This window comes from Pseudomonas aylmerensis, from assembly GCF_001702265.1.
In the GTDB taxonomy this organism is placed as follows: Bacteria; Pseudomonadota; Gammaproteobacteria; order Pseudomonadales; family Pseudomonadaceae; genus Aquipseudomonas; species Aquipseudomonas aylmerensis.
In genome coordinates, this window is record NZ_MAUE01000045.1 from 55,344 (window position 1) to 170,686 (window position 115,343).

Below are 115,343 nucleotides of genomic sequence, written 5' to 3' on the forward strand. Positions count from 1 at the left end.
GGCTCGCGTGCGTGCCCTGCTGCGCCGCAGCCAGGGGCGTGCGCAACCGATGCTGGAGCATGCTGGCATCCACCTCGACCCGGCCACCCAGCAAGTGCGCTACCTGGACGAAGACATCATCGTCACACCGATGGAATACCAACTGCTGCACCAACTGATGGTGCGCCCCGGCAAGGTGGTGACGCGCGAGCGGCTGTCCCGCGCGCTGTATGGCTGGCAGGACCGCGTCGAGAGCAACATCCTGGAAGTGCTGATTCACAACCTGCGCAAAAAGCTCTCCACCGAACTGATCCGCACTGTGCGCGGTGTCGGCTATGTGCTGGTGCTCAAACCATGAGCTCGGTTCGCGCGCGCATCCTCATCCCCGTCTTGCTGCTGATATTGGCGGGTGACGCCCTGATCAGTTGGCTGGTATTGCGCGACAGCCACCACGAAATCGAAGAAGTCTACGACGCCCAGCTCGCCCAGAGTGCGCGCCTGCTGCAAGGTGTCTTGCGCCAGCGCGATCCCGGCGAAGCGGACTGGGACCGGTTGTACGAGGCGTTTGACCAGGCCATGAGCCGCGTCGGCGTGGAGGGCGTCGCCCATCCTTATGAAACCCGGTTGACCTTCCAGGTATGGCGCACTGACGGCCAGTTGCTGGTGCGCTCCGCCGAAGCGCCGATCCTTGCAGCGCCGCCGACCACATTCGGTTCCCACGACATCCTCGACAACGGCAACGACTGGTGCGCTTTCCTGCTCGCCGATCCGCAACAGGGCTTGCTGATCTGGGTGGGCGAGCGCGACGACATTCGCCAGGACCTGATCCAGCGCATCGTGCGCCACACGCTGTGGCCCACATTGATCGGCGTGCCGCTGCTGACATTGTTGATCTGGCTGGTGATCGGCTGGGGCCTCAAACCGCTGCGCGCGATGGTCTTGTCGATTCGTGGGCGCAATACCGACACCTTGCAACCGCTGCACCTCAAGCCCCTGCCGACTGACCTTGAGCCCATGCAAACCGCACTCAACCGACTGCTGGTCCAAGTGGACGACCTGCTCGAGCGCGAGCGCCGCTTCATCGCCGATGCCGCCCATGAACTGCGTACACCCTTGGCGATCCTGCGTATCCACGCCCAGAACGCGCAAAGCGCCGCGACTCCGGAGCAACAGCGCGAGGCCCTGGATTTCCTGGTCAATGGCGTCGACCGCGCCACCCGTATTGGCAGCCAGCTGCTGACCATGGCGCGCATCGAACCGCAACTGAACAACCCCAAGCGCATCCCCGTGCAACTCACCGAACTGGTGCGCGAAGAACTCGCCGAACTGACCCCGCTGGCCATGGAGCGCGGCGTGGAACTGGTGCTCGAAGGCAATGAAGAGTGCTGGGTCGAAACCGAGCCGGTGGCACTGGCCATCGCCCTGCAAAACCTGGTGACCAACGCGCTGAACTTTTCCCCTGCGGGCAGCGAAGTAAAAGTGGTGATTGGCGCCGATTGCCTGAGCGTGGAGGATGAGGGGCCAGGGATCGACGAGACGGAGTTGGCGCGCCTGTTCGAACGCTTTTACAGCCGCGGCAATGCCAACGGTGCGGGGCTGGGATTGGCGATTGTCGAGATGATCGTCGGCAAGATCGGCTGCCGTCTGGCATTGCATAACCTGGAGCAAGGCGGGTTATGTGCGCGGCTGGTGTTCAGCGTGCGCTGATGCACCGCTTTCGCAGCCTCGCTGAGGCTCGACAACTCCCACAGGGGATTGGCGGTGTCGCCCTTATTTCAATCCCCTGGGTGATCGCAATATCCGACGCGACGCAGCCCAAGTGTGGGAGCAACTGTCGAGTCCCAGCGAGGCTGCGAAGGCGGCATTGCTGGCATTTTCTGCGCCGGGACCACCGCTTTCGCAGCCTCGCTAAGGCTCGACAACTCCCACAGGGGATTGGCGGTGTCACCCTTATTTCAATCCCCTGGGTGATCGCAATATCCGGCGCGACGAAGCTCACTTGTGGGAGTTGTCGAGCTTTAGCGAGGCTGCGAAAGGATCACCTCGGTATGCCTGCCAGACCTGCGCATTTGCATCGCCGCCTTCCCGAAGTGTGACAGCTCGCCGTTTCAGTGCGGAACAATCCGTTTAAACTCGGGTCCAGTCATCACTCACTCTCACCTTGATAAGGACATCCTCCCGTGAAGCGAATCGCGCTGCTCTCCCTCGCCCTGGCCTTGGGCGCCTGCCAATCCAACCAACGCGACTCATCGCCCAGCCTGCTCAAGGACGGTATCCAACTGCGCCAGAAAACCGTGGCCGTGGATGCGGATCATGCCAAGGTCATCATGAAGGCCAGCGGTGGCACCAACCCTGTCGAATTCGCCGTGCGCCGCGAAGGCGACCCCGACCAGCGCCTGGAAACCCTCGGCACCGTCATGGACACCGGCGAAGGCAAAGTCTTCAACTGGATCGCCAAGCTCAACCAGACCGTCGCCAGCGCCGGGTTCAAGCGTTTTCCTCAGCTGGAACTCCAAGCGGATCCAGGCAAGAAACTCACCGTCTCCAGTTCAGCGAGAAGCCAGGGCAACGGCGCTTACTACAGCTGCGGCCCGGTGATGAGCACGTTCAGCCCGGAAAAGGCCAAGGTGTATCTGGTTGAGTTCCAGTTCAGGCTCAATAGTGCGGCGTGTGCCCAGCAGGTGTTTGATATTACGGATCCGGCGAATCGGTTGTTGATTGGAGGGGAAGGGAGTGAGGCGAAAGAGGGCTAAGCGAAGTTGATTAAACGGTGGGTTTTGCCCACCGTTTGCGTGGTAAAGGGTGGCCAGGTGCCTTGATACCGGAAGGAAATTTGGTAGTCGAGGCGGTCGGGTTCGATCATGTGCTGGAAGTACGGCTGAATAATCGTTATCCAGTTAGGTTGAACGTTGAATACGTCGGCGTATATCGCGGTTTCTTCGCCTAAACCCAAGGTTTCAAAAACACTGTCTGGATCTGCGATATCCGCTGAATACTCATCCGCCTTCAAATCATTGCTGTGTTTTTCGTACCATCGCAGTCTGATTTTCATCAGCATTTTGGAAGCCTCTCTCTATCGGCGATTGCGGCACTTTTGGTGAAGACGCAACCGGGATATCTGGTGTGTATGGGGGACTGGTGGTGAGATGAAGGCGAGTTAAGTGGACGGACCAAATAAATGTGGATGCTGTGCTCGGAAGGACTTGAAGGTTTGATACTTCCAACGCTCTGTGCCAGGGGCTTCATCGGTCGTGGTGACTTCGCCGAAGTACCAATGCTCTGACTCGAAGACGGTTCCTTCTTCGTCCTCGTGGATGAAGTGAAAGCCAACTTCGTGGAGGCCTGGCGGAACCACCAACTCCCATTCGCGGGCAAGGCTTCGGCCGATGATGCGGGTTTGGCGAAAGTACTCGTAGTCAAAGGGCTGGGTGTGGCCGAGATGGCGGGCTTTTTCGGTGTAGACACAGACTCGGCTTGAGAACATGTCCGGGACCATGATGCAGGCGACAATCCAGCACTCAGGGTCACCGTCTGATCGTGCTTCAACCAGGTGACCTGCAACCTTGATCATCTGTTGAGCGCAATGCGCCAGAATTTCCGGTGTGGTTTGATTGCCTTCAACAAGGTTTTCAATAACTGGGATTTTTAGGTTTATGTAGTCGGGTCGCAGCGGTAACTCTTCGTAAAAACAGCCTTCGAAACTGTCTGCCCAGCGGGTCAGAGCTCTGAGGTGCCTGGGGATGTTGCGGAGTTTTTTGTTTGTGAGTGACAGTCTGCGCATTCAGCTGAATTCTCGAAGTCTGTGTTATTCGTTTGCATCTTCGTAATCAAACGCGATGAAGTAGTCGCTTTCTGAAAGAGCAATTTCATGAGAAAAACGTGTCTGTATCAGTGGTAGCCACTCCCGGCGCAGCTCAAACATCCCGTTATTGACATCTTCGGCTGTCGACAATCCAAGCTCGGAAATCGCGGAATAGTCGTCTCCCATATCCGCCGAGTCCTCCGCGCCACGTAACTGCTCTGTGGTTCTGTCGAACCACTCCAATCTCACTTTTAGTCCCATGTAGCCCTCACAGCTATTTTCTGATATTTCGTTTTTTCTTCGGTTCTTTTAGCTGCTCGCCGGTTAAGTGGCTGAACGCCCCTAGATGGCTCCCATCACTTGCTAGATAAACTTCCAACTCCCCATGTTGAGAGTCCCACTCATAGATTCTCCGGCCTTTTTCCTCAATCCAACGCTCTCTTAACCCGGCGCCTCCCTGTCTGGGAGTCATGGGTTTTGCTTTGATCAGGCCTGCAAAGCCAGTAATTTGTTCGGTATTAGGCGCCTTGTGGTACTTGTGATCCCCAGCCTTGACACTGACAACCACATACAGCGGTCGAACCCCCGACTCCACCGGGAACACCAGAATAAAATCCCGATACTTCGGCGGATAAATCGGGTTCACCAGAATCTGTGCGGCCTTCTGCGTCGGCGGATAAATCCAGATTACCGGCGCTTGCGGCGCAGCCTCCAAGGCTGGAATACCCAGCGTGTCACTTGGATCAACGGCGGGCGTCCAGATCAGCTCCACGCCCTCGTCCAAGTCCGCCACAAACTGATCGCCACGGGTTTGAAACTGCACGACATCAATCATCTGCCAATCGGCATGGTTACCCGTGTAAAACCCATACCCCTTGAGCGTACCGTCCTCGCGTTGCTCAATATGCAACCGCATCTGCGACCGCGCCCGCTGCATCGAACGCAACTGCTCCTCGCTGTAGAGCGCGCTATCACCCAGCTCCGACGGCCAGGCCAGCGCCACCAACCCCGTCAACAAGCCTCCGGCGACGGACCCGACGGCAGTGGCCGCCGACTCCAGAACCGCCGAACGCAACGCCAACTGCCCGAGGCCAACGGGCAATGTGCTGCCGCTGATCTTGCGCAAGGCAACTGCGCCCCGGCTGTCCACCTCACGCCCACCCAGCAGGCTTAAATGGCCATACTCCTTGACCAACTCCAACGGGACATACCCCGCAGGGTTGAAGTAATGGGTGACGCCGTCAGGCAGTTGGCAGGGCTTGATGAAAACGCAGCCGCAAGGTTTGGCCAGCGTGGGTACCGGGGCAGGGGTTGGCTCGAAAAAATCAACCGTCGGTGAATACGGCACACGCAATGGCTGCGGAATCAGGATGCGCTGTTTGAGTTGCTCTGCTTCGGTGGGGGGATAAAAGCGTTCTGACATGAGCGGTTCACTTCCTTGTGCGAGGTAGTGAGCCTACGGAGGCGAATCAGCGCCAGATATGCGCTTTGTTCGATGAGTTGCGTGGGAAAGTTCAGCGGCTTACCAGCGGCCCTCGGCACTGATACTTGAGCCCCACCATCAGATGGCGTGGGTCACCGCTGAAGCAGCTGTTGTATCGCCCATACCCGCTGTAATACTGGCGGTCGAACACGTTATTCAGTGACCGATGCACTCAGGGCTTGTTGATTTTGCAGCGCGCCAGCAGGCCCACCACTGCGTAGCTGCCTTCCTTGGCGTGAGCAATGAAGAAGACCTTGGGACGCCAAGGTCTTTTTTTGTCGCGGATCAGCCCAGCAGATGCTTGGAAATCAACCGCGAGATTTCCACGATCGACGTCTTCCCCGTGAACTCAAACCTCACTTTCCCCAGCGACGAAAAGTAAATCTCCAACTCCGAATCCAGGTCAAACGTCCCGGATGTCTCCACCGAATACGCGACGATGTTTTTGTACGGCAGCGACGTGAAGTCCTTCTTGCTGCCGGTAATCCCCTGCACGTTGACCGCAATAATCCGCTTGGTGGTGAACACCACGCCGTCGCGCATGGCCTTGTAGGCGTCGATCACTTCTTCACCGTCGAGCAGCAGGGCCGAGACGCGTTCGGCGTATTCGTTGTTTTGCTTGAGCTTGAAGAAACCTTTGTTGTTGAAGTCGATCATGGGCCGGTCCTTAGATAAGTAGTGCCGTGGGTGTATGACGTTTTGCTCGCGGATCTGTATCTAACGCGCGCATTTTGAACGCCCTACCATGGCGTCCAACCCTGCAACGTTGGCCAAATGTTTCACGTCGACAGAACAATACCCCAGGAGCCGAAGAATGCCTGAACTGTCCAGCTGGCTGGCCTATGCGCTGATTTCACTCGGCATGGTGCTGACGCCCGGCCCGAACATGATTTACCTGATTTCTCGGTCGATCTGCCAGGGACGAACGGCGGGGTTTATCTCGCTGGGCGGCGTGGCGCTGGGGTTTGTGGTGTACATGCTGTGCGCGGCATTGGGGATAACGGCGTTGGTGATGGCAGTGCCTTTTGCCTACGACGCCCTGCGCTTCGGCGGTGCGCTTTACCTGGTTTACCTGGCCTGGCAGGCGGTCAAACCGGGTGGTCGTTCGCCATTCCAAGTGCAGAGCCTGCCCCAGGACAGCCCGCGCAAGCTGTTCACCATGGGCCTGGTGACCAACCTGCTGAACCCCAAGGTGGCGGTGATGTATCTCTCGCTGCTGCCGCAGTTCATCGATCCGAACGGCCATGGCAGTGTGCTGGCGCAATCCCTGGTGCTGGGCTTTACGCAGATCTTCATCAGCGTGAGTGTTAACGCGGCGATTGCCACCATGGCGGGCTCCATCGCGGTGTTTTTCGTCACCCGGCCGGGTTGGCAAGTGGTGCAGCGCTGGCTGATGGGCTCGGTGCTGATGGGGCTGGCGGTGCGGATGGCGGTTGAAGGGCGGCGCTAGGCTGCCTTACTGGATGTCCTTAAGGTAATCCTTGAGGGCTTTTAGCGGCGCCGGCAGTTCATCAAGCTGACCCACGCTTTGCACATCAGTCGCCAACCGTTGCAGTTCGCGACCCATCACCGTATTGGCGCCGCCCAATGCCTCAAGTGCCTGATCAACACAGTCCGCTATCTTGGATTGAATAGCCGCCAGGTTTCCCTGGCGCACCAGCAGCCCAAACACTTCGCGCTCATACCCATCCATCACCAGGTCATCCCGCAAAACCGGACTGCCGCCGTCCGTCTCGTGCACCAGTTTCAGTGCAAAGAGCGCAACCGCTTCCAGCGTCAATTCCATGGTTTCGGTGCCTCTGTTTTTTGGGGGAGGGCGATGATCACTGTTCTTTGGTCGAAAAAAAAGGCCTGGGTGCAGGTGTCAGCTACCAGGCTGGATAGGGTCGGCGGCATTGATATCGGCGCAGTCTCGGAAAGACAGGGATAAACGCATTCTTTACTTGATGGCTGCAACTCGCTGATACTAGGATGAGATCAGTTCTCAAATGCATCTATCTATCAGGCCGAGGCTTTCCGTGTCGTCGTCATCCACTCCCCCAGTGCCTCACGTCGATGTTCGCACCTTGTATGTCAATCATCACGCGTGGCTGCTGGGTTGGTTGCGCAAGCGAATGCGCCATGGCGACCACGCTGCCGACTTGGCCCACGATATCTTTGTGCAGATCCTCGGCAAGCCGGAACAATTGCAGGAACTGCGCCAGCCTCGTGCCTGGTTAAGTACCGTGGCGCGTGGCGTACTGGTGGATCGGGTTCGCAGGCAGCGGATCGAGCGAGCCTACCTGCAGGCCATTGCGCACCTGCCGGAAGCCGAGGTGCCATCGCCCGAGTCGCAGTTGATTCTGTTGGAAACACTGTCTCGCGTAGATGCATTACTCAATGGCCTCCTCCCCAAGGTGCGCATGGCCTTCCTGATGTCGCGCCTCGAGGGCCTCAGCTACAAGGAAATCGCTGAGCGCCTGGCCGTCAGTCTCAGCTCGGTAGAGAAGTACATGGCCAGCGCCATCCGCCACTGCTACCTGGCCCAACGATGAGCCTTCACTCTCTTCCCGAACTTCCAGACGCTGTGCTCGACCAGGCCATCGGCTGGCTGGTCAGGATCGAGTCCGGTGGCTCGAATCCCGAGTTGCTGGAGGCCTGCCAACGCTGGCGTCAAGCCGATGTGATGCATGAAGCCGCCTGGCAAGCGTTGCGCAAAAGCGACGCGGCTTTCCAGGGCTTGGCCGCTTTACCCGGCACAGTAGCGCTGGATACCCTACAAAGCCTGAACAGTGGTCGCCACAGCCGGCGCCACGCGATCAAGTTGCTGGGGATGGGGCTTGTGGTCAGCGGTGTGGGCGGCTGGTCGCTGCGCGAAAGCACGTGGGTACCCTGGGGAGCGGACTATGCCACCGGGGTCGGCGAGCGACGCCAGTTCATGCTCAATGATGGCACCCGCCTGCAATTGAACACCGCCAGTGTGGTGGACGTTCAATTCACTGCGCAGCACCGACTGATCAGACTGCGCCGTGGCGAAATTTTCATCGATACCGGCAAGGACAACGCCGCGCCGGACGGGCGCCGCAGCTTCTGGGTCAGCACCCCGCACGCACGTTTGCAGGCCATCGGAACCGCTTTCGCCGTGCGTGACGACCATCAGGGCACGCGAGTGCGTGTAGAAGACGGTGTGGTGGCTATTCATGGCCAAGGCGAGCCGGGCTTGATCGCTGCCGCCGAGGAATATGTGATCGATGCCAACGGCAGTCACCGTGTCGACGTAAGCAGCATTAACGCCAGTGCGTGGACACGTGGCCAGTTGGTGGCCAAACGCATGCTGCTGCGCGACCTTGCCGCCGAACTGGCGCGTTATCGTCACGGCTGGCTGCGCTGTGATCCGGATATTGCGCAACTGGAAGTATCCGGCGTATTCCAGCTTGATGACATTGACCGGGCCCTGAGTGCATTGAGCGATTCGTTGCCCGTACGTGTTGAACGTTTTACCCCGCTCTGGACCCGCCTCGTTGCCCGTTAAACGCGATGAGAAAAAATCTCAAAAACGTTTACGGGTTTTTCCGAGCCCTTCGACAGACAGGAAATACATTCAGTCATTCGAAAGGAGCTCAGCGTCCATGTCCTCTGCCTTTACTTTCCCTCAGCCGCTCCAGCGCAGTGCGCTTGCGCTTACCCTGCGTAGTGTTTTGCTGGCCGGTGTGACCAGCCTGCCCCTGGTCAGTTTTGCGGTGCAGGCAGAAAACGTCGACAGCCGTCATTACGATTTGGCGGGCGGGCCGCTGGACGACTCGCTCAACCGCTTTGCCCAGGTTGCCGGTATCAGCCTTCCCTTTGATCCGGCGTTGGTGCAAGGCAAACGCGCGCCGGCGCTGCGTGGTGATTATGGCGTACACGAAGGCCTCAACCGCCTGCTCGTCGACAGTGGCCTGGCGGCTATTCGGACTGCCAGCGGCAACTATTTGCTGGTCGCGCGCACTCGCGACAGTGATGCACTCGAATTGGGCGCTACCACCGTCAGCGGCCTGAGCCTCGGGGCAGCCACTGAGAACAGTGGTTCCTACACCACTGGGGTCATGCAGACCGCAACCAAATTGCCGTTGTCCCTGCGCGAGACCCCGCAATCCGTGACGGTGATTACGCGCCAGCGCATGGATGACCAGGCCATGCGCAGTCTCGATGATGTCGTCCAGGCCACCCCGGGGCTGCGAATGTCGGCTGCGCGCCCGGCCAACAGCGAGTTTTTCGCCCGCGGCTTTCCTATCACCAATATTATGTTCGATGGCCTGCCGACCACTTACAACGCCGACTGGGTCGCCACCGCCGATCTGGCGCCTTACGACCGTGTCGAAGTGGTCCGTGGCGCCACCGGCATGATGCAAGGCGCCGGCAACCCGTCGGCAGCCATCAACATGGTGCGCAAGCGTCCCACCAAAGAGTTCCAGGCCAGTATCACCGGCAGTGCCGGCAGTTGGGACAACTATCGCAGTGAGTTGGATGTGTCCGGCCCGGTTACTGACAGCGGCAGCGTGCGAGGCCGTTTTGTGGGTGCCTACCACGACAAGGACAGCTATCAGGATTACGCAGGGCGTGAGCGCGGCGTGTTCTACGGCGTCACCGAGTTTGACCTGACCGACAGCACCACCCTGACCGTGGGTGCATCCGATCAGAACGACAATAACAACATCAACTGGGGCGGCTTACCGGTGAACCCGAACGGCAGCCACATGGGCTTCTCCCGTTCCAAATCGTTCGGCTACAGCTGGTCGCACCAGGACATCGACAACAAAACGCTGTTTGTCGAGCTTGACCAGCGTTTCGACAACGACTGGCGCCTGCATGCAGGGGCCTCGAAAAACTGGTCTGACTTCAAGTTGGTGGGTGCGGTCCTGGAACGTAACAACGACACGACCTACCGGCAAAGAGTGTTCAACCAAGGGCGTGACTACGACCAGTCCACCTATGATTTCTTTGCCAGCGGCCCCTTCGCCCTGATGGGGCGTCAGCATGAGCTGGTAGTCGGCGCCAGTAAGCGCCAACTCAAGACCGAGGCCGTGGGTGGCACGACCTTCATCAATAATATCGACATCAACCATTTCAACCCGAATACGCCCCGGCCGTTCGTTCCCGATATCTACTCCATCAACGACAAGGTCGATCAAGAGGGCTTATACGTCACCACGCGCTGGAATCTCGCCGACCCGCTGAAACTCATTCTCGGCGCGCGCCTGGACTGGTACGACTCGACCTCGATCTATAACGAGACCAACGACCAGTACTACACTTCGGGCAAAACCAAGGAAACGCGCCACGTCACCCGTTATGCCGGCTTCATCTACGACCTGGACGGCAACCACTCCGTCTACGCCAGCTACACCGACATCTTCCAGCCCCAGAGCGAAAAGAACAGCGACGGCGCCGGGATCAAGCCCATCACCGGCGAAAACTACGAAGTGGGTATCAAGGGCGAATACTTCGGTGGCGCACTGGACGCCAGTGCCTCGCTGTTCCAGATCGACCAACTGAACCGCGCGGCGGAAGTGGCGGACGCCAGCACCTGCCGGGTTATTCCTGTCGGCGCCTATGGCTGTTACGAAGCCGCTGGCAAAGTTCGCAGCCAGGGTATCGAGCTGGAGATCAACGGTGCACTGACGCCAAACTGGCAGGTCGGCGCCGGTTACACCTTCGCTCAGGCGAAGTACAAAAAGGATGCGGACAATTCCAAGGAAGGCACCCTGTTCGACACTGACGTGCCTCGCCACATGTTCAAGGCCAGCACCACCTACCACCTGCAGGGTGATCTGAACAAGCTGCGTGTCGGTGCAAACGTCTACAGCCAGAGCAGTACCTTCAATAAAGGCCGCAACGTTTTCGGCAACTACCATATCGAACAGGAAGCCTATGCGTTGGTGGGGCTGATGGCTGGCTACCAGGTCAGTAAACACCTCGATACCCAACTGAACATCAACAACCTGTTCGATAAAAAGTACTACCAGGGGATTGCCAGTAACTCTACGTGGAGTCCGTACGATGTGTATGGTGATCCGCGTAACTTTACGGTCACTGCCAAGTACACTTTCTGATTGGAGGGGGCTGGCGTTTTCGCAGGCAAGCCAGCTCCCACAGGAGACTGCATTTCAAGGTGGCGACGGCGGCGATCGGTCATTTCGCGGGCTGGCCACTTTTCTACAGGCGAAAAAAAAGACCTTGAATTTCAAGGTCTTTTTTTAAGATGGTGCCCCGAAGGAGACTGGAGCCTTCCATATAATCCGTGGTCTACAGCTGGATTACATGGTTAGGGATACACGCGGGGATACATGCTGCTTGGGCCTGAGATCCCTCAATCATAAATCTGTGCACGAACAATCAGTAAACCAACCGTGCTCTGCCAGGAATTTAGCTGGTATGGCAAGGTTTGCAGCAATAGAAGCAACCATTAATTTTTAGTGTGGGATTTGCCCCTCGAGCGGCACTGACAGCGCCAGTGCACGTTAGATGATTTCCGAGTGATACCTGATTCTCCGGCCGCGGCATGAAGCTGCAACCGGTCGTTGTGTTATGCACTTCGTAGTCGCCGTTGGTCTGTACGTTTCTATTCACGATAAATGATTGCATTAGTTAGTCCTCGCTTCCGTGTGTCGGATCGGTAATGACTCAGCATTTAGCTATGTGTGCCTTGCCCGCAGTGTTTCGCTAAGACCAGCACGGAAGGAGGGTAGCTGGAGGATGGCAGAATGCAATCAGTCTCCAGAATGGCGCTGGGGATGCTGGCACTATCTGGAGCACACGGGGCATGAAACCCGCGGTACCGCGTTAGCGGCAGTCGTGCCAGTTTATTGAAATTTCAATGTTGAAATTGAAAGGATCTTGAAGAAAAAAGGGCATCGTTACCGTATTGGTAATGGTGTTCGCAGAGGCCAAGCGGTAGGGCAAATGCACAGGTGAACTGGAGTTCACCGGGTTCACCTGTTCACTAAGCTGGGTGACTTTCCGCTAACACGATCCTGCGGGTTTCATACCCCGTACCTTCCAGAGTGCTCCAGGGTCCCCACTATCGAACCAAAGCCAAGAGCCTGAGCGATCTCCCTTCGCTGGAGGAGCGATATTAGTGGGGCTAGGGGGTACCCTAACAAATCGTGTTGCGCGTGTTACGTAAGTATATAACTATATGATTTTAAATGATTTATTTTGCGTTACACAGCTATGGCTGGTTTGCTGATATGCGTGTTACATGGCAAATAGGTGTTACATCAATGAATACTCTGGCAGGAGCGGTATGTGATGATTCAAGCGGGTGTTATCGAAATAGGGGCTTTCGCCTAGAAGGTCCCCTACGGGCCAATAACTGCCGTTCAAGAGGCAATCAGCAATCCATCAGTCAGTTATGCAGAGGCCGGGTATACTTCCTCATCATAGGTATCTTCACGAACCGAAAAACACGTACGATGGCAACACCATCCCTCGCTATTGAATCTTTACAGAGCCCCAGAGCGTGCCTGTGACAAATCCCAGTCCGACTTTCCATAACTACGACGTACTCCTTGAGAGGGTCGCCAACTCATCAAGAGAAATTATTTTCTTCTTCGGATCTGCACTGTCCCTACCTGAAAGTGAGGGTGCTCCCGGCGTGCCCAGTGTTGCTGGCATCCTGAGCCTCGTAGAAGCAACGCTTATGGACACACCAAGTGCATTTGCGCCCGTTCGCGATCAACCGGACGAGGGAGCCGCGTATCAAAAGGCATTTCAGCAATTGCAGGCCTACCGTGGACAGGATGCAGCTAACGAGGTGATACGTCGTGCAGTTTTTAAGTCACGCAAAGTGACCTCGAGTCAGGCCAATACACAGGAAACTCTAGACTTAAACTCGTGCAGAGCTCTCGACGACGACTTTGCTGGATGGCATCTCCGCCCGTCGCTGATTGCCCTGGGCAAGCTTCTGGCAAATCATTCGGGAAGATTGGGCAAGACCGTCCTGACGACAAACTTTGATCCATTGATCCAGACCGCCATTCGCACCTCCCACGGTATGTATATCCGCATCATGATGCATGACGATGGGGCACTCAGCCAATCCGAAGGCCCTGGTATCCAGATAGTGCACCTGCATGGCTATTGGTATGGTACGGATACATTGCACGTTCCTACCAAATCGGAAGCCGCCGCAATAAACTAAAACGCTCACTTGAGCGACTGCTGCAGAACCGCACATTGGTTGTTATGGGGTGTGGGGGCTGGGACGACATTTTCATGTCCAGCCTGTCAGATCTCGTCAGTGATACGGAGTTGAATCCAGATGTCATTTGGACATTTTATGAGTCAGACGAAGATGTTATTCGCAGTAAGTACGCTCACGTATTTACTAGGCTCGCGCCAGCGACTAGCAGGGGTAGGGCTCAGTTTTACGCCGGCGTAGATCTCCACGTTTTTTTACCTCAATTACTGGAACGGCTGAAAGACGGGGCCGCCTCCGACGAGCAAGCCCATATAAACGAAATATTGGAAAGATTGGGCGAACTGTCGCCGGAACTTCGGCACAGCATTCTCGGGAAAATCGACCCTTCCCTTATTCTAAGAGTCGACGATCTCAAATTGAAGCATGACAGTCTTGAAAAAGAGTTATCGGAGACTCGGGACAAATCTGCAGAGCGCGCAACAGTACTTGAAGAACAGGCCATCCGTCTCGCGGCAGAATTACAGCAAGCGCAGGCAGCATTGACATCTTCACGTCTCGCCCTGACAAGCGCGGCGATGAAGGACATATCTTGGTTGACCATGGTCCGGACGCAAATGATGCCCAAGCAGCCGGGGCGGGTACCATTCCACAATTCAAAGGAGGTTGCACTACGGGGATACCACGCTTCTGCAGGCGCACAGCGGGCCGTGCCGGTTTTGACCGAAGTTACTTGGTCCCCCGTAGGATATCAAGAAAACAAACTTCATCGAGGCTATTACGCAGCACTAATATTTAAAGGGGATAACTTCGTGCCCGGCGTGGTGTGTACATACCGCCGAAACGATGAAGGCTTACCTGCAGGTAACAGCGATTATTTCTGGCAGCTTCCCAATATTTATTTCGGAGACTACCTAGAGATTTCTACTGGTGATGGGGCTCCGGAAGCACCTTTGAGTTGGCGAGGCTATGAGTTTCAGGTTAAAAATCCTGAGGGCCAGGTTTCAGAATGGGTGAGATTCTCTTATCCATTTGACGACACAATTCTGGAAAGTCTTCGTATTGAATCGTTTCGGCTCGGACTCGAACTGCTGGAGTCAGGAAAGGCTTCAGATGCAGTTGAGCCTTTGAGAAAATCGTATGTTTTCACGGATCGTATGCTGGGAATCGACGACCCGGATACCAAGGAAAAAAAGGCGATATGGAATCGAGCAATCGACGAAGCAGCACTGTCGAAGCTCCGTTTTCGCGTTAGTGACCGCTTGACTGTAGTATCTGGCGAGCGAGACGGAGTAACTGGGACTGTTGAAAAACTGCTATTACGACACCTCCACGCCTATCTAATCCGCCCCGACAACGGTGACGAACCGTTTCAAGCATCCGACGTACAGGTCAAGCCTCGCGAAGCATGATTATGTGCAGGTGGCATATTGTCTAGCTCACATTCACCTACGCATTCCCGTACGAACGACCAATAACAGCCCTTCAATGGGGGGATGTAGCTCGGGACGATTCCTCTGTCGATAGCAATCCAACATCGACCGCCCTAGGCAACGCTTGACTTTAGTTTTCTTTGCAAATTTCGGTTCTGAGACTACCCTTTATTATCCTTGTTGTGGCAAATTGCCATATGGCTGAGAGTCCACGCTCGTTATTTTAAGGAGAGAATATGAGTTCCAGCGACGTAGTTAATGCTCAGTTGCAAAACCAGATATCTACTACTGACTTCAATAAATTCGACCAGTTTCTAGAATCTCTAGGTCTTCCTAAGGAAAACATTCTTGCTGTTCCAGCGGAGCGGCAAGTGATTCAAGAAAATTTCCCACGATTCGTAATGTCCCTTCCGCCTGAGCTTAAGAGAGACTCAAGATACCTTTCGAAGTTTGCAGCTGCAAGTGCAATAGGTTTGTTTGACGCAGCTCTCAATTATGTATGGAATGAAGTAGTTCTTAATCTCAGAAAGAAAACAATAATCTACGGTTTAGAGTTGTTTTTTGACGCGGCTGTTGGAGGGAAGTTTAGAGATTTATTTTCTTCGGAGGCAGACCTTTCAGGGTTGAAAGATAAAGTGCTGTTAGATAGCTGTCACAAACTTGAGTTGATTTCAGAGATAACTTATAAAAAACTGACCCATATTCTCATTATGCGGAATGATATTGGTGCAAGTCATCCGAATGATGCAAATATAAATGCGTTTGAATTAATGGGCTGGCTACAGACTTGCGTTCAAGAGGTTATTAACGACACTCCTTCTGCCGCTGCGTTGCAGGTTAAAGCATTCGTTGAGAATTTGCGTAATCAGACTACGGTGATAGATGTATCCACGCTGCAGCATATGCAAGGTGCTATTAAGGAGCTCCATACTAGAAATTGCGATAATGTGTTGCAGACTATATTTGGAATGTACATAAGTGCGGGCGCCAATAATATACTAAAGAAAAACATATCGCTTGTGTCACCCTTTGTGTGGGCGTCATCAGATGACAATCTAAAATACAAGCTCGGCGTGCAGCTAGATGGGTATAGAGCAAATTTGCATAACGAAAAGTTTGCTGATGGCAATGAGTTTTTTGAATTTTGCAACGGCAACAAATATAAATCACTTGAGGCAAGGGTCATAATTATTGATGAGCTTGTCGATGAGTTGTTATCCGCCCATAATGGCTGGAATAATTTCTACAACGAGGTCCCTCCAGCGAGAAAGTTGCTCAGCTATATTGTAAGTGAGGCTGATATTCCGCATGAGCGCAGAGATAAAATTATTCGGGCTATTCTGATATGCAGGGTTGGGAATGGTGTCTCTTACAATGCTGGGGTGTCTCCTGCGGGACGCCCCGTATATGATTCATTCATCGCAAAGCTGGGTGACGATAATGTTGTGCAAGCGTTGGTCGCTTTTTATCGGCCTGAGCTACATGTTGTGCTGTCCAATCAATACTGCAAAATTAATGCTGTACAGATTTTGAATGACATGAGAAAGAATGTGATCAGCGATAAGCTAAAGCAGATCGTAGATTATCTAGTTGCTAATGCGGTCAACCTTGAAAAGGTCATGAAGTCCACTGAGTTTAAAGCATTGGCGGCGACCCATATAAATTTTGGCTAGGTTTTACTTGGGTTGGCTTCATAGAGGAAGGTCGATCAGTTATTTCAGTGCTGTAAGCTTTCCATGGCATATCATGAATAGAACCTTTGAATGATTTTGTGGCATTTACTTTCGACAGTTGCAATTGTCACAAGCTCTGGATGAATTTTAGGTTGGTTTAACTAACTTTGGCTCGGGCTTGGGCTCTTCAGCCCGAGCGTCCGGTTCTGGCCGATTGTTGTTTGTCGACGAGGGCCGCAATCGGCCAGAGGCTGCCATTAACAATAGGCCTTAGCGGCCATTTCGTGGCGCTCAATTTGACCTTCTAGGAAGCCTATACCGATGCACGTAAAGCATGGCCGAAATGATCCTTGCCCTTGCGGCAGCGGTCGCAAGTTTAAAAAATGTCATGGTTCCATCGACAGTCTCGACGTAGCGCTAAAGCTGAATGGGGCGCGCATGCGCCAGAAGATACAGATGACACTTGCTTGTCATGAAGCCCAAGAGTTTCAGAGGCGTGAGCAACAAGGCCTCGGTAGGCCTATCATTTCCACTGAGTTCCATGATCACAGGATCATAGCCGTCGGTCAGACGATGCACTCTTCACAGAAGTGGAAAACTTTTCACGACTTCCTGAACGACTACCCGAAGATCGTCTTGGGTAGAGAGTGGTGGACGTCAGAGGGAAGCAAGCCTCTAGAGGAGCGACATCGTATTCTCACCTGGGCGGTCCGAAGCTATGAGCACTCGAAAGCTCATATGGAACAGAAGGGGACAGGTGCTCCTCAGCCGATGACGGGGGCTAATGGTGCCTATATGCGCTTCGCATATGACCTTTACAGCCTGAAGCACGCCATCGAGGTCCAGAAGCTGCTTATCGACCGAATCAAATGCCCTAAGAACTTCCCCGGCGCGTTGTACGAAGTACGGGTCGCCGCCGCCCTGATTCGGGCAGGCTTCAGCCTGCAGCACCAAGATGAAACTGACAGACGTACTACTCACGTTGAGTTCATCGCTACTGACACTAAGTCCGGTGCGATCTACGCAGTTGAGGCCAAGCGACGAGAAGGGGGGCGGATGAAAATCAACAGGCAAATGAATCGCGCTTTGAGCAAAAAGTCGGATCATCCTCGCATTGTTTTCATTGACACAAACGACGGACGCCTGGAACTGGGCAGAGGCCAGCCTAACCCTGTAGCGCTTGTGGAGGCTGAAAACCTCTTAAAGCTATATGAGCGAGACCCTACTGGGCAAAAGCTTCCGCAGGCATATGTCATAGTCACCTTCGATCCAGAGGAGCATCACCTTGATGCAATTGATCTGCCTTACGGAGTGCTGCTGTGGGGCTTCCACCTCGAAGATCTTCACCCTGGGCTGAAAAACCTGCTTCAACAGGTCAAAACTAGGCGCCGGCATGCGCCCGTCTTTGCGCTGCTGGAGTCGATGCAGAAGCACCGGCGCATTCCCGCTACGTTCGATGGAGAGGCCGAGTCGTTCTCTGGTGGAATTCCCAAGGCACGGCTACAGGTTGGTCAGCGGATGGAGGTACCAGGACCTAATGGGACGCAGATCGAGGCGACGCTAGAGAATTGCGTCGTCATGCCGAAGTCGGGTGAGGCATTTTGTATCGCTTGTAGCGACGATCAGCAGCGCTTCATAGTCAAGATTCCGTTGATGGATGATGAACTAAAGGCCCATGCCCAGCACCCTAAGACCTTCTTTGGAGTTATTGATAGGAATGCTGGCCGCTCTAGTCCGAAGACTGACCTGGACTGGTTCGACTTCCTCTGGGAAACATACTCGAGCAGCACAAAAGAGAAACTGATCGAGCTCATGGACCATGCACCCGACATTGAACGATTGAAGGAGATGACCCAAGAAGACTTGGCCGACGAATATTGCGTTCGAATGGCAAGCGCAATGGTGGATGCCCATATAGAAATGATGTGACTCATTCTCCGACTCTCTCGACATTTTTTTTGGCGCTATTGAGGAACAGCTATGAACGATATTCAGGAATGCAGTCGTGGCGTGTACCAAAAAACTCGGCTACCTGATGCTGGAGTACATCAGATTGGACGGCAGCGTCCTCAAACCATTCGGTACATTTTGTAATTGGAGCAAGGCGAAAATTTCGCTACTGACGTTCACGACGCTCCAGGCAGTCCGCCGGAAATTTCCCGCCACAGATCCTGGCTTCTGCTTCAACCGCTCCTGCGCTACCTTCCGCTGTGTCGCTATCAACCTAGCGACCGGACTTGAGAATCCGAGAAACAATAGGCGCATAGGCGCCACCATCCATTAGACTGTTGGCGCTTTTTATCGCCCGTAAGTCTGTGTAATGGCGGCTATGCGTGGGAGACCTTCGGGTCTGCCGGGTTCCTATTGTCCCGGTTTCTCAGCCCGCGCATAGCTGCCACCCATTCGCATGAGAAACGAACGTGGCAGCTCTCTACATTAGGAGCTTAAGCAATGATCGTTTCTGACAGGTCTTACCTTCGAAATCCCTCAACTGGCACTTCCGTCCATCTGGTAGGTGGCCAATGATCAATCCACCCCTCAACAAAACCCTCGGCGTCATCACCTTTTCTACCTGCGGCAATCAGCCAAATCTCCACCGCCTATTCCGCGTCAATTCCGGCGTGCCCATCCGTGATGCCTTGGAGCATGCCTCCGAACTTCTCCATTGTTCCAAAATGCTGGCGTTGGATGCAGCGATGGAGAAGGGTGCGGATCGCTATGCCTGGGCGGCGCATTATTTGGGGGAGATGGCGAAGGCGGTGGTGGATGATTTGGCGAATGGGATGTTGCCGAATGGTGTGGAGGAGGAGGGGGAAGAGAGTCGTGTGTAGGCAGGTGGTTTGAGGCTGTTGGGGCTGGCGTTTTCGCAGGCAAGCCAGCTCCCACAGGAGACTGCATTTCAAGGTGGCGACGGCGGCGACCGGTCATTTCGCGGGTCGGCCACTTTTCTACAGACGAAAAAAAGACCTTGAATTTCAAGGTCTTTTTTTAAGATGGTGCCCCGAGGGAGACTCGAACTCCCACTCCTTTCGAAAACGGATTTTGAATCCGCCGCGTCTACCAATTCCGCCATCAGGGCTCAATGGCGGCGAAGTATAGAGAGGTGATTACCGTTGGTCAATCACGTTTCATGGTCAATTTTGACTATTTCCGCTAGACTTCCCGGCCCTGCTAGACGAACCCCATCATGCGCGTTGCTGACTTTACTTTTGAGCTCCCTGATTCGCTGATCGCTCGCCATCCTTTGGCCGAGCGTCGCGCCAGTCGACTGCTGACCCTGGACGGGGTGAGTGGTGCCCTCGCACACCGTCAATTCACTGATTTGCTTGAGCATTTGCGCCCTGGCGATCTGATGGTGTTCAACAATACCCGGGTGATTCCGGCACGGCTGTTTGGCCAGAAAGCGTCCGGCGGCAAGCTGGAAATTCTGGTGGAGCGGGTGCTGGATAGCCATCGCGTGCTGGCCCATGTGCGCTCCAGCAAGTCGCCGAAACCGGGCTCGAGCATCCTCATCGATGGTGGTGGCGAAGCCGAGATGGTCGCGCGTCATGATGCGCTGTTCGAACTCAAGTTCGCCGAAGAGGTGTTGCCGTTGCTGGAGCGCGTCGGCCATATGCCGTTGCCTCCTTATATAGACCGCCCCGACGAAGACTCGGACCGCGAGCGCTATCAGACGGTGTATTCCCAGCGCCTCGGCGCCGTCGCTGCACCGACTGCCGGGCTGCATTTCGACCAGCCGCTGCTGGATGCGATCGCCGCCAAGGGCGTCGAGACCGCCTATGTGACCCTGCACGTGGGGGCCGGCACGTTTCAGCCGGTGCGTGTGGATAAGATCGAAGATCACCATATGCACAGCGAATGGCTGGAAGTCAGCCAGGAAGTCGTGGACGCGGTTGACGCTTGCAAGGCGCGCGGCGGGCGGGTGATTGCGGTAGGCACTACCAGCGTGCGTTCCCTGGAGAGTGCAGCGCGTGATGGCGTGCTCAAGCCGTTCAGTGGCGACACCGATATCTTCATTTACCCAGGCCGGCCGTTCCATGTGGTCGATTGCCTGGTCACCAACTTCCATTTGCCGGAATCCACGCTGTTGATGCTGGTGTCGGCATTTGCCGGTTATCCCGAGACCATGGCCGCTTATCAAGCCGCCATCGACAACGGATACCGTTTTTTCAGCTACGGTGATGCGATGTTTATCACCCGTAATCCGGCGCCGCGCGGCCCAGAGGAACAACTATGAGTCGTATGTCGTTTGAACTGCTCGCCACCGACGGCAAAGCCCGTCGGGGTCGCCTGACTTTCCCGCGCGGCACCGTCGAGACCCCGGCGTTCATGCCCGTGGGTACTTACGGTACCGTCAAGGGCATGCTGCCGCGTGACATCGTCGCCACCGGAGCCGAGATCATCCTCGGCAACACCTTCCACCTGTGGCTGCGCCCAGGCACGGAAGTGATCAAGAAGCACGGCGACCTGCATGACTTCATGAAGTGGCAAGGCCCGATCCTCACCGACTCGGGTGGTTTCCAGGTGTTCAGCCTGGGCGCCATGCGCAAGATCAAGGAGGAAGGCGTGACCTTCGCCTCGCCGGTGGACGGTTCCAAGGTGTTCATGGGCCCGGAAGAGTCGATGCAGGTGCAGCGTGACCTGGGCTCCGACATCGTGATGATTTTCGACGAGTGCACGCCGTACCCGGCCGATGAAGACGTCGCGCGGATTTCCATGGAGCTGTCCCTGCGTTGGGCTCAGCGCTCGAAGAATGCGCATGGCGACAACACTGCCGCACTGTTCGGTATTGTCCAGGGTGGCATGCACGAAAGCCTGCGCAAACGCTCGCTCGAAGGCTTGGACAAGATTGGCTTTGACGGCCTGGCCATCGGCGGTTTGTCGGTGGGCGAGCCCAAGCACGAAATGATCAAGGTGCTAGATTACCTGCCGGGCCTGATGCCGGCTGACAAACCTCGTTACCTTATGGGCGTTGGCAAACCCGAGGATCTCGTAGAGGGTGTGCGCCGCGGTGTGGACATGTTCGATTGCGTGATGCCAACCCGTAATGCCCGCAATGGGCATCTGTTCATCGATACAGGCGTGCTGAAGATCCGTAACGCGTTCCATCGCCATGATGATTCGCCGCTGGATCCCACCTGTGATTGCTACACCTGCCAGAACTTCTCCCGTGCTTATCTGCACCATCTGGACAAGTGTGGGGAAATGCTGGGTAGCATGTTGAATACCATCCACAATTTGCGTCACTACCAAGTCCTGATGGCTGGTTTGCGCGAGGCTATTCAACAGGGTACATTGGCCGCCTTCGTCGATGCCTTCTATGCCAAGCGCGGGCTCCCTGTGCCGCCCTTGGACTGAGTTTTCCGACCCTAAGATTCACTATTTGCAACTGGAGTGCTAAATGAGCTTTTTTATCTCTAACGCCATGGCTGATGCCGCTGCGCCTGCCGCTGCCGGTCCTATGGGCGGTGGTTTCGAGTGGATTTTCCTGGTCGGCTTCCTGGTCATCTTCTACCTGATGATCTGGCGTCCACAGGCCAAGCGCGCCAAAGAGCAGAAGAACCTGCTCGGCAGCCTGCAGAAAGGTGACGAAGTTGTGACCACCGGCGGCATCGCTGGCAAGATCACCAAGGTTTCCGACGCTTTCGTGGTTCTGGAAGTCTCCGACACCGTAGAAATGAAGTTCCAGAAGGGCGCCATCGCCGCCACGCTGCCTAAAGGCACGCTCAAAGCGATCTGAGTAACAACCTTTACCAATCGACGGGGCGCGCAAGGCGCCCCGCGTTATAAGCGGGCGGCGTGATGCTGAACAAATACCCTCTGTGGAAATACGTACTGATCCTGGCGGTGCTGGCGATCGGTTTTATTTATTCCGCTCCCAATCTCTATCCTGATGACCCGGCGATCCAGATCACTGGCGCCAGCACTTCGCTGCAAGTCAATCAGGCTGACCTGGAACGCGCGAGCAAGGCACTGACCGACGCTGGCATCCAGGTTAAAGCGGCAACGTTGGCGGCTGATGCGAAGGGCGGCTTGCTGCGCCTGACCAAGGCAGAAGACCAATTGCCGGCCAAAGACGTTGTGCGCAAGGTCATGGGTGATGACTACGTCGTCGCGCTCAACCTGGCACAGACCACGCCGACCTGGTTGCGCAAGATCGGCGCGCACCCGATGAAGCTGGGCCTGGACTTGTCCGGTGGTGTGCACTTCCTGCTGGAAGTCGACATGGACAAAGCCCTCGACGCTCGCCTGAAAGTCTACGAAGGCGACGTGAAGAGCCTGCTGCGCAAAGAGAAGTTGCGTTATCGCAGTCTGCCGCAGCTCAATGGTGCCATCCAGCTGGGCTTCTCTGACGAAGCTTCGCGCGAACAGGCCCGTGCGCTGATCCGCAAGAATTTCAACGATTTCGACATCGTGCCGGCTGACCTCAATGGCCAGGCTGTACTGCGTCTGGCGATGACCCCAGCCAAGCTGGCGGAAATCCGCGAATACTCCATCAAGCAGAACTTGACCACGGTACGTAACCGCGTCAACGAGCTGGGTGTGGCCGAGCCGATCGTTCAGCGCCAGGGTGCCAACCGCATCGTGGTTGAGCTGCCGGGCGTGCAGGACACTGCTGAAGCCAAGCGTATCCTGGGCAAGACTGCCAACCTGGAATTCCGTCTGGCGGCTGAGCCAGGTGCTACCCGCGCGACTGCCGAAGAGTTCGAGTTCCGCGAAGGCAACCGTCCTCCAGCGCTGATCGAGCGTGGCTTGATCATCACCGGTGACCAGGTGACTGACGCCAAGGCCGGTTTCGGCGAGCACGGTACCCCTGAAGTGAACATCCGCCTGGATGGCCACGGCGGCGAACTGATGAGCCGCGCCACGCGCAGCAACGTCGGTCGCAGCATGGCGGTGATCTTCATCGAGCAACGCCCGGTGACCACCTACACCAAGCAGGTCGTCAACGGCGTCGAGAAAGACGTGCCGGTACAGACCTTCAAGGAAGAGAAGAAGATCATCAGCCTGGCGACCATCCAGTCGCCGCTGGGTGCTCAATTCCGTATCACTGGCCTGAACGGCCAGGGTGAGTCCTCGGAGCTGGCCCTGTTGCTGCGTGCCGGTGGCCTGGCTGCACCGATGTACTTCGCTGAAGAACGTACCATCGGCCCGAGCCTGGGTGCCGACAACATCACCAAGGGTATCGACGCGGCCTTGTGGGGCATGCTGTTCGTGTCGCTGTTCATCATCGCCATCTACCGCTTCTTCGGCATCATCGCCACCGTGGCCCTGGCGGGCAACATGGTGATGCTGCTGGCCCTGATGTCGCTGCTGGGCGCTACACTGACCCTGCCAGGTATCGCCGGTATCGTACTCACCATGGGTATGGCGGTAGACGCCAACGTGCTGATCTTCTCGCGGATCCGTGAAGAGATCGCCGCCGGCATGACCGTGCAGCGTGCAATCAACGAAGGCTTCGGCCGGGCATTTACCGCGATTCTCGACTCCAACTTGACCACTTTGCTGGTCGGCGGGATTCTCTTTGCCATGGGCACCGGCCCGGTCAAAGGTTTTGCGGTGACCATGTCCCTCGGTATCTTTACCTCGATGTTCACGGCCATCATGGTGACCCGCGCAATGGTCAACCTGATCTTTGGCGGGCGTGACTTCAAGAAGTTGTGGATTTAAGGGGCTGCCATGTTACGTACAATCAACTTCATGGGCGTTCGCAACGTTGCGTTCGGCGTCACCGTGCTCCTTACCGTTCTGGCGTTGTTCAGCTGGTTCCATAAGGGTCTGAACTACGGTCTGGACTTCACCGGCGGTACGCTCATCGAGCTGACCTACGAGAAGCCGGCCGACGTCACCCTGGTGCGCAACGAGCTGGTCAAGGCCGGCTATCACGAAGCCATCGTGCAGAGCTTCGGTGCCACCACCGACCTGCTGGTGCGTATGCCGGGCGAAGACCCGCAACTGGGTCACCAGGTCGCCGAGGCCTTGCAGAAGGTCGGCGGTGACAACCCGGCGTCGGTCAAGCGCGTCGAGTTCGTGGGCCCGCAGGTCGGTGAAGAGCTGCGCGACCAGGGCGGCCTCGGCATGCTGATGGCGCTGGTCGGCATCATGATCTACCTGGCATTCCGCTTTCAGTGGAAATTCGGTGTCGGCGCCATTGTGTCGCTGATCCACGACGTGATCGTGACCGTGGGCATCCTGGCGTACTTCCAGATCACCTTCGACCTGACCGTGCTCGCGGCGGTACTGGCGATCATTGGTTACTCCCTCAACGACACCATCGTGGTATTCGACCGGGTTCGTGAGAACTTCCGGGTACTGCGCAAGGCGTCGTTGATCGAGAACATCAACGTTTCCACCACCCAGACCCTGTTGCGGACCATGGCGACGTCGATCTCCACCTTGCTGGCGATCGCGGCACTGATGATCTTCGGCGGCGACAACCTGTGGGGCTTCTCCCTGGCGCTGTTCATCGGCGTTCTGGCGGGTACCTACTCGTCGATCTACATCGCCAACGTGGTGCTGATCTGGCTGAACCTCAACAGCGAAGACCTGATCCCTCCTGCTGCGACTGGCAAGGAGGTCGACGACCGCCCTTGATGGGCGCTTGTTGATCTGCTGTTACAAAGAAGGCACGAGTATTGAACTCGTGCCTTTTTTTTTGCTCCAAGGCTGGGTATAGCGCGGATCTTTCGGTCCGTTTGTGATGGTCAGGAGGTTCACGTGAACAAGTCGTTGCTGGTTGGTGCGGTATTGGGTGCTGTCGGTGTGACTGCCGGGGGTGCTGTTGCCACCTACAGCCTGGTGAAAAGCGGCCCTGAGTATGCGCAAGTGCTGGCGGTGCAGCCGGTAAAAACCCAGATCAAAACCCCGCGCGAGGTCTGCAAGGACGTCGCAGTGACCCGGCAGAAGCCGGTTCAGGATCAACATCAGATCGTCGGCACGGTAGTCGGCGCACTGGCCGGTGGCCTGTTGGGCAACCAGGTCGGTGGCGGTAATGGCAAGAAGCTGGCTACTGTAGCTGGCGCGGTCGGTGGCGGTTACGCCGGTAACAAGGTTCAGGAAGGCATGCAGAACCGCGATACCTACACCACCACTCAAACCCGTTGTAACACCGTCAATGACATCAGCGACAAGGTGGTCGGTTATGACGTGCGTTACAACCTGGATGGCAAGGAAGGGTCTGTGCGCATGGACCGTGATCCGGGTGGCCAGATTCCAGTCGATAAAGAAGGTCGGCTGATCCTGGGTCAGAACCAGCAGTAATTGATAAGCCTGGCACTGGCCAGGATGTAGGAGCTGGCTTGCGATTGCGGTGGGTCCAGCTGATTAGCTAGCTGGCTGACCGCTATCGCAGGCAAGCCAGCGCCTACATTGGATTGTGGTTGAGTCAGTGGTACTGGGTTTGCCCCCAAATCCCAAGCATAAAAAAAGCACCCCTCGGGGTGCTTTTTTTGTGCTCGCTCGCTTAGCGTTTCAGCGAAGCCGGCAGGTGCGGCTGGATCGCCGTCAGTACTGCCTTGAAGCATTTGGTGTTGCCGGCAACCACGTGGCCTTTCTCAAGGAAGTCGTGACCGCCGGTGAAGTCGCTCACCAGGCCGCCTGCTTCCTGGATCAGCAGGGCGCCTGCAGCCATGTCCCACTCGGACAGGCCCGATTCCCAGAACGCATCAAAACGACCTGCGGCCACATAGGCCAGGTCCAGGCTGGCGGCACCGGCGCGGCGGATGCCGGCGGTCTGGCCAACCAGGGCGCGGAACATGCCCAGGTAGTTTTCCAGGTTGTCCATCTGGTCGTCACGGAACGGGAAGCCGGTGCCGAGCAGGGCGCCGTCCAGGCTGGTACGGCCGCTGACACGCAGGCGACGACCATTCAACTGGGCGCCACGGCCACGGCTGGCGGTGAATTCTTCCTGGCGAACCGGGTCGAGTACGACGGCGTGTTCCAGGCGGCCACGGTATTTGCAGGCAATGCTCACAGCAAAGTGTGGGATGCCGCGCAGGAAGTTGGTGGTGCCATCCAGTGGGTCGATGATCCACAGGTAGTCTTCGCCTTCGCCGCTACCTTTGTGCAGGCCGGTTTCTTCACCGAGGATGCCGTGGGTAGGGTAGGCCTTGCGCAGGGCGTCGATGATTTTCTGTTCGGCGGCGCGGTCCACCTCGGATACATAATCCTTGGCGTCTTTTTCGTCGACCTTGATGGTATCCAGGCGCTCGATGGAGCGGAAGATCAATTCACTGGCGCTGCGGGCGGCGCGCAGCGCGATATTCAGCATGGGCTGCATGGATGTGTCACCTAAGGTTGTTAAAGAAAGCCGGGCATTCTAGCAGAAACTTTCTTCAGGTGAAGGACGACGTTAGCTTTCATGGCATAACCTTAGGCTGTTCTGTAAGATTTGCTCCCCTTTCCCGTGTCCGAGAGCGCCTCCCTTGCTGCAAAACATTCGTGTCGTCTTGGTCAATACCAGTCATCCCGGCAACATCGGCGGGGTGGCGCGAGCCATGAAAAACATGGGGCTGACGCGCCTGGTGCTGGTCGAACCGCGCGTGTTCCCCCATCACGAGGCTGATGCCCGTGCGTCCGGCGCCAATGACATCCTCGAAAAGGCCCAGGTCGTCGCCACCTTGGAAGATGCCCTGGTCGGTTGCAACCTGGTGCTCGGCACCAGTGCTCGCGATCGCCGCATTCCCTGGCCGCTGCTGGATCCGCGCGAGTGCGGGACCAAGGTCGTGGAAGAGGCTGCTGGCGGCGCTGAGATCGCGCTGGTGTTTGGCCGTGAAGACTCCGGCCTCACCAATGAAGAGCTGCAGCGATGTCATTACCACGTGCACATTCCATCAGACCCCGAGTTCAGCTCGCTGAACCTCGGGGCAGCGGTGCAGGTGTTGAGTTATGAAGTGCGCATGGCCTGGCTGGCCGCAGAAGGGCAGCCGAGCAAGGTCGAGAAGGACGAAGTGGCGTCGACCAAGAGTGGCGAGTTGGCCACCATGGACGAGCTGGAGCGATTCTATGAACACCTGGAGCAAACCCTGGTGGCCATTGAGTTCCTCGATCCGGAAAAACCACGGCACTTGATGGCGCGCCTGCGTCGGTTGTACGGACGCAGCTCGGTCAGCCGGGCGGAAATGAATATATTGCGTGGCATCCTCACGGAAACCCAGAAAGCGGCCCGTGGCGAGCTTCTTAAGCGGAAGGATTAAAAATGTTCGAGCGTTTGCGAGAAGATATCCAGAGTGTTTTCCACCGTGACCCGGCGGCGCGCAACGCCTTTGAAGTGCTGACGTGCTACCCGGGCATGCATGCAATCTGGATCCATCGCCTGTCCGGCGCCTTGTGGGGCATGGGCTGGAAATGGCTGGCGCGGCTGGTGTCGAACTTCGGTCGCTGGCTGACCGGGATCGAAATCCACCCGGGGGCCAAGGTCGGGCGTCGCTTCTTTATCGATCATGGCATGGGCATTGTGATCGGCGAGACGGCTGAAATTGGGGATGACGTAACCCTCTACCAGGGCGTGACCCTCGGCGGTACCAGTTGGAACAAAGGCAAGCGCCACCCAACCCTCGAAGACGGCGTGGTGGTCGGGGCGGGCGCCAAGGTGCTTGGCCCGTTCACGGTCGGCGCGGGCGCCAAGGTCGGCTCCAATGCGGTGGTGACCAAGGCGGTACCGGCCGGCGCGACCGTGGTCGGCATTCCAGGGCGGATCATCGTCAAGCCGGAAGTCGGCGATGAGCAGGAAGCCAAGCGCAAGGCCATGGCCGAGAAGATCGGCTTCGATGCCTACGGCGTCAGCGAAGACATGCCGGACCCGGTGGCACGCGCCATCGGCCAGTTGCTCGATCATCTGCAGGCCGTAGATGGCAAGCTGGAGGGCATGTGCGGTGCGCTGAAGGATCTGGGCAGCCCTTACTGTGCGAAAGATCTGCCTGAGTTGCGCGAAGAAGACTTCGCCGAGATCAAGGACGAAGCATCAGCCACCAAGGCAGGCTAGATATTACGGTTGATAGAGCTCTCCTGTGGGAGCTGGCTTGCCGGTGATAGCGGTCTGCCAGCTACCCCTTGAGCTGCTGATCCACCGCCAATCGCAGGCAAGGCAGATCCCACATTTGATCTCCATTGGTCATGAGATCGGGCGTTGACCTTGTTCCTGCTGGTCGTCCCTACCCCATCCTGCTATGATTCGCGCGCCCTTTTTACGGGTAATCCTGACTAAAGTACTAGGTCTTATAGTTGACTTAAATACTCGGGAATCGCATACTTGCTCCCATTCTGAAACACCTTGGTACTTGTCCATGAGACTGACTACAAAAGGCCGATACGCGGTGACCGCCATGCTTGACTTGGCCTTGCACGCGCAAACTGGGCCGGTGTCCCTGGCCGATATCTCCGAGCGCCAAGGCATTTCCCTGTCCTACCTCGAGCAACTGTTCGCCAAGTTGCGCCGCAGCAACCTGGTTTCCAGTGTGCGTGGGCCGGGCGGCGGCTATCAACTGTCCCGCGACATGCAGGGCATCCAGGTAGCCCAGGTCATCGACGCGGTGAACGAATCCGTCGATGCAACCAAATGCCAGGGTCTGGGTGACTGCCACGCCGGCGACACCTGCCTGACGCACCACCTGTGGTGTGACTTGAGCCTGCAGATCCATGAGTTTTTGAGTGGTATCAGCTTGGCTGATCTTGTGACTCGCCGTGAGGTGCAAGAAGTAGCCCAGCGTCAGGACCAGCGCCGTTGCAACACCAAGGCGCCGCGTCTGGACAAGATTGAAGCGTCCGCCGTCGAGTGACAGCCGAAGAGCTAACGGCACGCCAGCCAGCCTGATTTAGGAGAAAGTCCATGAAATTGCCGATTTACCTTGATTACTCAGCGACCACCCCGGTTGATCCGCGTGTCGCGCAAAAGATGAGTGAATGCCTGCTGGTTGACGGAAACTTCGGCAACCCGGCCTCCCGTTCCCACGTATTCGGCTGGAAAGCCGAGGAAGCGGTCGAGAACGCTCGTCGCCAGGTCGCTGACCTGGTGGGTGCAGACCCGCGTGAAATCGTCTGGACCTCCGGTGCCACCGAGTCCGACAACCTGGCAATCAAGGGCGCGGCGCATTTCTACGCGACCAAGGGCAAGCACCTGATCACCACCAAGATTGAGCACAAGGCTGTCCTCGACACCATGCGCCAACTGGAGCGTGAAGGTTTCGAGGTGACCTACCTCGAGCCAACCACCGACGGTATCGTCACCCCGGCCATGATCGAGGCCGCGCTGCGTGAAGACACCATCCTGGTTTCCGTGATCCACGTGAACAACGAAATCGGCACCATCAACGACATCGCGGCCATTGGCGAGCTGACCCGTTCCAAGGGCATCCTGCTGCACGTCGACGCTGCCCAGTCCACCGGCAAGGTCGACATCGACCTGTCGAAACTGAAAGTCGACCTGATGTCGTTCTCTGCCCACAAGACCTACGGCCCTAAAGGCATCGGCGCGCTCTACGTGAGCCGCAAGCCTCGCGTGCGTATCGAAGCCACCATGCACGGCGGCGGTCACGAGCGCGGCATGCGTTCGGGCACCCTGGCGACCCACCAGATCGTCGGCATGGGCGAAGCTTTCCGCGTAGCCAAGGAAGACATGGCTGCCGAAAACGTGCGCATCAAGGCCCTCAGCGATCGCTTCTACAAGCAGGTCGAGAACCTTGAAGAGCTGTACATCAACGGCAGCATGACCGCCCGTGTACCGCACAACCTGAATTTGAGCTTCAACTACGTCGAAGGCGAGTCGCTGATCATGGCACTCAAGGACCTGGCGGTTTCGTCCGGTTCGGCCTGCACCTCGGCCTCGCTTGAGCCTTCGTATGTCCTGCGCGCCCTGGGCCGCAACGACGAACTGGCACATAGCTCGATCCGCTTTACGTTCGGCCGCTTCACCACCGAAGAACAAGTCGACTACGCCGCGCAGAAAGTCTGCGAGGCCGTCAACAAGCTGCGCGTTTTGTCGCCGCTGTGGGACATGTACAAAGACGGTGTCGATATTTCCAAGATCGAGTGGGCGGCACACTAAATATAGAAGCCGCCACCCAAGCTCTGTAGGAACGTGGCGGAAAACGCAGGCGTTTTTACAGGGTTCCAGAGCGGCCCTGATGAGTGAGGATTCAGTACCATGGCTTACAGCGAAAAGGTCATCGACCACTACGAAAACCCGCGCAACGTCGGCAAGATGAACGCGGAAGACCCTGATGTCGGCACCGGCATGGTCGGCGCTCCGGCGTGCGGCGATGTGATGCGCCTGCAGATCAAGGTCAACGAAGCTGGCGTTATCGAAGACGCCAAATTCAAGACATATGGCTGCGGTTCCGCCATTGCCTCCAGCTCCCTCGCTACCGAGTGGATGAAAGGCAAGACCCTGGATGAGGCTGTCACCATCAGCAATACCCAGTTGGCCGAAGAACTGGCCCTGCCGCCGGTGAAAATTCACTGCTCGGTACTCGCTGAAGACGCCATCAAGGCGGCCGTTCGCGACTACAAGCAGAAGAAAGGCTTGATCTAAGCATTTGGCGACGAGTAAGGAGTCAACGATGGCTATCAGCATGACAGAAGCGGCTGCGCAGCACATTCGCCGCTCCCTGAATGGGCGCGGTAAAGGTGAGGGGATTCGTCTGGGTGTTCGCACCACGGGCTGTTCCGGCCTTGCCTACGTGCTGGAGTTTGTCGACGAGGTGGTTGCGGAAGACCAGGTGTTCGAAAGTCACGGCGAGAAAGTGATTATCGACCCCAAGAGCCTGACCTACCTGGACGGCACCGAACTCGATTTCGTCAAGGAAGGGTTGAACGAAGGCTTCAAGTTCAACAACCCCAACGTGCGCGGTGAATGTGGCTGCGGCGAAAGCTTCAACATCTGAGGCTATTCGTGGGTACTCCTTGTCATTTCGCTTTATTCGAGCTGCAGCCGAGTTTCCGGCTGGACCTCGAACAGCTGGCCGCGCGCTACCGTGAATTGGCGCGTGGCGTGCACCCGGACCGCTTCGCTGACGCTTCCGAGCGTGAGCAACGCCAGGCCCTGGAGCAATCGGCCAGCCTCAACGAAGCCTATCAGACGCTCAAAAGCCCTCCGAAACGCGCGCGTTACCTGCTCGCGATGAACGGTGGCGAGTTGCCGCTGGAAGTTACGGTGCACGACCCAGACTTCCTGATGCAGCAGATGCAGTGGCGCGAAGAGCTCGAAGACTTGCAGGACGAAGCCGATCTGGCGGGTGTCGCGGTCTTCAAGCGTCGTCTGAAAACGGCCCAGGATGAGCTTAACGAAAGCTTCGCAGCCTGTTGGAACGATGCTGCGCAACGCGAACAGGCCGAACGCCTGATGCGGCGCATGCAGTTCCTCGACAAGCTCACCTACGAAGTGCGCCAGTTAGAAGAGCGCCTCGACGATTAACCCAGTGCTGCCCGTGATGCACGCCTGATAGACAGATAAGACCTGATTACCATGGCTCTACTGCAAATCGCCGAACCCGGCCAAAGCCCTCAACCGCACCAGCGTCGCCTGGCGGTGGGGATTGACCTGGGCACCACCAATTCCCTGGTTGCTGCCTTGCGCAGCGGCCTGTCCGAGCCGCTGCCCGACGCCAATGGCCAGGTGATCCTGCCGTCCGCCGTGCGCTATCACGCTGATCGCACCGAAGTGGGCGAGTCGGCCAAGCTGGCCGCGTCTACCGATCCCTTGAACACCGTGCTGTCGGTCAAGCGCTTGATGGGTCGTGGTCTGTCCGACGTCAAGCAATTGGGCGACCAGTTGCCGTACCGCTTTGTCGGTGGCGAATCCCATATGCCGTTCATCGACACTGTCCAGGGGCCGAAGAGCCCGGTGGAAGTGTCGGCCGATATTCTCAAGGTGTTGCGCCAGCGTGCGGAATCCACCTTGGGCGGCGAACTGGTGGGCGCGGTGATCACCGTTCCGGCGTATTTCGATGATGCTCAGCGTCAAGCCACCAAGGACGCGGCGAAACTCGCCGGCCTCAATGTGCTGCGCCTGCTCAACGAGCCGACTGCGGCGGCCGTGGCCTATGGCCTGGATCAGCACGCAGAAGGCCTGGTCGCTATTTATGACCTGGGCGGCGGCACCTTTGATATTTCGATCCTGCGCCTGACCGGCGGTGTCTTCGAAGTGCTGGCCACCGGCGGCGACAGCGCCCTGGGCGGCGATGACTTCGACCACGCCATTGCGGGCTGGATCATCACCAGCGCCGGCTTGTCGGCTGACCTGGATCCGGGCGCGCAACGCAACCTGTTGCAAACCGCCTGTGCTGCCAAGGAAGCGTTGACTGATGCTGCTTCGGTTGAAGTGTCCTACGGTGCTTGGTCGGCTCAACTGACCCGCGAAGCCTTCGATGCGTTGATCGAGCCGATGGTTGCCCGCAGCCTCAAGGCTTGCCGTCGCGCCGTGCGTGATTCCGGTATCGAGCTGGAAGACGTCGGTGCCGTGGTCATGGTGGGTGGTTCCACCCGTGTGCCGCGCGTTCGCGAGGCCGTGGCCGAAGCCTTTGGTCGCCAGCCGCTGACTGAAATCGACCCGGATCAGGTAGTCGCCATTGGTGCTGCGATCCAGGCCGATACCCTGGCTGGGAACAAGCGCGATGGTGGCGAATTGCTGCTGCTCGACGTGATTCCGCTGTCCCTGGGCCTCGAAACCATGGGCGGCCTGATGGAGAAGGTGATTCCACGTAACACCACCATTCCCGTTGCCCGTGCCCAGGACTTCACTACTTACAAAGATGGCCAGACGGCCATGATGATTCATGTGCTGCAAGGTGAGCGCGAGCTGATCAGCGATTGCCGCTCCCTGGCGCGCTTTGAATTGCGCGGCATTCCGGCGATGGTGGCCGGTGCGGCGAAGATTCGCGTGACCTTCCAGGTCGACGCCGATGGCCTGCTCAGTGTCGCTGCGCGCGAACTGGCGTCCGGCGTCGAAGCCAGCATCCAGGTCAAGCCTTCCTACGGCCTGACCGACGGCGAAATCGCCAAGATGCTCAAGGACTCGTTCCAATATGCCGGTGACGACAAGGTCGCCCGCGTATTGCGTGAGCAGCAAGTGGATGCCCAGCGCCTGCTCGAAGCGGTGCAGGGCGCCCTTGAAGCGGATGGCGAGCGCTTGTTGGATGCCGAAGAGCGCATGGTCATCGACCTGCAAATGCAGGAGCTGGCTGAACTGATGAAAGGCAACGATGGTTACGCCATCGAGCAGCAGACCAAGCGCTTGTCGCAGGTCACGGATGCGTTTGCCGCCCGGCGCATGGATCAGACGGTGAAAGCCGCACTGGCCGGGCGCAACCTGAATGAAATCGAGGAATAATTAATGCCGCAGGTCATTTTTCTGCCACACGCCGAGCATTGCCCGGACGGTATGGTCGTGGAGGCTGAGACCGGCAAGTCCATCCTCGAAGTTGCCCATGACAACCACATCGAAATCGAAAGCGCCTGTGGCGGAGTGTGCGCCTGCACCACCTGCCACTGCGTGATTCGCGAGGGTTTCAACTCCCTGGAAGAAGCGGATGAGCTCGAAGAGGACTTTCTGGATCGCGCCTGGGGCCTGGAGGCGACTTCTCGCCTAAGCTGTCAGGCAAAGGTCGGAACTGAAGACATCACCGTCGAAATCCCGAAATATTCCCTCAACCATGCAGCCGAAGCGCCGCATTGATTCAAGGAAATGTCATGAGCCTGAAATGGGTTGATGTACAAGAAATCGCTATACAACTTGCGCAAGCCCACCCGGAGGTCAATCCTCTGACGGTCAACTTCGTCAAGCTGCGCAATCTGGTGATGGAGCTGCCGGACTTCGACGACATCCCCGACCGGGGTGGCGAAAAGGTTCTGGAGGCGATTCAAGGCCTGTGGATCGAAGAAGCAGACTGAACCGCCTTTTTACGCAGTTAGGCAATACCCAATAACCCGCGTATAATTCGCGGGTTTAATTTTTCGTAAATTACCGTTTCTGGAGTTACACCATGGCTGTTCAACGTACTTTCTCCATCATCAAGCCTGACGCTGTTGCAAAAAACGTCATCGGCGAGATCACCACTCGTTTCGAAAAAGCCGGCCTGAAGGTTGTAGCTTCGAAACTCAAGCAACTGTCCAAGGCTGAAGCTGAAGGCTTCTACGCTGAGCACAGCGCTCGTGGCTTCTTCGGTGACCTGGTTGCCTTCATGATCTCCGGTCCTGTTGTTGTTCAGGTTCTGGAAGGCGAAAACGCTATCGCTCTGAACCGTGAGCTGATGGGCGCTACCAACCCTAAAGAAGCAGCTGCCGGCACCATCCGTGCTGATTTCGCTGAGTCCATCGACGCCAACGCTGTACACGGTTCGGACTCCGAAGCCGCTGCTGCTCGCGAAATCGCTTACTTTTTCGCTGCTACTGAAGTAACCGCTCGCTAAGCATCGGCTTAAAGAGTGAGGGTGAATCCATGACTACATCGACTGTTAAAACCAACCTGCTGGGTCTGACTCAACAGGAAATGGAAAAATTCTTCGACTCAATCGGGGAGAAGCGTTTCCGTGCCGGTCAGGTAATGAAGTGGATTCACCACTTTGGCGTCGACGATTTCGACGCCATGACGAACGTCAGCAAGGCTTTGCGCGACAAGCTCAAGGCTATTGCTGAAGTGCGTGGTCCGGAAGTGGTCAGCGAGGACATCTCCAGCGACGGCACCCGTAAATGGGTGGTCCGCGTGGCGTCCGGCAGCTGTGTCGAGACCGTGTACATTCCCCAGGGCAAACGCGGCACCTTGTGCGTTTCGTCCCAGGCAGGCTGTGCCCTGGACTGCAGTTTCTGCTCCACCGGCAAGCAAGGCTTCAATAGCAACCTCACCGCCGCCGAAGTCATCGGCCAGGTGTGGATTGCCAACAAATCTTTCGGCAGCGTCCCGGCAACCGTCGACCGTGCCATCACCAACGTGGTGATGATGGGCATGGGTGAGCCGCTGCTGAACTTCGACAACGTCGTTTCGGCCATGCATCTGATGATGGACGACCTGGGCTACGGCATCTCCAAGCGCCGTGTGACCCTGTCGACCTCCGGCGTGGTGCCGATGATCGATGAGTTGTCCAAGCACATCGACGTCTCCCTGGCGTTGTCGCTGCACGCACCCAATGACGCATTGCGTAACCAATTGGTGCCGATCAACAAGAAGTATCCGCTTAAGATGCTGCTCGAGTCTTGCCAGCGCTACATGTCGTCCCTGGGCGAAAAGCGCGTGCTGACCATTGAGTACACCCTGCTCAAGGACATCAACGACAAGGTCGAACACGCGGTCGAGATGATCGAGTTGCTCAAGAACATCCCGTGCAAGATCAACCTGATTCCGTTCAACCCGTTTCCACATTCTGGCTACGAGCGTCCGAGCAACAACGCCATCCGCCGTTTCCAGGATCAACTGCACCAGGCCGGCTACAACGTCACCGTACGCACCACCCGTGGTGAAGACATCGACGCCGCCTGTGGCCAATTGGTAGGACAGGTGCTGGATCGCACCCGTCGCAGCGAACGTTATATCGCGGTGCGCGAACTGAGCGCCGCCGACGATATGCCACAAAGCGCTGCGAATCGAAACTGAGAGAGGATCTCTATGCCCTTGCGCCTTGCGCTGCTTTTACTGGTGACCGGCCTTGCGGCCGGATGTGTTTCATCGGGACATGAAAGCCCGTTGCAAACCGGTAAAGGCCGTGACGCGGCGCGAGTTGCCTATGTGCAACTGGGGTTGGGGTACCTGCAGCAAGGCATGAGCGAACAGGCCAAGGTGCCATTGAAAAAGGCCCTGGCGCTGGACAGCGACGATGCCGACGTCAACGCCGCATTGGCCCTGGTGTTCCAGGCCCAGGCCGAGCCTGAACTGGCCGATCAGTATTTCAACAAAGCCCTGGCCGTCCGGCCTGCCGATCCGCGGTTGCTGAACAATTACGGCAGCTTCCTGTTCGCGCAGCAACGTTATGACCAGGCAGCCGTTAATTTCCAGCAAGCCAGCGCCGATACCCTCTATCCTGAACGCTCGCGGGTGTTCGAGAACCTTGGGGTGACCTCGATGCGCCTCGGCCAGCGCGACAGCGCACGCCAGCAACTGGAAAAAGCCCTGCACTTGAACGGTCGTCAGCCACGCGCGTTGCTCGAAATGGCTGAGTTGTCCTACGAAGACAGGCATTATGTGCCGGCACGTGACTATTACGAGCGTTTTAGCCTGCTCAGCGGGCAAAATGCACGTAGTCTATTGCTCGGTGTGCGCCTGGCGACGGTTCATGAAGAACGCGACACGGCCGCACGTTTTGGCCAGCAACTCGAACGACTCTATCCCGGTACGCCGGAATATCAGCAATACCTGTCGGAGCAATGATGAAAGCGGCGCACCCGGAAGTTGTAGCAGCTAATCGCGTAAACCCAGGCGACACCTTGCGTCAGGCCCGCGAAAGCAATGGTTGGTCGTTGGCGGAAGTGGCCCTCAAGCTCAATTTGACCACCACCTCCCTGGGCAACCTGGAAGCCGGCGCGTTCGACAAGCTGCCTGGGCATACCTTCGCCCGCGGCTACATCCGCGCCTACGCCAAGCTGCTGGGGATCGACCAAGCCGTATTGGTCCAGGAATTCGACCAGTTCACCGGCACCGACTCCCAGGGCAGCAATGTCCACGGCCTGGGCCGCATCGAAGAGCCGGTGCGGGTTTCCCACACGATTTTACGCATTGTCAGCCTGTTGCTGCTGATCGCTGTCATTGGCGGCGGGTTTGTCTGGTGGCAAGACCAGACCTCCCAGCGCTCCAAGGACCTGACCAGCAACGCCATGGAGCACGTCGAAGTCGAAAGCGCCGACGGCACCACCCAGATTCACCCGCTCGATGAGCCAGAGGACCAGGCTGTGGCTGAGAGCCAGGCCGCGCCTGAAGCGCCGGTTGCCTCTGAGCCGCCAGCAGCAGAAACCGCACCTGCCGCAACCGCTGCCGTACCAGCACCTGCGACGCCGTCTGCACCCGCTCACACGCCGGCAGCTCCGGCCGCCCAGGCGCACACTCCAGCGACTCCGACGCAGGCGCCAGCGGCCCCAACGCCGGCCGCTCCGGCAGCGCCTGCGATTTCACCGCCTACCGCCCCGGCATTGATCGCGGGTGATGGGCGCGTACAGATCACCTTCATCGCTGACTGCTGGACGCAGGTCACCGATGGCAATGGCAAAGTGCTGTTTAGCGGTCTGAAGCGTAAGGGAGATACTCTTGACCAAGGCGGCAAGCCTCCTTTGACGCTGCGTCTGGGCTTTGCCCGTGGCGCGCAAGTGGCCTACAACGGCCAGCCTGTGGACGTGGCGCCGTTCACCAGTGGCGAGACCGCTCGCCTCAAGTTGGGACAATAGTCATGCACGGCGAATCTCCAATCAAACGTCGCGTATCGCGCAAGATCTGGGTCGGCTCGGTGCCGGTGGGCGGCGATGCCCCCATTGCGGTACAAAGCATGACCAACAGCGACACCAATGACGTGGCCGCCACCGTTGCCCAGATCAACCGTCTGGAAGCGGCCGGCGTGGACATCGTACGGGTATCCGTGCCGGACATGGACGCTGCCGAAGCCTTCGGTCGCATCAAGCAACTGGTCAAGGTGCCGTTGGTGGCCGACATTCACTTCGACTACAAGATCGCACTGCGCGTAGCCGAACTGGGTGTGGACTGCCTGCGTATCAACCCGGGCAACATCGGTCGCGAAGACCGTGTGCGTGCCGTGGTGGATGCGGCGCGTGATCGCGGCATTCCGATCCGCATCGGCGTCAACGCCGGCTCCCTGGAAAAAGACCTGCAAAAGAAATACGGCGAGCCGACCCCGGCGGCGCTGGTTGAATCGGCGCTGCGCCATGTTGAACACCTTGAACGCCTGAATTTCCAGGACTTCAAGGTCAGCGTAAAGGCCTCCGACGTGTTCATGGCCGTAGAAGCCTACCGCCTGCTGGCCAAGGAAATCGTGCAGCCGCTGCACCTGGGTATCACCGAAGCCGGTGGTTTACGTTCAGGCACAGTGAAATCTGCGGTGGGTCTCGGTATGCTGCTCGCCGAAGGGATTGGCGATACTATCCGCATCTCCCTCGCGGCAGACCCGGTAGAGGAAGTGAAGGTCGGTTACGACATTCTCAAATCCCTGCATTTGCGTTCCCGTGGCATCAACTTCATTGCCTGCCCGAGCTGCTCGCGGCAGAACTTCGACGTGGTGAAAACCATGAACGAACTGGAAGGGCGCCTCGAAGACCTGCTGGTGCCGCTGGATGTCGCGGTAATCGGTTGTGTGGTCAACGGCCCGGGTGAAGCCAAAGAGGCGCACATCGGCCTGACCGGCGGCACACCGAACCTGATCTACATCGACGGCAAGCCGTCGCAGAAGTTGACGAATGACAATCTGGTGGATGAGCTCGAAAGACTCATCCGCGAGAAAGCGGCCGAAAAGGTCGCGGCTGACGCAGCGCTGATCGCGCGCGGCTGATTGAACGAATTTAAGGATTTGATGTGAGCAAGTCTCTGCAAGCCATTCGTGGCATGAACGACATCCTGCCTGAGCAGACGCCTCTGTGGCGTTACTTCGAGAGCACTGTCGCGCGCCTGCTGGATAACTACGGTTACAAGCAGATCCGCATGCCGATCGTCGAGTTCACCGAGCTGTTCAAGCGCTCGATCGGTGAAGTGACCGACATCGTCGAAAAAGAGATGTACACCTTTGAGGACCGCAACGGCGACTCCCTGACCCTGCGTCCGGAAGGCACAGCCGCGTGCGTGCGCGCCGTGCTCGAGCATGGCCTCACCGGTGGCGGCCAGCCACAGAAACTCTGGTACATCGGCCCGATGTTCCGCCACGAGCGCCCGCAGAAAGGCCGTTATCGCCAGTTCCACCAGATCGGCCTGGAGGTGTTCAACCTCGACGGTCCCGACATCGACGCCGAGCTGATCGTGCTGACCTGGCGCCTGTGGGGCCTGCTGGGCATCCGCGATGCGGTCAAGCTTGAGCTCAACAGCCTGGGCACCAGCGAGTCGCGCGGTCGCTATCGCGAGGCCCTGGTCGAATACCTGTCCGCCCACCTGGACAAACTGGATGAAGACAGCCAGCGCCGTCTGAAAACCAACCCGTTGCGCGTCCTTGATACCAAGAACGCCGACACCCAGGCCGTGCTGGTTGATGCGCCGAAAATGGCCGACTACCTGGACGACGAATCCCGACTCCACTTCGAGGGCCTCAAGGCTCGCCTGGAGGCGGCCGGGATTCCGTACGTGATCAACCCGAAGCTGGTACGCGGCCTCGATTACTACAGCAAGACCGTGTTCGAGTGGGTCACCGACAAGCTCGGCGCCCAGGGCACCGTGTGTGCCGGTGGGCGTTACGACGGCCTGGTTGAACAAATGGGCGGCAAGCCGACCGCGGGTGTAGGTTTTGCCATGGGTATCGAGCGGCTGATCCTGCTGCTGGAAACCCTGGAGCAGGTCCCGGAAGAAATCTCCCGTCAGGTGGATGTGTACCTGTGCGCATTCGGCGAGGCGGCCGAACTGGCAGCCCTGGCCCTGAGCGAAAAGGTTCGCGACCAACTGCCGAACCTGCGCCTGCAGATCAATGCCGGCGCCGGCAGCTTCAAGAGCCAGTTCAAGAAGGCCGACAAGAGCGGTGCGCTGTATGCACTGATCCTCGGCGATGACGAGTTGGCCCAGCAAGTGATAGGTTTCAAACCCCTGCGTGGCCAGGGCGAGCAACAGAACATTGCCTTTGATGCGCTCGCCGCGCACTTGGCCACCTGCGTCGTGCAGGGTTGAAGCTGTCGAACAGCCGAATTTAGCGATTAAGGAGTATTGGGGTGTCGAGTACTGATGATGAGCAACTGGCCGAGTTCAAGGACTGGTGGCAGCGTAACGGCAAGCCCCTGGTTACTGGCGGCCTGCTGGCTTTAGTGGTGGTGTTCGGCTGGCAAGCCTGGACCAAGTATCAGGCCAACCAATCCCAGGGCGCCTCGATCCTCTATCAGCAATTGCTGGAAACCACGTTGACGCCTGACGGCAAGCCCGACCCTGCGCAAGTAGCGGATCTGGCCGGCAAGCTGAAGAACGAATTTGGCGGTACCACCTACGCCCAATACGGCAGCCTGTTCGTCGCGAAAGTCGCGGTCGACACCGGCAAGCTGGATGACGCAGCCACCGAGCTGAAGGCCATCGCCGACAAACCGACCAACCCGACCCTGGGTGAAATCGCACGTCAGCGCCTGGCTCAGGTATTGGCGGCGCAGAACAAGGCTGACGAAGCACTCAAACTGCTCGACGGCGATGCTGACAAGGCATTTGTAGCCACTCGCGAAGAGCTCAAGGGCGACCTCTTGGTCCAATTGGGTCGTACCGACGAAGCCAATGCTGCGTACCAAAAAGCCAAGGCGGCGCTGTCTGATGAAGCAGCGGTCGGTGGCTTACAAATCAAGCTGGACGACTTGGCCAAAGGGGATGCGTGACGTGATCCGTTGGAAACATGCAGCATTGCTGGCTCTGGCCGTTCTGGCCGCGGGTTGCAGCAGCAACAGTAAAAAAGAACTGCCTCCGGCCGAGCTGACCAGCTTCAAGGAAGAAGTGGTCCTGCAAAAGCAGTGGAGCCGCTCCATCGGTGACGGTCAGGGCGACACCTACAACATGTTGGTACCGGCAATCGACGGTGACAACATTGTGGCCGCTGACGTGACCGGCGTCGTGATCTCCATGGATCGCATGAACGGCGACGTGAAGTGGAAGAAAGACCTCGAATTGCCTGTGTCCGGCGCCGTTGGCGTGGGTTATGGCCTGGTGATGCTCGGCACGCTCAAGGGCGAAGTCGTGGCGCTGGATTCCAGCACCGGTGAAGAGAAATGGCGCGCTCGCGTGACCAGTGAGGTTCTCGCACCGCCTGCCACCAACGGCGATATCGTCGTGGTGCAGACCCAGGACGACCGTGTGATCGGCCTCGACGCCAGCACCGGTGAACAGCGCTGGTTGTACGACAGCACCCCGGCGGTACTGACGTTGCGCGGTACCAGTGGTCCGATTGTGACCAACAATCTGGCCGTTGCAGGCCTGTCGACCGGTAAAGTGGTCGCCCTCGATACCCAGAACGGCGTGCCGGCCTGGGAAACCCGTGTGGCCATCCCGCAAGGTCGTTCGGAACTCGATCGCGTGGTCGACATCGATGGTGGCTTGCTGCTGTCGGGTGAAACGATCTACGTCGCCACTTACCAGGGCCGTGTAGCGGCGCTGGACCTGCAGAGCGGTCGCGTCAACTGGCAGCGTGATGCTTCCAGCTACGCGGGTGTCGCCCAAGGGTTTGGCAGCGTCTACGTCAGCCTGGCATCCGGCACCGTTGAAAGTGTGGATGAGCGCACCACCACTGCGCTGTGGAGCAACGACTCGCTGGCCCGCCGTCAGCTGTCGGCACCGGAAGTGTTCTCCAGCTACGTGGCTGTTGGCGACTTCGAAGGCTACCTGCACCTGCTGAGCCAGGTAGACGGTCGCTTTGTAGGTCGTGAGCGTATCGACAGCGACGGCCTGCGTGCCCGTCCGCTGGTCGTGGGTAACATGCTTTATGTGTTTGGCAACAGCGGCAAGCTGGAAGCCCTGACCATCAAGTAAGAACTATGCTTGGGGTAACCCCCAGGCGGCCCCGTTTCGGCGGGGCATGCGGCATTTGAATATGCTGCCCCGAGCACCAGCCGCTGCCTTGCAGCGGCTTTTGTATTTTCTGAAATAACGAAGTGGAGAGCCGCATGGTTCCCGTAATCGCCCTGGTGGGCCGACCTAACGTCGGCAAGTCCACCTTGTTCAACCGCCTGACCAGGACTCGCGACGCCATCGTCGGCGACTTGTCCGGTCTGACCCGTGATCGCCAATACGGTGAGGCAAAGTGGCAAGGGCGCTCCTACATTATTGTCGACACCGGTGGTATCTCCGGTGACGAGCATGGCATGGACGAAAAAATGGCCGAGCAGTCGCTGCTGGCCATTGAAGAAGCCGATGTCGTGTTGTTCCTGGTGGACGCCCGTGCGGGCTACACCGCTGCCGACCAGATGATTGGCGAGCACCTGCGCAAGCGCAACAAGCGTTCCTACGTGGTCGCCAACAAGATCGACAACATCGATCCTGAACTGGCCCGTGCCGAATTCAGCCCGATGGGCCTGGGCGACGCGATCCCGATCGCCGGTGCACACGGTCGCGGCATCACCCAGATGCTGGAAATTGCCCTGAGCAGCTTCCCCAAGGATGACGCCGAGGAAGAAGAGGGCGAGGAAGAGATCGTCGCCGAAGGTGAGGAAGCCAAGCGCATTCCTGGCCCGAGCGAAAAAGACGGTATCAAGATCGCCATCATCGGCCGTCCGAACGTGGGCAAGTCGACCCTGGTCAACCGCATGCTCGGTGAAGACCGGGTTATCGTGTATGACCAACCCGGCACCACGCGCGACAGTATCTACATCCCGTTCGAGCGTAACGACGAGAAGTACACGCTGATCGACACCGCCGGTGTGCGCAAGCGCGGCAAGATCCACGAGGAAGTTGAAAAGTTCTCCGTGGTGAAAACCCTGCAGGCGATCAAAGACGCCAACGTGGTGATCTTCGTGATGGACGCCCGCGAAGGTGTGGTGGACCACGACCTCAACTTGCTGGGCTTTGCCCTGGAAGCCGGTCGCGCCCTGGTGATCGCGATCAACAAGTGGGACGGCATGACGCCGAGCGAGCGCGATTTCGTCAAGATCGAGCTGCAGCGCCGGCTGTTCTTCGTCGAGTTCGCCGACATCCACTTCATATCGGCACTGCACGGTACCGGCGTGGGCAATCTCTACGCATCCGTACAGAACTCGTTCAAGTCCGCGGTCACCCGCTGGCCGACCAACCGCCTGACCCAGATCCTCGAAGACGCGGTGGGCGAACACGCGCCACCGATGGTCAACAATCGCCGGATCAAACTGCGTTACGCCCACTTGGGTGGTGCCAACCCGCCGATTATCGTGATCCACGGTAACCAGATCGAGAAGGTGCCAAAGTCCTATGTGCGTTACCTGGAGAACACCTACCGCCGTGTCCTGAAGCTGGTCGGTACACCGATCCGCATCGAGTTCAAGGGCGGCGAGAACCCATACGAAGGCAACAAGAACACACTGACTGACCGTCAGGTGAACAAGAAGCGTCGTTTGATGACTCACCACAAGAAGGCCGACAAGAAGCGCCGCGACAAGCGATAGCAGCAGCTTCAAGTCGTCAGCTACAGGCTGCAAGAGCGGGCTCCTTTGGAGCCCTTTTTTGTGCCTGGCAGTTTGTCGCTTGACCTGCTTGCAGCTTGCAGCTTAAAACTTGGGGCTCACCTGCAGGGGCCTCCGATGATCACCAGTAAGCTGCCAAATGTCGGCACGACCATTTTCACCACCATGTCGCAACTCGCTGCCGAAACCGGCGCGCTCAACCTGTCCCAGGGCTTTCCCGATTTCAATGGCCCCCAGGGTTTGCTCGACGCGGTAGGCAAGCATATCGCCCTTGGCCATAACCAATATGCGCCGATGACCGGGCTGCCCGTGTTGCGTCAGCAAGTAGCCGCCAAGATCGCCCGCAGCTACGGCGCCACGGTGAATGCGGACACTGAAGTGACCATCACCCCAGGCGCCACCGAGGCGATCTTCTGCGCGATCCAGGCGGTGATTCGCAGTGGTGACGAAGTCATCGTCTTCGATCCCTGCTACGACAGCTACGAGCCCTCGGTCGAACTGGCTGGTGGCCGTTGCGTGCATGTGCAACTGAGCCTGCAAGGCTTTGCGCTCGACTTCGAAAAGATCAAGGCCGCGCTTTCATCGCGCACGCGCATGATCATCCTCAACACCCCGCACAACCCCACCGGCGCGCTGATCAGCCGCGCCGAGCTGGACCAGTTGGCCGAATTGATCCGCGACCGCGATATCTATCTGGTCAGCGATGAAGTCTACGAGCACCTGGTATTCGATGGTGTGCCCCACGTCAGCGTGCTGGCCCATGAAGAGCTGTACCGGCGCGCCTTCGTGGTCAGCTCCTTCGGCAAGACCTACCACGTCACCGGCTGGAAAACCGGCTACGTGGTCGCGCCACCGGCCCTTAGCGCCGAACTGCGCAAGGTGCATCAATATGTCAACTTTTGCGGCGTAACGCCTTTGCAGTACGCTCTGGCGGACTTCATGGCCGAACACCCGGAGCACGTCGAGGAACTGCCGGCCTTTTATCAGGCCAAGCGCGATCTGTTCTGTGATCTGCTGGCGCCGTCGCGTTTGAGCTTTACCCGGGTGACCGGCACCTACTTCCAACTGGTGGATTACTCACAGATTCGCCCGGACCTGGATGACGTCGCCATGTCGCTGTGGATGACCCGCGAACACGGTGTGGCGACCATTCCGGTCTCGGTGTTCTATCAGGATCCACCCCAAGGCCAGCGCCTGGTGCGCCTGTGCTTTGCCAAACGCGAGGAGACGCTGCAGCAGGCAGCGGAAAAACTATGCGCGATCTGAGTGCACTGCCCGACCTGAACATTGCCTTGGTCCAGACCAGCCTGGTGTGGCATGACCGTCAGGCCAACCTCGAGCATTTCGAGCTGTTGCTAGAGCAGGCGCGCGGCGCCGACCTGATCGTGTTGCCGGAGATGTTCACTACCGGCTTCTCCATGGAGTCGGCCACCCTCGCCGAACCGGAAAACGGCCCTACCCATCATTGGCTCCAGGCCCAGGCGAAGAAGTACAACGCGGTAATTACCGGCAGCGTGATCATCCAGGCCGCCGACGGCAGCCATCGCAATCGCCTGCTGTGGGCGCGGCCGGATGGCGAGGTGTTGCACTACGACAAGCGTCATCTGTTTCGTATGGCCGGCGAGCACGATCACTACACCCCCGGCGAGCGCCAGGTGCAGTTCGAATTGAAAGGCTGGCGCATTCGCCCGCTGATTTGCTACGACCTGCGTTTCCCGGTGTGGAGCCGTGACGCCCAGGACACCGACTTGCTGCTGTACACCGCGAACTGGCCTGGTGCGCGGCGTCATCATTGGAACCGTCTGTTGCCGGCGCGGGCAATCGAAAACCTGTGTTACGTGGCGGCAGTGAATCGGGTTGGTACTGACGGTAAGGGTTTTGCCTACACCGGTGACAGCCAGGTGCTGGATTTCCAGGGCGAGACCGTGCTGAGTGCGGGGGAGGCGGATGGGGTTTTTCAAGTTCGTCTTGAGGCCGGGGAGCTGGCGGATTATCGCACTCGGTTTCCTGCCAATTTGGACGCCGACACGTTTCACTTGGGCTGATGGGGCGATGTTGAGTACGGGTACCTCGACCTTCCAGTCGAGGTACCAGGGGATTAGCTTTTAGAGGGCAAATTCGCTGCTTCGAATGGCCGCGTAGTAGTTCTTGCTTTGCTGGGCGATGTCTTTGGCTTCTGTGCTGTTGGGATCCAGTGTTCGATATTGCTCATAAAACTTGTGTCCCAAACCTCCTTTTTGTCCGGACGTTTCTTCCAGCTGCTTGCAATAATCCTCTCCCAACATGGATTTGGCAGTACTTGGATTCATCTTCCCAAAGATCATTGCAGGTGTGATGACCTGCATTTCACAATTGCCGCCGGCCTCGGATTTATAGGTGGCATTGATGCCGCTGTAACCGAGTGGGTCTACATCTCCATCAATTCTTTTTATATTGATGCCGCCTTTTTTTTCCAGGTCGGCAACCACGTTGTCTACTTTTTCGCTATTGATAATGACGGTCGTGCGGGTGAGGTCTTTGATTTTGCCCATGTCGCCGCCGTAGTCATTATTTATTTTGGTCAATGCTCGATCAATTGTTTTCATCGGGGCGGTAATTAACTTGCCGCCATAATCTTTAGCTATTTTTTTGGAAAAATCATCGTTTTCCGATTTCGAGGTGTACATCTTTTCGTAGATGAACGTTCCCAGCTTGGTATGCCCTTTTTTTATACCCAAACGTTCAGGGTCACTATTGTTTGTAGGCGGGAGGGTTTCTTTATTGTCCGTTGACCATTCGTTTGGCCTTTGCTGTCGGGGGCTTGCTTGTTGTGCAGGCGTGTGCGCAATAAAGGGGTTGCTGGCTGGATGAGAAGGAGCGGTCGTAATCATGAGCGAGTGCTCTCACTGTGATTATTATCTTGCGGATCAATACGGAAGATTTCATCAGAGAGATTTTTGCAGTGATAATGCTGTTTCATGTGATTCCTCAATACTTACCTCAAATGCATTCCCTTAGAGATTAATGCAGGGCGCTCCTCACCTTGCAGGCGGTTATTGGGTGGTTGCATCTAAGTTTAAAGTTCCATCCATGCCGTAAGGTCTATGTCTGGAGCAGGTAGGCAGGGAGGCGTTAAGTCTCTCGAAAAGTATTTGGTATGATTTTGAATACTTAATAAAAAAGCCCCTGAGTTTTAACTCAGGGGCTTTTTGCATTGCCGCGATCAGGTTTACGCCGCTTTCGCTTCCAACTGGCTCAACGAGCGGTTCAGCGCGCTGAACAGTGCCTTGAAGCTCGCAGTGGTAATGTTTTCATCAATGCCCACGCCGTGCACCGGACGCTCGCCGTTCACGCGCAGTTCGATGTAGGCCGCAGCCTTGGCGTTGGTGCCCGCGCCGATTGCATGTTCGTTGTAGTCCATGATCTCGACCGCTACCGGCAGGCCGGCTACCAGGGCTTCCAGTGCACCGTTGCCTTTGCCTTTCCAGTGCAGGTTGGTTTCGCCCTGGCCTTTGCCCGACACTTCCACCTCGACAAAGCTGTTGCCATTCTCTTCCTGCAGGCGATGGCTGACCAGCGCGTACGGGGTGTTGGCCTGCAAGTATTCACGCTGCAGCAACGCGTAGATCTGCGGGGCGGTCATCTCCAGGCCCACGCGGTCGGTTTCAGCCTGGACCACCTGGCTGAACTCGATCTGCATGCGGCGTGGCAAGCTGATGTCGTATTCCTGCTCCAGCAGGTAGGCGATACCGCCTTTGCCCGACTGGCTGTTCACGCGGATCACCGCTTCGTAGCTGCGGCCGATGTCCGCCGGGTCGATCGGCAAGTACGGCACTTCCCACAGGGCGTCGTCTTTCTGCTGGGCAAAGCCCTTGCGGATCGCATCCTGGTGGGAGCCGGAGAACGCGGTGTGCACCAGGTCGCCGACATAGGGGTGACGTGGGTGCACCTGGATCTGGTTGCACTCCTCAACGACCTTGCGCACGCCGTCGATGTCGGAGAAGTCCAGCTGCGGGTCGAGGCCCTGGGTGTACATGTTCAAGGCCACGGTGACCAGGTCGACGTTGCCGGTACGCTCGCCGTTGCCGAACAGGCAGCCTTCGACACGATCGGCGCCGGCCATCAGGCCCAGCTCGGTGGCGGCGACGCCGGTGCCACGGTCGTTGTGGGTGTGCAGGCTGATGATCACGCTGTCACGACGGTTGATATGGCGACCGAACCATTCGATCTGGTCGGCATAGATGTTCGGCGTGGCGCACTCGACGGTGGCGGGCAGGTTGAGAATCACCTTGTGCTCAGGCGTTGGGTTCCACACCTCGATCACTGCGTCACATACTTCCTTGGCGAATTCCAGTTCGGTGGCGCTGAAGGTTTCCGGGGAGTATTCGAAGGTCCACTGGGTGTCTGGCTGTTGGGCCGCGTATTTGACAAACAGCTTGGCTGCGTTGACCGCGATGGCCTTGATGCCTTCCTTGTCCTGGTTGAACACGATGCGGCGGAACGACGGCGACGTGGCGTTGTAAAGGTGCACGATGGCCTTCTTGGCGCCGCGCAGCGATTCGAAGGTGCGTGCGATCAAGTCTTCACGGCCCTGGGTCAGCACCTGGATGGTGGTGTCCTCGGGGATGTGGTTGTCTTCGATCAGGGTGCGCACGAAGTCGAAGTCGGTCTGCGAGGCGGCCGGGAACGACGCTTCGATTTCTTTCACACCCACCGCGACCAGGGTCTTCCAGAAACGCAGCTTCTTCACCGCGTCCATCGGCTCGATCAGCGACTGGTTGCCATCACGCAGGTCGGAGCTGCACCAGATCGGCGCTTCGGTGATGGTTTTCGACGGCCAGGTGCGATCCGGGATATCGATGGTCGGGAACGCGCGGTATTTCGAAGACGGGTCTTTGAGCATGCTCATCGGGAAATCCTTTGTTGTAGGGGCCGAGAAAAGGCGGCCTGCCGTAGAACTGTTTTTAGGGATAAAACGTAAAGACGAGGCAGATCGATTCAGCCTGGCAGTCGTGCGCTGACAAGGCACAGGCTGCGGTGCTGGCGGAGCTGAATGAGGGTGTGAGAGGTTTTCATAAGCTCAACCCTAACCGCCGGGGTGAAAGATGGCAAGCAGTCGAGAAAAATTGAGATAAGTTCTGCTATTGGCGTGGGAAACGAGAGTTTATGCCTGAGAATGAGTCAGCGGCTGTTTTTAATTGCGCACCCATTATCGGGTGCGCAATTCCGAGTTTCAGGGCTGGAACGCGCCGATGAAGATCGCCGGGTCGACCCGTGCATCGTTCAGGCTGACATTCCAATGCATGTGCGGCCCCGTCGCGCGGCCTGTCGAACCGACCTTGCCGACCACTGCCCCGCGCGCCAGTTGCTGGCCGACTTTCACGTCGATCTTCGACATATGGCAGAACATGCTGATGAAGCCCTGGCCATGGTCGACGAACACGGTGTTGCCATTGAAGAAGTAGTTGCCGACCAGAATCACCTTGCCGTTGGCCGGCGTCTTGATCGGCGTGCCGGCTGGCACGGCGAAGTCCAGGCCCGAATGAGGGTTGCGCTCTTCACCGTTGAAGAAACGGCGTACGCCGAACTTGCTCGACAGTGGCCCGTTCACGGGTTTATCCAGCACCAGGTTGCTTGGCAGGTTCGGGCTGAAACTGCGGTACGCCTTGATCTGCACCGCCAGCTCCGCCTCGATGCGCTTGAGCTGCGCGGGATCGGGGTTGACCTGGCTTTTGTTTTTCAGGGTGATGCGCTGTTCCGGGTACTTTTTGTAGCCGACGATAAACGGCAGGTTGCGCCCACCGCTGCTGATGCGCTCATTGCCGGGCTTGACGGTCAGTGGAATGCCGACAATCGCCAGCCAGTTGTCCGCCTCCTTTACCACCAGCACCGGTTTACCTTGATACGTCGCTTTCGGCGCGGCGGCCGAAGGGCCCAGTTCGACCACGGCCACGCCGCCCGGCACGGGTTTGTTCAGGGTGCGGGTGATGTAGCTGTCGGCGTGGGCATTGAAGGCGAGGCACAGCAGCATCAACAGACTTAAAAGACGTGGCATCAATCAATCCAATAACGAAAGGGTGACGGGTGTCAGGTGGTTATCTTCCACCCGCACTTGCAGTTGGCCTTCCCCGAGACGCGCGGTGAGGCGCTGGCCGGTGTGGGTCTGTGCGGCATTGCGAATGGCCTGGCCACGCTCGTCGAGCAGAATGCTGTAGCCACGGCCGAGGGTCGCCAGCGGGCTGACAACTTGCAGCGTCTGCACCTGGCTTTGCAGTTGCAGGCGGCGCGCCTTGAGGCCCTCGCGCATGGCGCGGGGCAGGCGTTCGGCGAGGCTGTCCAGGCGTTGGCGCAACAGCGCCAGTTGACGGCCCGGGTGCTGACCGGCAAGGCGGGTTTCCAGGCGGATCAGGCGTTCGCGCCGGGTGTTGAGGCTGCGTTCGAAGGCGCGGCGCAGGCGCATGTCCAGGTCATCCAGGCGCTGGGCTTGCTGGCGCAGGCGCTCACCGGGATGGCGCAGGCGCCGGGCCATGCCTTCCAGGCGCAGGCGGTCGTGGCGCAGGCGGTTGCGCATCAGCATCACCAGACGGCGGTGCAGGTTTTCGACCTGGCGCACCAGGTGGCTGGCGTCGGGCGCGAGCAGTTCGGCGGCGGCGGAGGGCGTGGGCGCGCGCACGTCGGCGACGAAGTCACTGATCGATACATCCGTTTCATGGCCGACGGCACTCACGATCGGCGTGACACACGCATCCACCGCGCGGGCCACGGCCTCTTCGTTGAAGCACCAGAGGTCTTCCAGCGAACCGCCGCCACGCGCCAGGATCAACGCATCGAAGCCACGCGCATCTGCAAGTTTCAGCGCTCGCACAATCTGAGGTATGGCTTCGCGGCCCTGCACGGCGGTGGGGATCAATGTCAGTTCGACGTTCGGGGCGCGGCGGCGGAACACGCTGATGATGTCGCGGATCACCGCGCCCGTCGGCGAACTGATAATGCCAATGCGTCGAGGGTGCGCCGGCAGCGGCACCTTGCGTTCGGCACTGAACAGGCCTTCGGCGCTGAGCTTTTCCTTCAAGGCATCAAAGGCCAGGCGCAGCGCGCCATCACCGGCCGGCTCCACGGTGTCGAGGATCAACTGGTAGTCGCCGCGGCCCTCGAACAGCGAGACCTTGCCACGCACCTTGACCGCCAGGCCGTCTTTCAACGCCTGGCGCACCCGCGCAGCGTTGTTGCGAAACAACGCGCAACGCACTTGGGCGCCGCTGTCCTTGAGGGTGAAATACACATGGCCGGAGGCCGGGCGCGCGAGGTTGGAGATCTCGCCCTCGACCCAGATATTGGTGAACACGTCTTCCAGCAACACCCGCGCGCGGCCGTTGAGCTGGCTGACAGTCAGGACTTCGCGGTCCAGGCCCAGACGGGCAAAGGGATCTTTAATCATGGGCGGCAGTTTATAGGCATTCGTGCAGGGTTTGACAGAACTGCTCCACCAGCGCACTCGGCGACTGCGGGCAGGCCAGGGCCACGGTGCTCAGGCAGTCCGGGTCGGCCAGGGGCAAAAAGTGCACGTTGGCGGGCGCGATGTCCTGCATGGATTTTGGTAACAAGGCAATACCGAAGCCGGCCTGGATCAGCTGCAGCTGGGTGGTCTTGCGCGACATCACCCGCGCGGCCTTGGGGAAAAATCCTGCGCGCATGCACAACTCGGCTGACAGATAACTCAATCCGCCGCGCTGCGGATGCGGGATCGAGATAAACGCCTGATCCTTGAGTTGGGCCAATTCGACCGGCGCCTGACTGCGCGCCAGGGGATGGTTCGGCGGTACCGCCAGCAGCAGTTGTTCACTGTATAAAGGCACTACTCGCACGCCTTCGCGCTGGCGCAGCACGGGCAGGCGCAACAGGCCCACTTCCAGGCGACCGTCGGCGATTTCTTCCAGTTGCGCTTCGGAGGACAGTTTGACGATGTCCATCGACACGCCGGGGCAGCGCGCGAGCCAAGTACTGATGCCCTCAAGCAAAGGCCCGCTCATCGGCACGGTGCTCGAATGGCTCAGGCGTAGCGTGCCGAGTTGGCCGTTGCCCACCTGCGTCGCCATTTCGCTGGCTTTGAGCAACTCGCTCAGCAGGTTGCGTGCACGCGGATAGAAGGCCTCACCGGCGGCCGTCAAGCGCGGCTGGCGCGCCGTGCGTTCGAACAGCGGGGTTTGCAGCTGGGTCTCCAGCTCCTTGATCTGCCGGCTCAGTGCCGATTGCGCGACAAACAGGCGCTCGGCGGCAGCGCTGAAACTGCCACTGTCGGCGATTTCGACGAAGTAGCGCAGTTGGCGGGTAGAGATCACGCGTCATGCCTTTTCGAGATGGGTGGAGGGCTTTGAAGATATTAGTCGCAACCCTCGCGAATGGCTAAAGTGATGGCCATCTCTTACAAGGAATCACCCATGGGCCCGGTTGAACTGATGAGTCAGTGGTCGTTTGGCGGTGTGGATTGGCTGGTGATCGGCCTGGGCATTGTCGTGGCCTACATCGTGTTTGGCATCGCCGGCTTCGGCACGGCGCTGGTAGCGGGGCCGATCCTGATCGTGTTCATGCCGCTGTCGAAGATCATCCCGCTACTGGTGCTGCTGGATTTTGTCGCGGCGTTTGGCAACCTGCTGCAGTCGCGCCGGGATGTGAACAAGCCGGAGCTGCTGCGGTTGCTGCCCTGCATGGCGATTGGCTGCACCCTGGGCGTGGTGTTCTTGCTCAACCTGCATTCGGACCTGTTGCTGCTGTTGATGGGGCTGTTTATCAGCGCCTACGCGATTTACAGCCTGGCCGTAAAGGCGCGGCCGACCCAGCTGGCGGCGGGCTGGGCGATCCCGATGGGCACGGTCGGCGGGCTGTTTGGTGCGTTGTTCGGCAGTGGTGGCTTTTTATATGCCATCTACCTCAACAGTCGCCTGCCCAAGGACGCGGCGCGCGCCACGCAAAGCGCGCTGATCAGTTGCAGCACGGTGGTGCGCTTGACGCTGTTCCTGATTGCCGGGGTCTATGCGGATCTGCCGTTGCTGATGTTGGCGCTGTGCCTGTTGCCGGCGATGGCCCTGGGATTGTGGTGTGGGCGCAGGCTGACGATGCGCATGTCTCGCGAGGCGTTCGTGCGGTTGGTGACATGGCTGGTGCTGGCGAGTGGGATTGCGTTGATCGGGCGGTATTTGAGTACTTGACCTGTGTGGGGCAGGGATTAAGCTGCCAGCCTTCAGGGCCTCTTCGCGAGCAAGCCCGCTCCCACATTTGAATCTATTCACAAATCAAAATGTGGGAGCGGGCTTGCTCGCGAAGGCGCCAGACGGCACACCGCAGGACTCCCAGGCCTCATGAACTCGCAAAGCATCCTTGTCCCGAAAATCTCCACCTTGCCCGTCCACGAACCCCGCGCCCGGGCGATCGTGCGTTGGCTGGTGCGCAAGAACATCATCAAGGAAGAGCTGACCACCTGCGGGCGCACCGGCAATCGCATGGGCTACGCCCTGGCCGATGGCGCGCGTGCCGTGGTGCTGCACCCCGAGGCGTTGCCGTTCAACGAGCCGATCAACGGCCTGGAGATCATCTACAAGCGCTGCATCTACACGCCGGCCAAGGGTTTCCTCGAAGAAGCCGGCTGCCCGGAGTGCCTCAAGGAAGTCGGCGAGGCGCTGTTCGAAAGCCTCGAAGACTGGATGCCCGGCCACACCGACAACTTCACCTGCCCGCTGTGTGGGCATGAGGACGACATCAACGGGTTTCTTTTCCTGCAGGAATGCGGGTTTTCCAACCTGGGATTCATCTTCAACAACTGGGCCGAGGCGGGGTTCAAGCAGAGCTTTATCGACGAATTTGCCGATTGGCTCGATCAGAAGATGAGTTGGGTCAAGGTCGAGCTCTAAACCACCGCCGTTCAACGCTTTAGGAGCCCGGCTTGCCGGCGATGGCGCCCGAGGGTCGAGCGCAAGGCTCAGGGACTTCATCGCCGGCAAGCCGGCTCCTGCAGTGGCTGTTTTTCTCCATCTATCAGTATTACCAAGTTTGTCAGAGTTTTACATTGAGCCTGACAGGGTGCATGTATATAATGGCGCGCTTCCATTTTCCCGCTCGGGAGCCCCCGCGATGCTGCGTATCAGCCAAGAAGCTCTGACATTCGACGACATTCTCCTAGTGCCCGGTTATTCCGAGGTGCTTCCTAACGAAGTCAGTCTCAAGACCCGCCTAACCCGTGGCATCGAGCTGAATATTCCCCTGGTTTCCGCTGCCATGGACACCGTCACCGAAGCCCGTCTGGCCATCGCCATGGCTCAGGAAGGCGGCATCGGCATCATCCACAAGAACATGACTATCGAGCAGCAAGCTGCCGAAGTGCGCAAGGTCAAGCGTTACGAAGCCGGTGTGGTGAAAGATCCCATCACTATCGAAGCCGACGCCACCGTGCGTGACCTGTTCGACCTGACCCGCCTGCACAACATCTCCGGCGTTCCGGTGCTGCACGATGGCGACCTGGTCGGCATCGTCACTTCCCGTGACGTGCGTTTCGAGAACCGTCTTGAAGTTACCGTCCGCGAAGTGATGACGCCCAAAGAGCGTCTGGTCACTGTCAAGGAAGGCGCCGACAAGAACGATGTGCGCGAACTGCTGCACAAGCACCGCATCGAGCGCGTGCTGATCGTCGACGACAAATTCGCCCTCAAGGGCATGATGACCGTCAACGACATCGAAAAAGCCAAGGCCTACCCGCTGGCCAGCAAGGATGACCAAGGTCGTCTGCGCGTGGGTGCTGCAGTCGGTACCGGTAAAGACACCGGCGACCGTGTTTCGGCCCTGGTGGCTGCCGGTGTTGACGTGGTGGTGGTCGACACGGCTCACGGTCACTCCAAAGGTGTGATCGACCGCGTTCGCTGGGTCAAACAGAATTTCCCTGAAGTACAGGTGATCGGCGGCAACATCGCCACCGGCGCTGCTGCCAAGGCCCTGGCCGAAGCCGGCGCCGACGCCGTCAAGGTCGGTATCGGCCCTGGCTCGATCTGCACCACGCGTATCGTCGCCGGTGTAGGCGTGCCGCAAATCAGCGCCATCGCCAACGTCGCCGCGGCCCTTGAAGGCACCGGCGTACCGTTGATCGCCGACGGCGGCATCCGTTTCTCCGGTGACCTGTCCAAGGCCATCGTTGCCGGTGCTTCCTGCGTGATGATGGGCTCGATGTTCGCCGGTACCGAAGAAGCGCCAGGCGAGATCGAACTGTTCCAGGGCCGTTCGTACAAGGCTTACCGCGGCATGGGTTCGCTGGGCGCCATGTCCCAGGCGCAAGGTTCCTCCGACCGCTACTTCCAGGACTCTTCGGCAGGCGCCGAGAAGCTCGTACCGGAAGGCATCGAAGGCCGTGTTCCGTACAAGGGCACCCTGAGCGCGATCATCCATCAACTGATGGGCGGCCTGCGTTCCTCGATGGGCTACACCGGCAGCGCCGACATCGAAGAAATGCGCACCAAGCCTGAGTTCGTGCGGATCACCGGTGCTGGCATGGCCGAGTCCCACGTCCACGACGTACAGATCACCAAGGAAGCGCCAAACTACCGCGTAGGTTGAGGCTTCCAGCAAATAGTTAAGTAACCGGGGCTGTCTTATTCAGCCCCGAGTTGTTTCTGATTCATTAGACGAGACTGATCTCATGGCCCTCGACATTCACGCCCACCGCATCCTGATCCTCGACTTCGGTTCCCAGTACACCCAGCTGATCGCCCGCCGCGTGCGCGAAATCGGCGTGTACTGCGAACTGCATCCGTTCGACATGGATGACGAAGCGATTCGCGAATTCGCTCCAAAAGGCGTCATTCTCGCCGGCGGCCCCGAGTCCGTGCACGAAGCCAACAGCCCGCGTTGCCCACAGGCAGTGTTCGACCTGGGCGTGCCGGTCTTCGGTATCTGCTACGGCATGCAGACCATGGCCGAGCAACTGGGCGGCAAGGTCGAAGGTTCCGAGCTGCGTGAGTTCGGTTACGCGCGTGTCGACGTGGTCGGCAAGAGCCGCCTGCTGGACGGCATCGAAGACCACATCGACGCCGACGGCCTGTTCGGCCTCGACGTATGGATGAGCCACGGTGACAAGGTCACCAAGATGCCGGAAGACTTCCACATCCTGGCCAGCACCCCGAGCTGCCCGATCGCCGGCATGTTCAGCGACGAGCGTCGTTACTACGGCGTGCAGTTCCACCCGGAAGTGACCCACACCAAGCAAGGCGGGCGCATCCTGTCGCGCTTCATCCTCGATATCTGCGAGTGTGAAGCCCTGTGGACTCCGTCGAAAATCGCTGAAGACGCCATTGCCCAGGTGCGCGCCCAGGTCGGCACCGACAACGTGTTGCTCGGCCTGTCCGGCGGCGTTGACTCCTCCGTGGTTGCTGCGCTGCTGCACAAAGCCATCGGCGACCAACTGACGTGCGTGTTCGTCGACAACGGCCTGCTGCGCCTGCACGAAGGTGAGCAAGTGATGGCCATGTTCGCCGAGAACATGGGCGTGAAGGTGATCCGCGCCAACGCTGAGGACCAGTTCCTCGACAACCTGGCCGGCGAGTCCGACCCTGAGAAGAAGCGCAAGATCATCGGTCGCACCTTCATCGACGTCTTCGATGCCCAGTCCAACAAGCTGGACAACATCAAGTTCCTCGCCCAGGGCACCATCTACCCTGACGTGATCGAGTCGGCCGGCGCCAAGAGCGGCAAGGCCCATGTGATCAAGTCCCACCACAACGTGGGTGGCCTGCCTGAGGAAATGAACCTCAAGTTGGTAGAACCGCTGCGCGAACTGTTCAAGGACGAAGTCCGCCGCCTCGGCCTGGAACTCGGCCTGCCGTACGACATGGTCTACCGCCACCCATTCCCTGGCCCGGGCCTGGGCGTGCGGATCCTCGGTGAAGTGAAGAAGGAATACGCCGACCTGCTGCGTCGCGCCGACCACATCTTCATCGAAGAACTGCGCAAGGCTGACTGGTACCACAAGGTCAGCCAGGCCTTCGTGGTGTTCCAGCCGGTCAAATCGGTTGGCGTTGTCGGCGATGGCCGTCGCTACGCATGGGTCGTGGCCCTGCGTGCGGTGGAAACCATCGACTTCATGACCGCCCGTTGGGCACACCTGCCGTACGAACTGCTGGAAACCGTCAGCGGCCGTATCATCAATGAGATCGAAGGTATTTCGCGCGTGACTTATGACGTGTCGAGCAAGCCGCCGGCGACCATTGAGTGGGAATAAGCAAGGCGGGCCTGAATGGCCTGCGTTGAGTGAGTAAAAAGCCTGGCCTCGGCCAGGTTTTTTATTGCCTATCAGGCAGGAACCCGACTTTGCAGGCTCATGCCCATATTGGTAAGGGCGCTGGAGAGTTTTTCCAGGGTGGGGAAGTGCACCTCATGCACGCCTACCCAGGCGGGACGTTCGATGTAGAAGCTGCCGTCGACCAGCCGATTGATGGGCGTGGAGACGATCCCCCTGTCGCGGCTGTGGTGCAGCAAGGTGTAGTTGCCCTGGTTTTCGTCGATCACGTACATGCCCTTGCGAAACAGCAGTCGCTGGTTTTGCTCCAGCGTCCGGTGCACCCGCGGGGCTTCCACTTGTACGCGCAGGTCGGCATGCAGGGTGTCGAAGCTGTCGCCGACGCTTTCATGGCTGGGGGCGCTGTCGCGATCAATGGCGATGCCGGGGTCGATACGCACGTCGTGACCCTGCCCCGGCAGCACCTCTTCTATACGCAGCCCGATCCCCCCTTCCAGCTCGCTGATACCGGCGAAGCCGTTGAAGGTGTTGATGTTTTTCGCGTCGGTGAGGACCAGCCATTTACCGCCGCCGTTCAGGGCTCTGTCGGTTTGCATGACGGTGTGGGCGAGGTAGTTGCTCATCGCTTGTTCTGAAAGGTCGGCGATAGGGTTGGGGTATTTGTAGTGCGCTGCGCAGTCGAAGGCCTGCACGCGTATGCCGTTGGCCCTGGCTGCCTTGACCAGTTCCCGTTCATTGAATTGCCCGGCCGGGTCGGTGCCCAGTCGGCTCAGGTAGTTGTCGAGGTCTTCGGACATTTCCCCTGTGTGCCAATACTGGTTCAAGTCATCCTGGACGAAGTCGTTGAGCAGGCGGCGCATGTACAGGGTTTTCACGCCTTTGCGTGCAAAAAACGCTAGCTTTTCGATCACCAGGCGGGTGCTGGTAATACGGTCGAGGGTTTCACCGATGGCGTAGCCCGGTATGGCGTCAGGCAGGCGTTCAAGCACTTCATCGAGGGTGGCGGTGGGTTCGAAAGCCGCCATAGCCGGACGAGGTGGTAATGGGGTCCAGGACAGCTCGTTGTAGAAGTCTTTCGCCGCTTGCAGCAGTTTGTTGTGTGTTGCGCTGAAGTAGTGGGTGAAGCGATCAATGTGGCTGAAGCGGCTGTGAACATGGGTTTCAGGCAGGCCCAATGCCCAGCGTTTGACCTCGGCACGGGTGGAGGGTGGGGTGTCGAATGGCGTGGTCACCCTGCGCAGTGGGTTGGTGGGCGCAATCGTCGGCTCCGGGGGCGGTGTGATGGGCGTGGGGGCCGGCACCCGAGCGGCTTTGCTGGAATTGCCGCCGCCGCCTTTCAAGCCGTTGACGGGCACCCGCTCCCATTTATCAAATTGATTGAGCCGCACTGGCAGCGAGCCGGAAAAACCGTGGGGGTTGTCCGGGTCGACGACGGCCCAATAACCACGACCATTGGGGTCAGCCTGGTAGCGCACGTAATAAGCCTCATCGTTCAGCAGGATCGCGTGCTGTGCCATGTCGTCGGAGGACCTGAGGGTGTAGACCTGGTGGTACTTTCCCGGGGCAGTGTTGAGGGTTTCGCCTTCCAGTATGAGGTTGGTCTGGTAAGTGGCGGGCACTGCGGGTTCATAGGCGGCAGGTATGACGGCAGGCTTTGCGGGTTCGGTCGCTGCAATCGGTTCAACTGCCCGAGTGTCGGCCACTTCAATGATATCCGGCATGACCCCGTCGGCTTTCAGCAGGCTCAGGTTGAATAACGTGTCGATGGCGCTGAGTATCGCACCCAGTTCTCCGGCGCGGCGTTCAGCCGGGGTTTTGCCGTTGATTGCCTGGTCGAGATTCAAGCCAAGATTGGCCATGCTGGCGCCCATGACCACCAGCGCCACTGGCCAGCCCGCCACGGCCATCGGGCCGAAGGTTTTGCCGAATGCATTCAGGTAACCGATCCACAGTTTCTTGCGCAGGTCGCCATTACTGCGCAGGGAGAAATCGGCATCGTTGCGCATGCGCGCTTGGCTGGAGTGTGCCAGCCACGTGAATGCATCACCCGTAATCGTCTGGTCGATCTGATTGATCAGGTGGTGATCCCAGGTGCCCCAGTCGATAAACAGTTGGTCGAGTTGGTGGTACAGGCCCTTGTCCACCCAGTCTGGCGGCAGGGTGCCCGCCAGGGCCTGGCCGGTGCGATAGATCAGCACCGGCGTGAGCAGCATTTGCTTCCAGGTAACGGCGTCGGTCTCGTCCTGCTGGACCTGGGCCGACAGGGGGAAGTGGGCCATGAAGCGTGCGCGTTTATCCGGGTGATTGGTCTGGTTCAGCAGCCAGAAATGCAGGTCGGCCGGTGTCTCGAAACAGTGGAAGGTCTGCGTCTCGCCGGGGATATAAAGGATTTGCCGGCCGTCGGCATCGATGATGCGCAGCAGGTCCGTGGCGATATGCCCGCCTATATCCAGCGCCGCCACGCGCAGCCCGTGTGCCGAAGGTGCTTCGGTTTGCAGGTTGGGCAGCGTCGGCGGCCAGCGCAGGTTGCCAGCGCACGCGCTGATGACGGTCTGCAACTGTGACGCGCTGAGCTGTCCGGCCTGCCGGGCTTGCAGGGCCTCGGCCAGGCAGTTGACCTTGGCCAGGGTGCGGAAGTGATCGAAGTGTGTGCGCCAGAAGGTCTCCGTGCGCGTGGTGTAGCGGTCGCAGAAGTTGATTGCCCAGAAGTCATTGAGCACTGCGCGAGCCGACAGTTGCACTTCGTTGTGGTGGTCGAACAGGCGCGCCTCGGCACCCTCGCGATAAAAACCGCCGTCGCCGTCGAGCAGGTCGGCGTTGTCCTGGTCGTGCACATTGAAACGGTGAATGACCAACTGCGTGAGGGTCATCGACTCTTGCGGTTTCTCGTTATGGCCCCAGCCGGTGAAGGTGGCAGGGTCGCTGTAGCCGCCCTTGAAGCGGTGCCAGTACAGGTGATCGGGATCCAGGGTTGCCAGGTCATGCCTGGCGAGAATTTCACACGCGGCCTCGCGGGCCATCGTCTGCATGTTCGGGCAGGCGTCCAGCACCACGGGGGCCAGGGCCCGGAGTTGGTGCTGGGCGGCGGGGGAGGTGTCGGCAAGTGGCATGGTGCTCTCCTTGAAGGGGGAGAGCGGAGCATGCCCAGCCCTTCAGAAGGGCGGCAGGTAGATAATTAACGCCGCGCAATATCCGAAAAATAAAACTTATCCAGCGTATGCCGCGACTCGGTGTATTCGAACTGCCGCCCATCCTGCAAAAACGTCTGGTTGCTCACCACGATCACATGGCTCTGGCCTTCGAGGTCCAGGTGCGTCTGATCGTCCTTGCCACGCGGCAGGGCTTCGATGGTGCGTTGGGCGTAGCTGATCTGCAGTTGCAGGGTCTGCTCGATGAAGGCGTAGATCGACTGCTCGGCAATCGAGCGGTCGAGGCCTGGGATCAGGTCGGCGACGAAGTGGTTGATGTCGAGGATCACCCGTTTGCCGCCGATGCGTCGCACGCGCTTGATACGCGTGATCAGCGTGCCGGGCTCGGCCTCGATGTGTTGCAACAGTGGGCCATCGAGGGGCAGCTGGGTGAATTCGACGACTTCGGTGCGGACGTCGTCGCCCAGGTCGGCGTGGGTTTCGTGGAAGCTGACGATGCCGCCCAGTTGGAATTCAATCGGGTTGGGCGACAGCACAAACGTGCCCTTGCCGTGGATTTTTTGCGCGAACCCGCGCTCCTGCAACTGCTCGATAGCCCGACGCACGGTGCCACGGCTGGCCTGGTAGGCGTCCATCAATTCGGTTTCAGAGGGAAGGCGCGTGCCGCGTTGCAAACGTTCAGTGGTGATGCTGGCAAGCAGATCCGTATAGATCTGGTTGTATTTGCTCATGGGGATGGCTCTGTGCCCGACTTGATGAAAGTGAACGGTGCGTTCACGGCAGGAACCTTAGTGGCAGAGGTGGGGTTTGTCCATCAGACCCTTGGATATCTGCGGCCTCCAGCGATATGACAGCCTACAAGATATAAACATTTTGTAACTCGTACAGACGAGTTGTTGCTTTAACTCGTACAGACGAGTACTTTTGCCCTCGGCGTGCTGCCAATGACTGCCCCCAAATAAAAAAATCAAAGTGGAAACCAAGCATGAGCCACGACTATTCGACGATTGCCCGCGAGATTCTCGAGAACCTCGGTGGCAGCGATAACCTTGAACAAGCTGCCCACTGCGTAACCCGCCTGCGCCTGGCGCTCAAGGACCCGAGCCTGGTCAACAGCAGCGCGCTGAACCAGGTCGACCTGGTCAAGGGCTCGTTCTTCACCGGCGGCCTGTTCCAGGTCGTGATCGGCCCCGGTGAAGTGGAAAAGGTCTACGCCGCCCTGCGCGAACAGACCGGCCTCGCCGCTGCCACCATCGCCGACGTGAAGAAGAAGGGCGCCGACAAGACCAACGCCATGCAGCGTCTGGTGCGGGTCTTTTCCGATGTGTTCATGCCGATCCTGCCCGCGCTGATCATCGCCGGCCTGCTGATGGGGGTGAATAACCTGATGGGCGCCAAGGGCATGTTCATCGACGGCAAGACGCTGCTCGAGGCCTACCCGAACCTGGATGGGCTGTGGAGCCTGATCAACCTGATGGCCAACACCTCGTTCGTGTTCCTGCCGGCGCTGGTGGGTTGGTCGGCGGCCAAGCGTTTTGGTGGCAGCGAAATCCTCGGCATCGTGCTTGGCCTGATGCTGGTGCACCCGGACCTGCTCAACGCCTGGAACTACGGCAAGGCGGTCGCCGGGCTCGACGGCCAGAGCCTGCCGTACTTCGATATTTTCGGCTGGTTCAAGATCGAAAAAGTCGGCTACCAGGGGCAGATCCTGCCGATCCTGATGGCGGCCTACGTGATGAGCGTGATCGAGAAGTGGCTGCGCGCTCGCGTGCCCAACGCGATTCAACTGCTGGTCGTGCCGATCACCACCATCGTCGTCACCGGTGTGCTGGCGCTGGCGATCATCGGCCCGGTCACGCGTCACCTCGGGATCCTGATCACCGAAGGCGTGGTCACCCTGTTTGACCTGGCGCCGATGGTCGGCGGGGCGATTTTCGGCCTGTTGTATGCGCCGCTGGTGATCACCGGCATGCACCACATGTTCCTCGCCGTGGACCTGCAGTTGATCTCCACCCAGGGCGGCACGTTTATCTGGCCGATGATTGTGATGTCCAACCTGGCCCAGGGCAGCGCAGCACTCGCGGTGTTCTACACCACCCGCAATGCGCGGGATAAAAGCATGGCCTCGACCTCGGCGATTTCCGCGTACTTCGGCATCACTGAGCCGGCGATGTTCGGCGTGAACCTGCGCTTCAAATTTCCGTTCTATGCCGCGCTGCTCGGCTCGGCACTGGGCAGTATTTTCCTCTCGCTGAACAAGGTGCAGGCCTCGGCCATCGGTGTCGGCGGCTTGCCCGGATTCATCTCGATCATTCCGCAGTACATCCCAAGCTTCGTGATCGGGATGGTGGTGGCGATGGTCGTGCCGTTTGTTCTGACCTGTGCATTGAGCATGAAGATCGTTCGGCCTGGTTATCGCGTCGCCTGACCGACCGCTATCGCCGGCAAGGCCCGCACACATTTCAAAGGAGTCCACCATGCAAGACTGGCAACACTCGGTGATCTACCAGATCTACCCCAAAAGCTTCCACAGCCACGCGGGTAACGCCACCGGTGACCTGCTCGGCATCGTGGACAAGCTCGATTACCTCAAATGGCTGGGCGTGGATTACCTGTGGGTCACTCCGTTCCTGCGCTCGCCGCAACGTGACAACGGCTACGACATCAGCGACTACTACGCCATCGACCCCAGCTACGGGACCATGGCCGATTGCGAATTGCTGATCAGCGAAGCGGCCAAGCGCGGCATCAAGCTGATGCTCGACATTGTGGTCAATCACACCTCCATCGAGCATGCGTGGTTCCAGCAGGCGCGCAGCAGCCTCGACAACCCGTACCGCGACTTCTACATCTGGCGCGACCAGCCGAACAACTGGGAATCCAAGTTCGGTGGCTCGGCCTGGGAATACGAGGCGCAAACCGGCCAGTATTTCCTGCACCTGTTCGATCACACCCAGGCCGACCTCAACTGGGACAACCCCCAGGTGCGCGCCGAGGTGTTCAAGTTGATGCGCTTCTGGCGCGACAAGGGCGTGGGCGGCTTCCGCCTGGACGTGATCAACCTGATCTCCAAGCCAGCGGACTTTCCCGAAGACCACAGCGACGGCCGCCGCTTCTACACCGACGGCCCGAACGTGCATGAATACCTGCAGGAAATGCACCGCGAAGTCTTCGAAGGCCATGACCTGATCAACGTCGGCGAGATGTCATCCACCAGCCTGGAACATTGCATCCGCTACTCGAATCCGGCGTCGAAAGAATTGTCGATGACGTTTAACTTTCATCACCTGAAAGTCGATTACCCGAACCTGCAGAAGTGGGTGAGGGCGGACTTCGACTTCCTGCAACTCAAGCAGATTCTGTCTGACTGGCAGCTCGGCATGCAGGCCGGTGGCGGCTGGAACGCGCTGTTCTGGTGTAACCACGACCAGCCGCGGGTGGTCTCGCGTTTCGGTGACGACGGTGAGCACCGCGTGGTCTCGGCGAAGATGCTCGGCACCGCGTTGCACTTCCTGCAGGGCACGCCGTTTGTGTACCAGGGCGAAGAGCTGGGCATGACCAATCCGGGGTTCGACCGGATCGAGCAATACCGCGATGTCGAGACCCTGAACATCTTTCGTCTCAAGCGCGATGCCGGTGAGTCCGAGGCGTCGAGCATGGCGGCGATCATGCAGAAGTCCCGCGACAACAGCCGCACGCCGATGCAGTGGGACACCCAGGCGAATGCCGGTTTCAGTCGCGGCGAACCGTGGATCGGGATCCCGGCCAATGCAGCGCAGATCAATGCGCAGAGCCAACTGGATGACCCGGATTCGGTGCTGCATCACTACCGCGCGCTGATCGACTTGCGTCGCCACGAACCGCTGATCCAGACCGGCGTTTACCGCCAACTGCTGCAGGACCATTTGCAGGTCTGGGCGTACCTGCGCGAGGGGCAGGGCGAGCGCTTGCTGGTACTGAACAACTTCTATGGCACGCCATGCGAAATCCAGCTGCCGGATGACGTGATCAACCCTGCCAGCGAACAACGCCTGCTGATCAGCAACTACCCCGATTGCCCGCAGCGCACCGGCACGGTCGCACTGCGCCCCTATGAATCGTTCGTCCTGCACCTGAAAGACTGAAGCACCACCATTCCCTGTAGGCGCCGGCTTGCCGGCGATAGCGCCCTCCAGATCGCTATCGCTCGGCGGACCGCTATCGCCAGCAAGCTGGCTCCTGCAAGGGATCGTGTCGGGTAAAAAAAAGTAAGAAAACAATAAAAATAAAAGGAGCGCTGCATGAAAACAACAATAAAACTGGGCCTCGTCGCATCCTGCCTGACCCTTCCACTGGGCGCTCAGGCGCTGGAATTTGCCGGTTACTTGCGTAGCGGCGCGGGGACTTCCACGGGCAGTGGCAAACAGCAATGTTTCCAGTTGCCGGGGGCGCAAACCAAGTACCGCCTGGGCAACGAATGTGAGCAATATGCGGAGCTGGAATTGCGCCAGGACCTGCTGACCCTCGACGACGGCTCTGTACTCAGCGTCGACGCCATGGCCTCGCTGTACAACAAGTACGACCGCGCGCTTAAATTCCAGGGCGAGGACAACGGCTCGGCGCGCATGCCGCAGATGTATGCGCAATGGTCGAACCTGCCCGCGCTCAACGGCGGTTCGGTGTGGGCCGGTCGGCGTTACTACAAGCGTAATGACATCCATATCTCCGACTTCTACTACTGGAACCAGAGCGCCACGGGCGGTGGCATCGAGGACGTGCTGATCGGCGACCTGAAATACAGCTACGCCATTTCGCGCAAGGACAACCTGTACCAGAAGGAATACGCCACCCGTCACGACTTCAACGTCGCGGGCTTCAAGACCAACCCCGGCGGTGAGCTGGAGTTGGGCTTGAGCTACATCGAAAAGGCCGGTGGGCGCGACACCAACAGCGGCTGGGCAATCACCGCGCAACACGTGCAGAAGCCTTTCCTCGGCGGCAAGAACAAGTTCGCCCTGCAGTACGGCGAAGGCCCCGGCACCGGCCTGGGCTACACCGGCAATACCTTCCTGGACAACAGCAGCAAAAGTTATCGCGCCGTCGAGTTTTTCGACTGGCAAGTGACCCCGCGTTTTGGCGGGCAGATCGAGGCGGTGTACCAGAAGGACATTCGCCCAGGCAGCCAGGACCAGACCTGGATGTCGGTCGGCGTGCGCCCGGCGTACGCCATCAGCGAGCAGTTCAAGCTGGTCACCGAACTCGGCCATGATCAGGTCGAGGCCAGCGGCGGCACGCGCAAGCTGAGCAAATTTACCTTCGCCCCGACCTGGTCGCCCAACGGCCCGGATTTCTGGGCGCGGCCGGAAGTGCGGTTGTATTACACCTATGCGAGCTGGAACGAAGCGGCCAAGCGTGCGGCGAATGAACTGGCGGCGGGCTCGGCGTTGTCCGATACCGGCGCCTATGGCACGGCGCGGCATGGGTCGAATGTGGGTGTGCAAGTCGAATATTGGTGGAAATAGCTCGGATTCAAGTGAGCGAGCTTTATGTGGGAACTGGCTTGCCTGCGATAGCAACACCTCGGTCTTACTGAGAAACCGAGTCGCCGGCATCGCAGGTAAGCCAGCTCCCACATTGGACCGTCGTTCGCCCTATGATTTTTACAGAACAAAATAGCAGGTGAAGTCATGACCACAACGCAACCCTTGGAACTGCTGGCGCCCCTGTCCGGGGTGCTGCTGGCCCTGGACCGGGTACCCGACCCGGTGTTCTCCAGCCGTCTGATCGGCGACGGCCTGTGCATCGACCCGACCTCGCAGACGCTCTGCGCACCGTTGGCGGGCGTGATCAGCAATATCCAGGACAGTGGTCATGCCGTCAGCATCACCGACGACAATGGCGTCCAGGTGCTCATGCACATCGGCCTGGACACCGTGAACCTGGCGGGCCAGGGCTTCACGCGGCGGGTCGTGGAAGGCCAGCGGGTGGAGGCCGGGCAAGTGCTGATCGAGTTCGATGCCGACTATGTGGCACTCAATGCCCGCAGTCTGCTGACCTTGATGCTGGTGGTCAGCGGCGAGCCGTTTACGCTGCTGGCGGCGGACAACGGCGTGGTGGCGGTGGGGCAGCCGCTGTTGCAGGTGTCCCCAGGCGAGGCGGCTGAAGGTGCGGAGGAAGAAGAGGGCGACGCGCTGTTCTCCAAGCCGCTGACCTTGCCCAATGCCAACGGCTTGCATGCACGTCCGGCAGCCGTGTTTGCCCAGGCGGCGAAAGGTTTTGCCGCGAGCATTTACCTGCACAAGCAGACCCAGAGTGCCAACGCCAAGTCGCTGGTTGCGATCATGGCACTGCAGACCGTGCAGGGCGATACCTTGCAGGTCAGTGCCGCGGGGGCAGACGCCGAGGCGGCGATCACGGCCTTGGTCGAGTTGTTGGCCCAAGGCTGTGGCGAGCGCGTGACGGCGCCGGCTGAAGAGGTCGAGGTGGTTGCGCCAGTGTCGTCGGCGAGTGTCTTGCGCGGCGTGTGTGCGTCACCGGGTTCGGCGTTCGGCCAGGTGGTTCAAGTGGCTGAGCCCGAACTGAGCATCACTGAGCAGGGCAGTACGCTAGCTGCCGAGCGCGCGGCGTTGGCGCGTGGCCTGCAGGCGGCAACCGACGCCTTGCAAACCCTGCAAGCCAAGGCTGCCGGCAGCGCCCAGGCGCAGATTTTTGCTGCCCATCAGGAACTGCTCGAAGACCCGACCTTGCTGGAGCAAGCCCACCGCCTGCTGGACGAGGGCAAGAGCGCTGCGTTCGCCTGGAACAGCGCCACGGTGGCCACCGCCAAATTGTTCCAGGGCCTGGGCAATGCGTTGCTCGCCGAGCGTGCGGCAGACCTGGCGGATGTGGGCCAGCGTGTGCTGAAACTGATCCTCGGGATCCAGGACAGTGCCTGGGACTTGCCTGAGCGCGCGATCCTGATCGCCGAGCAACTGACGCCGTCGCAAACCGCCAGTCTCGACACCCACAAGGTGCTGGGGTTTGTCACCGTCGGTGGCGGTGCGACGAGCCACGTGGCAATCCTCGCCCGCGCCCTTGGCTTGCCGGCGATCTGTGGGGTGCCCGCACAGGTACTGGCGCTGGCAAATGGCAAGCAGGTCCTGCTGGATGCCGACAAAGGCGAGTTGCACCTGGACCCCAACCTGGCCGAGATCGAACAGCTGGAAACGGCGCGCAAGCAGCACGTCCTGCGACGCCAGCGTGAAGTGGCGCAGGCCTCGTTGCCGGCGATCACCCGCGACGGCCATCATGTTGAAGTCACTGCCAACGTCGCCTCGCTGCAGGAAGTGGAACAGTCCCTGACCCTGGGGGGCGAAGGCGTCGGCCTGCTGCGTTCGGAATTCCTCTACCTGGATCGCAATCGCGCGCCCAGCCCGGATGAGCAGACGGCGACCTACAGCGCCATCGCCCGCGCCTTGGGCCCGCAGCGCAACCTGGTGGTGCGCACCCTGGATGTCGGCGGCGACAAACCGCTGGCGTACGTGCCGATGGACAGCGAGACCAACCCGTTCCTCGGTCTGCGCGGGATTCGCCTGTGCCTGGAGCGCCCGGAGCTGTTGCGCGAGCAGTTTCGCGCGATCCTCGCGAGTGCCGGGCTGACACGCCTGCATATCATGTTGCCGATGGTCAGCCTGCTGTCGGAGCTGCAGGCGGCACGCCGCATTCTTGAAGAGGAAGCGCTGGCGCTGGGGCTCAGCGAGTTGCCGAAGCTGGGCATCATGATCGAAGTACCGTCGGCGGCGCTGATGGCGGACGTGTTTGCGCCGCACGTGGATTTTTTCTCGATCGGCACCAATGACCTGACCCAGTACACCCTGGCCATGGACCGCGATCACCCACGCCTGGCCAGCCAGGCCGACAGCTTTCACCCGGCGGTGCTGCGCCTGATCGCGACCACCGTCACGGCGGCGCATGCCCATGGCAAGTGGGTCGGGGTGTGTGGCGCGCTGGCGTCCGAAGCACTGGCGGTGCCGGTGTTGATCGGGCTTGGCGTGGATGAATTGTCGGTCAGCGTGCCGCTGATCCCGACCATCAAGGCCGGTGTGCGTGAGCTGGACCTGGACGGCTGCCAGACCCTCGCCCGCCACGTGCTGGGCCTGGAGGAGGCCAGCCAGGTGCGCGAGGCTGTGCGCCGGTATCGCGCGGCCACTGTTGAAACCTCACCTGTCGTGGAGCACTGAGCATGTTCGAGAAATTGCAGCGGGCGTTCTGGAAAGCCCTGACCCCGGATCTGATCGCCGAAACCGTGGTGGCGCCAGCACCGAGTGGGTTGTCGGCCGAGGTGCTGAGTGCACTGGGCGGCGCGGATAACCTCAAGTCGCAACAGCGCGTGGCACTGACACGGGTGCGCGTGCAGCTGCAGGACGCGGGACGGTTGGATGAGTCGGCGTTGAAGGCTGCGGGTGTGCCGGCAGTGATGGTATTGACCGGCGGCGTCGTGCATCTGCTCACTGGCCTCTGAAGCCAGGCGCAGATCAAAAATGTGGGAGCGGGCTTGCTCGCGAAGAGGCAGTGCCAGTCACTGAATGTATCGACTGACACACCGCTTTCGCGAGCAAGCCCGCTCCCACAGTTTTGATCGTTGTTCGGGCTTGTGATTCGGGGCGCCGCACCGGCATTTGAGCGGTCTGATCAACCCGGTTCCAACCTTGGAATACATTGCAAAATGTGGGAGCTGGCTTGCCTGCGATAGCGGTGGGTCAGCCACTACCTTCAGCGACTGACACACCGCTTTCGCGAGCAAGCCCGCTCCCACATTGGTTTTCTGGTGTTTGGGGGAGTGGCTTACAGCTGCGGGGTGTCTTCCGGCGGCTTGGTCTTGTCGACGCCCGGTACATGCAGGTTGCCTTCGACCACCTGGTTGCCTTCCAGCTGCGGCTGGGTCACCCAGGTGAGGATGTCGTAGTAGCGCCGGATGTTCGCCACGAAGTGCACCGGCTCGCCGCCCCGGGCATAGCCGTAGCGCGTCTTGCTGTACCACTGCTTCTGCGCCAGGCGCGGCAGCATCTTCTTCACGTCCAGCCATTTGTTCGGGTTCAGGCCTTCTTTCTTCGCCAGCAGGCGCGCGTCGTCCAGGTGCCCGGTGCCGACGTTATAGGCGGCGAGGGCGAACCAGGTGCGATCCGGCTCGGCGATGCTGTCGTCCAGCTCATCCTTGATCTTGGCCAGGTACTTGGCGCCGCCCATGATGCTTTGCTTGGCGTCCAGGCGGTTGGACACGCCCATCGCCTGGGCGGTGTTCTGGGTCAGCATCATCAGGCCGCGCACGCCGGTCTTGGAGGTGACCGCCGGTTGCCACAGGGACTCCTGATAGCCGATGGCGGCCAACAGGCGCCAGTCGACCTTTTCTTCCTTGGCGTAGGTGCGAAAGTGCTTTTCGTACTTGGGCAGGCGCTGCTGCAAATGCTGGGCGAAGGTGTAGGCGCCGACATATCCGAGTACATCGACGTGCCCGTAATAGCGGTCTTTCAGGCGCTGCAGGGTGCCGTTCTTCTCGACCTTGTCCAGGTAGCTGTTGATCTCGTTGAGCAGGCTGTTGTCGTCGCCGGCAGCCACGGCCCAGCTCTGGTTGCTGGCATTGCCGAGGTCGAATGCCACGCGCACGTTGGGGAAGTACACCTGGTTCATCGCGACTTCGTTGGAGTCCACCAGGGTCAGGTCGATTTGCCCCTCGTCGACCATGCGCAGCAGGTCGACTACTTCAACGGCATCGGATTCTTCGTATTCAATCGCAGGATTCTGCTTTTTCAGCTCCGCCAGTTGTTCGGCGTGGGTACTGCCCTTGAGCACCATGATCTTCTTGCCCACCAGGTCCGCCGCGTTGGTCGGGCGTGACTGGCCGTTGCGGTAGATGATCTGCGGGGTGACTTCCAGGTAAGGGTGGGAGAAACGCACCTGCTGCTGGCGCTGCTCGCTGCTGACCAGGCCGGCGGCGGCGAGCACCGGACCGTTGGGTTTGCCCAACTGGCCGAACAGGTCATCGAGGTTGTCGGCGGTCTCGATCTCCAGTTTCACGCCCAGGTCATCGGCAAAGCGCTTGACCAGTTCGTATTCGAAACCGGTTTCACCGTTGCGGTCCTGGAAATAAGTCGCCGGGCTGTTCCGGGTGATCACCCGCAATACGCCATCCTCCTTGATTCGCTCGAGCGTGCTGGGTTTATCAACACAGGCGCTGAGCATCAGGAAGAGTCCGGTTGCGATGAGCCATTTGGCGCATCGCGGGCGCAAAGCAGTAGGGGAGAACATGTGCGCAGTATACGCAAACGGCCCACGGCGCCATATCTCGACAGCATGGGACTTGTCTGCTAGCGCCGGCAAAACTGTGCTGCAGCCCGCAGAAACGTGGCCTGGCAGCCGATTGTGACGGTTAAAATAACTGCTCCGAATACCCGGGAAAACGCCCCGATACCGTGCAAACCGTGCCAACTGACGTCCGGCAGCGGCCACTGGTGCCGTTTCGGGTGCCGTTGGCGATGGTTTACGCTAGAATGCACGGCCTCAAAGCACACCCCCTTCCCGAGGCTGTCCCGAAGATGTTGATCCTGCGCGGCGCTCCTGCCCTTTCTGCCTTTCGCCACAGCAAACTCCTTGAGCAACTGAGCCAGAAGGTTCCAGCTGTTACAGGCTTGTATGCTGAATTTGCTCACTTCGCCGACGTTACCGGCGTCTTGACCGCCGACGAACAGCAAGTGCTCGCACGCCTTCTGAAGTACGGCCCCAGCGTTCCCGTTCAAAAGCCGACCGGCCGCTTGTTCCTGGTTCTGCCACGGTTCGGCACCATCTCGCCCTGGTCGAGCAAGGCCAGCGACATCGCCCGCAACTGCGGCCTGGAGAAAATCCAGCGCCTGGAACGCGGTATTGCCTTCTATGTAGCCGGGCAGTTCAGCGATGCCGAGGCCGAGCTGATCGCCAGCAGCCTGCACGACCGCATGACCCAGATCATCGTCAGCCAGCTGGAACAGGCCGCCGGTCTGTTCAGCCACGCCGAGCCCAAGCCGCTGACCGCGATTGACGTGCTTGGCGGTGGCCGCGCCGCCCTCGAGAAGGCCAACACCGAACTCGGCCTGGCCCTGGCCGAAGACGAGATCGACTACCTGGTCAACGCCTTCAACGGCTTGAAGCGCAACCCGCACGACATCGAACTGATGATGTTCGCCCAGGCCAACTCCGAGCATTGCCGTCACAAGATCTTCAACGCCAGTTGGGATATCGACGGCGAGAGCCAGGAAAAAAGCCTGTTCGGCATGATCAAGAACACCTACGTGATGCACAGCGAAGGCGTTCTGTCGGCTTACAAGGACAACGCCTCGGTGATCGTCGGCTCCGTTGCCGGCCGTTTCTTCCCGGACCCTGAGACCCGCCAGTACGGCGCGGTGCAGGAGCCGGTGCACATCCTGATGAAGGTTGAAACCCACAACCACCCGACCGCGATTGCCCCGTTCCCGGGCGCAGCCACCGGTTCCGGCGGCGAGATCCGTGACGAAGGTGCAACCGGCCGTGGCGCCAAGCCCAAGGCTGGCCTGACCGGCTTCACCGTGTCCAACCTGCAGATCCCGGGCTTCGAACAGCCGTGGGAAGTGCCGTACGGCAAGCCTGAGCGCATCGTTACCGCGCTGGACATCATGATCGAAGGCCCACTGGGCGGCGCCGCGTTCAACAACGAATTCGGGCGTCCGGCGCTGACCGGTTACTTCCGTACTTTCGAACAATCCATCACCACCCCGCGTGGCGATGAAGTGCGCGGCTACCACAAGCCGATCATGTTGGCCGGCGGCATGGGCAACATCCGTGAAGAACACGTCAAGAAAGGCGAGATCCTGGTCGGCTCCAAGCTGATCGTGCTCGGCGGCCCGGCGATGCTGATCGGCCTGGGTGGCGGCGCAGCCTCTTCCATGGCCACCGGCACCAGCTCGGCAGACCTGGATTTTGCTTCCGTGCAGCGTGAAAACCCTGAGATGGAACGTCGCTGCCAGGAAGTCATCGACCGTTGCTGGCAGTTGGGTGACAAGAACCCGATCAGCTTCATCCATGACGTCGGCGCCGGCGGTTTGTCCAACGCCTTCCCGGAACTGGTCAACGATGGCGACCGCGGCGGCCGTTTCGAACTGCGCAACATTCCAAACGACGAGCCGGGCATGGCCCCGCACGAAATCTGGAGCAACGAATCCCAGGAACGCTACGTGCTGGCCGTCGGCGCCGAAGACTTCGCACGCTTCCAGGCCATCTGCGAACGCGAGCGCTGCCCGTTTGCCGTGGTCGGCGAAGCCACTGCCGAGCCGCAACTGACCGTCACCGACAGCCACTTCGGCAACAGCCCGGTCGACATGCCGCTCGAAGTGCTGCTGGGCAAGGCCCCGCGCATGCACCGTTCGGCGGTACGTGAAGCCGAGCTGGGCGATGATTTCGACCCAAGCACCCTCGACCTGGCCGACAGCATCGAACGCGTGCTGCACCACCCGGCCGTGGCGAGCAAAAGCTTCCTGATCACCATCGGCGACCGCACCATCACCGGCCTGGTGGCCCGTGACCAAATGGTCGGCCCGTGGCAGGTTCCCGTGGCCGACGTTGCCGTCACCGCCACCAGTTTCGACGTCTACACCGGCGAAGCCATGGCCATGGGCGAGCGTACGCCGCTGGCCCTGCTGGACGCCCCGGCGTCGGGCCGCATGGCCATTGGTGAAACCCTCACCAACATCGCAGCCTCGCGCATCGGCAAGCTGTCCGATATCAAATTGTCGGCCAACTGGATGTCCGCTGCTGGTCACCCGGGTGAAGACGCGCGTCTTTACGACACCGTAAAAGCGGTCGGCATGGAGCTGTGCCCTGAGCTGGGCATCACCATCCCGGTGGGCAAGGACTCGATGTCCATGGCCACCCGTTGGAACGATGAAGGCGTGGACAAGAGCGTCACCTCCCCGCTGTCGCTGATCGTCACCGGTTTCGCCCCGGTCACCGACATTCGCCAGACCCTGACCCCGCAACTGCGCATGGACAAGGGCACCACCGACCTGATCCTGATCGACCTCGGTCGCGGCCAGAACCGCATGGGCGCCTCGATCCTCGCACAAACCCACGGCAAGCTCGGCAAGCAGGCGCCGGACGTCGACGATGCCGAAGACCTCAAGGCCTTCTTCGCCGTGATCCAGGGCCTCAACGCCGATGGCCACCTGCTGGCTTACCACGACCGTTCCGACGGCGGCCTGCTGACCAGCGTTGTCGAGATGGCGTTTGCCGGTCACTGCGGCCTGAACATCGTGCTCGACAGCGTTGCCGAAGATGCTGCCGAAATCAACGGCATCCTGTTCAACGAAGAGTTGGGTGCGGTGATCCAGGTGCGCCAGGACGCAACCCCGGACGTACTCGCACAGTTCAGCGCCGCTGGCCTGGACGACTGCGTGGCGGTGATCGGCCAGCCGATCAACAACGGCGAGATCAACATCTCGTTCAATGGCGACACCGTGTTTGCCGGCCAGCGCCGCTTGCTGCAACGCCAGTGGTCCGAGACCAGCTACCAGATCCAACGCCTGCGCGATAACGCCGACTGCGCCGAGCAGGAATTCGACGTGATCCTGGAAGAAGACAACCCGGGCCTGAGCACCAAGCTCAGCTTCGACGTCAACCAGGACATCGCCGCGCCGTACATCAAGAAAGGTATTCGCCCACAAGTTGCCGTACTGCGTGAGCAGGGCGTCAACGGCCAGGTGGAAATGGCGGCCGCGTTCGACCGTGCCGGCTTCAATGCGATCGACGTGCACATGAGCGACATCCTCGCCGGTCGCGTTGACCTCAACGAGTTCAAAGGCCTGGTGGCCTGCGGCGGTTTCTCCTACGGCGACGTGCTGGGTGCCGGTGAAGGCTGGGCCAAGTCGGCCCTGTTCAACAGCCGTGCCCGCGACGCCTTCCAGGGCTTCTTCGAACGCAACGACAGCTTCACCCTGGGTGTGTGCAACGGTTGCCAGATGATGTCCAACCTCCACGAGCTGATCCCGGGCAGCGAGTTCTGGCCGCACTTCGTGCGTAACCGTTCCGAGCAGTTCGAAGCCCGTGTTGCGATGGTGCAGGTGCAGGAATCCAACTCGATCTTCCTGCAAGGCATGGCCGGTTCGCGTATGCCAATCGCCATCGCCCACGGTGAAGGTCATGCCGAGTTCGAAAGCGAAGAAGCCTTGCTCGAAGCCGACCTGTCCGGTTGCGTGGCCATGCGTTTTGTCGACAACCACGGCAAGGTCACCGAGACCTACCCGGCCAACCCGAACGGCTCGCCGCGCGGGATCACCGGTCTCACCAGCCGTGACGGTCGCGTGACCATCATGATGCCGCACCCTGAGCGTGTGTTCCGTGCGGTGCAGAACTCGTGGCGCCCGGAAGAGTGGAACGAAGACGGCGCCTGGATGCGCATGTTCCGCAACGCGCGCGTGTGGGTGAACTAAGGCGGTGTACAAGCTCAGCTTCTTTGTACCCGACAGCCATGTAGAGACGGTGAAAACCGCCGTCTTCGCAGCCGGCGGCGGGCGCATCGGCGACTACGACAGCTGCGCCTGGCAAGTGCTGGGCCAGGGCCAATTTCGCGCGTTGGACGGCAGCCAGCCGTTTATCGGGCAAGTCGGCCAGGTGGAAGTGGTTGAGGAATGGAAGGTTGAGCTGGTGGTGGCGGATGAGCTGATTGTGGCTGTTGTGGCCGCGCTGAAACTCAGCCACCCCTATGAAACACCGGCTTATGAAGTGTGGCAGTTGGCGGATTTCTGACCCGCAAGCTGTCATCAAGAAACCCGCTGGGCCAGGTTGGCCAGCGGGTTTTTTATGGCTGTCATCCAGCCGCAGCTGACACTTTACGGTGCGGGGACTAACCTCACTTCAACATGCAACGCGTCGATCAATATCTTTTCGTGGCTGAAGCGCTGGCCTTGCATCGGCGCCCAGCGGTCGACATAAAACAGCCCATCCTTATCGATCTTGATCGGTGTCGAGACGATCTCCCCGCTGCGGGAGTGATGCACCAGGTTGCTCTGTGACGGCGACGGGCGTTCGATCAGGTACAAGCCGGGTCGGTTCAAGCGCGACCTGTCCGCAGGCACAAAGGGGGCTGGAGCCTGGGTTCCGGCAACGCCGGCGTCGAGTATGAAATCGCCGCGCAAGGCCCTCGGGCTAATGCCCTCGTGCAGGGTCTCCCAGCCACCCGGACGAATGTTCTTGGCCAATGCCGGCGCCGTATCCCTGACATGCAGGCTGACCGCGCCTTGCAGTTCCGCCAGGCCCGGAACGCCCAGGTTCATGTTGGTGTGAGTGCTGCCAACGAAGGCGACCCATTTGTGAGGCCCGTGCGCCGCCTGGTCGGCCGCGATGACCTTGGAGGCGAAGTAGCTGAACATCTGGTTGCGGGCCAGGTCTTTCTCCGCCAGCCCCTTGATGTTGTAACTGGCGATGCAGTCCAGGGCGCGGATGCGCAGGCCGTGCCTGGCCGCCGCCTGGACAACCTCGGTATAGGTGTCGCTGCCTTTGTAATTGGGCATGTAACCCCGATCCAGTTGTTTGAGGTAGCGCTTGAGGTCGTCCGGAAGCCGTTGCGTGGTCAAGAACAGATCCAGCTGGGCCTGATGCATATCGGTCAGCAGGTGCTCCACGTAAAGCGTCTTGAATCCCAGCGTCTTGAGTTTCCCCATCGACTCGCGCAGCCACCGCTTGCTGGATCGTGCAATTTGACCCTCACCGATTACGAGCCCTGCGAAGTCGCTCTGGCGCAGGTTGTCCAGGAACGCCTCCGCAGGCTTGGGCGAAGCCAGGATGGCGGGATCTGGCCGGGTTGGCGGTACGTGGGTGTCCAGGTAGTTTTTTGCATCTGTACTCAAGCGATGCCTGGCGTCCTTGAAGGCCTGGAATGCTTCGTGATGGGCCGGATTCTGCGGAACATAGATGGGATTGAGCCCATGCGGCACCTCCGCCTGGCGGGTGATGCTGCCATGTAGTGCGGGGGCAATGTCGTAGTCGCTGTAATGCGTCACCGCATCCGCCACCGCGCTGGACGCCGCTGCAGCCTTGGGCGCTGTGTACGGGGTCTGCAGGGTCAGGCGGTAATCGCCCTTGGCCAGCGAGTCACCGGCAATGGCGCCCGGCGCGTCGAGCCACACGCCGACAGGCTGATCCGCGGCCACATCCACCACGCGCAATGCGACGGCGTCCTGCAGGTCTGCCAGGCCTGGGGTGCCCTCGAACGTGCGCACGCGGGAATGATCCACCAAGGCTATCCAGCGCTCATCCAGCTCGTTGAGCGCATCGGCCTCAATGGCCTTGTGGGAGTAGAAATTCCTCACACTGTTGCTGCGTGGCAGAGTCGGTGGGGTGTCGCCCATCAGCAGGGCATCGTCCAGCAGGTAAGACGTGGAGGCGTCCAGGGCGTTGACCTTCATGCCCTTTTCCTGGGCCTTGCGCACCAGGCTGACGTAGGAATACTCGGCGTTTTCGGCAAAGCCCAAGGCTTTATCCACAGCCTTGAGGTGCTTTTCAATGTGTAGCCAGGATTTGCCGCTGTTGAGCTTCTGCAGTTTCGAGCGGAAGACATCGGTGGGCAGGTACTCGATATAGAGGTGTTTGAAGCCTTTGCTGATCAAGGTGTCCATCTGGGTGATCAGCAGTTGTTTGCTGGCGATGGAGCCGGGTATCGCGCCGATCACCAGGTTCTTGTTGGCGCTGAAGGCGTCGCTGGCGAGCAGTTGCGCGAACGGCATGCTGGCGTCGATCGCCGGTGGATCAGCGCGAACGGGCAGCGGGTCGAGGTTCTTGAAAAAATCCTCGGCGTCCGTGGCCAGGCGTTCGGCCTGTTGCAGGTACGCGGTGCGCAGGGGTTTGAGTTCCACCGCAGCATTGCCCAGAATCACGTTCGGCGAGTCGAAATTCCATTCAGACCAGCGCATCATCCCTTCGCGCACCTGCGGGTTGAGGACCGGCTCCAGTTTGCTCGCGTACTTTGCCGGCATCTCATAGGGTGTGAGCTGCTGCGGTGTGTCGGGTAGCCTTTCATATTTGGGCGCGCCACCGGCGACCCCGGTACGGCGCCACACGCCTTGCGCGTCAGGGGCTGCCACGCGGGTGGTGGAAACCAGCTTGCCGGTGGCCGGGTCGAGCCGGTAGAGCAAATAGCGACCGATCGGGTCCGGGGTGTTTTTCGCCCACAGGGCTTCACCGTCAAACAGCACGGGTTGCATGTTCTGCGGCGCCGGCGGCTTGGGTTGCAGCGGCTCGACCAGGTTCAACCGCTCGCTCGACAACGCGCTGCTTTTGGCGACTTGGCGTACGCCCGGACGTGCAAGCTGCTTGAGCGAAACCAGCGCCGGGCGCAGGTCGGTGAACGCTGCGCCGGCGCTGTTGAGCACGTAACCGATCAAGTGCTCCACGGCCGCTTCGTTGTCACCCTGCTGATAAGCGTGCAGGGCCAGCATGCCGTCCTTGAATGCCAACAGCATGCCCAGGCTCAAGCTGAGAGTCGGGAACGGCGCAGTGGCGATGGCGGTGACCCACTCCACGCAGGTCCACAGGATGCCGGTGACCATTCGGGTGCGGTTGTTCGTGGTGCCTTCAATGTCGTCGATCTTGCGCTGCAGCGGCATGTCATACAGGGCGCGGCGCAGATCCTGCAGCGGTGTTTGCTCGCGGGTCGAATCATAGCGTGGCGGGCTGATGTCGGTGCGGTTCAGGCCCTCGGGCAGCTGTGCCTTGGCGGCATCCAGGAAGGCACGCACCCTGACCTGGGATCGGGTACCCACCCGCTGGGTGAAGTAACCGAGCATGGCGGGGATTTTTTTCAGCAGGTAGTTGAACTGCCGAGCCTCGCGAAAGCTGATGCCATCCGGTGCATTGGGGGTGTAGAGCACTGTCGGGAAACCGGCATGGCTGAAGAGGAAATTTCCCATTACCCATTCGCCATCCAGCAGCAGGCGATGGATCGCATAAGTGGTGCGCGTGGCGGGGGCGGTCTCGCCTATGCTGGCGATACTGCGCTCCAGCCATGCCCAATCACTTCCGGCGATCTCCCCCTGCAGGCGGCATTCAAGGCCGGCGTTCTGCATCTGGCGCTGAGTGATGGCCAGGGTCGCATTGCGTCGCAGGTCATAGTCCGCACTGCCGACGTTCAGCAGTTGGGCCTTGACCTTGTTGATGTAGCGTTGGCCGACCCAGGTGCCCGTCACCGAGCGCGCCACCGTGAGCGCGCCCGTGGGCCCCGTGATCGGGCTCAGGTCAACACCCTTAGGGCCTCTGAACCGCGCTGAGCGGGAGAATTTCTCGTCGAGAAAACCCACGCCATCGGCGTAACCGTCGCGGTACAGCTGCGTGTAGGTCATGGGCGCAGGGGGCGATGAGCCTATCAATGCCGGGGGCGAGAAGGCCCACACGGTGTCGGGGTCCACATCGTTGCCCTTACGTCCCAACAGCAGGTTCAGGCGCTGTCTGGCCTGTTCATGCAGATAATCATTGAAGCTTGGGAACTTTGCGTCAGACAGCGGAAACTCGTTATAGGTGAGCAGCGCGCCCTCGCCGTCTTCCACCAGCTTCAATAGCTTCTGGCGGGTGTCGATGCTGGTGGAGCGGAACCAGTTCGGGGTGCTGAATTCATAGTCATCGACCCGTGTGGCCAGCACATGCGCCGCCATGGCCTTGAGGCACGCGGCGTGGCTGCCGATGTGGCCGAAGCTGATTTCTATGGATTCATGCGCACCTGGCTCGATGCTCATGCTGGTCAATACGTGTGTCATTGCTGCGCGAAAACGCAGCGCAACCCGCTTGATCAGGTAGTCGGTGAGCGTGCCTGGCGGATGCCGCGTGCCGTTGTCCAGGCTCCAGCCAAGAATATGGCTTCGGCACTCGCCCTCACTGTTGAACACCAGGAACTGCTGGTCCCGAGGCGCTTGCGGCGTGCACAGCAGCAGGCGGATTACAGCGCCGCTGGCGTCGGTTTTGCGCAACACCCACAGGTCCTGCAACTGCGCTTCATGCAGCGACAGCGTGGCGGCGCTGAGGTGGGGGGCGTTGCCCTGGCGCAGGTCGGTGATCAGCCCGTAGTCCTCGTCACTGAGATGCCCCTGCAACACGGCGGTGTACGCCAGTGCGTTGATGCGTTGGTCGAGCATCCGTTCGATCGCCTGGCTGACGGCCGGTTTGGCATGCATCTGTTGTTGCAGGTCGGCGAACTCGATACGCGGTTGCAACGTGCCCAGCGTCTCCACCAGCCAGGCAGGTGTCAGGTCCCGGTAGGCCTTGGGCAGGGGGGCATCCTGGTAGGTCAGGGTGGTTTTGGTGAGGAAGTCCGAGCCCGCCAGCGCGTCGCCGGTTTGCAGCCCGCGCAGGGCCAGGTCGATCAGGCTGCGCTCGTGTTCATATTCGCCGATAGGATCGACGTAGCGCCGAGTGCTGATCATCAGGTCCTGTGGCGCCAGGTCGTGGATGTCCAGTTCATCGCTCAAGCGTTCGAGCCATTGGTAGCGCGCCAGGTCTTCAGGTGTGGTGACCGGGCCCAGCAGGTCGAGCAGTTGCTCGCGGGCCTCGTTGTAACTTGCCAGGTGGGTGGCGAGCGTGACGCGACGGGTGTCGCTGGCGCTGCGATACCAATCCGGCGCGCTCTGGCGCAGGTAGCGCTCCAGTAGCTGTCGTGCGCGCCAGCCCAGGCGTGCGTTGAAGTCCGGCAACGCTGCGGTGATGGCACGGTCCAGTGCGTCAATCAGTTGGGCGGCGTCGTGCGTCGGGTTGTCCTCCAGGCTCAAGGCGCGCTCGATGTCCTGGGTGCGCTTGTCGATCAGCGCGTCATAGGTGTGTTCAAACAGCGGTTTGTCACTGATCGGCGTCAGCGCCAGCGGCCAGATCGCCCCTGGCGTGATATCGCCATAGCGCGCGGGCAGCAGGTGCATGAAGGTGCGCCGTTGCTCGGCATCGTCCATCGCCTGCAGCCATTGGCTGTTCAACTGCGCCAGTGAGCCGAAGCACTCGATGCCGCGCGCAGGGGTGTACAGCATCACTTCCCCAACCGGCGGCGCAGATGTCAGGTCGGCGACCTGCGGGCTGGATTTTTCCGTCAGCACAAAGGCGCCCGCCAGTTCGACGGTGCGTTGCTGGTAGCTGAAGCTCAACGCATACAAGCCTGGGCGCAACGTGATACCCAGCGGCACACGCTCAAGCATGGCCTGTTGCTGCGGATGCAGCAGGCGGTCCTCGGCACTCAGCGCCGTTTCGTTGGCCAGCGCCGTGTACCCGGCGTCAAACGTCATGAAGGATTTAAGGGGCTTGCCATCGATTTGCTCATAGCGATCGAGGTGCAGCAGGTGAGCGTTCAGTGTGGTCTTGAGCGCCGTCACTTGGGTGGGCAGATTGCTTGACGTCAGTCCTTGATAGAGGGGCCGGCTCTTGGCCAGGAATTGCTGGCGGTAATTCGTCAGGATCCGATTGATGCGCTCCAGATAAGCCAGGGCTACGGACGGAGTGTGTTCGGGGACTAACGGCGACTCGACCTGGAGCAAGTGATGCCCGATCTGGTTGAGGTGGCCCTTGATGCCTTCAAAGGTCTGGGGTGTGGTGCTCACAGGCACGCTCTCCATGCTGGGGGTAAGAACCCTCAGAATGCGCAGGCGGGAAGTTGACCAGGCGGTAGATAACTAGCGCAGGCAGGTGCCGACACATCCTGGTGACTTGCCCGGCGTTCATGGATAGCGCGGCGGGTTGAACACAGCGAGTCTCGGAGATTTCCCACAAACCTTTCGGGTTGTCCCTCGGAACTCTGCTGAATAGCCTTTGTTGGTCACTGACCATTCAGTGATCGGGATTTGAGTTCAAGGCCCGTTCAGCAGTGTTGCACTGGCTTGAGATTCAAGAAATGGAAACTCCTTATGTTGTCGCTCCGCGCCTCAATACGAGTAGCTCACTCGGACAAGCACTGATTTCAATGTTCAAATCCATTGAAGTGGAATTGATCCTTGAGGGAGCAAAGCCAGGAGCAGTCAAGGTCATCGTGTTCGGTGGCTGTGCTGTCCACCTATATACCCACCACCGTGTATCCACGGACGTTGATGCGGAGATTTATTGCACGAATATTCACCACAAGTTGCGCCTGCAGACGTTACTGGCAGAGTTTCCAGAGCAATTTTTCGACGAGCAGTCTGGCCGTGTCATGGAGCTCAATTACGACCTTCAATACAACACCGGCTTTGGTCCGCTTCACGAGGATTATTGGGAGCGAAGTATTCCCCTGGCAGAGTTTACTGCTGAGTCTGCACTGCATCTGCATATTGCTGCACCTATCGACATTGCGATCTCCAAGCTGGGTCGAGCTACTGATCAGGATGTAGGCGACATCATGGCCCTGCTCAGGGCTGGGTTCATTGTGACCACTGAGTTCCGTCGGCTGGCATTGCAGGCAATTGATATGTATGTTGGCAACAAGGAACCACCTGCCTCTGTACTGACCAATATCTTGCACGATTACCTGGAAACTGAAGTTGATGAAGCCTATTAACGGTCCTGTCCTCTCCGATGCCTTGGATATGCTGGTCAAAAGTCCGCTGAATCAGGCTGATGACAGTGCCCTTGTCTGCGCGGCAAAAGCGGTTTGGTATTCAGACACTAGTCTTGTGGGAGAGGTAAAGGCGTTTCTGGAAGTACACTCCAGTGAGGTGGAGCTTCGTCGCGCAGGTTATTTGCTGGAGCGTTTCACGCGCTTTTCGTGTGCGACAGACAGTCGGGTAGTCGAAGTGCTGAAGGTGCTTGAGCTTTTTCAGGCTGCTGCGTCCAAACAAGAGGTAAAACGGCAGGGTACTGTTGCGCTTGGCAGTCGCCGCGATGAGTTGGCGGTGTCGTGGGGTTTGAGTGAAGGGCTGGGATTGAAGGCTCAAGCGTTAATGCCTTTTCAGACCCGCCATTACGAAGCCGAGCAACGTTCGGTATCTGCTTAGGCATGAATCGCTATCAAAGAACCCGACTTAAGTCGGGTTTTTGCCGTCTGTGATATCTCCAGTTTTCGGAGATTTTCCACGAACCTTTCGGGTTGTCCGTCGGAGCCCGCCTCACGCATCTTCTGCAGTCGCTGCACATTCAGCGACCGCGACTGCAAGCCCGCTCCGACCGCATTGCCCGGTCGGGCACCGATCAACTGTGGGAGCGGGCTTGCCCGCGAATGGCCCGCACTGCCACCGCTGCGCTATACCTTGGCGCCAACCTCGCGGGCATTGACCAACCGTTCAAGCGCTTCGCTCAACCCCGACGCCTTGTCGCCAATCAGCAGGTGCCACACACCGCTGTCCAGCTGGCTCACCCCCTGGCACCCGAGCGCCGTCAGTTGAGCTTCGGACAACTCCGAATCATCGCCCAGTTCCACCCGCAGCCGGGTCATCGCCACCGCTTCCAGCTGGCGCACATTCGCGCGACCGCCGAGTGCGCTCAGCCATTGCTCGGCTTCCTGCACATTCACGGCGATCGACTTATCCACAGGCGTTCCTGCCGCCGGTGCGCTGGCCACAAACGATGGCATGGCCAGCCGAATTTCATCGGCAATGCTGTCAGCCAGTGGCCCGACCACCACTTGCAGGCTGCCCCCATTGCCAGGCCGCACGACGGCCATCGCCCCCAGGGCTTTCAACTCGGCATCCACGGCTTTGTTGCGGTCGACCATCTCCAATCGCAGGCGCGTGGTGCAGGCCCCGACACTGAGCAAGTTCGCCGCGCCGCCCAAGGCCTGGATATAAGCCGTGGCGCGCTGGTTATCAGTCATCGCTTCAGCCTGCGCCACCTGGATATCCTCGCGGCCCGGTGTTTTCAGGTTGAAGCGGCGGATGCAGTAACTGAAGACGCTGTAGTAGATCGCGGCATATGCCAGGCCAACCGGGACCACCAGCCAGCCATTGGTGGATTTACCCCAGCCCAGCACCATGTCGATAAACCCACCGGAGAACGTGAAGCCCAGGTGGATATTCAACATATTGGTCAGCGCCATCGACAGGCCGGTGAGCAGCGCGTGGATCAGGTACAGGAACGGCGCCAGGAACATGAAGGCGAATTCAATCGGCTCGGTCACGCCGGTGAGGAACGAGGTCAGCGCCATCGACAGGAAAATCCCGCCCATCACTTTGCGCCGCTCCGGCAGGGCGTTGCGGTACATCGCCAGGCACGCGGCGGGCAGGCCGAACAGCATCACCGGGAACATGCCGGTCATGAACTGGCCGCCTTTGGGGTCGCCGGCAAAGTAGCGGGTCAGGTCGCCGGTGACCACCGCGCCGGTCACCGGGTCGGTAAAGCTGCCGAACACAAACCACGCCATGTTGTTGAGGATATGGTGCAGGCCGGTGACGATCAGCAGGCGGTTGAACACACCAAACACGAACGCGCCGAAGCTGCCGCTTTCCATCAGCAGCACGCCGAAGCTGTTGATGCCGTGCTGGATCGGCGGCCAGATCAGGCCAAAGATCACTCCCAGGGCCACCGCCGAAAACCCGGTGACAATCGGCACGAACCGTCGCCCGCCGAAGAACGCCAGGTACTCCGGCAGCTTGATGTCCTTGAAGCGGTTATACAGCGCACCGGCCATTAGCCCGCTGGCGATACCGGCGAGCATGCCCATGTTGATGGTCGAGTCCATCACCTTGAGCGTGGAGACCATCACCAGGTAGCCAATGGCTCCGGCCAGCCCGGCGGTGCCGTTGTTGTCGCGGGCAAAGCCCACGGCGATGCCGATGGCGAAGATCAGCGCCAGGTTGGCGAAGATTGCCTGCCCGGCATCGTGCATGACGGCGATGTTCAACAGGTCGGTGTCACCCAGGCGCAGCAGCAGGCCGGCAATCGGCAAGATCGCGATGGGCAGCATCAGCGCGCGGCCCAGGCGTTGCAGCCCTTCGATGAATAATTGGTACATGGCGGGTCTCCTTTTTCTTGTTGTTGTCAGCTCAGCGGCCAGTGGTGTTGACAGGCTTGGCGAACTGCCCTGGCGCTGCTCAGGTCGAGCAGCCCTTGGCTCAGTTGCCGGCATTGCGCCGCGTCCAGGTGACGGACACGGTCCTTGATTTCTCCGATTTGCGGCGCACTCACCGACAGCTCGCTGACCCCCAGGCCGACCAGGACCGGCGTCGCCAGCGGGTCGGATGCCAGGGCGCCACATACCCCAACCCAACGCCCATGCTTGGCGGCGCCAACGCACGTCTGGTGGATCAACCGCAGCAAGGCCGGGTGCAAGGCATCGACCCGCGCGGCGAGGCCGGCGTGGTCGCGGTCCATGGCCAGGGTGTACTGGGACAGGTCATTGGTGCCGATGGACAGAAAGTCCGCATGCTTGGCCAACTGCTCGGCCATCAGCGCGGCGGCGGGCACTTCGATCATGACCCCCAGCTCCGGGCGTTGGGTCAGTTCCAGCTCAGCGCACAGCTCATCCAGGCGCTGGCGGATCTGCAGCAGTTCGTCGACCTCGCTGACCATCGGCAGCAGGATGCGGCAGCGCTCCAGCGGGCTGACTTGCAGCAACGCGCGCAGCTGCTGGTCGAGCAATTCCGGGCGCAGCTGGGCCATGCGAATCCCGCGCAGGCCCAGCACCGGGTTGGCCTCGACAGGCAGCGGCAGGTAGTCGAGCTGCTTGTCACCGCCGACGTCGATGGTGCGGATGATCACCGACTTGTCGCCCATCGCATCCAGCACGGCTTGATAGGCCTGGCGCTGTTCCTGTTCGTCCGGCGCAGTGCGGCGGTCAACGAAGAGGAATTCTGTGCGCAGCAGGCCGACGCCGTCGGCGCCGTTCGCAAAGGCCAGTTGGGCCTCGGCGCTGGAGGCGACATTGGCCGCTACCTCGATGCGCACGCCATCGAGGGTGTGCGCCGGTTGCCCGGCCTGGGCCTGTTGCTGCTGGCGACGGCGTTGCTGCACGTCGCGAATCTGGTGCACTTCGGCGTGGCGCGCTTCGCTGGGCGCCAGTTCCAGGCGACCGTTGCCGGCGTCGAGCACCACGCGCTGGCCTTGCGGCACATCGAGCACTTCTGCGCCCAACGCGACCACACACGGCAGGCCTTTGCCCCGCGCAAGGATCGCCACGTGGGAGGTGGCGCCACCTTCGGCCATGCAGATACCGGCCGCGTTTTGTGCGCTCAGTTGCAGCAAGTCCGACGGCGTCAGTTCGTGCGCGCTGACAATCGCCCCGGCGGGCAATTCGACGTGCCAGGCTTCGCCGAGCAGCGCGCGCAGGACCCGCTGCTGCAGGTCGCGCAGGTCATTGGCGCGCTCGGCGAACAGCGGTTTGCCCAGGGCCAGCAACACTGCGCATTGCGCCTGGATTGCATCACGCCAGGCATGGGTGGCGGCGCTGCCCTGTTCGATGGCTGCGGTGGCGGCTTCCAGCAGGGTCGGGTCTTCCAGCAGGGCGAGGTGGGCGGCGAAGATCTCTTCTTCCTCGACGGCCTGGCGTTGCCGGGCGTGGTCCAGGGTCTTGCGGATTTCGCCGCGCACCTGCTCCAGGGCCGCGTCCAGGCGTTGCAGTTGTTCGTCGGCGCGATGCTGGCCGAGGTCTGCCGGCAGCTCGATACCCGCCAGGCGGAACAGTGGGCCACAGACCAGCCCGGGTGCCGCGCACACGCCTTGCAATACACCGGCTTCGGTATTCGCCCGCCGTGGCGCCGCGACGAGCGGCGCTGGGGGTGCCTCCTTGACCGCGACTGACAGCGCTGCGACCAGCGCCTGCAACGCGGCCTCGGCGTCTTTGCCGCGGCACGTCACGCGCACCTCGTCGCCTTCGCCTATCCCCAGGCCCAGCACGCCGATCAGGCTGTTGCAGGCGGCCGACTTGGCGCCGAAATGCAACTGCGCCTGGCTGCTGAAGCCCTCGGCGGTTTTGCGGATCAGCGCCGCCGGCCGTGCGTGCAGGCCGCCGCGATGGGTGATGCGCACGCTCGCGCTGGCTTCAGTCAATGAGTTATCCACAGCGGTTTGGCCCGGCGCGGTTGAGCGCGGTATCACGTGCAGCAACGGTTCACCGACTTTGACGCTTTGCGCGGCCACCGGACGCAGTTCGAAGCGCTCGCCATTGGTCAGGATAATCAGGCTGACCAGGCTCTTGCACTGGCACGCAATGCGGTCCAGGTCGAACTGCACCAGCGCCTGGCCACTGCTGACCCGTGCCCCTTGCTTGACCAGCAAGGCAAAACCTTCGCCGTTGAGTTCCACGGTGTCGATGCCCACGTGCATCAGCAACTCGGCACCGTTTTGCGCGCGGATCGTCAGCGCGTGCCCGGTGCGGGCGACATGAATGATCTCGCCATCGCAGGGCGCGTGCAGGCAATCATTCAGCGGATCGATGGCGATACCGTCGCCCATGGCGCCGCTGGCGAACACTTCGTCGGGAACGTTGCCCAGGGTCAGCAGCGGACCACTGAGTGGGGCGCTAAGGGTCAATTCATTATTGTTGTAGGACATGGGCACGGTACTCATCAGGAAAACGCGACTCAGTGAGTGCGGGTAACTTTGCTCAGGTGACGCGGCTGGTCCGGGTCCATGCCCCGCGCTTCAGCCAGGCCGGCGGCCATCACGTAAAAGCTCTGGATCGCCAGGATCGGGTCCAGGCTCGGGTGTTCGGCGCGGCTCAAGGTCAGGTCACGCTCGGCGATATCGTCCGGTGCGGCCAACAGCACGCGGGCGCCGCGCTGGCGCATGTCGACGGCCAGGCTCAACAGGCCGGCCTGCTCGGCGCCGCGTGGGGCGAATACCAGCAAGGGGTAGTCTTCATCGATCAAGGCCATCGGCCCGTGGCGCACTTCGGCGCTGCTGAAGGCTTCGGCCTGGATCGCCGAGGTTTCCTTGAGCTTGAGCGCGGCCTCCTGCGCGATGGCAAACCCGGCGCCACGGCCGATCACCATCAATTGCTGGCAGTCGCGCAGGGCGTCGATGGCGGGGCGCCAATCCTGCCCGGCGGCTTCGCTCAGGCCTTCGGGCAGGGCACGGCAGGCCTGGAGCAAATCGGCTTCCTGATTCCAGTGGCCAATCAACTGCGCGCTGGCGCTGAGGGTGGCGATAAAGCTTTTGGTCGCGGCGACACTCAGTTCCGGCCCGGCGCACAGCGGCACGTGGAATTCACACGCAGCCTCCAGCGGCGAGTCTTCGGCGTTCACCAGCGAAATGCTCAAGGCTCCCCGCTTGCGCAGCAGGCGCAGGCTGTTGACCAGGTCCGGACTTTGCCCCGATTGCGAGAAGCCGAACGCCACCTGGCCGCTGACTTTCAAGGGCGCCTGCAACAGGGTCACCACCGACATCGGCAACGATGCCACCGGGATGCCCACGTGCTGCATGGCCAGGTAGGCGAAGTAACTGGCGGCGTGGTCCGAACTGCCGCGCGCGATGGTCATCGCCACTTGCGGCGGCTGGCGACGCAGGCGGCCGGCGATTTCTTCCAGCAGCGGGTCCAGGCGTTGCAGTTGCGCCGCAACGGCATCGCGGGAGGCCAGGGCCTCTTCAAGCATTTTTGAAGACAATGGTTTCTCCTTCGACCATGACGTCGGTGAGGTGCAGGGAGCGGTCCAGGCGTACGCAGTCGGCGAAGCTGCCGGGTTGCAGGCGGCCGCGTTCTTCCAGGCCCAGGTAGTCCGCAGGAAATTGCGACAGGCGTTGTGAGGCTTCGCTGATAGGCAGGCCGATCTTCACCAGGTTGCGCAGCGCCTGGTCCATGGTCAGGGTGCTCCCGGCCAGGGTGCCGTCGGCCAGGCGTACGCCGCCCAGGCACTTGGTCACGGTGTGGCTGCCCAGCTTGTATTCGCCATCTGGCATGCCGGCGGCGGCGGTGGAGTCGGTGACGCAGTACAGGCATGGGATCGAACGCAGGGCGACGCGCATGGCACCGGGGTGCACGTGCAGCAAGTCCGGGATCAGTTCGGCATATTGCGCGTGTGCCAGCGCGGCGCCGACGATGCCCGGCTCGCGGTGATGCAGCGGGCTCATGGCGTTATACAGATGCGTGAAACTGGTGGCGCCGGCGGCGAGGGCGGCGACGCCTTCTTCGTAGCTGCCCAGCGTGTGGCCGATCTGCATGCGCACCCCGCGTTGGCTGAGGGCACGGATCAGGCCGTCATGCCCGGCGATTTCCGGGGCGATGGTGATCACCCGGATCGGCGCCAGGCGCAGGTAGGCTTCCACTTCTTCCATCAATGCGGTGTGGGCGAAGTTGGGTTGTGCGCCGAGTTTTCCGGGATTGATGTAGGGCCCTTCCAGGTGCACACCGAGGACACGGGCGCTGCCTGTAGGACGCTGCTCGCAGAAGGTGCCGAGCTGACCGAGCACGCTGGAGATTTCATCCACCGGTGCGGTCATGGTGGTGGCCAGCAGCGAGGTGGTGCCAAAGCGCACGTGGGTGCGGGTGATGGTCTCGAAGGCGTCGGCACCTTCCATGATGTCCTTGCCGCCACCGCCGTGCACATGCAGGTCGATAAAGCCCGGCAGCAGGTAGGGCAGTTCGTTGTCGGCAGGGTCGCAAGGCACGCCTTCAATGGCGGTGACCTTGCCGTGCTCGTGCACCAGGCGGCCGCGCATCCAGCCGTGGGGCGTGAGGATATTGTCTTCGGACATGGGCAGTTCTCTAAGGCCGCAGCTCGGCGGCGAAGTCATAGCGGCGCAGCTCTGCGACAAAGTCGTAGTAGTCATTGCGGCAGTAGGTGTCGGTGATTTCGATCGGCGTGTTGTCGGCGGTGTAGCCGACCCGGGTCATTAGCAGCATGGCGGTGCCGGGGGCGATGCCCACCAGCTTGGCGAACTCGTCCGAGGCGTTGATCGCCTGGATGTGTTGCAAGGCGCGGACGACGGGTTTGCCGATGCCTTCGAGGTATTCGTACAACGAGTTGCCGATGGCCTGCGGCTGTGGCAGCACGGAGGCGGGCATTGCCGTCATTTCGATTGCCATGACCGTATCATCGGCCTTGCGCAGGCGTTTGAGCCGCGCGACCTTGTCGGTCGGCGACAGGCCCAGGCGGATCAGTTCTTCGTGAGTCGGCGGGGTGATGTCGCGCTCCAGCCACTGTGAGGTGGGCACAAACCCCTTGAGACGCAACATCTCGCTGAAGCCCGACAGGCGCGACAGCGGCTGTTCCAGGCGTGGCGTGATAAACGTGCCGGAGCCCTGGCTGCGGCGAATCAGGCCTTGGGTAAACAGCACTTCCAGCGCCTTGCGGGCGGTGACCCGCGAAATGCTCAACTGCTCGCTGAGGGCACGCTCCGAGGGCAACGCCTGCTCGGATTTCCACTGGCCGGCGTGAATCGCCGCTTCCAGGTTGCGCGCCAGTTGCAGGTACAGCGGCGTGGATTGTTTGTCGTCGGGACGCAGCGTCAGGATGGGGTTCATCGTTAAGGTTTCCGATGCGGTTATTGGAGTGTTGTCGCCCGGTATTGGCCGAAAGCTAATACCACTTAAATACCATGTCAATGCTGCCAAAACGGTGCAAGTGCCGGTTTCAGGGCACCTTAAGGGTGCGTGGTATCAAGTGGTATTAGAGAGGTCTTTAGGGCGCGCAGAAGTGCACAGCCCGCGCGGTGAACTGGTATTCACCGGCAGGGGGCTGCGCAGGGCAGGAATTATTTTCGAATTATTTTACCGGCGGTCGAGGATTACGGCCGAATCTCGATCATGGTGCCGTCCTTGACCAGGTTCCAGACTTCGCGCATGTCGACGTTGCGCATGCCGATGCAGCCGTCGGTCCAGTCCAGGGTGTGGAACCACTGCTCGGGGTAGTCTTCGCTGTCGGGCGTGCCGTGGATCATGATCATGCTGCCGGGCTTCACGCCCTCGCGGCGGGCGCGGGCCGAGTCGCTGATATTGGGGTAGGAAATGTGCATGGCCAGGTTGAAGCGGTCGCTGGTCTTGCGCCAGTCGATCCAGTAGAAGCCTTCGGGCGTGCGGCGGTCGCCTTCGAACAACTTGGTGCCCTTGGGGTTTTTGCCGAGCGAGATGCGGTAGGTCTTGAGGGGCTTGCCGTCGTTGATCAGTTGCAACTGATGGGCGGATTTGAGCACCAGGACTTTTTCGACAGGTTTGCCGTCCAGGGTTTCCAGGGTGGAGGCGCAGCACAGCGTAGCGAACGACAGGCAGATCAGAGCAAGCAACCAACGCATTGAAACGGTATCCCTTGGGCGACGATCTGCCGGATGGTTATTGGGCGGGCTTTGACAGCGGTGGCACAGACTCGCTGCGCACCGGGAACGCCTGTTGGCGGCGGTCAGCGAAAAAGCATTCTAAGGTACGCCCGACCGTGCGGAAAGCCAGCTCGGACCAAGGGATGTCGGCTTCGTCGAACAACTGCACTTCAAGGCTTTCGGGGCCGGCGGCGAAGTCCAGGTCAACCAGTTCGGCGCGGTAGAAGATATGCACCTGGCTGATGTGCGGCACGTCGATCAGCGTGTAGATGCTCAGGTTGCGCACACGGGCGCAGGCTTCTTCGAGGGTTTCGCGCATGGCCGCCTGTTCCACGGTCTCGCCGTTTTCCATGAAGCCGGCCGGCAGGGTCCAGTACCCCAGGCGCGGCTCGATGGCGCGGCGGCACAGCAGCACCTTATCGCCCCACACCGGTACGGTGCCGGCGACGATATTGGGGTTCTGGTAGTGAATGGTCGAGCAGTGATCACACACAAAACGCAGGCGTGCGTCGCCTTCGGGAATGCGTTGGGTAACCGGTTTACCGCACTGGCTGCAGAAGTTCATGCTGGGGTTCCTGGAAAGTGCGTCTATCTTGGCGTGGCCGGCAGGGCCCTGCAAGTTGTCGTTTAGCGACACCGCGCGGGTTTTGGGGTTGGGCACCCGCACGCTTTGGTGCATGATGCAAGGTAGCCAACAGACCGAGATGACTCATGCTGGACGAGCTACTTCGCCGGGTAAGCAATCACACACCCCATACGCTGGAGACTGACGGGCGTTTCCCCGAGGCCGCCGTGCTGGTGCCGATTACCCGCAGTGACGAACCTGAGCTGATCCTGACCCTGCGCGCCAGCGGCCTGTCGACCCACGGTGGCGAAGTGGCCTTTCCCGGCGGGCGTCGCGACCCTGAAGACCCGGACCTGATCTTCACCGCCTTGCGTGAAGCCGAAGAAGAAATCGGCCTGCCGCCCGGCCTGGTCGAGGTGATCGGCCCGCTGAGCCCGCTGATTTCCCTGCATGGCATTCGGGTCACGCCCTATGTAGGGGTTATCCCCGATTACGTTGAATACTTGGCCAACGATGCCGAGATTGCTGCCGTTTTCAGCGTGCCGTTGGACTTTTTCCGACAGGACCCGCGCGAACATACCCACAGAATCGATTACCAGGGCCGCAGTTGGTATGTGCCCAGCTATCGGTTCGGCGAATACAAGATCTGGGGGCTGACGGCGATCATGATCGTGGAGCTGATCAATCTGCTCTATGACGACGCGAAGATCAGCCTGCACCAGCCACCCAAGAGCTTCATCAATATCTAAGCCATCGCTTGAATGGCCAGCCGTGAGGACACACCATGAAATACCGCCTGGGCGATGCCCGCGTCGAGACGCACCCACACAGCTGGGTGGCCCCGAATGCCACGCTGGTGGGCAAGGTCAAGCTGGAGGAGGGCGCCAACGTCTGGTTCAACGCGGTATTGCGTGGCGACAACGAACTGATCCTGATCGGCAAGAACAGCAACGTGCAGGACGGCAGCGTGATGCACACTGACATGGGCTACCCGTTGACCCTGGGCACCGGCGTGACCATCGGTCATAACGCCATGCTGCACGGCTGCACCGTCGACGACTACAGCCTGATCGGCATCAATGCGGTGATCCTCAACGGCGCCAAGATCGGCAAGCACTGCATCATCGGCGCCAATTCGCTGATCGGCGAAGGCAAGGAAATTCCCGATGGCTCGCTGGTGATGGGCTCGCCGGGCAAGGTGGTGCGTGAACTCACCGACGCCCAGAAGCGCATGCTCGAAGCCAGCGCCGCGCACTATGTGCATAACGCGCAGCGTTACGCGCGAGACCTGGCCGAGCAGGACGCATGAACCCGATAGAACGCCCCGTCGCCTCGCCGTGCGTGAGCATTTGCGCGCTGGATGACGACGACATCTGCACCGGCTGCCAGCGCACCGTGGATGAAATCACGCGCTGGAGCCGCATGGACAACGCCGAGCGCCGGGTGGTGCTGGGGTTGTGCCATGAGCGGGCGAAGGCGAGTGGGTTGGTGTGGATGCTCCCGGGGAAGTCCGGCGGCTGAAGTGTTTGCGGTGGCCTCTGCGCTGTGGACTGTTGTGACGAACGAGCTTCTTGTGGCGAGCGGGCTTGCCCCGCGTTGGGCTGCGCAGCAGCCCCAATAGGCGCGCCGCGTTACATCAGACGAACCGCGGTGCAGGTTTCAGGGCTGCTGCGCACCCCAACGCGGGGCAAGCCCGCTCGCCACAGAGGGTGTGGTGCATTACCCTGTGCGCATTATTTACAGGTCCCGCGCCCCATGTTCTTCCTGATCGCCTACATCAGCAGCGTCGTGCTGATCAACTTCGCCTTCTCCACCGCCCCACACCTGGACGTCATCTGGTCGGCCTGGGGTGGCCTGGTGTTTGTCCTGCGCGACATGGTGCAGACCCGCTTCGGCCATGGTGCGATCATCGCCATGCTGGCGGCGCTGGTGCTGTCGTATATCACCTCCGATCCCTCCATCGCCCTGGCCAGCGCCACGGCGTTCGCGGTGTCGGAGTGCATCGACTGGCTGGTATTCAGCATCACCAAGCGCCCGCTGCATGACCGCCTGTGGATAAGTTCGGCGCTGAGCATTCCCCTCGATACGTTTATCTTCTTCGGCCTGATCGGCGCGCTCACACCCGCCGTGGCAGGCACCGCGCTGGTGTCGAAGTTCGCCGGAGTCACGGCGGTGTGGTTGATCATGGCCTGGCGTGTGCGCAAGCGGGCCGTCGCCAACTGAGGCCAATTTTTACAGTTCATGTAAAATGCCGGCCTTTCTCCAAATGATCCGCTCCCCTGAGGACCTGAGATGACCCGAATCGGAACTCCATTGTCGCCAACCGCGACCCGCGTTTTGCTGTGTGGCTGCGGTGAGCTGGGCAAGGAAGTGGTAATCGAACTGCAACGCCTGGGCGTTGAAGTGATTGCCGTGGATCGCTACGCCAACGCGCCGGCCATGCAGGTGGCGCATCGCAGCCACGTGATCAACATGCTCGACGGCGAGGCCCTGCGTGCGGTGATCGAAGCGGAAAAACCGCACTTCATCGTGCCGGAAATCGAAGCCATCGCCACCGCCACTCTGGTGGAATTGGAGGCCGAAGGCTTCACCGTGATCCCGACCGCACGGGCTACCTCGCTGACCATGAACCGCGAAGGCATCCGTCGCCTGGCCGCCGAAGAGCTGGACCTGCCGACCTCGCCGTATCACTTCGCCGACACGTTCGAAGACTACAGCAAGGCCGTCCAGGACCTGGGCTTCCCGTGCGTGGTCAAGCCGGTGATGAGTTCGTCGGGCAAGGGCCAGAGCCTGCTGCGCAGCGTCGACGACGTGCAGAAAGCCTGGGACTACGCCCAGGAAGGCGGGCGTGCCGGTAAAGGCCGGGTGATCATCGAGGGCTTTATCGACTTCGACTACGAAATCACTCTGCTGACCGTGCGTCACGTCGGTGGCACCACCTTCTGCGCGCCGGTCGGTCACCGTCAGGAGAAGGGCGACTACCAGGAATCCTGGCAGCCGCAGGCCATGAGCCCGATTGCCCTGGCGGAATCCGAGCGGGTTGCCAAAGCCGTGACCGAGGCGCTGGGTGGCCGTGGTCTGTTTGGCGTGGAATTGTTCATCAAGGGCGACCAGGTATGGTTCAGCGAAGTTTCGCCGCGCCCGCATGACACTGGCCTGGTGACCCTGATTTCCCAGGACCTGTCGCAGTTCGCCCTGCACGCGCGCGCCATTCTTGGCCTGCCGATTCCATTGATCCGTCAGTTCGGCCCTTCGGCGTCGGCAGTGATCCTGGTGGAAGGGCAATCGACCCAGACGGCATTCGCCAACCTGGGCGCAGCCTTGAGCGAGCCGGACACGGCGTTGCGTCTGTTTGGCAAGCCGGAAGTGAATGGCCAGCGCCGCATGGGCGTGGCGTTGGCGCGGGATGAGTCGATTGAGGCGGCCCGAGCTAAAGCTATCCGTGCTTCGAAGGCTGTTGTTGTAGAGCTGTAATCCCACGCTGAGCGTTCCCGCGCTCTGCGTGGGAACGCCGCGTCCGCTCCTAGGGCGTGACGCAGGGCGTCAGCGAATGCATTCCCACGCAGAGCGTGGGAATGATCGTCATCAGGCGACCTTGTTCAAGTCATTGTGACGCGTCTCTTTCAGGCACAGCACAGCAATCAGGCTGAGCAACGCTGCCGCCGACACATACCCACCGACATAACTCAGCCCACCCATCGCCACCAGCTTGGTCGCGAAGAACGGTGCAGCCGACGCTCCGACAATCCCACCCAGGTTGTACGCCGCCGAAGCGCCGGTATAACGCACGCGGGTCGGGAACAATTCCGGCAGCATCGCGCCCATCGGGGCGAAGGTCACACCCATCAGGAACAGCTCCAACGCCAGGAACAGCGCGACCGCCCAGGTCGAGCCGTGGGTGAGCAGCGGCTCCATGGTAAAGCCCGACAGAATCGCCAGGATCGCGCCGACGATCAGCACCGGCTTGCGCCCATAGCGGTCACTGGCCAAGGCTGCCAACGGTGTGGCCAGGCCCATGAACAGCACGGCAAAACACAGCAGGCCCAGGAACGTCTCGCGGCTGTAGCCCAGGGTCGACACACCGTAGCTGAGGGAAAACGCCGTGGTGATGTAGAACAGCGCATAGCACACCACCATCGAGGCGGCGCCCAGCAGGACCGGCAGCCAGTGCTGGCTGAACAGTTCCACCAACGGCACTTTCACCGGCGCTTCCTTGGCGACGGCATTGGCGAATACCGGGGTTTCATGCAGCTTCAGGCGCGCGTACAGGCCAACCATCACCAGCGCGGCGCTGAGGATGAACGGGATCCGCCAGCCCCAGCTGCGGAACTGCTCGTCGCTGAGGTTCATGGCCAGGATCAGGAACAAGCCGTTGGCCGCGAGAAAGCCAATCGACGGGCCCAGTTGCGGAAACATGCCGAACCAGGCGCGCTTGCCTTTCGGTGCGTTTTCAGTCGCCAGCAACGCCGCACCGCCCCATTCTCCGCCGAGCCCCAGGCCTTGGCCGAAACGCAGCACACACAACAGGATCGGTGCCCAGGCGCCGATGCTGTCATAGCCGGGCAGCAAGCCGATCAACGTGGTGCACACGCCCATGAGCAGGAGCGAGGCAACCAGCGTGGATTTGCGCCCGATACGGTCGCCAAAGTGCCCGAACAGCGCCGAGCCCAGCGGGCGGGCGATGAAGGCAATGCCGAAGGTCAGGAACGACGCCAGCATCTGCGCAGTGCCGGAGCTCTGCGGAAAGAATACCGGGCCGATCACCAGCGCGGCGGCGGTGGCGTAAATATAGAAATCGTAGAACTCGATGGCCGTGCCGACGATGCTCGCGGTGGCGACGCGGGCGGTCGAGTTGGTCGGGGCGGCGGTTGCGGCCTCGTTATAGGCGGTGCTCATTGAAGTATCCCTGATGGTCATTGCGCGTTTGGACGCGGATTATTATTGGTCGAACACCCATGGATCAGGGCAGTGCGCGGGGCGGCTCGGGATGGGAGCGAACACCGGTCAGACACGATAGAACGGTGCCTGGACGCGCTGTGTGCGGGTAGCACGCGGTCGGGCAGGGCTTGGGTAAGCCGCACCGATTATAGGAAGGGGTTTGCGGATCCAACAAGGGGGCTGACGAGGATCTCTTGACTGGAAATCGGATTAATGTGGGAGCTGGCTTGCCTGCGATACAGACGCCTCGGTGCATCAGTAGTACCGAGCTGAAGTCATCGCCGGCAAGCCAGCTCCCACATTGGACGTGTGTTGCGCCAGGAGATCAGGCGGCGACGGGCACGCGGCTGGTGTGCCAGATCAGCACTTTGCTCACACGGTTGTCCTCGGTCTCGAGGATTTCCAGGCGGTAGCGCCCGATTTTCAGGCACACCGCGCAATCCGGGATGGTCTCCAGGGCTTCGGTCACCAGGCCGTTGAGGGTCTTGGGGCCATCGCTGGGCAGGTGCCAGCCCAGGCTCTTGTTCAGCTCGCGGATCGAGGCGGCGCCGTCGATGATGTAGCGGCCATCGGGCTGCGCTTCGATGTGCGGGTTGTCTGCGGCCTGATCGCTTTCGAATTCGCCGACGATTTCTTCGAGGATATCTTCCAGGGTGACGATCCCCAGCACTTCGCCGTATTCATCCACGACCATGCCCAGGCGTCGCTGCTGTTTGTGGAAGTTCAGCAGTTGCAGCTGCAGCGGCGTGCTTTCAGGGACGAAGTAAGGCTCGTGGCAGGCGGCGAGCAGGGCTTCCTTGGTCAGGCTGGCGTCGGGCAGCAGGTGCTGGATCTGCCGAGTATTGAGCACCGCTTCGACCTGGTTGATATCACTGTGGAACACCGGCAGGCGGGTGCGCTGAGAGGCGCGCAGTTGTTCGATGATGGCTTCGATCGAGTCATCCAGGTTGATGCCGTCCACTTCGCTGCGCGGCACCAGGATGTCATTGACGGTAATGTTGTCCAGGGCGTGGATGCCTGGCATGCCGGGGGTACGGCTTTCGTCGGCGTCCGGTTCCGGCTCGTCGTCGTGGTCGGGCAGCGGTTCGTCGCTTTTTTTCACCACGCCGGTCTTGCGCGCGAACGGGCGCAGCAGCAACAGGCTGATGCCATTGAGCAACCAGGCCAGCGGATAGAGGATTTTCAACGGTATGCCCAGCAGCGTGTTGCCAAAGCCCAGCACCGCTTGCGGATGGCGGGTGGCGAGCGCGCGCGGCAGGTAGTCGGCGAGGATCAGCAACAGGGCGCAGGAGATCAGCCAGCCGAGCCACGGGCCGTTCTGCGCCCAGGCATAAATTGCCAGCAGGGTGCACAGAACCACCACCGCGGCGCGGCACAGGCTGTTGCACAGGATCAGGCTATGACGGGGGAAACTCAGGCGGGCGGCGGCCTTGTCACCCTGGCGTGTGCCGGGGCGCAGGGCCAGCAGGTGCTGTTGCGCGGCTTCGATGGCAGTAAACAGCGCCGCCCATAACACCAGCAGGGCGATTACCGCGAACATCGGCTCCAGGGGCAAGTTGTCCATGATTGCAGCCCGTCAGATATGCAGGATGTATTCGCGGACCAGCTTGCTGCCGAAATAGGCCAGCATCAGCAGGCAGAAACCGGCCAGGGTCCAGCGAATCGCTTTGTGCCCACGCCAGCCGAGGCGGTTGCGGCCCCACAGCAACACGCTGAACACCACCCAGGCCAGGCACGCCAGCAGGGTCTTGTGCACCAGGTGCTGGGCGAACAGGTTTTCGACGAACAGCCAGCCGGAAATCAGCGACAGCGACAGCAGCGTCCAGCCAGCCCAGAGAAAGCCGAACAACAGGCTTTCCATGGTCTGCAGCGGCGGGAAGTTCTTGATCAGCCCGGACGGGTGCTTGTGCTTGAGCTGGTGGTCCTGCAGCAGCAGGAGCAGGGCCTGGAACACCGCAATGGTGAACATGCCGTAGGCGAGGATCGACAGCAGGATATGCGCGAGGATGCCCGGTTCTTCATCGATCACCTGCACGGTGCCGGTGGGGGCGAATTGCGCCAGCAGCACAGTCAGCACGCCCAGCGGGAATAACAGCACCAGCAGGTTTTCGACGGGGATCCGATAGCAGGCCATCAAGGTCAGCGCGATCACCGCAGCAGCGATCAGGCTGGCGGCGCTGAAAAAATCCAGGCCCAGGCCGACCGGCGTCATCAGGTGGGTGAACAGGCTCGCGGCATGGGCCAGCAGGGCAAGGACGCCCAGGCCGACCAGCAGGCGTTTGTCGGCCTTGGTGCCTTGGGCGAGGCGAGTGCCCTGATAGAGGGTCGCAGCGGCATACAAGAGGGCGGCGGCGAGGCTGGGTAGCAAACTGGGTGACAAGGGGACCATAAATCCTGATAGACAAGCCCGAAAGGCGCTGAGTTTGGCATACACCTGCGTTCCACGAAAGACTCCCGGGCCAGACAGCGGGTGTGCATGGACGCAGTCTTCGCTATAATCCGCGACCTGCCCACGCCGCAGGCTCGCCGAGCGCTGTTTTTAATAGCGATTTACCACAGCCTGGGCTGCCATTACCTCGGTCTACCAATGCATTTCGATGAATAGGGCCTGAAAGGATCGCGCATGTTTGAAAACCTGACTGACCGTCTCTCGCAGACGCTGCGCCACGTTACCGGCAAGGCCAAGCTGACCGAGGACAATATTAAAGACACCCTGCGTGAAGTGCGCATGGCGTTGCTGGAAGCCGACGTGGCCTTGCCGGTGGTGAAGGACTTCGTCAACTCGGTCAAGGAACGTGCGGTCGGCACCGAAGTGTCCCGCAGCCTGACGCCGGGCCAGGCCTTCGTGAAGATTGTCCAGGCCGAACTCGAAAGCCTGATGGGCGCGGCCAACGAAGACCTGAACCTCAGCGCCGTGCCGCCGGCCGTCGTATTGATGGCCGGTCTGCAGGGTGCGGGTAAAACCACCACCGCCGGCAAGCTGGCGCGCTTCCTTAAAGAGCGCAAGAAAAAGTCGGTGATGGTGGTGTCGGCTGACGTGTACCGTCCGGCGGCCATCAAGCAGCTGGAAATGCTCGCAGGCGAAGTGGGCGTGACCTTCTTCCCGTCCGACCTGAGCCAGAAGCCGGTCGACATTGCCAACGCGGCAATTAAAGAAGCCAAGCTGAAGTTCATCGACGTGGTCATCGTCGATACCGCCGGTCGCCTGCACATCGATGAAGAGATGATGGGCGAGATCAAGGCGCTGCATGCCGCGATCAACCCGGTCGAGACGCTGTTCGTGGTCGACGCCATGACCGGCCAGGACGCGGCCAACACCGCCAAGGCCTTTGGCGACGCACTGCCGCTGACCGGCGTGATCCTGACCAAGGTCGACGGCGACGCGCGTGGCGGTGCCGCGCTGTCGGTACGCGCTATCACCGGCAAGCCGATCAAGTTCATCGGTATGGGCGAGAAGAGCGAAGCGCTCGAGCCGTTCCACCCTGAGCGTATCGCCTCGCGCATCCTCGGCATGGGTGACGTGCTCAGCCTGATCGAACAGGCCGAAGCCACGCTCGACAAGGACAAGGCCGACAAACTGGCCAAAAAGCTGAAGAAGGGCAAGGGCTTCGACCTCGAAGACTTCCGCGACCAGCTGCAACAAATGAAGAACATGGGCGGCCTCGGCGGCCTGATGGACAAACTGCCGAACATCGGCGGCGTGAACCTGGCGCAAATGGGCAATGCCCAGGGTGCGGCAGAAAAGCAGTTCAAGCAGATGGAAGCCATCATCAACTCCATGACCCCGGCCGAGCGCCGCGACCCTGAGCTGATCAGCGGTTCGCGCAAGCGTCGGATCGCCATGGGCTCCGGCACCCAGGTGCAGGACATCGGTCGCTTGATCAAGCAGCACAAGCAGATGCAGAAGATGATGAAGAAATTCTCCGCGAAAGGCGGAATGGCCAAGATGATGCGCGGCATGGGCGGTATGTTGCCCGGCGGCGGCATGCCAAAGATGTAAAGAATTCGCGCGGGAGCCCAGCTCCTGCTCCGACCCACAGGGATGTGGGATCTCCAGCAAACCCGCCATTGGCGGATGCTGACTCGCCGTTTTAACCGACGGCTCTATAGCAGATCTGAGTGGCACGCTGATAGGCGCCAGAAAAAGACATTTGCAAAAGTCCGGATATTCCTTAGAATATGCGGCCTTTCGGGCACCTATGCCCGCTGTGCATTTAGATTTGCAGCACCGACTACAGGAACGATGTTCACATGCTAACAATCCGTCTTGCCCTTGGCGGCTCCAAAAAGCGCCCGTTTTACCACTTGACCGTAACTGACAGCCGCAACCCACGTGACGGCTCTCACAAGGAACAAGTTGGCTTCTACAACCCGATCGCTCGTGGTCAAGAAGTCCGCCTGTCCGTGAACCAAGAGCGCGTAGCCTACTGGCTGAGCGTTGGTGCACAGCCTTCTGAGCGTGTTGCCAAGTTGTTGAAGGACTCGGCTAAGGCCGCAGCCTGAGCAATATGAACGCGACGCCAGCTGTTGCTGATGATTTGATCGTTATCGGCAAGATTTATTCGGTTCATGGCGTTCGCGGCGAAGTGAAGGTGTATTCCTTTACTGATCCGACTGAAAACCTGCTTCAGTACAAAACCTGGACGCTCAAGCGCGAAGGGAGTGTGAAACAGGTCGAGCTGGTCAGTGGACGCGGGAGCGACAAGTTCCTGGTCGCAAAGCTCAAGGGTCTTGATGATCGTGAAGAAGCTCGTCTTCTGGCTGGTTATGAGATCTGCGTGCCGCGCAACCTGTTCCCTGAATTGACCGACGGCGAGTACTACTGGTACCAGTTGGAAGGTCTGAAGGTCATCGATCAACTGGGGCAATTGCTCGGGAAAATCGATCATCTTCTGGAAACCGGCGCCAATGATGTAATGGTGGTCAAGCCTTGCGCTGGCAGCCTGGATGATCGCGAACGCCTGTTGCCGTATACCGAGCAATGCGTGTTGGCCGTCGACCTGGCAGCGGGCGAGATGAAGGTGGAATGGGACGCGGACTTCTAAGCGTGGCTAATTTGCGCATTGAAGTGATCAGTTTGTTTCCCGAGATGTTTTCCGCCATCAGCGAGTACGGCATCACCAGTCGGGCGGTGAAACAGGGGCTGTTGCAGCTTACCTGTTGGAACCCGCGAGACTACACGACGGATCGACATCACACTGTGGACGATCGCCCATTTGGCGGTGGCCCGGGCATGGTGATGAAGATCAAGCCCCTGGAAGACGCGTTGGTTGAGGCCAAGGCAGCTGCCGGGGAGAAGGCGAAGGTAATTTACCTGTCCCCTCAAGGCCGCCAGCTGAAACAGGCTGCGGTACGCGAACTGGCGAATGAGGAAGCACTGATCCTGATTGCCGGTCGCTATGAAGGCATTGACGAGCGGTTTATTGAAGCTCATGTCGATGAAGAGTGGTCGATTGGGGACTATGTCCTGTCTGGCGGCGAGCTGCCGGCGATGGTCCTGATAGATGCGGTTACACGACTGCTGCCTGGAGCTTTAGGGCATGCGGACTCCGCGGAGGAAGATTCCTTCACGGATGGTTTGCTGGATTGCCCGCACTACACCCGACCGGAGGTGTATGCGGATCAGCGTGTTCCCGACGTATTGCTAAGTGGCAATCACGCACACATCCGGCGTTGGCGTTTACAGCAGTCCCTTGGTCGGACCTATGAACGACGCGCCGATCTTCTGGAAAGCCGCTCGCTTTCTGGAGAAGAGAAGAAGCTGCTCGAGGAATACATCCTCGCGCGGGACGATAGTTAACAACGTATCGATGGTAGGTCCATTGACTTACCTTAGGAGCACAGCATGACTAACAAAATCATCCTTGCACTCGAAGCAGAGCAGATGACCAAAGAGATCCCTACCTTTGCCCCGGGCGACACTATTGTCGTTCAGGTGAAAGTGAAGGAAGGCGACCGTTCGCGTCTGCAAGCGTTCGAAGGCGTGGTAATCGCCAAGCGTAACCGTGGTGTGAACAGTGCTTTCACTGTTCGTAAAATCTCCAACGGTGTTGGCGTAGAGCGTACTTTCCAGACCTACAGCCCGCAAATCGACAGCATGGCCGTCAAGCGTCGCGGTGACGTACGTAAAGCCAAGCTGTACTACCTGCGTGACCTGTCCGGTAAAGCAGCTCGCATCAAGGAAAAACTGGCTTAAGTCCAGCTTCCCGATGCAGAAAAAAGCAGCCTACGGGCTGCTTTTTTGTGCCTGAAATTTGTCCCTCTGCCGGTACTTTTCCATGACCACTCGCCTTGAAGAAATCCAGCGCCGCACCGACCTGTCCGTCACCCACGTGACCAAGGCCGTGTTCCCGCCGACCACCAACCACCACAACACGCTGTTCGGCGGCACCGCCCTGGCCTGGATGGATGAAGTCTCGTTCATCACCGCAACGCGCTTCTGCCGCCTGCCGCTGGTCACGGTTTCCACCGACCGCATCGACTTCAATCACGCCATCCCGGCCGGCTCCATCGTTGAGCTGATTGGCCGCGTGATCAAAGTCGGCAACACCAGCCTCAAGGTTGAAGTCGAAGTGTTCGTCGAGAGCATGAGTGCCGATGGCCGTGAGAAGGCGATCCAGGGCGTGTTCAGCTTTGTGGCGATTGACGCCGACAAGCGCCCGGTGCCGGTACTTCCAGGTTTCGTGGACTGAAACACTCCCCGTAGGAGCCGGCTTGCCGGCACTGGCGGCCTCAAGGACTGCGGTGCCGTTGCGGGCCTCATCGCCGGCAAGCCGGCTCCTACAGAGCGCGCAGCTAGGGTAGCATCTACCTACTTTTTCAGCGTCCGAGCCCTCATGCCCGCCATTGACCACCCCCTGATCGACCGCTTCCTCGACGCCCTGTGGCTGGAAAAAGGCCTGTCCGACAACACGCGCCAGGCTTATCGCAGCGATCTCGCGCTGTTCAATGGCTGGCTGCAGGACAAAAATCTCGAACTGATCAACGCCGGCCGCGAGCTGATCCTCGATCACCTGGCCTGGCGCCTTGAGCAGAACTACAAGCCGCGCTCCACCGCGCGATTTCTTTCCGGCGTGCGTGGCTTTTATCGTTATTTGCTGCGGGAAAAACTGATTGCCGTCGACCCGACGCTGCAGATCGATATGCCACAGCTCGGCAGGCCATTGCCCAAATCCCTGTCGGAAGCGGACGTGGATGCCTTGCTCGCCGCCCCCGACTTGAGCGAAGCCATCGGCCAGCGCGACCGCGCCATGCTCGAGGTGCTGTACGCCTGCGGCCTGCGGGTGACCGAGTTGATCAGCCTGACCCTGGAGCAGGTCAACCTGCGCCAGGGCGTGCTGCGCGTGATGGGCAAGGGCAGCAAGGAGCGGCTGGTGCCGATGGGCGAAGAGGCGATCGTGTGGGTCGAGCGCTACATGCGCGATGGGCGCAGTGAATTGCTCGGCGGGCGCCCCAGCGATGTGCTGTTTCCCAGCCAGCGGGGCGAGCAGATGACCCGCCAGACCTTCTGGCACCGCATCAAGCACCAGGCCAAGGTGGCCGGGATCGGCAAGGCGCTTTCGCCGCACACCCTGCGCCATGCGTTCGCCACGCATTTGCTCAACCACGGCGCGGATTTGCGCGTGGTGCAAATGTTGCTCGGGCACAGTGACCTGTCCACCACCCAGATCTACACCCACGTGGCGCGTGCACGCTTGCAGGATATGCACGCCAAGCACCATCCGCGCGGTTGAAAACCGCCAATTTATCCTGCCACGGGCTGCCCTGCGGCCCAACTGTGGTAGGCTTTGCCGGTTAGCAAAGGGGACGGCCACAGCCCGAGTTTCCATATCGGTGTTCTGCTCCCGTCCCTGCATCTGCCTTCAGGAGTTCCCATGCGCTTGACCCAGATTATTGCCGCCGCAGCCATTGCGTTGGTTTCCACTTTTGTTGTCGCCGATGACGCTGCCGAGCAAACGATTCGCAAGAGCCTGGCCAACCTGCAGCTCGACACCCCGATCGAAAGCATCAGCGCCAGCCCGATGGCCGGCCTGTACGAAGTCAAGCTCAAGGGCAGCCGTGTGCTGTACGCCAGCGCCGACGGCCAGTACATCGTCCAGGGCTACCTGTTCCAGTTGAAGGACGGCAAGCCGGTCAACCTGACCGAGAAGGCCGAGCGCCTGGGCGTGTCCAAGCTGATCAACGGCATTCCGGTGGCTGAAACCGTGGTTTACCCGGCCATCGGCGAGACCAAGACCCACATCACCGTGTTCACCGACACCACGTGCCCTTACTGCCACAAGCTGCACGCCGAAGTGCCGGCGCTGAACAAGCTTGGTGTGGAAGTGCGCTATGTAGCGTTCCCGCGCCAGGGCCTCGGCTCGCCGGGTGACGAGCAACTGCAAGCCGTGTGGTGCTCGGCCGACAAGAAAGCGGCCATGGACAAGATGGTCGATGGCAAGGAAATCAAGGCGGCCAAATGTGCCAACCCGGTTTCCAAGCAGTTCGCTCTTGGCCAGTCCATTGGCGTGAACGGTACACCGGCCATCGTTTTGGCAGACGGCCAGGTAATTCCGGGCTACCAGCCGGCGCCACAAGTTGCCAAACTGGCGCTGAGTGCCAAATAAACCTGCATCGTCGAACCTTTGACGAGCAAGGCCCTTCGACCAGTCGACGGGTCGTTAATTGAAAGCCGCAGTTGTGCGGCTGTTTTCCACGGCCGACCTAGCGTCGGCCGTTTCATGGGGAGTTCTTCAGTGAAACCGGTCAAAGTAGGCATCTGTGGGTTAGGGACCGTCGGTGGCGGCACCTTTAACGTACTTCAGCGTAACGCTGAGGAAATTTCCCGCCGTGCAGGTCGCGGGATTGAAGTGGCGCAAATTGCCACGCGTTCGCCAAAGCCTCAGTTCCAAACGACCGGTATTGCGATTACCAACGATGTCTTCGCCGTGGCCACCAACCCTGAAATCGATATCGTCATCGAGCTGGTAGGCGGCTACACCGTGGCCCGCGAGCTGGTGCTCAAGGCCATCGAGAACGGCAAGCATGTGGTCACCGCCAACAAGGCGCTGATCGCCGTGCACGGCAACGAGATCTTCGCCAAGGCGCGCGAGAAGGGCGTGATCGTGGCGTTCGAAGCCGCCGTGGCCGGTGGTATCCCGGTGATCAAGGCGATCCGTGAAGGCCTGTCCGCCAACCGCATCAACTGGGTGGCCGGCATCATCAACGGCACTGGCAACTTCATCCTGACCGAGATGCGCGAGAAGGGCCGTACCTTCGAAGACGTGCTGGCCGAGGCCCAGGCCCTGGGTTATGCCGAAGCCGACCCGACCTTTGACGTGGAAGGCATCGACGCGGCGCACAAGCTGACCATCCTGGCGTCCATCGCCTTTGGTATCCCGCTGCAGTTCGACAAGGCCTACACCGAAGGCATCACCCAGCTGACGACTGCCGACGTGAACTACGCCGAAGCCCTGGGCTATCGCATCAAGCACCTGGGCGTGGCGCGCAGCACTCCGGCCGGTATCGAGCTGCGTGTGCACCCGACGCTCATCCCGGCTGACCGCCTGATCGCCAACGTCAATGGCGTGATGAACGCCGTGATGGTCAACGGCGACGCCGCCGGTTCGACGCTGTTCTACGGTGCCGGTGCCGGCATGGAGCCAACCGCTTCGTCGGTGATCGCCGACCTGGTGGACGTGGTTCGCGCCATGACCAGCGACCCGGAAAACCGCGTGCCGCACCTGGCCTTCCAGCCGGATTCGCTGTCGGCCCATCCGATCCTGCCGATCGAGGCGTGCGAAAGCGCCTACTACCTGCGGATCCAGGCCAAGGATCATCCGGGTGTGTTGGCCCAGGTGGCCAGCATCCTGTCGGAGCGTGGTATCAACATCGAGTCGATCATGCAGAAGGAAGTCGAGGAACAGGATGGCCTGGTGCCGATGATCCTGCTGACCCACCGCGTGCTCGAGCAGCACATCAACGATGCCATCGCCGCGCTTGAAGCGTTGCAGGGCGTGGTTGGGCCGGTCGTCCGTATCCGCGTCGAACATCTAAATTAATTCAGCTGCAAGCGCCAAGCTGCAAGCTGCAAGTAAAAGCAGATCTGCTGTTACTTGCAGCTTGTCACTTGAAGCTTGCAGCCCAAACCGAAGGTTTGCCCCTATGCGTTACATCAGCACCCGCGGCCAGGCACCGGCCCTGAATTTCGAAGACGTCCTGCTGGCAGGCCTTGCCACCGACGGCGGCCTGTACGTGCCGGAAAACCTGCCACGCTTCACCCAGGAAGAAATCGCTTCGTGGGCCGGCCTGCCGTACCACGAGCTGGCGTTTCGGGTGATGCGCCCGTTCGTCACCGGCAGCATTCCGGATGCCGACTTCAAGAAGATCCTGGAAGAGACCTACGGCGTGTTTTCCCACAGCGCCATCGCGCCGTTGCGTCAACTGAACGGCAACGAGTGGGTGCTGGAGCTGTTCCACGGCCCGACCCTGGCGTTCAAGGACTTCGCCCTGCAACTGCTCGGTCGCCTGCTGGACTACGTGCTGGAGAAGCGTGGCGAGCGCGTGGTGATCATCGGCGCCACCTCTGGTGATACCGGCTCGGCCGCCATCGAAGGTTGCAAGCACTGCGAAAACGTCGACATCTTCATCCTGCACCCGCACAAGCGTGTATCGGAAGTACAGCGCCGGCAGATGACCACCATCTTCGGCGAGAACATCCACAACATCGCCATCGAAGGCAACTTCGATGACTGCCAGGAAATGGTCAAGAACAGCTTTGCCGACCAGAGCTTCCTCAAGGGCACGCGCCTGGTGGCGGTGAACTCGATCAATTGGGCGCGGATCATGGCCCAGATCGTCTACTACTTCCACGCTGCCCTGCAGCTCGGCGGCCCGGCGCGCTCGGTGTCGTTCTCGGTGCCGACCGGCAACTTCGGCGATATCTTCGCCGGCTACCTGGCCCGCAACATGGGCCTGCCGATCAACCAGTTGATCGTCGCCACCAACCGCAACGACATCCTGCACCGCTTCATGAGCGGCAACCAGTACGTCAAGGAAACCCTGCACGCGACCCTGTCGCCGTCCATGGACATCATGGTTTCGTCGAACTTCGAACGCTTGCTGTTCGATATGCACGGTCGCAATGGCGCGGCCCTGGCCGAGTTGATGAACAGCTTCAAGCAAGGTGGCGGTTTCAGCGTCGAGCAAGAGCGCTGGACCGAAACCCGCAAGCTGTTCGACTCGCTGGCCGTGGATGATGAACAAACCTGCGCGACCATCGCCGAAGTCTACGCCCAGACCGGCGAGGTGCTTGACCCGCACACCGCCATCGGCGTGAAGGCCGCCCGCGAATGCCGTCGCAGCCTGGACATCCCGATGGTGATCCTCGGCACTGCGCACCCGGTCAAATTCCCCGAAGCGGTGGAAAAGGCGGGTGTCGGCAAGGCGCTGGAGCTGCCGGAGCACTTGGCTAACCTGTTCGAGCGTGAAGAGCGTTGCACCGTATTGGCCAATGACCTGAAGGCAGTGCAGGCGTTTGTCAGCCAGCATGGCAATCGCGGCAAGCCTTTGTAAGGCGAACTGCGCAGGCAAAGACGCCGCTTTCCCATCCTTGGGTCAGCGGCGTTTTTTATGGCAGGCCCGGTCTCGTGTTACGAGAACAGTTTCTGGGCGACGACTATGACGGTGCCAACTGCAGCATAGAACCCTGTCGCGATACCCACCGGGTACCAGAAAGTCTCACAGGTTATCTTCAGGGATTCTTTGTTGAGTTTGTTTTGCTCTGCGTTCATACGTGCTATTTCAGCAAAAATACGTGATACCTCGGCGTGCATTCTGTCTGTCGACGTCTGGTGTTCATTTGGTTCCGCCATCGTAATCATCCTTCGTAATAAGGGCCTTTTCACATGCGCCTTTGCCTGCATTGCAGAGTGACCAGCGCTCACCGAGTATAGGATTCACCCCCGACCTGCGCGCCCGGCGAACCCCAAAACGGCAGCCCATTGCGTAAGCACTTATGTGCCGCCGTTTTTTCGTTGTCATGTTGCTGGCGCATGCTGGTCCTCGTCACTCCCTGACGGCCCCATAAAGACGAAAAAGCGAACTTTCCTACGTCACAACCAGTCACTTAGGATAGATGCAGCTCCCGTTGAAACGATTGTTCCCGAACTATTGAGTGGTGATCGAGATGGAAAGTATCAGCCTATTGCTCGAAGAAGCACTGAGCCCTTATCTGGTTACGCTGACCACCTCTGGCGTGCAGGGCGAATGCCTGGTGACGGTGAAAAACCCTGCTGGCGCGATTGTGGTCGAGCGTGAAGTCGACCAGGCGCAATTGATGGATAAACGCGTGCTGGTGGATGTTGTGGATTGCCTGCTGCGCGACCTCAAGATCGCCGAAGGGCGTCTGGAGCCCTCGGTTATCGCGGCCTTGCGCAATGCTGCCCAGACCCGCAGCGCTGCTGTCGCATGAAGAATTGTTTATACGCGGAAACTTCCGACTGCAGGGCCTGTCAGATTTTGTAACAGCAAGAGCAAACATTGTGCTCCGGTGTTTGTGCCTTGTTGTACTGGTCTTTGTAAGGCCACGTTTAACCCCGAAGTGTCTCCCCACTCTTCGGGGTTTCTTTTTGCCCGCGATTTGTCACGGCACGGGTGAATCCTGGAAAAACCTTGGGTTGTCGCGCAGGTACTGCTCTCGCATGAGCGGATCCAGCCACGCGGCGTAGGACTGCTGCACGCGTTCCTGAGGGATGTCGAGCAGCACCTGGTCGATCCGTTCGATGGCCTCGCGCCCCTGGGGCGTATCCGAGCACGCGATATGCGTGCGTTGGTAGGGCGCTGTGCCTTTGATCGGATAGAAACTCAGGTCGTTGGACGCAATCCCCTGTTGCAGTGCGTGATAGCGGATTTCCGGCCAATAACCCAATACCGCCTCCAACCGTCCGAGGCGCTGCATTTGCAACAAGCTGCCGAGGGCGTCGTTGCCGTAGTGGAGGGCGAGTTTGTGCGCGTCGACGTGTTTGAGTTGCTCATCGATGACTGGCCCGTAGCTGCGCTCCGCCGTGGCGCCCACCCGCGTCCTGTGAGCATCGAGAAATGCTTGCAGGTCGAACTGGCCGTCCACGATAAACGACGCCATGGAGTCCTGCAGGCTGCGCCGGATCGTCACGCCGTTGCTGGGCACTGCAAACGCCTGGCGAGAAAACACCACGTACTTGGCCCGCTCCGGCGTCCACAGCAACGAGGGGTCACAGGTGAACGAGGATTCGCGCAACATTTGCGTGCCGCGCGCGCGGTTGACGTGCAGCACCTGGTGACGATACTCCGGCAGACGCACGGCCAGGATTGGCAGCAACTGGTCCAATGCGCCCTGGCCTTTGCTCGGTCCTTCGAAAATGGTCAGCGGCGGCAAATCGCGCAGCAGCCAGATCAGCGTGTCTTCGGCCCGTGCTGACGAGAGCCAGCCGCCGGCCATCAGGGTGGCGACGCCCAGTTTCAAGAGCCAGCGTTTGCACCGGGACGCCATTAGATTGCGCCTTCCTCACGCAAGCGGACGATGGCAGCGGCGTCGTATCCCAGCTCACCCAGCACCACGCCGTTGTGTTCGCCCAACTGTGGCCCTACCCATTCGCAACTGCCCGGCGTGTCCGACAGCTTGGGCACGATCCCGGGCATCTTGAAGTCTTTGCCGCCCGGGAGCTGGGCCTTGAGGAACATCTCCCGGGCCAGGAATTGCGGGTCGCCGAGCATGTCTTCGGCACTGTAGATACGGCTGGCGGGTACCTCGGCCTGATTCAACTGCTCCACCACCTGCTCCAGGGGCAGCGCGTTGACCCAGCGGTCGATCACGCCATACAGCTCGTCGCGGCGGCTGTCCCGCCCGTCGTTGCTGGCAAGTGCAGGATCGTTGGCCAGGTCTTCGCGACCGATGGCCGACATGAAGCGCTTGAAGATCGCATCGCCGTTGGCGCCAATCTGCACGTGCTTGCCGTCCGCGCTGGTGTGGATCGACGATGGGGTGATGCCGGGCATGATGTTGCCGGTACGTTCGCGAATAAAGCCGAACACATCGAACTCGGGGATCATGCTTTCCATCATCGCGAAGATGGCTTCGTACAGCGCCACGTCGACCACCTGGCCCAGGCCGCCGTTGACTTCGCGATGACGCAGCGCCATCAGCGCTCCGATCACGGCCCACAGCGCAGCGATGGAGTCGCCGATGGAGATCCCGGTGCGCACCGGTGGGCGGTCCTCGAAACCGGTGATGTAGCGCAGCCCGCCCATGGATTCGCCCACCGCGCCGAAACCTGGCTGGTCCTTCATCGGTCCGGTCTGGCCAAAGCCGGAGAGACGTACCATGACCAGTTTGGGGTTGAGCGCATGCAGGGTTTCCCAGCCCAGGCCGAGTTTTTCCAGCACGCCGGGGCGGAAATTCTCGATCAGGATGTCGGCATCGGCCAGCAGCTGCTTCAGGATCGCCAGGCCGTCCGGGTGCTTGAGGTTCAGCGTCAGCGACTTCTTGTTGCGCGCCTGCACAAACCACCACAGTGACGTGCCTTCATACAGCTTGCGCCACTTGCGCAGCGGGTCACCGCCATCCGGCGATTCCACCTTGATCACCTCGGCACCGAATTCGGCGCAGATGCGTGAGGCGAACGGGCCGGCGATCAGGGTGCCGAGTTCGATGACTTTCAGGCCGGCAAGCGGTTTGGCATTAAACGACATGAGGATCCTTTTCTGCGCGGGGCGGTGGTGTGAAGCCTTTTAACATAGGCGAGCGGCCCAGGGATAAGGATGATGCAGCGCAGGATTCGTTGAATGGCCTCGCCATCGGTTAGACTGGCCGCCTTTTCCTGTCTCTAGAAGTCCGTTCATGGCCCAGCCGTCCACGACCTACAAATTCGAACTCAACCTCACCGACCTCGACCGCTCGGTGTACGAGAGCGTCAAGCAGACCATCGCCCGCCACCCTTCGGAAACCGAAGAGCGCATGACCGTGCGTCTGCTGGCCTACGCCCTCTGGTACAACGAGCAGTTGTCGTTCGGGCGTGGCCTGTCAGATGTAGACGAGCCAGCCCTGTGGGAAAAAAGCCTGGATGACCGGGTCCTGCACTGGATCGAAGTCGGCCAGCCGGATGCCGACCGCCTGACCTGGTGCTCGCGTCGCACCGAGCGCACCAGCCTGCTGGCCTACGGCAGCTTGCGTGTGTGGGAAGGCAAAGTGGTGCCCGTGGCCAACAACCTGAAGAACGTGCACATCGCTGCGGTGCCGCAGGACGTCCTCGAGACCCTGGCCAAGGACATGCCGCGCGTGATCAAGTGGGACGTGATGATCAGCGAAGGCACGATCTTCGTGACCGATGATCGCGGCCAGCATGAAGTGCAGCTGCAGTGGCTGGTCGGCGAGCGCGGCTGAACCTGTGGGCGCTGGGTTGTGTGGGAGCGGGCTTGCTCGCGCATGCATCACCTCGGTATAGCTGAAAGACCGAGGTGTCTGCATCGCAGGCAAGCCAGCTCCCACACATGCCCGCTCCCACAGAAGCCGGCTCCTACAGTTGATCCATGTTGCTTTCAGCATTGTTGTTTAACCGTTGTATTAGAAGAGAAGCTCCTGTCACCCCATGCGTATCGATCCTCGCCCGTTGCCTGCTGTCCTGCCGTTTCTCGGTGAATTGCCACCGCTGTTGACGCGTCTCTACGCCGCGCGCGGGGTGCAGTCCGAGGCTGAACTGGACAAAAGCCTGGCGCGGTTGATTCCCTATCAGCAACTCAAGGGCATCGACGCGGCAGTGGACCTGCTGGTGACCGCATTGGAGCAGCGCCAGCGCATCCTGATCGTGGGCGACTTCGACGCCGATGGCGCCACCGCCAGCACCGTGGGCACCCTTGGCTTGCGTCTGCTCGGGGCGGCGCATGTCGACTACCTGGTGCCCAACCGGTTTGAATATGGCTATGGCCTGACCCCGGAAATCGTCGCGGTGGCCCTGCAGCGGGAGCCGCAGTTGCTGATCACCGTGGACAACGGCATCTCCAGTGTCGAAGGCGTGGCGGCGGCGAAGGCGGCGGGGTTGCAGGTACTGGTCACCGACCACCACTTGCCGGGGGATGAATTGCCGGCGGCGGACGCCATCGTCAACCCGAACCAGCCGGGCTGTGAGTTCCCGAGCAAGGCATTGGCCGGCGTGGGCGTGATCTTCTATGTGCTGATGGCCCTGCGCGCGCGTTTGCGCAGCCTGGGCTGGTACGACAACAAGCCCCAGCCGAACATCGGCGAACTGCTCGACCTGGTGGCCCTGGGCAGCGTGGCCGACGTGGTGCCTCTGGATGCCAACAACCGCATCCTCGTGCATCAGGGCCTGGAGCGTATTCGCGCCGGTCGCGCGCGGCCGGGGATCAAGGCGATCCTTGAAGTGGCCAAGCGCGATGCCGCGCGGATTACCTCCACCGACCTCGGCTTTATCCTCGGGCCACGCCTGAACGCCGCCGGACGCCTGGATGACATGAGCCTGGGCATCGAATGCCTGCTCACCACTGATTTCGCGGCGGCGCGGGAAATGGCCGCGCAATTGGACGGCATGAACCAGGACCGCAAATCCATCGAACAAGGCATGCAGCGCGAGGCCCTGGCCCAGCTCAAGGACCTGCCGGTGGAGTCGATGCCCTATGGGTTGTGCCTGTTCGACCCGGAGTGGCACCAGGGCGTGATCGGGATTCTGGCGTCGCGCATGAAGGAGCGTTACTTCCGCCCGACCATCGCCTTCGCCGACGCCGGTGATGGCCTGCTCAAGGGCTCTGGGCGCTCGGTGCCGGGTTTCCACATCCGTGATGCCCTGGCGGTGGTCGCAAGCCAGCATCCCAACCTGATCGCCAAATACGGCGGTCACGCCATGGCGGCGGGTCTGACATTGCCCGAGGCGAATTTCCCACTGTTTGCCGAAGCCTTTGATGCTGAAGTGCGTCGGCAACTGCGCGAAGAAGACCTTACCGGGCGCCTGCTGTCCGACGGCACCCTGGCGGTTGAAGAGTTTCACCTCGAACTGGCGCGCGCCTTGCGGCATGCCGGGCCGTGGGGGCAGCACTTTCCCGAGCCGTTGTTCCATGGGGTATTTCAGCTGGTAGAACAGCGCGTGGTGGGGGAGCGGCACCTGAAGGTGGTGCTCAAGAGCGAATGCGGCTCGGTGAAGCTCGATGGCATTGCGTTTGGGGTGGACCGTGAGGTCTGGCCGAACCCGACAGTGCGTTGGGTGGAATTGGCCTACAAGCTGGACGTGAACGAGTTCCGTGGGCAGGAAACCGTGCAGTTGATGATCGCGCATATCGAGCCGCGCTAGCGGTCGCCCACACTGTAAAGCAAATATGGGAGCTGGCGTGCCTGCGATAGCATCACCCTGATGTGTCCGTCACATCGCGGCGCCCCTATCGCAGGCAAGCCAGCTCCCACATAACCCCGCCGACATTGGGGCCTGAGTACAGCCTGAAGCTACTCGGTTTTGTCCTTGGCCTGGTGCTTCACAATGATGTCCACCAAGCGCTGAGCCAGCGCCGGGTAGTTCTCATCGAAGTGATGCCCACCCGGCAGTTTCACTGCCTCGCCCACCGCAGTCTTGTCGGTGCAGCCGCTCTCGTCGACTTCTTCGGCACCGTAGATGCACACCACTTTATCCGCCGGCAGCTTGGCCATTTCCGGGCCGGTCGCGGCTTCTTTGCCGGCATTGCCCAGCCAGCCTTCCACTTCGATTTCAAAGCTGCCCGTACGGGCGAACGCCAGCAGGATGATTGCGTCCACACGCTGCTGCTCGTTTTCCGGCAGGCGGTTGTAGATCGCCGGCAGCACGTCGGCGCCGAACGAGTAACCGGTCAGCACGAAGCGCTTGGTGCCCCACTTCTGACGGTAGTGTTGCATCAGCTCGGTGAGGTCCTTGGCGCTTTGTTCCGGGGTCTTGTGCTGCCAGTAGTAGCGCAGGGTGTCGATGCCCACCACCGGGTAGCCGATCTTGGCCATTTCGCCGGCCACATCGCGGTCCAGGTCACGCCAGCCGCCGTCACCGGAGAGGAACAGCGTCACCGTGTCCTTGGCCTGGCCCGCGGGTACTTCCACCACGGGAATCGCCAGGCCGCCGTTGTCCGAACCCACCAACTGCTTGCGCAACTCGTTGTTCAGCACTTGCGGGTAATGGATGTCGTAGTCGCTGATGCTGGTAGTGGCGCGCGGTGTGTCGCGTACGAAACTGGCCGCATCGTCGTCAGGGTTGTCGTTCCAGGCCACCAGCCAACTGCCGTGTGCGGACGTTTTCGGCAGCGGGTCCTTGCAGCCTTCCTGGGTCATGGCGAAGCCGACGGAGATGGCGTTGGCCTTGTCGTCGTTCTGTGCCGCCAGCCAGCGCCAGGCCAGGCTGGCACCCGGGCCGATACCGCTGACCAGGGTCGCCGGGCCCTTGAGCTGCGCCAGGGCGCCTTGCAGCGCTTGTTCCTGCAGCGTGCAGTCATCCTTGGGCAGGATTACCTGGACGATCTGCGCCTTGCCGCCCTGGCTCAGGGCGATCAGTTGGCTGTCGGTCAGGGTTGAATCGGCCAGCACCGCCACGGCCACACGGGCCTTTGCCGTGCCGGCGGGGGTTACGCGGGTCATGACCGAACCGTCGGCCTGGGGCAGTTGCTCCAGGGTCGGCTGTGGGGCAGGGCGGTTCCAGTACCAATAGCCACCACCCAGGATCAGGGCGAGCAGCACAACAAAGGCCAATACATACCGCCAGGAGCGTCGAATCATCAGCGTTTCACCAATCCAGTCAAGCCGCCCGCGATCAGGGCGGCGGTATCGGCCAGTGCCACCAGCGGATCGAGTCCTGCGGGCACGGCCATATAACGGGGTTCCCAGTCAGGCTGGAACTTGTCTTTGAAGCGGCGCAAGCCTTGGAAGTTATACAGTTGCTCGCCGCGGCGGAACACCATCGAGCCCAATCGTTGGGTCAGCGGGGCGCCCCGGCGCGGTTGCAGGCCCGACAACGGCACCATGCCGAGGCTGAAGCGGGCGTAGCCGTGACTCTTATAATGTTGGATCAGGCCGACCATCATGAACTCCATGGTCAGCTTGGGCGCGTCCGGGTGGGCGCGCATCAGGTCGAGACTGGCCAGGTCGTGGTTGTAGGTCTCGAGCAGGTTGGCGAAGGCTACCGGGCGCCCTTCGAAGCGAATGATCGCGATGCGAAAGTGCTTGAGATAGTCGTCGCTGAAGCGTCCCAGGGAAAAGCCTTTTTCCCGCACGTTCTTGCCGGTCAGCCAGGCATCGGAGATGACCTTGAGTTCATCCATGGGGGCCGTGCCGGGTTCATGGATCTCCAGGGACAGGCCGTCACGGCTGCCACGGTTCCAGGTGTAGCGCAGGTCCTTCATCTCTTTGCCCTTGGCTTCCAGGTCAAAGCGCTTGAGGTCGACACGCGCCTCTTCACCCAGCTTGATCGCGGTCAGGCCGATGTCCATGTAGTACGGCAGGTTCTCGGCGCGGACCTGGTAGAACACCGGGCGCGCGTGGTGGATGTCGCACAGGTCGCGGAACTGCCAGATCATTTCGGC

The 115,343-nt window shown here is 60.2% G+C and carries 101 protein-coding genes and 1 tRNA gene (2 of these 102 cut by a window edge); 70 read left to right on the forward strand and 32 right to left on the reverse strand.

Annotated features, from left to right (window positions below; all coding sequences use genetic code 11):
* The 3 genes from BBG20_RS26030 to BBG20_RS26040 all read left to right on the forward strand — a co-directional run.
* Nucleotides 1–337, forward strand: partial view of a response regulator gene (locus BBG20_RS26030; RefSeq protein ID WP_065908566.1) — the 3' portion only. 326 nt of this gene lie to the left of the window's left edge; 337 of the gene's 663 nt are visible here — the last part of the coding sequence; its start codon lies beyond the left edge, outside the window; the stop codon is at nt 335–337.
* The gene (locus tag BBG20_RS26035; RefSeq protein ID WP_065908568.1) at nt 334–1,686 is read left to right on the forward strand and encodes a sensor histidine kinase; all 1,353 of its coding nucleotides are present in this window, start codon (nt 334–336) and stop codon (nt 1,684–1,686) included. Before BBG20_RS26030 ends, BBG20_RS26035 begins: the two co-directional genes overlap by 4 nt.
* 473 nt (nt 1,687–2,159) lie before the next feature.
* A complete protein-coding gene (locus tag BBG20_RS26040; protein WP_065908570.1) occupies nt 2,160–2,732 on the forward strand; it encodes a hypothetical protein in 573 nt (190 codons plus the stop codon).
* On the opposite strand, the gene BBG20_RS26045 is transcribed toward BBG20_RS26040, so the two are convergent.
* The 5 genes from BBG20_RS26045 to BBG20_RS26065 form a co-directional block, all read right to left on the reverse strand.
* A complete protein-coding gene (locus BBG20_RS26045) occupies nt 2,729–3,037 on the reverse strand; it encodes a colicin E3-like toxin immunity protein (protein ID WP_065908572.1) in 309 nt (102 codons plus the stop codon). The genes BBG20_RS26040 and BBG20_RS26045 overlap by 4 nt on opposite strands.
* A gap of 99 nt (nt 3,038–3,136) precedes the next feature.
* Nucleotides 3,137–3,760, reverse strand: a complete 624-nt coding sequence (locus BBG20_RS26050; protein ID WP_065908574.1) for a DUF3916 domain-containing protein — start codon at nt 3,758–3,760, stop codon at nt 3,137–3,139.
* A gap of 24 nt (nt 3,761–3,784) precedes the next feature.
* Complete coding sequence (locus BBG20_RS26055) at nt 3,785–4,042, reverse strand: colicin E3-like toxin immunity protein (RefSeq protein ID WP_065908578.1); 258 nt, start codon at nt 4,040–4,042, stop codon at nt 3,785–3,787.
* A 13-nt stretch (nt 4,043–4,055) separates the two neighbouring features.
* Entirely contained in the window at nt 4,056–5,204 is a 1,149-nt protein-coding gene (locus BBG20_RS26060) for an S-type pyocin domain-containing protein (RefSeq protein ID WP_065908582.1), read from the reverse strand.
* Between the two features lie 345 nt (nt 5,205–5,549).
* A complete protein-coding gene (locus tag BBG20_RS26065) occupies nt 5,550–5,921 on the reverse strand; it encodes a PH domain-containing protein (RefSeq protein WP_065908583.1) in 372 nt (123 codons plus the stop codon).
* 157 nt (nt 5,922–6,078) lie between these two features.
* Here BBG20_RS26065 and BBG20_RS26070 point away from each other — a divergent pair, with 157 nt between their 5' ends.
* Entirely contained in the window at nt 6,079–6,714 is a 636-nt protein-coding gene (locus BBG20_RS26070) for a LysE family translocator (protein WP_065908584.1), read from the forward strand.
* Between the two features lie 6 nt (nt 6,715–6,720).
* Here the strand turns inward: BBG20_RS26070 and BBG20_RS26075 are convergent, their stop codons facing one another.
* Nucleotides 6,721–7,050: a hypothetical protein gene (locus BBG20_RS26075; RefSeq protein WP_065908585.1), complete on the reverse strand. Its 330-nt coding sequence runs from the start codon at nt 7,048–7,050 to the stop codon at nt 6,721–6,723.
* 202 nt (nt 7,051–7,252) lie between these two features.
* On the opposite strand from BBG20_RS26075, the gene BBG20_RS26080 reads away from it, so the two are divergent.
* The 8 genes from BBG20_RS26080 to BBG20_RS26120 all read left to right on the forward strand — a co-directional run bounded on the left by BBG20_RS26080 (nt 7,253) and on the right by BBG20_RS26120 (nt 19,359).
* Nucleotides 7,253–7,798, forward strand: a complete 546-nt coding sequence (locus BBG20_RS26080; protein WP_065908587.1) for a sigma-70 family RNA polymerase sigma factor — start codon at nt 7,253–7,255, stop codon at nt 7,796–7,798.
* Nucleotides 7,795–8,775: a FecR family protein gene (locus BBG20_RS26085; protein ID WP_065908589.1), complete on the forward strand. Its 981-nt coding sequence runs from the start codon at nt 7,795–7,797 to the stop codon at nt 8,773–8,775. Before BBG20_RS26080 ends, BBG20_RS26085 begins: the two co-directional genes overlap by 4 nt.
* 97 nt (nt 8,776–8,872) lie before the next feature.
* Nucleotides 8,873–11,335 carry a TonB-dependent siderophore receptor gene (locus tag BBG20_RS26090; protein WP_065908590.1) on the forward strand — a complete coding sequence of 821 codons (2,463 nt, stop codon included), beginning with the start codon at nt 8,873–8,875 and terminating at the stop codon, nt 11,333–11,335.
* 1,415 nt (nt 11,336–12,750) lie between these two features.
* A complete protein-coding gene (locus BBG20_RS26095) occupies nt 12,751–13,425 on the forward strand; it encodes an SIR2 family protein (protein WP_141697320.1) in 675 nt (224 codons plus the stop codon).
* Nucleotides 13,426–13,499: 74 nt separating this feature from the next.
* Complete coding sequence (locus BBG20_RS26100) at nt 13,500–14,834, forward strand: hypothetical protein (protein ID WP_141697321.1); 1,335 nt, start codon at nt 13,500–13,502, stop codon at nt 14,832–14,834.
* A gap of 257 nt (nt 14,835–15,091) precedes the next feature.
* Nucleotides 15,092–16,528, forward strand: a complete 1,437-nt coding sequence (locus BBG20_RS26105; RefSeq protein WP_065908595.1) for a hypothetical protein — start codon at nt 15,092–15,094, stop codon at nt 16,526–16,528.
* A 321-nt stretch (nt 16,529–16,849) separates the two neighbouring features.
* Nucleotides 16,850–18,457: a YecA family protein gene (locus tag BBG20_RS26110; RefSeq protein WP_083221490.1), complete on the forward strand. Its 1,608-nt coding sequence runs from the start codon at nt 16,850–16,852 to the stop codon at nt 18,455–18,457.
* 593 nt (nt 18,458–19,050) lie between these two features.
* Nucleotides 19,051–19,359: a DUF3077 domain-containing protein gene (locus tag BBG20_RS26120; RefSeq protein WP_065908601.1), complete on the forward strand. Its 309-nt coding sequence runs from the start codon at nt 19,051–19,053 to the stop codon at nt 19,357–19,359.
* A gap of 163 nt (nt 19,360–19,522) precedes the next feature.
* Here BBG20_RS26120 and BBG20_RS26125 read toward each other — a convergent pair.
* Nucleotides 19,523–19,607: transfer RNA gene (locus BBG20_RS26125), tRNA-Leu, on the reverse strand.
* 108 nt (nt 19,608–19,715) lie between these two features.
* Between BBG20_RS26125 and queA the strand changes: the two genes are divergently transcribed.
* The 6 genes from queA (at nt 19,716) to BBG20_RS26155 (ending at nt 25,789) form a co-directional block, all read left to right on the forward strand.
* On the forward strand, nt 19,716–20,765 hold the full coding sequence (gene queA / locus BBG20_RS26130; RefSeq protein WP_065908609.1) for a tRNA preQ1(34) S-adenosylmethionine ribosyltransferase-isomerase QueA: 1,050 nt from the start codon (nt 19,716–19,718) through the stop codon (nt 20,763–20,765).
* A gap of 5 nt (nt 20,766–20,770) precedes the next feature.
* The gene (gene tgt, locus BBG20_RS26135; protein ID WP_003175976.1) at nt 20,771–21,886 is read left to right on the forward strand and encodes a tRNA guanosine(34) transglycosylase Tgt; all 1,116 of its coding nucleotides are present in this window, start codon (nt 20,771–20,773) and stop codon (nt 21,884–21,886) included.
* Between the two features lie 43 nt (nt 21,887–21,929).
* Complete coding sequence (gene yajC / locus BBG20_RS26140; RefSeq protein ID WP_003175975.1) at nt 21,930–22,268, forward strand: preprotein translocase subunit YajC; 339 nt, start codon at nt 21,930–21,932, stop codon at nt 22,266–22,268.
* A gap of 62 nt (nt 22,269–22,330) precedes the next feature.
* Complete coding sequence (secD, locus tag BBG20_RS26145; RefSeq protein ID WP_065908611.1) at nt 22,331–24,199, forward strand: protein translocase subunit SecD; 1,869 nt, start codon at nt 22,331–22,333, stop codon at nt 24,197–24,199.
* A gap of 9 nt (nt 24,200–24,208) precedes the next feature.
* The gene (secF, locus tag BBG20_RS26150; RefSeq protein WP_065908613.1) at nt 24,209–25,123 is read left to right on the forward strand and encodes a protein translocase subunit SecF; all 915 of its coding nucleotides are present in this window, start codon (nt 24,209–24,211) and stop codon (nt 25,121–25,123) included.
* Nucleotides 25,124–25,246: 123 nt separating this feature from the next.
* Nucleotides 25,247–25,789 carry a glycine zipper 2TM domain-containing protein gene (locus tag BBG20_RS26155; protein WP_065908615.1) on the forward strand — a complete coding sequence of 181 codons (543 nt, stop codon included), beginning with the start codon at nt 25,247–25,249 and terminating at the stop codon, nt 25,787–25,789.
* 202 nt (nt 25,790–25,991) lie between these two features.
* Here the strand turns inward: BBG20_RS26155 and suhB are convergent, their stop codons facing one another.
* Nucleotides 25,992–26,807 carry a type III secretion system regulator SuhB gene (suhB, locus tag BBG20_RS26160; protein ID WP_003175971.1) on the reverse strand — a complete coding sequence of 272 codons (816 nt, stop codon included), beginning with the start codon at nt 26,805–26,807 and terminating at the stop codon, nt 25,992–25,994.
* A gap of 145 nt (nt 26,808–26,952) precedes the next feature.
* Between suhB and trmJ the strand changes: the two genes are divergently transcribed.
* From trmJ to BBG20_RS26265, 21 genes are all read left to right on the forward strand, one after another.
* Nucleotides 26,953–27,723 (forward strand): tRNA (cytosine(32)/uridine(32)-2'-O)-methyltransferase TrmJ, encoded by a 771-nt coding sequence (gene trmJ, locus BBG20_RS26165; protein WP_003210307.1) that lies wholly within the window; start codon nt 26,953–26,955, stop codon nt 27,721–27,723.
* 2 nt (nt 27,724–27,725) lie between these two features.
* A complete protein-coding gene (gene cysE, locus BBG20_RS26170) occupies nt 27,726–28,511 on the forward strand; it encodes a serine O-acetyltransferase (RefSeq protein ID WP_065908617.1) in 786 nt (261 codons plus the stop codon).
* Between the two features lie 301 nt (nt 28,512–28,812).
* Nucleotides 28,813–29,304, forward strand: coding sequence for a Fe-S cluster assembly transcriptional regulator IscR (gene iscR, locus BBG20_RS26175; protein WP_003194020.1), 492 nt, complete (start codon nt 28,813–28,815; stop codon nt 29,302–29,304).
* Nucleotides 29,305–29,354: 50 nt separating this feature from the next.
* The gene (locus BBG20_RS26180) at nt 29,355–30,569 is read left to right on the forward strand and encodes an IscS subfamily cysteine desulfurase (RefSeq protein WP_017530022.1); all 1,215 of its coding nucleotides are present in this window, start codon (nt 29,355–29,357) and stop codon (nt 30,567–30,569) included.
* Between the two features lie 99 nt (nt 30,570–30,668).
* A complete protein-coding gene (gene iscU, locus BBG20_RS26185; RefSeq protein ID WP_003209682.1) occupies nt 30,669–31,055 on the forward strand; it encodes a Fe-S cluster assembly scaffold IscU in 387 nt (128 codons plus the stop codon).
* Nucleotides 31,056–31,083: 28 nt separating this feature from the next.
* Nucleotides 31,084–31,407 (forward strand): iron-sulfur cluster assembly protein IscA, encoded by a 324-nt coding sequence (gene iscA / locus BBG20_RS26190; RefSeq protein WP_003175963.1) that lies wholly within the window; start codon nt 31,084–31,086, stop codon nt 31,405–31,407.
* Between the two features lie 8 nt (nt 31,408–31,415).
* Entirely contained in the window at nt 31,416–31,937 is a 522-nt protein-coding gene (gene hscB, locus BBG20_RS26195; protein WP_065908619.1) for a co-chaperone HscB, read from the forward strand.
* A 51-nt stretch (nt 31,938–31,988) separates the two neighbouring features.
* Complete coding sequence (hscA, locus tag BBG20_RS26200) at nt 31,989–33,851, forward strand: Fe-S protein assembly chaperone HscA (protein WP_065908621.1); 1,863 nt, start codon at nt 31,989–31,991, stop codon at nt 33,849–33,851.
* A 3-nt stretch (nt 33,852–33,854) separates the two neighbouring features.
* Nucleotides 33,855–34,196, forward strand: a complete 342-nt coding sequence (gene fdx, locus BBG20_RS26205; protein WP_015885743.1) for an ISC system 2Fe-2S type ferredoxin — start codon at nt 33,855–33,857, stop codon at nt 34,194–34,196.
* 14 nt (nt 34,197–34,210) lie between these two features.
* Nucleotides 34,211–34,411: a Fe-S cluster assembly protein IscX gene (gene iscX / locus BBG20_RS26210; protein ID WP_065908623.1), complete on the forward strand. Its 201-nt coding sequence runs from the start codon at nt 34,211–34,213 to the stop codon at nt 34,409–34,411.
* Between the two features lie 92 nt (nt 34,412–34,503).
* Nucleotides 34,504–34,929: a nucleoside-diphosphate kinase gene (gene ndk, locus BBG20_RS26215; RefSeq protein ID WP_060754319.1), complete on the forward strand. Its 426-nt coding sequence runs from the start codon at nt 34,504–34,506 to the stop codon at nt 34,927–34,929.
* 29 nt (nt 34,930–34,958) lie between these two features.
* Nucleotides 34,959–36,107, forward strand: coding sequence for a 23S rRNA (adenine(2503)-C(2))-methyltransferase RlmN (gene rlmN / locus BBG20_RS26220; protein ID WP_065908625.1), 1,149 nt, complete (start codon nt 34,959–34,961; stop codon nt 36,105–36,107).
* Between the two features lie 12 nt (nt 36,108–36,119).
* Nucleotides 36,120–36,878: a type IV pilus biogenesis/stability protein PilW gene (gene pilW / locus BBG20_RS26225; RefSeq protein ID WP_065908627.1), complete on the forward strand. Its 759-nt coding sequence runs from the start codon at nt 36,120–36,122 to the stop codon at nt 36,876–36,878.
* Entirely contained in the window at nt 36,878–37,885 is a 1,008-nt protein-coding gene (locus BBG20_RS26230; RefSeq protein ID WP_065908629.1) for a RodZ domain-containing protein, read from the forward strand. The genes pilW and BBG20_RS26230 overlap by 1 nt, the downstream gene beginning before the upstream one ends.
* 2 nt (nt 37,886–37,887) lie before the next feature.
* On the forward strand, nt 37,888–38,997 hold the full coding sequence (ispG, locus tag BBG20_RS26235) for a flavodoxin-dependent (E)-4-hydroxy-3-methylbut-2-enyl-diphosphate synthase (protein WP_025859271.1): 1,110 nt from the start codon (nt 37,888–37,890) through the stop codon (nt 38,995–38,997).
* 23 nt (nt 38,998–39,020) lie between these two features.
* On the forward strand, nt 39,021–40,310 hold the full coding sequence (gene hisS, locus BBG20_RS26240; RefSeq protein ID WP_065908631.1) for a histidine--tRNA ligase: 1,290 nt from the start codon (nt 39,021–39,023) through the stop codon (nt 40,308–40,310).
* 41 nt (nt 40,311–40,351) lie between these two features.
* Nucleotides 40,352–40,993: a YfgM family protein gene (locus tag BBG20_RS26245; RefSeq protein WP_065908632.1), complete on the forward strand. Its 642-nt coding sequence runs from the start codon at nt 40,352–40,354 to the stop codon at nt 40,991–40,993.
* A complete protein-coding gene (gene bamB, locus BBG20_RS26250) occupies nt 40,986–42,137 on the forward strand; it encodes an outer membrane protein assembly factor BamB (protein WP_065908633.1) in 1,152 nt (383 codons plus the stop codon). Before BBG20_RS26245 ends, bamB begins: the two co-directional genes overlap by 8 nt.
* 134 nt (nt 42,138–42,271) lie before the next feature.
* Nucleotides 42,272–43,741 (forward strand): ribosome biogenesis GTPase Der, encoded by a 1,470-nt coding sequence (der, locus tag BBG20_RS26255; RefSeq protein ID WP_065908635.1) that lies wholly within the window; start codon nt 42,272–42,274, stop codon nt 43,739–43,741.
* Nucleotides 43,742–43,876: 135 nt separating this feature from the next.
* Nucleotides 43,877–45,025 carry a pyridoxal phosphate-dependent aminotransferase gene (locus tag BBG20_RS26260; RefSeq protein ID WP_065908636.1) on the forward strand — a complete coding sequence of 383 codons (1,149 nt, stop codon included), beginning with the start codon at nt 43,877–43,879 and terminating at the stop codon, nt 45,023–45,025.
* Complete coding sequence (locus BBG20_RS26265) at nt 45,013–45,804, forward strand: amidohydrolase (RefSeq protein WP_065908637.1); 792 nt, start codon at nt 45,013–45,015, stop codon at nt 45,802–45,804. The genes BBG20_RS26260 and BBG20_RS26265 overlap by 13 nt, the downstream gene beginning before the upstream one ends.
* A 60-nt stretch (nt 45,805–45,864) precedes the next feature.
* Here BBG20_RS26265 and BBG20_RS26270 read toward each other — a convergent pair whose 3' ends face one another.
* From BBG20_RS26270 to BBG20_RS26290, 5 genes are all read right to left on the reverse strand, one after another.
* Entirely contained in the window at nt 45,865–46,629 is a 765-nt protein-coding gene (locus BBG20_RS26270; RefSeq protein WP_141697322.1) for a hypothetical protein, read from the reverse strand.
* 338 nt (nt 46,630–46,967) lie between these two features.
* Nucleotides 46,968–48,647 (reverse strand): 2-isopropylmalate synthase, encoded by a 1,680-nt coding sequence (leuA, locus tag BBG20_RS26275; protein ID WP_065908640.1) that lies wholly within the window; start codon nt 48,645–48,647, stop codon nt 46,968–46,970.
* 324 nt (nt 48,648–48,971) lie between these two features.
* On the reverse strand, nt 48,972–49,793 hold the full coding sequence (locus BBG20_RS26280; protein WP_065908642.1) for a M23 family metallopeptidase: 822 nt from the start codon (nt 49,791–49,793) through the stop codon (nt 48,972–48,974).
* Nucleotides 49,794–49,796: 3 nt separating this feature from the next.
* Entirely contained in the window at nt 49,797–51,176 is a 1,380-nt protein-coding gene (gene xseA, locus BBG20_RS26285) for an exodeoxyribonuclease VII large subunit (RefSeq protein WP_065908643.1), read from the reverse strand.
* Between the two features lie 10 nt (nt 51,177–51,186).
* A complete protein-coding gene (locus BBG20_RS26290) occupies nt 51,187–52,077 on the reverse strand; it encodes a LysR family transcriptional regulator (RefSeq protein ID WP_065908644.1) in 891 nt (296 codons plus the stop codon).
* A gap of 99 nt (nt 52,078–52,176) precedes the next feature.
* On the opposite strand from BBG20_RS26290, the gene BBG20_RS26295 reads away from it, so the two are divergent.
* The 4 genes from BBG20_RS26295 (at nt 52,177) to guaA (ending at nt 56,993) form a co-directional block, all read left to right on the forward strand.
* Nucleotides 52,177–52,944 (forward strand): sulfite exporter TauE/SafE family protein, encoded by a 768-nt coding sequence (locus BBG20_RS26295; RefSeq protein ID WP_065908645.1) that lies wholly within the window; start codon nt 52,177–52,179, stop codon nt 52,942–52,944.
* Nucleotides 52,945–53,094: 150 nt separating this feature from the next.
* On the forward strand, nt 53,095–53,643 hold the full coding sequence (locus BBG20_RS26300; RefSeq protein WP_025859262.1) for a hypothetical protein: 549 nt from the start codon (nt 53,095–53,097) through the stop codon (nt 53,641–53,643).
* Between the two features lie 220 nt (nt 53,644–53,863).
* Complete coding sequence (gene guaB / locus BBG20_RS26305) at nt 53,864–55,333, forward strand: IMP dehydrogenase (protein WP_010207937.1); 1,470 nt, start codon at nt 53,864–53,866, stop codon at nt 55,331–55,333.
* An 82-nt stretch (nt 55,334–55,415) separates the two neighbouring features.
* On the forward strand, nt 55,416–56,993 hold the full coding sequence (gene guaA, locus BBG20_RS26310; RefSeq protein ID WP_065908647.1) for a glutamine-hydrolyzing GMP synthase: 1,578 nt from the start codon (nt 55,416–55,418) through the stop codon (nt 56,991–56,993).
* A 71-nt stretch (nt 56,994–57,064) separates the two neighbouring features.
* On the opposite strand, the gene BBG20_RS26315 is transcribed toward guaA, so the two are convergent.
* Together BBG20_RS26315 and treR are read right to left on the reverse strand one after the other, a co-directional pair.
* Nucleotides 57,065–60,121: a dermonecrotic toxin domain-containing protein gene (locus tag BBG20_RS26315; RefSeq protein ID WP_065908649.1), complete on the reverse strand. Its 3,057-nt coding sequence runs from the start codon at nt 60,119–60,121 to the stop codon at nt 57,065–57,067.
* A gap of 65 nt (nt 60,122–60,186) precedes the next feature.
* Nucleotides 60,187–60,891, reverse strand: coding sequence for a trehalose operon repressor (gene treR, locus BBG20_RS26320; RefSeq protein WP_065908651.1), 705 nt, complete (start codon nt 60,889–60,891; stop codon nt 60,187–60,189).
* A gap of 254 nt (nt 60,892–61,145) precedes the next feature.
* Between treR and treP the strand changes: the two genes are divergently transcribed.
* From treP to BBG20_RS26345, 5 genes are all read left to right on the forward strand, one after another.
* A complete protein-coding gene (treP, locus tag BBG20_RS26325; protein WP_065908653.1) occupies nt 61,146–62,588 on the forward strand; it encodes a PTS system trehalose-specific EIIBC component in 1,443 nt (480 codons plus the stop codon).
* A 49-nt stretch (nt 62,589–62,637) separates the two neighbouring features.
* Complete coding sequence (treC, locus tag BBG20_RS26330; RefSeq protein ID WP_065908655.1) at nt 62,638–64,284, forward strand: alpha,alpha-phosphotrehalase; 1,647 nt, start codon at nt 62,638–62,640, stop codon at nt 64,282–64,284.
* A 156-nt stretch (nt 64,285–64,440) separates the two neighbouring features.
* Nucleotides 64,441–65,661, forward strand: a complete 1,221-nt coding sequence (locus BBG20_RS26335; protein ID WP_065908656.1) for a maltoporin — start codon at nt 64,441–64,443, stop codon at nt 65,659–65,661.
* A 165-nt stretch (nt 65,662–65,826) separates the two neighbouring features.
* Nucleotides 65,827–68,358: a phosphoenolpyruvate--protein phosphotransferase gene (ptsP, locus tag BBG20_RS26340; protein ID WP_065908657.1), complete on the forward strand. Its 2,532-nt coding sequence runs from the start codon at nt 65,827–65,829 to the stop codon at nt 68,356–68,358.
* Nucleotides 68,359–68,360: 2 nt separating this feature from the next.
* The gene (locus BBG20_RS26345; RefSeq protein WP_065908658.1) at nt 68,361–68,639 is read left to right on the forward strand and encodes a PTS transporter subunit EIIB; all 279 of its coding nucleotides are present in this window, start codon (nt 68,361–68,363) and stop codon (nt 68,637–68,639) included.
* A gap of 323 nt (nt 68,640–68,962) precedes the next feature.
* On the opposite strand, the gene mltF is transcribed toward BBG20_RS26345, so the two are convergent.
* Nucleotides 68,963–70,423, reverse strand: coding sequence for a membrane-bound lytic murein transglycosylase MltF (gene mltF, locus BBG20_RS26350; protein WP_065908659.1), 1,461 nt, complete (start codon nt 70,421–70,423; stop codon nt 68,963–68,965).
* Between the two features lie 287 nt (nt 70,424–70,710).
* Between mltF and purL the strand changes: the two genes are divergently transcribed.
* Both purL and BBG20_RS26360 read left to right on the forward strand, forming a co-directional pair.
* Complete coding sequence (gene purL / locus BBG20_RS26355) at nt 70,711–74,607, forward strand: phosphoribosylformylglycinamidine synthase (protein WP_065908661.1); 3,897 nt, start codon at nt 70,711–70,713, stop codon at nt 74,605–74,607.
* 4 nt (nt 74,608–74,611) lie between these two features.
* Nucleotides 74,612–74,923: an NGG1p interacting factor NIF3 gene (locus BBG20_RS26360; RefSeq protein ID WP_065908663.1), complete on the forward strand. Its 312-nt coding sequence runs from the start codon at nt 74,612–74,614 to the stop codon at nt 74,921–74,923.
* 83 nt (nt 74,924–75,006) lie between these two features.
* Here the strand turns inward: BBG20_RS26360 and BBG20_RS26365 are convergent, their stop codons facing one another.
* A complete protein-coding gene (locus tag BBG20_RS26365) occupies nt 75,007–80,739 on the reverse strand; it encodes a membrane-targeted effector domain-containing toxin (RefSeq protein ID WP_065908665.1) in 5,733 nt (1,910 codons plus the stop codon).
* Nucleotides 80,740–81,029: 290 nt separating this feature from the next.
* Here BBG20_RS26365 and BBG20_RS26370 point away from each other — a divergent pair, with 290 nt between their 5' ends.
* A complete protein-coding gene (locus tag BBG20_RS26370) occupies nt 81,030–81,668 on the forward strand; it encodes a DUF6036 family nucleotidyltransferase (RefSeq protein WP_065908668.1) in 639 nt (212 codons plus the stop codon).
* A complete protein-coding gene (locus BBG20_RS26375) occupies nt 81,652–82,104 on the forward strand; it encodes a hypothetical protein (RefSeq protein WP_065908670.1) in 453 nt (150 codons plus the stop codon). Before BBG20_RS26370 ends, BBG20_RS26375 begins: the two co-directional genes overlap by 17 nt.
* Before the next feature lie 245 nt (nt 82,105–82,349).
* Here the strand turns inward: BBG20_RS26375 and nagE are convergent, their stop codons facing one another.
* From nagE to BBG20_RS26410, 7 genes are all read right to left on the reverse strand, one after another.
* The gene (nagE, locus tag BBG20_RS26380; RefSeq protein WP_065908672.1) at nt 82,350–84,056 is read right to left on the reverse strand and encodes an N-acetylglucosamine-specific PTS transporter subunit IIBC; all 1,707 of its coding nucleotides are present in this window, start codon (nt 84,054–84,056) and stop codon (nt 82,350–82,352) included.
* Between the two features lie 26 nt (nt 84,057–84,082).
* Nucleotides 84,083–86,593, reverse strand: coding sequence for a phosphoenolpyruvate--protein phosphotransferase (gene ptsP, locus BBG20_RS26385; RefSeq protein ID WP_065908674.1), 2,511 nt, complete (start codon nt 86,591–86,593; stop codon nt 84,083–84,085).
* 29 nt (nt 86,594–86,622) lie between these two features.
* Nucleotides 86,623–87,645 (reverse strand): SIS domain-containing protein, encoded by a 1,023-nt coding sequence (locus BBG20_RS26390; protein ID WP_107338935.1) that lies wholly within the window; start codon nt 87,643–87,645, stop codon nt 86,623–86,625.
* A complete protein-coding gene (nagA, locus tag BBG20_RS26395) occupies nt 87,626–88,732 on the reverse strand; it encodes an N-acetylglucosamine-6-phosphate deacetylase (protein WP_065908679.1) in 1,107 nt (368 codons plus the stop codon). The genes BBG20_RS26390 and nagA overlap by 20 nt, the downstream gene beginning before the upstream one ends.
* 10 nt (nt 88,733–88,742) lie before the next feature.
* Nucleotides 88,743–89,501 carry a GntR family transcriptional regulator gene (locus BBG20_RS26400; RefSeq protein ID WP_065908681.1) on the reverse strand — a complete coding sequence of 253 codons (759 nt, stop codon included), beginning with the start codon at nt 89,499–89,501 and terminating at the stop codon, nt 88,743–88,745.
* Between the two features lie 263 nt (nt 89,502–89,764).
* Nucleotides 89,765–90,268 carry a L,D-transpeptidase family protein gene (locus BBG20_RS26405; protein WP_065908683.1) on the reverse strand — a complete coding sequence of 168 codons (504 nt, stop codon included), beginning with the start codon at nt 90,266–90,268 and terminating at the stop codon, nt 89,765–89,767.
* Nucleotides 90,269–90,305: 37 nt separating this feature from the next.
* The gene (locus tag BBG20_RS26410) at nt 90,306–90,854 is read right to left on the reverse strand and encodes an NUDIX hydrolase (RefSeq protein ID WP_065908685.1); all 549 of its coding nucleotides are present in this window, start codon (nt 90,852–90,854) and stop codon (nt 90,306–90,308) included.
* A 146-nt stretch (nt 90,855–91,000) separates the two neighbouring features.
* Here BBG20_RS26410 and BBG20_RS26415 point away from each other — a divergent pair, with 146 nt between their 5' ends.
* The 5 genes from BBG20_RS26415 (at nt 91,001) to purT (ending at nt 94,328) form a co-directional block, all read left to right on the forward strand.
* The gene (locus BBG20_RS26415; protein ID WP_016971944.1) at nt 91,001–91,603 is read left to right on the forward strand and encodes a CoA pyrophosphatase; all 603 of its coding nucleotides are present in this window, start codon (nt 91,001–91,003) and stop codon (nt 91,601–91,603) included.
* Nucleotides 91,604–91,638: 35 nt separating this feature from the next.
* Nucleotides 91,639–92,163, forward strand: coding sequence for a gamma carbonic anhydrase family protein (locus BBG20_RS26420; RefSeq protein WP_065908687.1), 525 nt, complete (start codon nt 91,639–91,641; stop codon nt 92,161–92,163).
* Complete coding sequence (locus tag BBG20_RS26425) at nt 92,160–92,375, forward strand: DUF1289 domain-containing protein (RefSeq protein WP_065908689.1); 216 nt, start codon at nt 92,160–92,162, stop codon at nt 92,373–92,375. Before BBG20_RS26420 ends, BBG20_RS26425 begins: the two co-directional genes overlap by 4 nt.
* A 234-nt stretch (nt 92,376–92,609) precedes the next feature.
* Nucleotides 92,610–93,077: a preQ0 transporter gene (locus BBG20_RS26430; protein ID WP_065908691.1), complete on the forward strand. Its 468-nt coding sequence runs from the start codon at nt 92,610–92,612 to the stop codon at nt 93,075–93,077.
* Between the two features lie 69 nt (nt 93,078–93,146).
* Nucleotides 93,147–94,328: a formate-dependent phosphoribosylglycinamide formyltransferase gene (purT, locus tag BBG20_RS26435; protein WP_065908693.1), complete on the forward strand. Its 1,182-nt coding sequence runs from the start codon at nt 93,147–93,149 to the stop codon at nt 94,326–94,328.
* Nucleotides 94,329–94,439: 111 nt separating this feature from the next.
* Here the strand turns inward: purT and BBG20_RS26440 are convergent, their stop codons facing one another.
* The 3 genes from BBG20_RS26440 to BBG20_RS26450 all read right to left on the reverse strand — a co-directional run bounded on the left by BBG20_RS26440 (nt 94,440) and on the right by BBG20_RS26450 (nt 98,181).
* Nucleotides 94,440–95,750: an MFS transporter gene (locus BBG20_RS26440; protein WP_065908695.1), complete on the reverse strand. Its 1,311-nt coding sequence runs from the start codon at nt 95,748–95,750 to the stop codon at nt 94,440–94,442.
* Between the two features lie 367 nt (nt 95,751–96,117).
* Nucleotides 96,118–97,356 carry a transporter associated domain-containing protein gene (locus BBG20_RS26445; RefSeq protein ID WP_065908697.1) on the reverse strand — a complete coding sequence of 413 codons (1,239 nt, stop codon included), beginning with the start codon at nt 97,354–97,356 and terminating at the stop codon, nt 96,118–96,120.
* 12 nt (nt 97,357–97,368) lie between these two features.
* Entirely contained in the window at nt 97,369–98,181 is an 813-nt protein-coding gene (locus tag BBG20_RS26450) for a cytochrome C assembly family protein (protein WP_065908699.1), read from the reverse strand.
* 234 nt (nt 98,182–98,415) lie between these two features.
* On the opposite strand from BBG20_RS26450, the gene ffh reads away from it, so the two are divergent.
* The 10 genes from ffh to thrC all read left to right on the forward strand — a co-directional run bounded on the left by ffh (nt 98,416) and on the right by thrC (nt 107,345).
* Entirely contained in the window at nt 98,416–99,792 is a 1,377-nt protein-coding gene (gene ffh, locus BBG20_RS26455) for a signal recognition particle protein (RefSeq protein ID WP_003193965.1), read from the forward strand.
* Between the two features lie 251 nt (nt 99,793–100,043).
* Nucleotides 100,044–100,295: a 30S ribosomal protein S16 gene (gene rpsP / locus BBG20_RS26460; RefSeq protein ID WP_016971935.1), complete on the forward strand. Its 252-nt coding sequence runs from the start codon at nt 100,044–100,046 to the stop codon at nt 100,293–100,295.
* 5 nt (nt 100,296–100,300) lie between these two features.
* Entirely contained in the window at nt 100,301–100,837 is a 537-nt protein-coding gene (gene rimM / locus BBG20_RS26465) for a ribosome maturation factor RimM (protein ID WP_003175898.1), read from the forward strand.
* Nucleotides 100,819–101,592 carry a tRNA (guanosine(37)-N1)-methyltransferase TrmD gene (trmD, locus tag BBG20_RS26470; protein ID WP_177343966.1) on the forward strand — a complete coding sequence of 258 codons (774 nt, stop codon included), beginning with the start codon at nt 100,819–100,821 and terminating at the stop codon, nt 101,590–101,592. Before rimM ends, trmD begins: the two co-directional genes overlap by 19 nt.
* Nucleotides 101,593–101,637: 45 nt before the next feature.
* Entirely contained in the window at nt 101,638–101,988 is a 351-nt protein-coding gene (gene rplS, locus BBG20_RS26475; protein WP_003175895.1) for a 50S ribosomal protein L19, read from the forward strand.
* An 82-nt stretch (nt 101,989–102,070) separates the two neighbouring features.
* The gene (locus BBG20_RS26480; protein ID WP_003193963.1) at nt 102,071–102,484 is read left to right on the forward strand and encodes an acyl-CoA thioesterase; all 414 of its coding nucleotides are present in this window, start codon (nt 102,071–102,073) and stop codon (nt 102,482–102,484) included.
* A 144-nt stretch (nt 102,485–102,628) separates the two neighbouring features.
* Entirely contained in the window at nt 102,629–103,525 is an 897-nt protein-coding gene (xerD, locus tag BBG20_RS26485; protein ID WP_065908700.1) for a site-specific tyrosine recombinase XerD, read from the forward strand.
* Nucleotides 103,526–103,666: 141 nt separating this feature from the next.
* Complete coding sequence (locus tag BBG20_RS26490; RefSeq protein ID WP_064053737.1) at nt 103,667–104,398, forward strand: thioredoxin fold domain-containing protein; 732 nt, start codon at nt 103,667–103,669, stop codon at nt 104,396–104,398.
* A gap of 129 nt (nt 104,399–104,527) precedes the next feature.
* Complete coding sequence (locus tag BBG20_RS26495; RefSeq protein WP_065908702.1) at nt 104,528–105,832, forward strand: homoserine dehydrogenase; 1,305 nt, start codon at nt 104,528–104,530, stop codon at nt 105,830–105,832.
* 103 nt (nt 105,833–105,935) lie between these two features.
* Nucleotides 105,936–107,345, forward strand: a complete 1,410-nt coding sequence (gene thrC, locus BBG20_RS26500; protein ID WP_065908704.1) for a threonine synthase — start codon at nt 105,936–105,938, stop codon at nt 107,343–107,345.
* A gap of 77 nt (nt 107,346–107,422) precedes the next feature.
* Here thrC and BBG20_RS26505 read toward each other — a convergent pair whose 3' ends face one another.
* The gene (locus tag BBG20_RS26505; protein WP_065908706.1) at nt 107,423–107,644 is read right to left on the reverse strand and encodes a hypothetical protein; all 222 of its coding nucleotides are present in this window, start codon (nt 107,642–107,644) and stop codon (nt 107,423–107,425) included.
* Nucleotides 107,645–107,958: 314 nt separating this feature from the next.
* Here BBG20_RS26505 and BBG20_RS26510 point away from each other — a divergent pair, with 314 nt between their 5' ends.
* Nucleotides 107,959–108,243, forward strand: coding sequence for a DUF3509 domain-containing protein (locus tag BBG20_RS26510; RefSeq protein WP_065908708.1), 285 nt, complete (start codon nt 107,959–107,961; stop codon nt 108,241–108,243).
* A gap of 171 nt (nt 108,244–108,414) precedes the next feature.
* Here the strand turns inward: BBG20_RS26510 and BBG20_RS26515 are convergent, their stop codons facing one another.
* Both BBG20_RS26515 and BBG20_RS26520 read right to left on the reverse strand, forming a co-directional pair.
* Nucleotides 108,415–109,299 (reverse strand): TIGR02285 family protein, encoded by an 885-nt coding sequence (locus BBG20_RS26515; RefSeq protein WP_065908709.1) that lies wholly within the window; start codon nt 109,297–109,299, stop codon nt 108,415–108,417.
* Nucleotides 109,299–110,498: a CaiB/BaiF CoA transferase family protein gene (locus BBG20_RS26520; RefSeq protein ID WP_065908710.1), complete on the reverse strand. Its 1,200-nt coding sequence runs from the start codon at nt 110,496–110,498 to the stop codon at nt 109,299–109,301. Before BBG20_RS26520 ends, BBG20_RS26515 begins: the two co-directional genes overlap by 1 nt.
* A gap of 148 nt (nt 110,499–110,646) precedes the next feature.
* Here BBG20_RS26520 and BBG20_RS26525 point away from each other — a divergent pair, with 148 nt between their 5' ends.
* Together BBG20_RS26525 and recJ are read left to right on the forward strand one after the other, a co-directional pair.
* Nucleotides 110,647–111,189 carry a YaeQ family protein gene (locus BBG20_RS26525; protein WP_065908711.1) on the forward strand — a complete coding sequence of 181 codons (543 nt, stop codon included), beginning with the start codon at nt 110,647–110,649 and terminating at the stop codon, nt 111,187–111,189.
* 205 nt (nt 111,190–111,394) lie between these two features.
* Nucleotides 111,395–113,104, forward strand: a complete 1,710-nt coding sequence (gene recJ, locus BBG20_RS26530) for a single-stranded-DNA-specific exonuclease RecJ (RefSeq protein ID WP_065908717.1) — start codon at nt 111,395–111,397, stop codon at nt 113,102–113,104.
* 149 nt (nt 113,105–113,253) lie between these two features.
* Here recJ and BBG20_RS26535 read toward each other — a convergent pair whose 3' ends face one another.
* Both BBG20_RS26535 and mprF read right to left on the reverse strand, forming a co-directional pair.
* Entirely contained in the window at nt 113,254–114,540 is a 1,287-nt protein-coding gene (locus tag BBG20_RS26535) for a virulence factor family protein (protein WP_065908719.1), read from the reverse strand.
* Nucleotides 114,540–115,343: the 3' portion of a bifunctional lysylphosphatidylglycerol flippase/synthetase MprF gene (gene mprF / locus BBG20_RS26540; protein WP_065908721.1), read on the reverse strand. 1,839 nt of this gene lie beyond the right edge of the window; only the last 804 of its 2,643 coding nucleotides appear in the window; its start codon lies beyond the right edge, outside the window — the gene reads right to left on this strand; its stop codon occupies nt 114,540–114,542. The genes BBG20_RS26535 and mprF overlap by 1 nt, the downstream gene beginning before the upstream one ends.

Excerpts from the sequence above, each read along its gene's own strand:
- ffh (WP_003193965.1), top strand. The coding sequence starts at position 98,416 with ATGTTTGAAAACCTGACTGACCGTCTCTCGCAGACGCTGCGCCACGTT.
- der (WP_065908635.1), top strand. The coding sequence starts at position 42,272 with ATGGTTCCCGTAATCGCCCTGGTGGGCCGACCTAACGTCGGCAAGTCC.
- BBG20_RS26300 (WP_025859262.1), top strand. The coding sequence starts at position 53,095 with ATGAACTCGCAAAGCATCCTTGTCCCGAAAATCTCCACCTTGCCCGTC.
- BBG20_RS26535 (WP_065908719.1), bottom strand. The coding sequence starts at position 114,540 with ATGATTCGACGCTCCTGGCGGTATGTATTGGCCTTTGTTGTGCTGCTC.
- treR (WP_065908651.1), bottom strand. The coding sequence starts at position 60,891 with ATGAGCAAATACAACCAGATCTATACGGATCTGCTTGCCAGCATCACC.
- rpsP (WP_016971935.1), top strand. The coding sequence starts at position 100,044 with ATGCTAACAATCCGTCTTGCCCTTGGCGGCTCCAAAAAGCGCCCGTTT.
- xseA (WP_065908643.1), bottom strand. The coding sequence starts at position 51,176 with ATGATTAAAGATCCCTTTGCCCGTCTGGGCCTGGACCGCGAAGTCCTG.
- BBG20_RS26085 (WP_065908589.1), top strand. The coding sequence starts at position 7,795 with ATGAGCCTTCACTCTCTTCCCGAACTTCCAGACGCTGTGCTCGACCAG.
- fdx (WP_015885743.1), top strand. The coding sequence starts at position 33,855 with ATGCCGCAGGTCATTTTTCTGCCACACGCCGAGCATTGCCCGGACGGT.
- BBG20_RS26265 (WP_065908637.1), top strand. The coding sequence starts at position 45,013 with ATGCGCGATCTGAGTGCACTGCCCGACCTGAACATTGCCTTGGTCCAG.
- BBG20_RS26505 (WP_065908706.1), bottom strand. The coding sequence starts at position 107,644 with ATGGCGGAACCAAATGAACACCAGACGTCGACAGACAGAATGCACGCC.
- purL (WP_065908661.1), top strand. The coding sequence starts at position 70,711 with ATGTTGATCCTGCGCGGCGCTCCTGCCCTTTCTGCCTTTCGCCACAGC.
- BBG20_RS26065 (WP_065908583.1), bottom strand. The coding sequence starts at position 5,921 with ATGATCGACTTCAACAACAAAGGTTTCTTCAAGCTCAAGCAAAACAAC.
- treP (WP_065908653.1), top strand. The coding sequence starts at position 61,146 with ATGAGCCACGACTATTCGACGATTGCCCGCGAGATTCTCGAGAACCTC.
- BBG20_RS26345 (WP_065908658.1), top strand. The coding sequence starts at position 68,361 with ATGTTCGAGAAATTGCAGCGGGCGTTCTGGAAAGCCCTGACCCCGGAT.
- BBG20_RS26090 (WP_065908590.1), top strand. The coding sequence starts at position 8,873 with ATGTCCTCTGCCTTTACTTTCCCTCAGCCGCTCCAGCGCAGTGCGCTT.
- BBG20_RS26280 (WP_065908642.1), bottom strand. The coding sequence starts at position 49,793 with ATGCCACGTCTTTTAAGTCTGTTGATGCTGCTGTGCCTCGCCTTCAAT.
- secD (WP_065908611.1), top strand. The coding sequence starts at position 22,331 with ATGCTGAACAAATACCCTCTGTGGAAATACGTACTGATCCTGGCGGTG.
- BBG20_RS26080 (WP_065908587.1), top strand. The coding sequence starts at position 7,253 with ATGCATCTATCTATCAGGCCGAGGCTTTCCGTGTCGTCGTCATCCACT.
- BBG20_RS26415 (WP_016971944.1), top strand. The coding sequence starts at position 91,001 with ATGCTGGACGAGCTACTTCGCCGGGTAAGCAATCACACACCCCATACG.
- treC (WP_065908655.1), top strand. The coding sequence starts at position 62,638 with ATGCAAGACTGGCAACACTCGGTGATCTACCAGATCTACCCCAAAAGC.
- BBG20_RS26105 (WP_065908595.1), top strand. The coding sequence starts at position 15,092 with ATGAGTTCCAGCGACGTAGTTAATGCTCAGTTGCAAAACCAGATATCT.
- BBG20_RS26520 (WP_065908710.1), bottom strand. The coding sequence starts at position 110,498 with ATGTCGTTTAATGCCAAACCGCTTGCCGGCCTGAAAGTCATCGAACTC.
- BBG20_RS26230 (WP_065908629.1), top strand. The coding sequence starts at position 36,878 with ATGAAAGCGGCGCACCCGGAAGTTGTAGCAGCTAATCGCGTAAACCCA.
- BBG20_RS26060 (WP_065908582.1), bottom strand. The coding sequence starts at position 5,204 with ATGTCAGAACGCTTTTATCCCCCCACCGAAGCAGAGCAACTCAAACAG.
- secF (WP_065908613.1), top strand. The coding sequence starts at position 24,209 with ATGTTACGTACAATCAACTTCATGGGCGTTCGCAACGTTGCGTTCGGC.
- hscA (WP_065908621.1), top strand. The coding sequence starts at position 31,989 with ATGGCTCTACTGCAAATCGCCGAACCCGGCCAAAGCCCTCAACCGCAC.
- trmD (WP_177343966.1), top strand. The coding sequence starts at position 100,819 with ATGGGACGCGGACTTCTAAGCGTGGCTAATTTGCGCATTGAAGTGATC.
- guaB (WP_010207937.1), top strand. The coding sequence starts at position 53,864 with ATGCTGCGTATCAGCCAAGAAGCTCTGACATTCGACGACATTCTCCTA.
- suhB (WP_003175971.1), bottom strand. The coding sequence starts at position 26,807 with ATGCAGCCCATGCTGAATATCGCGCTGCGCGCCGCCCGCAGCGCCAGT.
- tgt (WP_003175976.1), top strand. The coding sequence starts at position 20,771 with ATGTCGTTTGAACTGCTCGCCACCGACGGCAAAGCCCGTCGGGGTCGC.
- cysE (WP_065908617.1), top strand. The coding sequence starts at position 27,726 with ATGTTCGAGCGTTTGCGAGAAGATATCCAGAGTGTTTTCCACCGTGAC.
- BBG20_RS26070 (WP_065908584.1), top strand. The coding sequence starts at position 6,079 with ATGCCTGAACTGTCCAGCTGGCTGGCCTATGCGCTGATTTCACTCGGC.
- nagA (WP_065908679.1), bottom strand. The coding sequence starts at position 88,732 with ATGTCCGAAGACAATATCCTCACGCCCCACGGCTGGATGCGCGGCCGC.
- BBG20_RS26440 (WP_065908695.1), bottom strand. The coding sequence starts at position 95,750 with ATGAGCACCGCCTATAACGAGGCCGCAACCGCCGCCCCGACCAACTCG.
- ispG (WP_025859271.1), top strand. The coding sequence starts at position 37,888 with ATGCACGGCGAATCTCCAATCAAACGTCGCGTATCGCGCAAGATCTGG.
- BBG20_RS26405 (WP_065908683.1), bottom strand. The coding sequence starts at position 90,268 with ATGCGTTGGTTGCTTGCTCTGATCTGCCTGTCGTTCGCTACGCTGTGC.
- queA (WP_065908609.1), top strand. The coding sequence starts at position 19,716 with ATGCGCGTTGCTGACTTTACTTTTGAGCTCCCTGATTCGCTGATCGCT.
- iscR (WP_003194020.1), top strand. The coding sequence starts at position 28,813 with ATGAGACTGACTACAAAAGGCCGATACGCGGTGACCGCCATGCTTGAC.
- BBG20_RS26075 (WP_065908585.1), bottom strand. The coding sequence starts at position 7,050 with ATGGAATTGACGCTGGAAGCGGTTGCGCTCTTTGCACTGAAACTGGTG.
- BBG20_RS26315 (WP_065908649.1), bottom strand. The coding sequence starts at position 60,121 with ATGCCACTTGCCGACACCTCCCCCGCCGCCCAGCACCAACTCCGGGCC.
- BBG20_RS26270 (WP_141697322.1), bottom strand. The coding sequence starts at position 46,629 with ATGATTACGACCGCTCCTTCTCATCCAGCCAGCAACCCCTTTATTGCG.
- BBG20_RS26430 (WP_065908691.1), top strand. The coding sequence starts at position 92,610 with ATGTTCTTCCTGATCGCCTACATCAGCAGCGTCGTGCTGATCAACTTC.
- BBG20_RS26050 (WP_065908574.1), bottom strand. The coding sequence starts at position 3,760 with ATGCGCAGACTGTCACTCACAAACAAAAAACTCCGCAACATCCCCAGG.
- BBG20_RS26445 (WP_065908697.1), bottom strand. The coding sequence starts at position 97,356 with ATGGACAACTTGCCCCTGGAGCCGATGTTCGCGGTAATCGCCCTGCTG.
- BBG20_RS26260 (WP_065908636.1), top strand. The coding sequence starts at position 43,877 with ATGATCACCAGTAAGCTGCCAAATGTCGGCACGACCATTTTCACCACC.
- BBG20_RS26335 (WP_065908656.1), top strand. The coding sequence starts at position 64,441 with ATGAAAACAACAATAAAACTGGGCCTCGTCGCATCCTGCCTGACCCTT.
- BBG20_RS26055 (WP_065908578.1), bottom strand. The coding sequence starts at position 4,042 with ATGGGACTAAAAGTGAGATTGGAGTGGTTCGACAGAACCACAGAGCAG.
- mltF (WP_065908659.1), bottom strand. The coding sequence starts at position 70,423 with ATGTTCTCCCCTACTGCTTTGCGCCCGCGATGCGCCAAATGGCTCATC.
- leuA (WP_065908640.1), bottom strand. The coding sequence starts at position 48,647 with ATGAGCATGCTCAAAGACCCGTCTTCGAAATACCGCGCGTTCCCGACC.
- recJ (WP_065908717.1), top strand. The coding sequence starts at position 111,395 with ATGCGTATCGATCCTCGCCCGTTGCCTGCTGTCCTGCCGTTTCTCGGT.
- BBG20_RS26425 (WP_065908689.1), top strand. The coding sequence starts at position 92,160 with ATGAACCCGATAGAACGCCCCGTCGCCTCGCCGTGCGTGAGCATTTGC.
- BBG20_RS26035 (WP_065908568.1), top strand. The coding sequence starts at position 334 with ATGAGCTCGGTTCGCGCGCGCATCCTCATCCCCGTCTTGCTGCTGATA.
- bamB (WP_065908633.1), top strand. The coding sequence starts at position 40,986 with ATGCGTGACGTGATCCGTTGGAAACATGCAGCATTGCTGGCTCTGGCC.
- BBG20_RS26450 (WP_065908699.1), bottom strand. The coding sequence starts at position 98,181 with ATGGTCCCCTTGTCACCCAGTTTGCTACCCAGCCTCGCCGCCGCCCTC.
- nagE (WP_065908672.1), bottom strand. The coding sequence starts at position 84,056 with ATGTACCAATTATTCATCGAAGGGCTGCAACGCCTGGGCCGCGCGCTG.
- BBG20_RS26180 (WP_017530022.1), top strand. The coding sequence starts at position 29,355 with ATGAAATTGCCGATTTACCTTGATTACTCAGCGACCACCCCGGTTGAT.
- thrC (WP_065908704.1), top strand. The coding sequence starts at position 105,936 with ATGCGTTACATCAGCACCCGCGGCCAGGCACCGGCCCTGAATTTCGAA.
- yajC (WP_003175975.1), top strand. The coding sequence starts at position 21,930 with ATGAGCTTTTTTATCTCTAACGCCATGGCTGATGCCGCTGCGCCTGCC.
- ptsP (WP_065908657.1), top strand. The coding sequence starts at position 65,827 with ATGACCACAACGCAACCCTTGGAACTGCTGGCGCCCCTGTCCGGGGTG.
- BBG20_RS26410 (WP_065908685.1), bottom strand. The coding sequence starts at position 90,854 with ATGAACTTCTGCAGCCAGTGCGGTAAACCGGTTACCCAACGCATTCCC.
- BBG20_RS26295 (WP_065908645.1), top strand. The coding sequence starts at position 52,177 with ATGGGCCCGGTTGAACTGATGAGTCAGTGGTCGTTTGGCGGTGTGGAT.
- BBG20_RS26510 (WP_065908708.1), top strand. The coding sequence starts at position 107,959 with ATGGAAAGTATCAGCCTATTGCTCGAAGAAGCACTGAGCCCTTATCTG.
- rlmN (WP_065908625.1), top strand. The coding sequence starts at position 34,959 with ATGACTACATCGACTGTTAAAACCAACCTGCTGGGTCTGACTCAACAG.
- BBG20_RS26480 (WP_003193963.1), top strand. The coding sequence starts at position 102,071 with ATGACCACTCGCCTTGAAGAAATCCAGCGCCGCACCGACCTGTCCGTC.
- BBG20_RS26525 (WP_065908711.1), top strand. The coding sequence starts at position 110,647 with ATGGCCCAGCCGTCCACGACCTACAAATTCGAACTCAACCTCACCGAC.
- purT (WP_065908693.1), top strand. The coding sequence starts at position 93,147 with ATGACCCGAATCGGAACTCCATTGTCGCCAACCGCGACCCGCGTTTTG.
- BBG20_RS26110 (WP_083221490.1), top strand. The coding sequence starts at position 16,850 with ATGCACGTAAAGCATGGCCGAAATGATCCTTGCCCTTGCGGCAGCGGT.
- iscX (WP_065908623.1), top strand. The coding sequence starts at position 34,211 with ATGAGCCTGAAATGGGTTGATGTACAAGAAATCGCTATACAACTTGCG.
- xerD (WP_065908700.1), top strand. The coding sequence starts at position 102,629 with ATGCCCGCCATTGACCACCCCCTGATCGACCGCTTCCTCGACGCCCTG.
- iscA (WP_003175963.1), top strand. The coding sequence starts at position 31,084 with ATGGCTATCAGCATGACAGAAGCGGCTGCGCAGCACATTCGCCGCTCC.
- BBG20_RS26420 (WP_065908687.1), top strand. The coding sequence starts at position 91,639 with ATGAAATACCGCCTGGGCGATGCCCGCGTCGAGACGCACCCACACAGC.
- rimM (WP_003175898.1), top strand. The coding sequence starts at position 100,301 with ATGAACGCGACGCCAGCTGTTGCTGATGATTTGATCGTTATCGGCAAG.
- guaA (WP_065908647.1), top strand. The coding sequence starts at position 55,416 with ATGGCCCTCGACATTCACGCCCACCGCATCCTGATCCTCGACTTCGGT.
- BBG20_RS26370 (WP_065908668.1), top strand. The coding sequence starts at position 81,030 with ATGGAAACTCCTTATGTTGTCGCTCCGCGCCTCAATACGAGTAGCTCA.
- BBG20_RS26120 (WP_065908601.1), top strand. The coding sequence starts at position 19,051 with ATGATCAATCCACCCCTCAACAAAACCCTCGGCGTCATCACCTTTTCT.
- ndk (WP_060754319.1), top strand. The coding sequence starts at position 34,504 with ATGGCTGTTCAACGTACTTTCTCCATCATCAAGCCTGACGCTGTTGCA.
- BBG20_RS26490 (WP_064053737.1), top strand. The coding sequence starts at position 103,667 with ATGCGCTTGACCCAGATTATTGCCGCCGCAGCCATTGCGTTGGTTTCC.
- BBG20_RS26100 (WP_141697321.1), top strand. The coding sequence starts at position 13,500 with ATGTCCAGCCTGTCAGATCTCGTCAGTGATACGGAGTTGAATCCAGAT.
- pilW (WP_065908627.1), top strand. The coding sequence starts at position 36,120 with ATGCCCTTGCGCCTTGCGCTGCTTTTACTGGTGACCGGCCTTGCGGCC.
- ptsP (WP_065908674.1), bottom strand. The coding sequence starts at position 86,593 with ATGTCCTACAACAATAATGAATTGACCCTTAGCGCCCCACTCAGTGGT.
- BBG20_RS26045 (WP_065908572.1), bottom strand. The coding sequence starts at position 3,037 with ATGCTGATGAAAATCAGACTGCGATGGTACGAAAAACACAGCAATGAT.
- rplS (WP_003175895.1), top strand. The coding sequence starts at position 101,638 with ATGACTAACAAAATCATCCTTGCACTCGAAGCAGAGCAGATGACCAAA.
- BBG20_RS26400 (WP_065908681.1), bottom strand. The coding sequence starts at position 89,501 with ATGAACCCCATCCTGACGCTGCGTCCCGACGACAAACAATCCACGCCG.
- BBG20_RS26515 (WP_065908709.1), bottom strand. The coding sequence starts at position 109,299 with ATGGCGTCCCGGTGCAAACGCTGGCTCTTGAAACTGGGCGTCGCCACC.
- iscU (WP_003209682.1), top strand. The coding sequence starts at position 30,669 with ATGGCTTACAGCGAAAAGGTCATCGACCACTACGAAAACCCGCGCAAC.